The sequence below is a fragment of the Pseudomonas sp. C8002 genome (assembly GCF_013385765.1).
Lineage (GTDB): Bacteria > Pseudomonadota > Gammaproteobacteria > Pseudomonadales > Pseudomonadaceae > Aquipseudomonas.
The window spans coordinates 1-88,839 of record NZ_JACAPJ010000016.1 but is presented as its reverse complement, the minus strand read 5'-3'; the positions used below and the strand labels follow the sequence as shown (position 1 = coordinate 88,839).

80 protein-coding genes, 1 tRNA gene and 3 pseudogenes are annotated in these 88,839 nt (G+C 60.7%); 45 read left to right on the top strand and 39 right to left on the bottom strand.

The window, feature by feature from the left end:
* Positions 1-81 precede the first annotated feature (81 nt).
* Genes HX814_RS22585 through HX814_RS22575 form a run of 3 tightly spaced genes read right to left on the bottom strand, consistent with a single transcriptional unit; the run spans position 82 to position 3,705 of the window.
* On the bottom strand, positions 82-1,179 hold the full coding sequence (locus HX814_RS22585; RefSeq protein WP_087694475.1) for a DUF1513 domain-containing protein: 1,098 nt from the start codon (positions 1,177-1,179) through the stop codon (positions 82-84).
* A 2-nt stretch (positions 1,180-1,181) separates the two neighbouring features.
* A complete protein-coding gene (locus tag HX814_RS22580) occupies positions 1,182-2,246 on the bottom strand; it encodes an imelysin family protein (RefSeq protein WP_008435517.1) in 1,065 nt (354 codons plus the stop codon).
* A 31-nt stretch (positions 2,247-2,277) separates the two neighbouring features.
* Positions 2,278-3,705, bottom strand: a complete 1,428-nt coding sequence (locus HX814_RS22575; protein ID WP_008435515.1) for a di-heme oxidoredictase family protein — start codon at positions 3,703-3,705, stop codon at positions 2,278-2,280.
* Between the two features lie 139 nt (positions 3,706-3,844).
* On the opposite strand from HX814_RS22575, the gene HX814_RS22570 reads away from it, so the two are divergent.
* Positions 3,845-4,408: an NAD(P)H nitroreductase gene (locus HX814_RS22570; protein ID WP_087694472.1), complete on the top strand. Its 564-nt coding sequence runs from the start codon at positions 3,845-3,847 to the stop codon at positions 4,406-4,408.
* 149 nt (positions 4,409-4,557) lie between these two features.
* On the opposite strand, the gene HX814_RS31770 is transcribed toward HX814_RS22570, so the two are convergent.
* The 8 genes and pseudogenes from HX814_RS31770 to gap form a co-directional block, all read right to left on the bottom strand.
* A complete protein-coding gene (locus HX814_RS31770) occupies positions 4,558-5,313 on the bottom strand; it encodes a methyl-accepting chemotaxis protein (protein WP_371103562.1) in 756 nt (251 codons plus the stop codon).
* 102 nt (positions 5,314-5,415) lie between these two features.
* Positions 5,416-6,555: pseudogene (locus tag HX814_RS31765) on the bottom strand (HAMP domain-containing protein); the annotation flags it as partial.
* Positions 6,556-6,819: 264 nt separating this feature from the next.
* Positions 6,820-7,221 carry a YbaN family protein gene (locus tag HX814_RS22560; RefSeq protein WP_008435511.1) on the bottom strand — a complete coding sequence of 134 codons (402 nt, stop codon included), beginning with the start codon at positions 7,219-7,221 and terminating at the stop codon, positions 6,820-6,822.
* A 170-nt stretch (positions 7,222-7,391) separates the two neighbouring features.
* Positions 7,392-8,000 (bottom strand): biliverdin-producing heme oxygenase, encoded by a 609-nt coding sequence (locus HX814_RS22555; protein ID WP_003214109.1) that lies wholly within the window; start codon positions 7,998-8,000, stop codon positions 7,392-7,394.
* Between the two features lie 131 nt (positions 8,001-8,131).
* Positions 8,132-10,711 (bottom strand): TonB-dependent receptor, encoded by a 2,580-nt coding sequence (locus HX814_RS22550; RefSeq protein ID WP_177009670.1) that lies wholly within the window; start codon positions 10,709-10,711, stop codon positions 8,132-8,134.
* Between the two features lie 117 nt (positions 10,712-10,828).
* Positions 10,829-11,797, bottom strand: a complete 969-nt coding sequence (locus tag HX814_RS22545; RefSeq protein ID WP_087694633.1) for a FecR domain-containing protein — start codon at positions 11,795-11,797, stop codon at positions 10,829-10,831.
* 61 nt (positions 11,798-11,858) lie between these two features.
* On the bottom strand, positions 11,859-12,377 hold the full coding sequence (locus HX814_RS22540; RefSeq protein ID WP_003214115.1) for an RNA polymerase sigma factor: 519 nt from the start codon (positions 12,375-12,377) through the stop codon (positions 11,859-11,861).
* A gap of 184 nt (positions 12,378-12,561) precedes the next feature.
* Complete coding sequence (gene gap, locus HX814_RS22535) at positions 12,562-13,563, bottom strand: type I glyceraldehyde-3-phosphate dehydrogenase (protein ID WP_003214117.1); 1,002 nt, start codon at positions 13,561-13,563, stop codon at positions 12,562-12,564.
* Between the two features lie 221 nt (positions 13,564-13,784).
* Here gap and edd point away from each other — a divergent pair, with 221 nt between their 5' ends.
* From edd to HX814_RS31760, 5 genes and pseudogenes are all read left to right on the top strand, one after another.
* Positions 13,785-15,611, top strand: a complete 1,827-nt coding sequence (gene edd, locus HX814_RS22530) for a phosphogluconate dehydratase (protein WP_177015429.1) — start codon at positions 13,785-13,787, stop codon at positions 15,609-15,611.
* Positions 15,608-16,564 (top strand): glucokinase, encoded by a 957-nt coding sequence (locus HX814_RS22525; RefSeq protein WP_003214122.1) that lies wholly within the window; start codon positions 15,608-15,610, stop codon positions 16,562-16,564. Before edd ends, HX814_RS22525 begins: the two co-directional genes overlap by 4 nt.
* Before the next feature lie 154 nt (positions 16,565-16,718).
* On the top strand, positions 16,719-17,450 hold the full coding sequence (locus HX814_RS22520) for a response regulator (RefSeq protein ID WP_003214124.1): 732 nt from the start codon (positions 16,719-16,721) through the stop codon (positions 17,448-17,450).
* Positions 17,440-18,909: an ATP-binding protein gene (locus HX814_RS22515; protein WP_087694634.1), complete on the top strand. Its 1,470-nt coding sequence runs from the start codon at positions 17,440-17,442 to the stop codon at positions 18,907-18,909. Before HX814_RS22520 ends, HX814_RS22515 begins: the two co-directional genes overlap by 11 nt.
* Positions 18,910-18,930: 21 nt before the next feature.
* Positions 18,931-19,032: pseudogene (locus HX814_RS31760) on the top strand (N-acetyltransferase); the annotation flags it as partial.
* 29 nt (positions 19,033-19,061) lie between these two features.
* On the opposite strand, the gene HX814_RS22510 reads toward HX814_RS31760, so the two are convergent.
* Positions 19,062-19,991 carry an AraC family transcriptional regulator gene (locus HX814_RS22510; RefSeq protein WP_177009671.1) on the bottom strand — a complete coding sequence of 310 codons (930 nt, stop codon included), beginning with the start codon at positions 19,989-19,991 and terminating at the stop codon, positions 19,062-19,064.
* A gap of 326 nt (positions 19,992-20,317) precedes the next feature.
* Between HX814_RS22510 and HX814_RS22505 the strand changes: the two genes are divergently transcribed.
* On the top strand, positions 20,318-20,659 hold the full coding sequence (locus HX814_RS22505) for an antibiotic biosynthesis monooxygenase family protein (RefSeq protein ID WP_003214130.1): 342 nt from the start codon (positions 20,318-20,320) through the stop codon (positions 20,657-20,659).
* A 43-nt stretch (positions 20,660-20,702) separates the two neighbouring features.
* On the top strand, positions 20,703-20,951 hold the full coding sequence (locus tag HX814_RS22500) for a hypothetical protein (RefSeq protein WP_003214132.1): 249 nt from the start codon (positions 20,703-20,705) through the stop codon (positions 20,949-20,951).
* A gap of 141 nt (positions 20,952-21,092) precedes the next feature.
* Here HX814_RS22500 and HX814_RS22495 read toward each other — a convergent pair whose 3' ends face one another.
* From HX814_RS22495 to HX814_RS22475, 5 genes are all read right to left on the bottom strand, one after another.
* A complete protein-coding gene (locus tag HX814_RS22495; RefSeq protein WP_177009672.1) occupies positions 21,093-21,725 on the bottom strand; it encodes a flavin reductase family protein in 633 nt (210 codons plus the stop codon).
* A gap of 124 nt (positions 21,726-21,849) precedes the next feature.
* A complete protein-coding gene (locus HX814_RS22490) occupies positions 21,850-23,169 on the bottom strand; it encodes an MFS transporter (protein ID WP_003214136.1) in 1,320 nt (439 codons plus the stop codon).
* A gap of 289 nt (positions 23,170-23,458) precedes the next feature.
* The gene (locus HX814_RS22485) at positions 23,459-24,784 is read right to left on the bottom strand and encodes a sigma-54 dependent transcriptional regulator (protein ID WP_102605689.1); all 1,326 of its coding nucleotides are present in this window, start codon (positions 24,782-24,784) and stop codon (positions 23,459-23,461) included.
* Positions 24,778-26,544, bottom strand: coding sequence for an ATP-binding protein (locus HX814_RS22480; protein ID WP_177009673.1), 1,767 nt, complete (start codon positions 26,542-26,544; stop codon positions 24,778-24,780). The genes HX814_RS22485 and HX814_RS22480 overlap by 7 nt, the downstream gene beginning before the upstream one ends.
* A gap of 217 nt (positions 26,545-26,761) precedes the next feature.
* Positions 26,762-28,285, bottom strand: a complete 1,524-nt coding sequence (locus HX814_RS22475) for a fumarate hydratase (RefSeq protein WP_003214142.1) — start codon at positions 28,283-28,285, stop codon at positions 26,762-26,764.
* Between the two features lie 216 nt (positions 28,286-28,501).
* On the opposite strand from HX814_RS22475, the gene HX814_RS22470 reads away from it, so the two are divergent.
* Together HX814_RS22470 and HX814_RS22465 are read left to right on the top strand one after the other, a co-directional pair.
* A complete protein-coding gene (locus HX814_RS22470; RefSeq protein ID WP_177009674.1) occupies positions 28,502-29,434 on the top strand; it encodes an iron-sulfur-binding ferredoxin reductase in 933 nt (310 codons plus the stop codon).
* A gap of 30 nt (positions 29,435-29,464) precedes the next feature.
* Positions 29,465-30,214, top strand: coding sequence for an enoyl-CoA hydratase-related protein (locus HX814_RS22465; RefSeq protein WP_003214147.1), 750 nt, complete (start codon positions 29,465-29,467; stop codon positions 30,212-30,214).
* Between the two features lie 199 nt (positions 30,215-30,413).
* Here the strand turns inward: HX814_RS22465 and pyk are convergent, their stop codons facing one another.
* Positions 30,414-31,865, bottom strand: a complete 1,452-nt coding sequence (gene pyk, locus HX814_RS22460) for a pyruvate kinase (RefSeq protein ID WP_003214149.1) — start codon at positions 31,863-31,865, stop codon at positions 30,414-30,416.
* A gap of 175 nt (positions 31,866-32,040) precedes the next feature.
* Between pyk and HX814_RS22455 the strand changes: the two genes are divergently transcribed.
* Positions 32,041-32,415 carry a tol-pal system YbgF family protein gene (locus HX814_RS22455; protein WP_003214151.1) on the top strand — a complete coding sequence of 125 codons (375 nt, stop codon included), beginning with the start codon at positions 32,041-32,043 and terminating at the stop codon, positions 32,413-32,415.
* A gap of 226 nt (positions 32,416-32,641) precedes the next feature.
* Positions 32,642-33,001: a PilZ domain-containing protein gene (locus HX814_RS22450; RefSeq protein ID WP_008432342.1), complete on the top strand. Its 360-nt coding sequence runs from the start codon at positions 32,642-32,644 to the stop codon at positions 32,999-33,001.
* Positions 33,002-33,017: 16 nt separating this feature from the next.
* On the opposite strand, the gene HX814_RS22445 is transcribed toward HX814_RS22450, so the two are convergent.
* Genes HX814_RS22445 through HX814_RS22420 form a run of 6 tightly spaced genes read right to left on the bottom strand, consistent with a single transcriptional unit; the run spans position 33,018 to position 39,673 of the window.
* Positions 33,018-34,349, bottom strand: a complete 1,332-nt coding sequence (locus tag HX814_RS22445) for a DUF58 domain-containing protein (protein ID WP_087694638.1) — start codon at positions 34,347-34,349, stop codon at positions 33,018-33,020.
* 7 nt (positions 34,350-34,356) lie between these two features.
* On the bottom strand, positions 34,357-35,337 hold the full coding sequence (locus HX814_RS22440; protein ID WP_008432346.1) for a MoxR family ATPase: 981 nt from the start codon (positions 35,335-35,337) through the stop codon (positions 34,357-34,359).
* Positions 35,334-36,491, bottom strand: coding sequence for a DUF4350 domain-containing protein (locus tag HX814_RS22435; RefSeq protein ID WP_177009695.1), 1,158 nt, complete (start codon positions 36,489-36,491; stop codon positions 35,334-35,336). The genes HX814_RS22440 and HX814_RS22435 overlap by 4 nt, the downstream gene beginning before the upstream one ends.
* Positions 36,488-38,017, bottom strand: coding sequence for a DUF4129 domain-containing protein (locus tag HX814_RS22430; protein WP_177009696.1), 1,530 nt, complete (start codon positions 38,015-38,017; stop codon positions 36,488-36,490). The genes HX814_RS22435 and HX814_RS22430 overlap by 4 nt, the downstream gene beginning before the upstream one ends.
* Positions 38,004-38,984, bottom strand: a complete 981-nt coding sequence (locus HX814_RS22425; RefSeq protein WP_003214164.1) for a stage II sporulation protein M — start codon at positions 38,982-38,984, stop codon at positions 38,004-38,006. Before HX814_RS22425 ends, HX814_RS22430 begins: the two co-directional genes overlap by 14 nt.
* Positions 38,981-39,673 carry an RDD family protein gene (locus HX814_RS22420; RefSeq protein ID WP_003214165.1) on the bottom strand — a complete coding sequence of 231 codons (693 nt, stop codon included), beginning with the start codon at positions 39,671-39,673 and terminating at the stop codon, positions 38,981-38,983. The genes HX814_RS22425 and HX814_RS22420 overlap by 4 nt, the downstream gene beginning before the upstream one ends.
* Before the next feature lie 189 nt (positions 39,674-39,862).
* On the opposite strand from HX814_RS22420, the gene sbcB reads away from it, so the two are divergent.
* Positions 39,863-41,290: an exodeoxyribonuclease I gene (gene sbcB, locus HX814_RS22415; protein WP_177015428.1), complete on the top strand. Its 1,428-nt coding sequence runs from the start codon at positions 39,863-39,865 to the stop codon at positions 41,288-41,290.
* Positions 41,291-41,380: 90 nt separating this feature from the next.
* Here the strand turns inward: sbcB and mvaT are convergent, their stop codons facing one another.
* Positions 41,381-41,755 carry a histone-like nucleoid-structuring protein MvaT gene (gene mvaT / locus HX814_RS22410; protein WP_003209760.1) on the bottom strand — a complete coding sequence of 125 codons (375 nt, stop codon included), beginning with the start codon at positions 41,753-41,755 and terminating at the stop codon, positions 41,381-41,383.
* Between the two features lie 349 nt (positions 41,756-42,104).
* Between mvaT and purU the strand changes: the two genes are divergently transcribed.
* Positions 42,105-42,953, top strand: coding sequence for a formyltetrahydrofolate deformylase (gene purU / locus HX814_RS22405; RefSeq protein WP_177009698.1), 849 nt, complete (start codon positions 42,105-42,107; stop codon positions 42,951-42,953).
* An 84-nt stretch (positions 42,954-43,037) separates the two neighbouring features.
* Entirely contained in the window at positions 43,038-43,238 is a 201-nt protein-coding gene (locus HX814_RS22400) for a hypothetical protein (RefSeq protein WP_177009699.1), read from the top strand.
* Positions 43,239-43,248: 10 nt separating this feature from the next.
* Here HX814_RS22400 and HX814_RS31755 read toward each other — a convergent pair whose 3' ends face one another.
* Together HX814_RS31755 and HX814_RS31750 are read right to left on the bottom strand one after the other, a co-directional pair.
* Positions 43,249-44,013: a methyl-accepting chemotaxis protein gene (locus HX814_RS31755; RefSeq protein ID WP_371132408.1), complete on the bottom strand. Its 765-nt coding sequence runs from the start codon at positions 44,011-44,013 to the stop codon at positions 43,249-43,251.
* A 93-nt stretch (positions 44,014-44,106) separates the two neighbouring features.
* A pseudogene (locus tag HX814_RS31750) lies at positions 44,107-45,138 on the bottom strand (cache domain-containing protein); the annotation flags it as partial.
* A 196-nt stretch (positions 45,139-45,334) separates the two neighbouring features.
* Here HX814_RS31750 and HX814_RS22390 point away from each other — a divergent pair.
* Positions 45,335-46,813 carry a helicase HerA-like domain-containing protein gene (locus tag HX814_RS22390; RefSeq protein WP_177009701.1) on the top strand — a complete coding sequence of 493 codons (1,479 nt, stop codon included), beginning with the start codon at positions 45,335-45,337 and terminating at the stop codon, positions 46,811-46,813.
* Between the two features lie 121 nt (positions 46,814-46,934).
* On the opposite strand, the gene HX814_RS22385 is transcribed toward HX814_RS22390, so the two are convergent.
* The gene (locus tag HX814_RS22385; protein ID WP_008432358.1) at positions 46,935-47,390 is read right to left on the bottom strand and encodes a DUF721 domain-containing protein; all 456 of its coding nucleotides are present in this window, start codon (positions 47,388-47,390) and stop codon (positions 46,935-46,937) included.
* A 305-nt stretch (positions 47,391-47,695) separates the two neighbouring features.
* On the opposite strand from HX814_RS22385, the gene secA reads away from it, so the two are divergent.
* The 3 genes from secA (at position 47,696) to HX814_RS22370 (ending at position 52,757) form a co-directional block, all read left to right on the top strand.
* Positions 47,696-50,431, top strand: coding sequence for a preprotein translocase subunit SecA (gene secA / locus HX814_RS22380; RefSeq protein ID WP_003209775.1), 2,736 nt, complete (start codon positions 47,696-47,698; stop codon positions 50,429-50,431).
* Positions 50,432-50,553: 122 nt separating this feature from the next.
* Positions 50,554-51,771 (top strand): bifunctional glutamate N-acetyltransferase/amino-acid acetyltransferase ArgJ, encoded by a 1,218-nt coding sequence (gene argJ / locus HX814_RS22375; RefSeq protein WP_003209777.1) that lies wholly within the window; start codon positions 50,554-50,556, stop codon positions 51,769-51,771.
* 41 nt (positions 51,772-51,812) lie between these two features.
* Positions 51,813-52,757 carry a Nudix family hydrolase gene (locus HX814_RS22370; RefSeq protein ID WP_102369787.1) on the top strand — a complete coding sequence of 315 codons (945 nt, stop codon included), beginning with the start codon at positions 51,813-51,815 and terminating at the stop codon, positions 52,755-52,757.
* Between the two features lie 84 nt (positions 52,758-52,841).
* On the opposite strand, the gene HX814_RS22365 is transcribed toward HX814_RS22370, so the two are convergent.
* Genes HX814_RS22365 through HX814_RS22355 form a run of 3 tightly spaced genes read right to left on the bottom strand, consistent with a single transcriptional unit; the run spans position 52,842 to position 56,423 of the window.
* Positions 52,842-53,420 carry a cob(I)yrinic acid a,c-diamide adenosyltransferase gene (locus HX814_RS22365; RefSeq protein ID WP_008432363.1) on the bottom strand — a complete coding sequence of 193 codons (579 nt, stop codon included), beginning with the start codon at positions 53,418-53,420 and terminating at the stop codon, positions 52,842-52,844.
* A gap of 2 nt (positions 53,421-53,422) precedes the next feature.
* Positions 53,423-55,459, bottom strand: coding sequence for an ATP-binding protein (locus HX814_RS22360; protein ID WP_003209782.1), 2,037 nt, complete (start codon positions 55,457-55,459; stop codon positions 53,423-53,425).
* 46 nt (positions 55,460-55,505) lie between these two features.
* Entirely contained in the window at positions 55,506-56,423 is a 918-nt protein-coding gene (locus tag HX814_RS22355; protein WP_177009702.1) for a putative 2-dehydropantoate 2-reductase, read from the bottom strand.
* A gap of 126 nt (positions 56,424-56,549) precedes the next feature.
* Between HX814_RS22355 and HX814_RS22350 the strand changes: the two genes are divergently transcribed.
* Both HX814_RS22350 and HX814_RS22345 read left to right on the top strand, forming a co-directional pair.
* On the top strand, positions 56,550-57,035 hold the full coding sequence (locus tag HX814_RS22350) for a YajQ family cyclic di-GMP-binding protein (protein WP_003209785.1): 486 nt from the start codon (positions 56,550-56,552) through the stop codon (positions 57,033-57,035).
* A gap of 135 nt (positions 57,036-57,170) precedes the next feature.
* Complete coding sequence (locus HX814_RS22345; RefSeq protein ID WP_177009703.1) at positions 57,171-58,013, top strand: mechanosensitive ion channel family protein; 843 nt, start codon at positions 57,171-57,173, stop codon at positions 58,011-58,013.
* Positions 58,014-58,204: 191 nt separating this feature from the next.
* Here the strand turns inward: HX814_RS22345 and HX814_RS22340 are convergent, their stop codons facing one another.
* A complete protein-coding gene (locus HX814_RS22340; protein ID WP_003209790.1) occupies positions 58,205-59,476 on the bottom strand; it encodes an OprD family porin in 1,272 nt (423 codons plus the stop codon).
* Positions 59,477-60,359: 883 nt separating this feature from the next.
* On the opposite strand from HX814_RS22340, the gene HX814_RS22335 reads away from it, so the two are divergent.
* Positions 60,360-60,785 (top strand): HIT domain-containing protein, encoded by a 426-nt coding sequence (locus tag HX814_RS22335; protein ID WP_003209794.1) that lies wholly within the window; start codon positions 60,360-60,362, stop codon positions 60,783-60,785.
* A gap of 3 nt (positions 60,786-60,788) precedes the next feature.
* On the top strand, positions 60,789-60,995 hold the full coding sequence (locus HX814_RS22330; RefSeq protein ID WP_003209796.1) for a SlyX family protein: 207 nt from the start codon (positions 60,789-60,791) through the stop codon (positions 60,993-60,995).
* A gap of 84 nt (positions 60,996-61,079) precedes the next feature.
* Here the strand turns inward: HX814_RS22330 and HX814_RS31625 are convergent, their stop codons facing one another.
* Positions 61,080-61,682, bottom strand: a complete 603-nt coding sequence (locus tag HX814_RS31625) for a cold-shock protein (protein ID WP_003209798.1) — start codon at positions 61,680-61,682, stop codon at positions 61,080-61,082.
* Between the two features lie 428 nt (positions 61,683-62,110).
* Here HX814_RS31625 and HX814_RS22320 point away from each other — a divergent pair, with 428 nt between their 5' ends.
* From HX814_RS22320 to HX814_RS22235, 18 genes are all read left to right on the top strand, one after another.
* Positions 62,111-62,584, top strand: a complete 474-nt coding sequence (locus tag HX814_RS22320; protein ID WP_003209800.1) for a Dps family protein — start codon at positions 62,111-62,113, stop codon at positions 62,582-62,584.
* 209 nt (positions 62,585-62,793) lie between these two features.
* Complete coding sequence (locus HX814_RS22315; RefSeq protein ID WP_177009704.1) at positions 62,794-63,147, top strand: ribbon-helix-helix domain-containing protein; 354 nt, start codon at positions 62,794-62,796, stop codon at positions 63,145-63,147.
* Between the two features lie 218 nt (positions 63,148-63,365).
* Complete coding sequence (locus HX814_RS22310) at positions 63,366-63,587, top strand: FmdB family zinc ribbon protein (protein WP_177009705.1); 222 nt, start codon at positions 63,366-63,368, stop codon at positions 63,585-63,587.
* Positions 63,588-63,695: 108 nt separating this feature from the next.
* Positions 63,696-65,471: an aspartate--tRNA ligase gene (aspS, locus tag HX814_RS22305; RefSeq protein WP_003209808.1), complete on the top strand. Its 1,776-nt coding sequence runs from the start codon at positions 63,696-63,698 to the stop codon at positions 65,469-65,471.
* 151 nt (positions 65,472-65,622) lie between these two features.
* Complete coding sequence (locus HX814_RS22300; protein ID WP_003209810.1) at positions 65,623-66,369, top strand: YebC/PmpR family DNA-binding transcriptional regulator; 747 nt, start codon at positions 65,623-65,625, stop codon at positions 66,367-66,369.
* A 155-nt stretch (positions 66,370-66,524) separates the two neighbouring features.
* Positions 66,525-67,049: a crossover junction endodeoxyribonuclease RuvC gene (gene ruvC / locus HX814_RS22295; protein WP_003209812.1), complete on the top strand. Its 525-nt coding sequence runs from the start codon at positions 66,525-66,527 to the stop codon at positions 67,047-67,049.
* A gap of 115 nt (positions 67,050-67,164) precedes the next feature.
* Complete coding sequence (ruvA, locus tag HX814_RS22290) at positions 67,165-67,776, top strand: Holliday junction branch migration protein RuvA (RefSeq protein WP_003209814.1); 612 nt, start codon at positions 67,165-67,167, stop codon at positions 67,774-67,776.
* The gene (ruvB, locus tag HX814_RS22285) at positions 67,777-68,835 is read left to right on the top strand and encodes a Holliday junction branch migration DNA helicase RuvB (protein WP_003209815.1); all 1,059 of its coding nucleotides are present in this window, start codon (positions 67,777-67,779) and stop codon (positions 68,833-68,835) included. It begins immediately after the preceding gene.
* Positions 68,836-68,973: 138 nt separating this feature from the next.
* Positions 68,974-69,429, top strand: a complete 456-nt coding sequence (gene ybgC, locus HX814_RS22280; protein WP_008432379.1) for a tol-pal system-associated acyl-CoA thioesterase — start codon at positions 68,974-68,976, stop codon at positions 69,427-69,429.
* 1 nt (position 69,430) lies between these two features.
* Positions 69,431-70,126: a protein TolQ gene (gene tolQ / locus HX814_RS22275; protein WP_003209819.1), complete on the top strand. Its 696-nt coding sequence runs from the start codon at positions 69,431-69,433 to the stop codon at positions 70,124-70,126.
* 23 nt (positions 70,127-70,149) lie between these two features.
* Positions 70,150-70,602 carry a protein TolR gene (gene tolR, locus HX814_RS22270; RefSeq protein WP_161635741.1) on the top strand — a complete coding sequence of 151 codons (453 nt, stop codon included), beginning with the start codon at positions 70,150-70,152 and terminating at the stop codon, positions 70,600-70,602.
* Positions 70,602-71,675: a cell envelope integrity protein TolA gene (gene tolA, locus HX814_RS22265; RefSeq protein WP_003209823.1), complete on the top strand. Its 1,074-nt coding sequence runs from the start codon at positions 70,602-70,604 to the stop codon at positions 71,673-71,675. The genes tolR and tolA overlap by 1 nt, the downstream gene beginning before the upstream one ends.
* 17 nt (positions 71,676-71,692) lie before the next feature.
* Positions 71,693-72,973: a Tol-Pal system beta propeller repeat protein TolB gene (gene tolB, locus HX814_RS22260; RefSeq protein ID WP_032868196.1), complete on the top strand. Its 1,281-nt coding sequence runs from the start codon at positions 71,693-71,695 to the stop codon at positions 72,971-72,973.
* Positions 72,974-73,028: 55 nt separating this feature from the next.
* Positions 73,029-73,529 (top strand): peptidoglycan-associated lipoprotein Pal, encoded by a 501-nt coding sequence (gene pal, locus HX814_RS22255; RefSeq protein WP_003209827.1) that lies wholly within the window; start codon positions 73,029-73,031, stop codon positions 73,527-73,529.
* A 6-nt stretch (positions 73,530-73,535) separates the two neighbouring features.
* Positions 73,536-74,369 carry a tol-pal system protein YbgF gene (ybgF, locus tag HX814_RS22250; RefSeq protein WP_023659229.1) on the top strand — a complete coding sequence of 278 codons (834 nt, stop codon included), beginning with the start codon at positions 73,536-73,538 and terminating at the stop codon, positions 74,367-74,369.
* Positions 74,370-74,533: 164 nt separating this feature from the next.
* The gene (gene queE / locus HX814_RS22245; protein WP_003209831.1) at positions 74,534-75,181 is read left to right on the top strand and encodes a 7-carboxy-7-deazaguanine synthase QueE; all 648 of its coding nucleotides are present in this window, start codon (positions 74,534-74,536) and stop codon (positions 75,179-75,181) included.
* Between the two features lies 1 nt (position 75,182).
* A complete protein-coding gene (queC, locus tag HX814_RS22240; RefSeq protein ID WP_177009706.1) occupies positions 75,183-75,860 on the top strand; it encodes a 7-cyano-7-deazaguanine synthase QueC in 678 nt (225 codons plus the stop codon).
* Positions 75,861-75,923: 63 nt separating this feature from the next.
* Positions 75,924-75,999: transfer RNA gene (locus HX814_RS22235), tRNA-Lys, on the top strand.
* Between the two features lie 118 nt (positions 76,000-76,117).
* Here the strand turns inward: HX814_RS22235 and pstB are convergent.
* The 5 genes from pstB to lldD all read right to left on the bottom strand — a co-directional run bounded on the left by pstB (position 76,118) and on the right by lldD (position 81,156).
* On the bottom strand, positions 76,118-76,897 hold the full coding sequence (gene pstB / locus HX814_RS22230; RefSeq protein WP_003209835.1) for a phosphate ABC transporter ATP-binding protein PstB: 780 nt from the start codon (positions 76,895-76,897) through the stop codon (positions 76,118-76,120).
* Positions 76,897-77,769: a phosphate ABC transporter permease PstA gene (gene pstA / locus HX814_RS22225; RefSeq protein ID WP_003209837.1), complete on the bottom strand. Its 873-nt coding sequence runs from the start codon at positions 77,767-77,769 to the stop codon at positions 76,897-76,899. Before pstA ends, pstB begins: the two co-directional genes overlap by 1 nt.
* Positions 77,766-78,761, bottom strand: a complete 996-nt coding sequence (gene pstC / locus HX814_RS22220; RefSeq protein WP_003209839.1) for a phosphate ABC transporter permease subunit PstC — start codon at positions 78,759-78,761, stop codon at positions 77,766-77,768. The genes pstA and pstC overlap by 4 nt, the downstream gene beginning before the upstream one ends.
* A 66-nt stretch (positions 78,762-78,827) precedes the next feature.
* Entirely contained in the window at positions 78,828-79,844 is a 1,017-nt protein-coding gene (gene pstS / locus HX814_RS22215) for a phosphate ABC transporter substrate-binding protein PstS (protein WP_003209841.1), read from the bottom strand.
* A gap of 169 nt (positions 79,845-80,013) precedes the next feature.
* A complete protein-coding gene (gene lldD / locus HX814_RS22210; RefSeq protein WP_003209842.1) occupies positions 80,014-81,156 on the bottom strand; it encodes an FMN-dependent L-lactate dehydrogenase LldD in 1,143 nt (380 codons plus the stop codon).
* Positions 81,157-81,263: 107 nt separating this feature from the next.
* On the opposite strand from lldD, the gene HX814_RS22205 reads away from it, so the two are divergent.
* The gene (locus tag HX814_RS22205; protein WP_003209844.1) at positions 81,264-82,169 is read left to right on the top strand and encodes a LysR family transcriptional regulator; all 906 of its coding nucleotides are present in this window, start codon (positions 81,264-81,266) and stop codon (positions 82,167-82,169) included.
* Here HX814_RS22205 and HX814_RS22200 read toward each other — a convergent pair.
* Positions 82,166-84,124 (bottom strand): PAS domain-containing sensor histidine kinase, encoded by a 1,959-nt coding sequence (locus HX814_RS22200; protein ID WP_087692901.1) that lies wholly within the window; start codon positions 84,122-84,124, stop codon positions 82,166-82,168. The two genes, HX814_RS22205 and HX814_RS22200, sit on opposite strands and share 4 nt — an antisense overlap.
* Before the next feature lie 359 nt (positions 84,125-84,483).
* Between HX814_RS22200 and HX814_RS22195 the strand changes: the two genes are divergently transcribed.
* The 3 genes from HX814_RS22195 to nadA all read left to right on the top strand — a co-directional run bounded on the left by HX814_RS22195 (position 84,484) and on the right by nadA (position 88,748).
* Positions 84,484-85,770 (top strand): OmpP1/FadL family transporter, encoded by a 1,287-nt coding sequence (locus HX814_RS22195; RefSeq protein ID WP_003209847.1) that lies wholly within the window; start codon positions 84,484-84,486, stop codon positions 85,768-85,770.
* 128 nt (positions 85,771-85,898) lie between these two features.
* Positions 85,899-87,470 (top strand): lactate dehydrogenase, encoded by a 1,572-nt coding sequence (locus HX814_RS22190; protein ID WP_218175046.1) that lies wholly within the window; start codon positions 85,899-85,901, stop codon positions 87,468-87,470.
* Positions 87,471-87,689: 219 nt separating this feature from the next.
* Positions 87,690-88,748, top strand: a complete 1,059-nt coding sequence (gene nadA / locus HX814_RS22185; RefSeq protein ID WP_003209852.1) for a quinolinate synthase NadA — start codon at positions 87,690-87,692, stop codon at positions 88,746-88,748.
* Positions 88,749-88,839: the final 91 nt, after the last annotated feature.

The following is an 88,839-nucleotide window of genomic DNA, read 5'->3' as shown; positions in this document are numbered from 1 at the left end:
TTCAAAAGTGAGCCGCTGTAAAAGCGGAACCAATAGCGGCCATAACCGCAGCAACGGATATGCCCCCAATCAGCCCCCCAATCAAACCAGATGCAGATGGTTATCCCAAAGCCCCGCCGGCAACTCCAGCGGCTTGCCCACCAACGGCACCTGCCGACAATCATAAAACCGGCAACGCCCCTGCCCGGAAGTCACCACAAACCCGTCAGCCACCGCACCCACCCCGGCACAATCCGGCAACGGCCCGTCCAGCAGCAACTGCGCGCTGTCCATGTTCCAGATAAAGAACCGATTCCCCCGAGGCGCCGTCAGCGCCACCAGCCGCAACTCACTGTGCACCGCAACGCTGGCCGTGTAATGCCCCATGGCCTGCAACTGCTCATCCGCCACCGGAAACGCCACAAACGCCTGCCCCGGCCGCTTGATCGCCAGCAACTCCGACCGCTCATGGGAAGGCCCCATGAATTGCTGCCCCGCGAGGATCGTCCCGTCGCTGGCAATCCCCATATGCCGCACACTGTTCATCTGCTGGCCCAGGGTCTCCTTGCTCAACAGCGTCCCGTCGCGCTTCATCAGGACCAGGCTCGGCTCCATGGCATTCAGGTTCATCTCCACCCGGCTCTCAGCCTCAGTGCGAATCCCGCCGTTAGCCACCACCAGCGTCTCGCCATCAGGCATCCACGACACCTGGTGCGGCCCGATCCCATGGGTGGAAATCTCCCCGGTGTGCACCAGCCGCTCACCCTCGAACCGGTATACACCCAGCAAACCGCGACCCGGGTCAGACGTGTCGTTCTCTGTGGCATACAACCACTCGCCATCCTTGTGCACCACCGCATGCCCGTAAAAGTGGCGATTGGCCTTGGAGGTGATGGTTTGCAGCAGCGCCCCGTCCCGCAAGTCGATCAGGTAACTCTCGGTGCCCGGCCGGCGGGCGACAAACAGCGCAATCGGCAGCGTCGGGTGGTTGATGATGTCGTGGCAGCGCTGGCCGACCTCGGTGGCAAATACCTGCTTGCCGTCCAGGCGAAAGCCGACGGCGTAGTGCCTGCCATCACTGTCATCCCGCGCCGAGAGCAGCAGCGGGCTTTTGCCCTTCTGCTTGAACAGCGTCCAGCCGCCCAAAGTGATCGCACTGAGCAGCACGCTGCCGAGGGCCAAAGCCTGTCGCCTGAGCATCATCAGTCACCGTCGTTGGCGTTAAAGCCCAGTTGGATGCCCAGCGCCTTGGCCAGCTCGCCTTCGTGCAGGCGGTGGACGACGTTGAGGCTGTCGTAGATATCGTTGAGTTGCTGGCGCCCGGCATCGTCGGCCAGCAGTTCATTCAGCGTACGCTGGTTGCTGGCGAAGAGTTTCAGGGAGGCGGCATACGCGGCGTCGATCTTGTCAGCCAATGGCTTTTGATCGGCAGGCAACAGGCCGCGCAGGCCTTTGTTGTCGACGCCGACCCAGACGGTCTGGGCGGCAGCCAGGCTGGCTTCCAGGCTTTGCAGGGACGACTGGCTGCGCCACGCATCGGCCTGGAACGGTTGCGGGATGCCCTTGGTCTGGCGGCCCATCGGGGTGCCGAGTTTTTTCTTCAGGGTGTCCAGCGCAGTCACTTGAACCCGCAGCAGGTCGGCGATGGCTTCGTGGGAATCGGCGTAGCGCTGGTTAGGAAACTTGGTCATCTGCGCCAGCATGCCGTCGGTGCTGTTCCAGCTCGACAGGATCTCTTCGGCCAGCAGTTTCTGGCGCTCGCCGATGGCTACCAGCAACGGGCAGTAGCGGGCTTTTTGCGTCTCGTCCGCCAGATCGGTCTTGGCGTCGTAGAGGATGTATTCGTAGGCCGACAGGCCCTGCACCACGACGCTGGATTTGGCCAGGGCGGCGGCGTCGATCTGTGGTTGGGCGGTCACCAGTTGCTCGACTTGACGACCCACCAGGTTTTTCTTGTCCGGCCAGAACTGCACCTGCCACGAGCGGTTGCCCTCGGCCAGCGGGCCGATCAGCAGCGGTTGCAACTCGGCCCAGGCCTTTTGCGCGTGCAGGAAGTCGGCGCGGGCGGTCTCCAGGCTTTCCTTGCCCTGGCAGTAGGCCAGGGCGCTGACGGCCAGTTGGCGGTCGGCTTCAACCCAGCGGCTGTAGGTCGGCAGGATCACTTGCTTGGCGATGGCCGCCGAGGTCACCGCTTGCGGGTCCTGGGGCGAGCACGCACCGAGGGCGAGGGCGGCCAGGCTGGTGAACAACAACTTGGGACGGAACATGTCGAGCTCCCTTCTGTAATTAGGACAAAGCTTATAAAGAATTCAGGAATGCCAGCAACGCTGCGCGCTGTTCGGCATTAAAAGACAACACATGCTGCTGCGCCGCCTGGGCTTCACCGCCGTGCCACAGCACGGCCTCCATCAGGTTGCGGGCGCGGCCGTCATGCAAGAACTGGGTGTGGCCACTGACGGCTTGCGTCAGGCCAATGCCCCACAACGGCGGCGTACGCCAGTCGCGGCCACTGGCCTTGAATTCGCTGCGGTTGTCGGCGAGGCCGTCGCCCATGTCGTGCAGCAGCAAGTCGCTGTAGGGGCGAATCACCTGGTTAGCCAATTCAGGTTCGGCGGCGGTGGGCGCTGTGGTGAATTGCGGGGTGTGGCAGCCCTGGCAACCGGCCTGGTAGAACAGGTTTTTCCCGGCCAGCACTTGCGGTGCGTTGACGTCGCGGCGGGCGGGGACGGCCAGGTTGCGGGTGTAGAACAGCACCAGGCGCAGGATGTTGTCGCTGACCTCAGGCTCGCCATCCGGGCCATTGCCGTTGGGCGCCTGTTTGCAGGCCACTTGTGCATCGGTGCAGTCATCGAACGGTCTCAGGGAGGTGGTCAGGCCCATATCACCAGAGAACGCGTGAACATTTTGTTGATTGAGGTTCGGTTGCCCGGCTTTCCAGCCAAATCGACCGAGTACGGTCTTGTGTTGCGCGTCGTCCCAGACCCAATTCGCCCGCCCGACAATGGCTTCCTTGTCGGCGGTTTTCGGGTCGGTGTTGCGCAGGATGTCGGCGTCGGGGATCGCTTCGAGCAGCCCCAGGCCGATCATCGGCGGTGCAACCCGCGCGGAGAAGCGCGTGTCGGGGTGCATCGGCCCATAACCGAGCTGGGTGATTTGCAGGGCCGGCTTGCGCAATTCGACCACGGTGCCGTCCTTGAAGCGGACGTTGACCGGTGTGTAGTCGACCCGCACCTTGCCCTCCGGGGCGACGCCGGGCACGGCCATGTCCTGCAATTGCCCACCGTAGACCGGCTCGGGGACTACACCCAGTTGCTCGATGACCTTCGCATAGGGCGGCGCATCGGGAATCGACAGGCGTACCAGCATCGACACCGCGTTGGGCGCATCGGGCAATGGCGGATGCCCACGGCCATCCTTGATATGGCAGTTCTGGCAGGCATTGGTATTGAACAGCGGCCCCAGCCCGTCGCGGGCAGTGGTGGTGGACGGGGCAATCACCCAGGGGCTGCGAAAGAAACTGTTGCCGACGCTGAAGTCCAGGCGCCGGGTGGGCGACAGGTTGGCCGAGGGCAGGGAGAAGGCGTTCTGGTCGGTCTTCCTCACCGTGGTCGCGCCACCGGCACGCGCTTCACCAGGCTCGGCCTTGGTGAATCGCGGGGCGTCATCGCAGGCACTCAGGCTCAAGGCCATCAACAGTGCAGACAGGCGAAGGGGCGAACGGGACATCAGTCTTCCTGAACGTAGGCTGAAAATAAGGCCGCAAAGTCTAACAGGGCAGGGCGGATTGAATAAGAGCAATTATCGTTTGGTGGTATCCGATTCATTCCCGCTAGAATGACCGCACATTTTTCTCTGGAGGTGGCCAATGCAGGCTCTCGACGCTTTGCTCAACCGTGTTTCCGTGCCGCGACTGCTGGACCCGGCACCGACCCAGGAGCAGCGCGACCTGCTGTTCGCCGCTGCCATGCGCGCGCCCGACCACGGCCAACTGCGCCCTTGGCGCTTCCTGACGGTGGAGGGTGCGGCACGTGAGCGCATGGGCACCCTGCTGGCCGAAGCCGCCCGCCTGCAGGACGCCGACGCGCCCCAGGCCGTGATCGACAAGGCGCAGAACGGCCCGCTGCGGGCGCCGTTGGTGGTGGTGGTGATTGCCCGCCTGCAGGAACATTTCAAAGTGCCAAAATCCGAGCAGCTGCTGGCGGCGGCCTGTGCGGCCCACGGGATTCTGCTGGCGGCGTACGCCCAGGGGATCGGCGCGGTGTGGCGCACCGGTGAGTTGTCGTACTCGGCCCATGTCGCCAAAGGCCTCGGGCTGAAGGCGGATGAGGAAGTGATTGGCTTCCTCTACCTGGGCACCCCACAAAACCCGCCGCGTACGGCCCCGAAAGAAGACCTCGCGCCGTTTGTGGCGGCCTGGACGGGTCAATAAGGCACCGCGACTCTAAATGTGGACGGGCTTGTGTGGGAGCGGGCTTGCTCGCGAATGCGGTGTGTCAGTCAATACATGTCCCGACTGATCCACCGTATTCGCGGGCAAGCCCGCTCCCACATTGGGTGCTTACTGGCTTCAAGCCCGGGTCAAACCCGAAACTGATCCATCAGCTTCATCTGCTGGCTGGCCAGGGCATTGAGCTGGCTGCTGATGGCCGCCGATTCGGTGGCCTGGCCGGTCAGGGTTTCGGTCACTGTGCGGATCGCCGAGACGTTGCGGTTGACCTCCTCGGCCACCGCACTTTGCTGCTCGGCGGCGCTGGCGATTTGCAGGTTCATGTCGCTGATCACCGTTACCGCATCGCTGATCTTGCCCAGGGCCTGCACCGCCTGATGAATCTGCCCGGCGTTGTTCTGCGCCTGGGTCTGGCTCGAATGCATGGTCGCCACCACTCCACGGGTGCCAGTCTGGATGCGTTCGATCACCAGGCGAATCTCCTCCACTGAATCCTGGGTGCGCTTGGCCAGGTTGCGCACCTCGTCGGCCACCACCGCAAAACCGCGCCCGCTTTCCCCGGCTCGCGCCGCTTCAATCGCAGCGTTCAGGGCCAGCAGGTTGGTCTGTTCGGCGATGCTGCGGATCACTTCCAGTACCGAACCGATCTGCTCGCTGTTCACCGCCAGGGCTTCGACTTCGGTAACGGCCTTGCTGACTTCTTCGGCCAGGGTGGTGATGTCGCGGGTGCTGCGTTCAATGATCTGCATGCCTTCGCGGGCTGACTGGTCGGCGCCGCGGGCCGCGCTGGCGGCGTTGGAGGCGCTGTTGGCCACGTCGTGGGCGGTGGCGCTCATTTCATTCGAGGCGGTGGCCACCTGGTCGATCTCACGGAACTGCACCTGCATGCCTTCGCTGGTCTGGCGCGCGATTGCCGAGGACTGGTCGGCGGTGCCACGGGCTTCGGTGATGCTTTGCTTGATCTGCGCGATGGTCGGCTGCAGCTTGTCGAGGAAGCGGTTGAACCAGTTCACCAGTTCCCCCAGTTCATCCTTTTTCGTGTAGGCCAGGCGCTGGGTGAGGTCACCGTCGCCGCTGGCGATTTCCTTGAGCATGGCGGCTACGCTGTTGATTGGCCGGGTCACGCCGGTGGCAGCCAGCCAGATCAGCAACAGTCCCAGCAGGCCGGCGGCTGCGCCTACCAGCAACGCCTTGAAAGTGTCGCTGGCCTGGGCCTTGTCGAGCACCGCCTGGAGTTTGAGCGAGTCTGCCAGCAGCACTTGTTTGGGCAGCTTGATTACCACGCCCCAGGATTTGGCGTCGGCAATCGGTTTGACCGGGTACACGGCGCGAATCGTGCCGTCTTCCTCGCGGATCTTGCGGGTATCGCTGGCCAACAGCTGCACGATTTCCTTGCCTTCGGCGCCAAGGGTGTCGATCAGGTTTTTGCCGACTTTGGCGGGTTCACCGCTGTAGCCGGCGATCAGCCCGGTGCTGGAGATGATCTCCAGGTGCCCGGCGCCGTCGAACAGCTCTTTCTGCACCGCGTCGGTCGCGGCTTGCAGGGTGTTGAGGGCGAGGTCGACACCCACCACGCCGATCACTTTGCCGTCGACCAGCAGCGGCAGGGAAATGGTGGTCATCAACACCGGCTTGCCGGCTACGGTGTCTTCATACGGGTCCAGCAGGCAGGTGTTTTTTGTGTCTCGTGGGCAGGTGTACCAGATGTTGTAGGGCGTGCCGCTGAGGTTGAGGGTGGTCTTGGTCAGGTCATCCTCGACCATCACGGTGTTCAGGCCTTCACCGCCGGCGCGGCTCCAGTAGCTGGAAAAGCGGCCTTTTTCGTTGGACACACGGGCGGCATCATTGACGAATTCACTGTCTTTGCCATCGAGAGCGTTGGGCTCGAATGACAGCCAGATGCCGAGCACCTTGGTGTTGCGGTCGAAGGCGGTTTTCAGGCTGTGGTTGAGTTCTTCACGCAAGGCCCCGGCATCCAGCGAGCGCTTGGCGGCCAGAGTGCGCAGGTCCTTGATCTGGTCGGCGAGGGCGGTCACCACCAACAGGCTTTCACCGAAGGTCTTTTGCAGTTGTACTGCTTGTTCGGCGGCCTTGGCCTGCAGCAGGTTCTGCACACTGTCGGTGAGCATTCGCGAGCTTGAATCGCTGATGAGTTCGTCGTTCTGGTTGGTCTGGTACAGGTTCATGCCGACCACTAGGGCGATCACCCCCAGCAGGCACAGACCGGACAACAGCACGATTTTCAAGCGAATGGAGAGGGTGTCGAACATAGAAGTACCCGCGAATGGACTTATTAGTATGCAAGCTCACGCGAGTCCATTCGGCGCTATGCCCGGAACATCGGCTTGGGCCGGCAGTTCATGAGCGGGAGCCGATGAGCGGTAGTCAGGGTGTCAGGTGGGTTGCGGGAGACGTTCCGGTCGCGACCAGATCCACAGGTTGCCCATGCTCATTCCGGCGATGGCCAGGTAAATCGGCCAGCCGTGGTCGAGCATCACCAGCATCAGGCCGGCGCACAGCAGCATGCTCACGGTGGCGCTGACTTTGGCCCGGCGGGCGATGATCTTGCCATTGCGCCAATTGAACAGGATCGGCCCGAACAGCCGGTGGTTTTCCAGCCAGGCACTCAGGCGCGGCGAGCTTTTGGTGGCGGCCCAGGCGGCCAGCAGGATGAACTCGGTGGTGGGCAAGCCCGGTACCACAATCGCAATCAAGCCGATGCCCAGGCTGACGTAGGCCAGCAGGCCGAACAGGACGCGGGCGATTTTGGATGAGGATTGGGTTTTGCCGGTCATGGGTGCGGTTTGCATGGATGGATTTACGAAGGATTCAAAGTGAAACCGGATCAAAATGTGGGAGCGGGCTTGCTCGCGAATGCGGTGGTTCAGTCACCAGATATATTGACTGATCCACCGCATTCGCGAGCAAGCCCGCTCCCACATTTGATTGCATTCCAATCAGGGAATCAGGCCAGCTCAGGGGCGCTAGCGTACGCCTGTTCCAGCAACACGGTGAAGCGCACGAACGCATCAATCGCGCCTTTCTCCACTTCAGCTTCTTCTTCAGCGGTGAATTCCAGTGCGTCGAGGGTGCGGGTGAAGCGCTTCCAGCCTTCAGCGCGACCCCCCGCAGGCTCGCCCAGGTGACGGGCACCGAAGGTTTCGCTCAAACCCAGGCCCACGGCACGCTTGATCAGGAACGCGGCGCCCAGCTTGGAGCCTTCGGACACGAACAGCCAGCCCAAGGCTTCGGCCTTGCTCGGGTTTTTCACGGCGCCGGCGACCGGGGCCGGTACTTCGGTGTCCAGGTCGCCCAGGTCCAGCTTGGCCGCTTCGGCACGGCAGCGTTCAGCGAGGTCAGGGACGATCTTGATCAACTCGGCATCGTTGTACAGCGCCACCAGCTCCGACTGGAACAGGTATTGCGCGACCACGAAGCGGGCGAAGTTGGCCTGGGTTTCAAACGGTGCATGGGCCTTCACCAACGCATCGAGCTTGGTGTGCGGTTCGTTGGTGATCTGGTTCAGGCGCTGGGAGCGCAGGGCTGCACGTTCTGCGGTAGGGGAGGCGGTCATCGGGGAGTCCTTGAGAAGAGAAAGCGTCTGGTTGCCAGGCTGTTATGAACTAGACGAACCAGAAGACGCGTCACAGTAAAAAATCCTCACCCCGGCGCAGATTAAATCGCGCCGGGGTGAGGCTCCATGGATCAGATGTCCCAGATCAGATTGATCGCAAAGTTGCGGCCCGGCTGGGTCAGGCGGTCGAGGTTGGCCGGGCCGGTCACACCGGCTTCGCCGACGCTGTCGTAGCTGCGCACGTCATCCCAGTTCCAGTATTTCTTGTCCGTCAGGTTGTACAGGCCGCCGTTGATGGTCACGTCGTTGGTGACCTTGTAGAAGCCGGTCAGGTCGACGATGCCAAAACCCGGGGTCTTGAACGGGCCGTTGGCGCTGTTGCCGTCAGGGGCGAAGAAGGTGGTGCTGTCGACGCGGTCCTGTTTCTTGACCAGGGTCCAGCTGACCAGGGCACCGTAGTTCTGCTGGTCATAGCCCAGGCCGAACACGCCCTTGAGCGGGTTGACGCTGTTCAACGGTTCGCCGTTGTCGTCATTGCGCCCGTAGGTGTAGGCAATCGAGCCTTGGGTATACAGGCCCTGCGGTGCGCCGAATGCGTCGAGGCTCAAGCGGCCCTTGGCCTCCACGCCCTTGATGGTGGCGTGCTTGATGTTGTTGGCTTCGAACTGCTGGACGGTGCCACCGGCAACCGAGGCATCTTCGTCGATGAAATCACGGTACTTGTTGTAGTACACCGCCACATCAAACGAGCCCGAGTCGAAGTTGCCGCGAATCCCGGTTTCGACGCCCCGGCTGCTTTCCGGCTTGAGGTCCGGGTTGGGTTCGACGGTGTAGCCCTGCTGCAGGTTTTCAAAGCGGCCATACAAGGCCTTGGCCGATGGCGTGCGATAGCCTTCGGCGTATTGGCCGAACCAGGTGTATTGCTCGGTCAGGGCATAAGTGATGCCGAATTTTGGCGTTACACGGTGCCAGTTCTTTTCCGAATCGCTGTGGTCGTAGATGCGTGTCGGGTCAACGGTATTGAGGAATTCCTGGGTCAGCTTGGGTTTGAGCTGGATGTAGTCGTACCGTACGCTGGGCAGGAAGGTCCACTTGTCCCAGGCAATCTGGTCCTGGGCAAACAGCGCGTAGGAGTTGATGGTCGGGTCGGGGAAGTCGCTGGCTTTTTTCACGCTGTCGGCGGCCGACGGGCTTGGTGCACCGATGGCGGTGCAGCCTGCGCCGACCGCCAGGCAGGTCGCGGCGCCTTCACGGGAACCGGTGACTTTCTGCTGTTTGAGGGTGGTGCCGTAGGTCACGACATGGTCGGTTTCGCCGATGCTGAAAGCCTTGTCCAACTGCGCGTCGAATACCCACTGCTTCTCTTCGTACAGGGTCTCGCGGGTGCGCAATACCTTGCGCGATGGCTGGTAGATTTCTGCGGTGGTCTGGTCGGTCTTGGCGATCTGGTAGTTGAGGCTGGTCTTGATGTGATCGGCAATCGGCGAGTCGAGGGCGAACTTGTTTTCGATGCCGAAGCGTTCTCGGGTGATGGTGTCGTTGCCCGTGCGGCCGCGGTAGAAGTTGAAGCCCTGGCCACCGACAAACGGGCCACCCACTGCGTTTTTCAGGTTGGTGTCGCGATCGTCCTTGAACTTCTCGTAGGTCAGGCCCAGGCGGTTCTCTTCGCCGTAGTTCCAGCCCAGTTTGGCCAGCACGTTGGTGGTGCGCGCATCTTCCGGGTTGGCGCCGGTGCGCGCCAGGCCGGTGGCGTTATTGCCGTCGTAGGATTCCATCTCGTGACCGTTGCGCTGGCTCAGGTGCAGCAAGCCGTCGAAGTCCTGCACGCGACCGGCGACGGTGCCGGAGGTCAGCCAGCTCTCGTCGGCGGAGCTGTAGCCGGTCTTCAGGCGCGCGCCGTAGTCCTGGCCGGGCTTGATGATGTCGTTGGGGTCGAGGGTGAAATAGCTCACCGCGCCGCCGATGGCGCTGCTGCCGTACAAGGCCGAGGCCGGGCCGCGCAGGATTTCCACGCGCTTGACGATTTCCGGGTCGACGTAGTTGCGGCGGGTCTTGGCGTAGGGGCCGTTGAAGAAGTTGTCGGGGACTTCGACGCCGTCCACCTGGGTCAGGATGCGGTCGCCGTCGATCCCGCGAATGTTGTAGCCGGCATTGCCGGAGCGGGTGCCGGCACCGCCCACCGAAACACCTGGCTCATAACGCACCAGTTCGCGGATGGTGTTGACGTTCTGGCGGTCCAGTTCTTCGCGGTCGTGCACGGTCACGGTGCTGGGCACGCTGTCCACGGCCTGTTCCTGGCGGGTGGCACTGATGGTCATCTGTTGCAGGGTGATGGCGCCGACGGCGACGCGTTTTTCCAGCACGATGTTGTTGTTGCCCAGTTTGCGATAGCCCAGGTTGGTCCCCACCAACAGCCGGTCCAGGGCTTTATCCGCCGGCAATGAGCCGCGCACGCCAGGGGACGACACACCCTGGCCCAGCTCGGCGGGCAGGCCGACTTGCCAGCCGGTCACCGCGGTGAAGGCGTTCAGCGCCGAGACCAGAGATTGCTGCTCGATGCTGAAGCTGTAGTTGCCCTGGCTGCGGCTGGCAGGCTCGGCGGCGGTGGCGGCCATGACGGGCGCACCGGCCAACAGGATTGCGGCCGTCAGCAGCGACAAGCCCTGGCGGCGAACGGGCGAAGAGGACCGGCGGTTGAAACGAGACGACATCGAGAGCGCTCCGGAAGGTACGAATCTTATAGTTGCGCACTGAATCAAATAGGAATCAGTTGCATTGGCTATAACGAGACGTATCGTCGCTGGCTATCGAGTAAAAATAATTCTCATTTAGTTCAGGATCACCAGCGCCGGGTATTCCGAGAGCTTGGCCGAGGTGATGTGGGCCAGGGAGCGCACCACGTCGAGCGGTTGGTCGAGCCGGTAATTGCCGGTGACGGCCACGCTGGCCAGCCTGTCGTTGTTGTTGACGATCCAGCCGGGGTAGTAGCGACGCAATTCGGCGAGCACTTCGCTCATCGGGCAGTTTTCGAAGATCAGCCGGCCGTCGACCCAGGCCAGGTCCTTGGTGGTGTCGAGTTTGGCCGGTTGGCCGAAGCCCTTGGGCCCGATGCGGATACTTTCACCGGCGCTCAGGCGCACCCGCGCGTCGTCAAACGTGTTGCTCAGGTCGACATCACCGCGCTGTACCTGAACCTGGGCTTCACCGTTCAAGTAGCGCACCGCGAAAGAGGTGTCCCTCACGCTGGCGCGCACCGGGCCGGCGTCGATTTCCAGGGGCAGGCCACGGCTGGGCAGCACTTCGAAAAACGCCTCGCCCTGATACAGGCGGGCGATGCGCTGGTGGTCCTTGATGCTGCTGGAGAAGGCTGAATTGGTGTTGAGCAACACTTTCGAGCCATCGTCCAGCTGCAGGCGCTGGCGCTCGCCCACCACGGTCAGATGGTCGGCCTGCAGGCGCATAGGCAGGTTGCTGAAGCTGAACAGGCCCAGCAGCAACACGGCGGCAGTGGCCAGGGGCTTCCAGTGCGGTTTGATACGGCGCCAGGCGCTGGGTTTGCGTGGCGCATTCAGGGCGACGGCAGCGCTGTGAACCGGCGCGCCGCCCCAGGCGGTCTGGGCCTTGATGAAGGCTTCGGCGTTTAACGGGTCGTTGGCGAGCCAGGCTTCAAATTCCGCTTGCTGCCCAGGTTGCGGGCACTGCAAGGCGATCAGCCAGTCGAGGGCTTGGTCCATGGCCGCGTCTTGCAACACCTCATGAGCCAGCTCATGGGGGTGCCGTTTATTCGGTTCCGTCACGGTGTTCCTCGGGTCTTCGCCACGTTTTAATCAATAGTCCTACAGACTGTGCCGACAAAGCTTAAGGGCGATCCAGTCTTTCGGCCACACCTATGCAGATGGCCATGATCAGTTTCAGTTCCTTCTGCACGGTGCTCAGGGACACGTCGAGCTTGTCGGCGATCTCCTGATAGCTGCAACCGTGCAGGCGGCTGAGGATGAATATCTGCTGCTGGCGGGCGCTCAACTGGCCGAGGCTGACACTCAGGTGCTCGAGCAATTGCTCGGCCTGTGTCGCGTCTTCGGGGGTGCTGACGGGGGAGGCGACGCTTTGCAGGACGTCCAGCGGGACATCTTCCTGCAGGGTGCGGGCCTGAATCCTGCGGGCGCGCAGGTGGTCCAGCGCCAGGTTGCGCGCCGTCTGGTAGACAAAGGGTTCGAGGTGGTCGATCGGCCGTTCGCTCAGGGCCCGGGTAACGCGCAGGTAGGTTTCCTGCAACAGGTCCTCGGCGGTGCTGTGGTTATTCACCATCCGCTGCAAGGTGCGCAGCAAAATCACCCGTTGGGTGAGGAAGACTTGGTTGAAACGAGATTGGCTCACAGTGATACCAGACCGATTTGCAGCGAATGATAATGCTTATCATCAACGCAAATGGCAAGTGGCACTTTGGATTACTGTAGGAGCGAGCTTGCTCGCGAAGGGCGTCAACGATATCGCTGGCATCCTGAATAAACGCGGTGGTTTTGCGTTTTTCGCGAGCAAGCTCGCTCCTACAGGCCGAGCATTACTCGGCGTTGCACAGCGCCAGGCAGTTATCCAGCATGCGGTTCGAGAAGCCCCACTCGTTGTCGTACCAGGCCAGCACTTTCAGCAGTTTGCCGCTGACTTTGGTGTGATTGGCGTCGAAGATCGACGACAGCGGGTTATGGTTGAAGTCACTGGAAACCAGCGGCAGGGTGTTGTAGCCGAGGATTTTCGAGTGCTGGCTGGCTTCTTTCAGCAGCGCGTTGACCTGCTCGGCACTGGCTTCTTTTTTCAGTTGCACGGTGAGGTCCACCAGCGACACGTTGATCACCGGTACACGCACGGCCATGCCGGTCAGCTTGCCTGCCAGTTCCGGCAGCACCAGGCCCACGGCTTCGGCAGCGCCGGTCTTGCTCGGGATCATGTTCTGGGTGGCCGAGCGCGCGCGGTACGGGTCGGTGTGGTAGACGTCGGTCAGGTTCTGGTCGTTGGTGTAGGCGTGGATGGTGGTCATCAGGCCGCTTTCGATGCCCAGCTCGCGGTGCAGCACCTGGGCCACGGGCGCCAGGCAGTTGGTGGTGCAGGAAGCGTTGGAGATGATCTGGTGGGATTGACGCAAAATGTCATGGTTTACCCCGTACACCACGGTGGCATCGGCGCCCTTGGCCGGGGCCGAGATGATTACCTTGCGCGCGCCGGCGGTAATATGGGCGGCGGCCTTGTCACGGTCGGTGAACAGACCGGTGCATTCGAACACCACGTCCACCTTGTGGGCAGCCCACGGCAGGTCGGCCGGGTTGCGAATGGCACTCACGGCAATCCGGTCACCGTTCACGGTCAGGCTTTCCTGATCATGAGCGACCTCTGCGTCGAAAGTACCGTGGACGGTGTCGTATTTAAGCAGGTGGGCATTGATCGAGCTGTCGCCGAGATCGTTGATGGCGACGATCTGCAAATCCTGACGGTAGCCTTGGGTATAAAGTGCGCGCAGGACATTACGGCCAATACGGCCAAAACCATTGATAGCGATACGTAGAGTCATTGGAAGGTGCCTGTCGTCGATTTGTTGTAAGAATTACAAGATTATTCGCATAAAAATAGAAAACAAGCCTTTTTAGTGGCAATATTTTGTTCAATCTACAACGAGTGACCTGAATCAACTGGTCCGATTGGTCAAGCAACACCCTGCCAACCTCTTCGCGGCGGGCTTTTGACCAGCATAGACACTCAGGTCGCCACATCCGTTAGCCTGGAGTTCTATACATGCATCCCCGCGTACTTGAGGTCACCGAACGGCTTATCGCCCGCAGCCGTGCAACCCGTGAGGCATACCTTGCGCTCATTCGCGGCGCTGCCAGCGACGGCCCGATGCGCGGCAAGCTGCAATGCGCCAACTTTGCCCACGGCGTGGCCGGGTGTGGCACCGAAGACAAAAACAGCCTGCGCATGATGAACGCCGCCAACGTGGCAATTGTTTCGTCATATAACGACATGCTGTCGGCCCACCAGCCATACGAACATTTCCCCGAGCAAATCAAAAAGGCCCTGCGTGAAGTCGGCTCCGTGGGCCAGTTCGCCGGCGGTACCCCCGCCATGTGCGACGGCGTGACCCAGGGCGAGCCAGGCATGGAGCTCAGCCTGCTGAGCCGCGAAGTGATTGCCATGTCCACGGCGGTAGCGCTGTCCCATAACATGTTCGACGCCGCGCTGATGCTGGGTATCTGCGACAAGATCGTCCCCGGCCTGATGATGGGCGCCCTGCGCTACGGCCACCTGCCGATGATCTTCGTACCGGGCGGCCCGATGCCGTCGGGGATCTCCAACAAACAGAAAGCCGACGTGCGCCAGCGCTACGCCGAAGGCAAGGCCACCCGCGAAGAGCTGCTGGAATCGGAAATGAAGTCCTACCACAGCCCGGGCACCTGCACCTTCTACGGCACCGCCAACACCAACCAGTTGCTGATGGAAGTCATGGGCCTGCACCTGCCGGGCGCCTCGTTCGTCAACCCGTACACGCCGCTGCGTGACGCCCTGACCCGCGAAGCCGCGCACCAGGTCACGCGCCTGACCAAGGCCAACGGCAGCTTCACGCCGATCGGCGAGATCGTCGACGAGAAATCCATCGTCAACTCCATCATCGCCCTCAACGCCACGGGTGGGTCCACCAACCACACCCTGCACATGCCGGCCATCGCCATGTCGGCGGGCATCATCCTGACTTGGGATGACATGGCCGACCTCTCCGAAGTGGTGCCGACCCTGTCCCACGTGTATCCAAACGGCAAGGCCGACATCAACCACTTCCAGGCGGCGGGAGGCATGTCGTTCCTGATCCGCGAACTGCTGGAAGCCGGCCTGCTGCACAACGACGTCAACACCGTGGCCGGTCATGGCCTGAGCCGCTACACCCAGGAACCGTTCCTGGTGGACGGCGAGCTGGTATGGCGTGAAGGCCCGATCGAAAGCCTCGACGAAACCATCCTGCGTCCCGTGGCCCGTGCGTTTTCTCCGGAAGGCGGCCTGCGGGTGATGGAAGGCAACCTTGGCCGGGGTGTGATGAAGGTCTCCGCCGTGGCCCTCGAACATCAAATCGTCGAAGCCCCGGCCGTGGTGTTCCAGGACCAGCAAGACCTGGCCGACGCGTTCAAGGCCGGTGAGTTGGAAAAAGACTTCGTTGCAGTGATGCGTTTCCAGGGCCCGCGCTCCAACGGCATGCCGGAATTGCACAAGATGACCCCGTTCCTCGGCGTGTTGCAGGATCGTGGCTTCAAAGTGGCGTTGGTAACAGACGGGCGCATGTCCGGCGCGTCGGGTAAGATTCCCGCCGCGATTCACGTCAACCCCGAAGCCCAGAGCGGCGGGCCACTGGCACGTGTGCGCGATGGCGATATCATTCGCGTGGATGGCGTCAAAGGCACCTTGGAGCTTAAGGTGGACGCCGAAGAATTTGCCGCGCGCGCGCCTGCCACGGGCCTTCTGGGCAATAACGTGGGGGGCGGTCGCGAGTTGTTTGCGTTCATGCGTTTGGCTGCAAGCTCCGCAGAGCAGGGCGCCAGCGCCTTTACCTCTGCCTTGGAGACACTTAAGTGAAGCTAGCGCTGGTCGGTGATATCGGTGGTACCAACGCCCGTTTTGCGTTGTGGCGGGATCAGGAGCTGCATTCGATCCGCGTCCATGCGACGGCGGATCATGCCAGCCCGGAAGAGGCGATCCAGGTCTATCTGAAGGAAGAAGGCCTGGCCATCGGCTCGATTGGCGCGGTGTGCCTGTCGGTCGCGGGGCCGGTGAGTGGAGATGAATTTAAATTCACCAACAATCACTGGCGCCTGAGCAAGACTGCGTTCTGCAAGACCTTGCAGGTGGACGAGCTGCTGCTGGTGAATGATTTCTCGGCCATGGCCCTGGGCATGACCCGCCTGAAGCCCGACGAATTCCGCGTGGTGTGCGAAGGCACGCCGGAGCCGTTGCGCCCTGCGGTGGTGATCGGCCCGGGCACCGGCCTGGGCGTGGGCACCTTGCTCGACCTCGGCCATGGCCGTTGGGCGGCATTGCCGGGGGAGGGCGGCCATGTCGACCTGCCCGTGAGCAGCCCGCGTGAAGCCCAGCTGTGGCAGCACATCTACAATGAGATCGGCCATGTCAGCGCTGAAACTGCCTTGAGCGGTGGCGGTTTGCCCAGGTTGTACCGGGCGATCTGCGCGGTGGACGGTCACGAGGCGGTACTGGAAACTCCCGAAGCCATCACTGCCGCTGGCCTGGCGGGTGACCCGATAGCCCTGGAAGTGCTGGACCAGTTCAGTATCTGGCTGGGCCGCGTTGCCGGTAACAACGTGCTGACCACCGGCGGTCGTGGTGGCGTGTACATCGTGGGTGGGGTGATCCCGCGCTTTGCCGATTTCTTTATCAAGAGTGGTTTTGCCAGGAGTTTTGGCGACAAGGGCTGCATGAGCGACTACTTCAAAGGCATTCCGGTGTGGCTGGTGACGGCACCGTACTCAGGGTTGACAGGTGCTGGTGTGGCGCTTGAGCAGGCATTTGCGTAGGCAGTGATGGCCTCTTCGCGAGCAAGCCCGCTCCCACATTCAATCCCATTCCAACTGGATGAATGAGGTGGAATGTGGGAGCGGGCTTGCTCGCGAAGGCGGCCTCAAGGGCAACAAATGACTTAAGCTTGGCCATAACAACAAGGAGGACCCCGTGAGCGTAATCAGTAAATCCATTCTCCTGGTCGACGACGACCAGGAAATCCGCGAGTTGCTGCAAACCTACCTCAGCCGCGCCGGTTTCCAGGTGCGCGGCGTGCCGGATGGCGCGGGGTTCCGCCAGGCGATGAACGAAGCCCCGTGCGACCTGGTGATCCTTGATGTGATGCTGCCGGACGAAGACGGTTTCAGCCTCTGCCGCTGGATCCGCCAGCACCCGCGCCAGGCGCAGGTGCCGATCATCATGCTCACCGCCAGTTCCGACGAAGCCGACCGCGTGATCGGCCTGGAGCTGGGTGCCGACGATTACATCGGCAAACCCTTCAGCCCCCGTGAGTTGCAGGCCCGTATCAAGGCCTTGTTGCGGCGCTGCCAGTTTGGCCAGGAGCGCAGCGGCGGCGAGGTGCTGGTGTTTGGCGAGTGGCGCCTGGACATGGTCAGCCACCGGCTGTTCCACGTCGACGGCGAGGAAGTGATTCTTTCCGGCGCCGATTTTGCCCTGCTCAAACTGTTCCTCGATCACCCCCAGCAAATCCTCGACCGCGACACCATCGGCAACGCCACCCGTGGCCGCGACCTGATGCCCCTGGACCGGATTGTCGACATGGCCGTCAGCCGTCTGCGCCAACGCCTGCGCGACACCGAAAAACCACCCCGGCTGATCCGCACCGTGCGCGGCAGTGGCTATCAATTGGCAGCCAGCGTGGTTGCCGGCAATGCCCACTGAGCGCCTGCGTGAACTGCGCCGGCGCATCCCGGTACCGCGTTCGCTGCTGGGGCGGATGTTACTGCTGACCCTGTTGGCGGTGCTGTTTGCCCAGGCGTTGTCCAGCGTGATCTGGGTCTCGCAATTGCGCGCTACCCAGCTTGAAGGCCTGGTAACCGCCGCCCGCAGCCTGGCGCATTCGATGACCGCCAGCGTCAGTTATTTCCGCTCGTTGCCGGTGGCCTTCCGGCCGTTGGTACTGGACCAGTTGCGCAGCATGGGCGGTACCCGGTTTGTGGTGACGCTCAACGACAAGCCCCTGGACATGGCGGTATTGCCGGAAACCCCGCGCAAGCATGCAGTGCTCGGTGCTGTCGAAGAAGTGTTGCGCCAGACCCTGGGCAGCGACGTGCATGTTTCGGTGGAGTTCGTCAGCGCCGAAGACCTGCGCATCTTCAACGCCGGCTTGAAACTCGATGAATTGCCGCGCTCCTGGGCGCATTACGCGTTGACCCTGGAACCGGTGAATCCGCCGGTGTTGGTCACCCAGATCCAGCTGGCACAGGGCGAATGGCTCTACATTGCCTCCTTACTGCCCGAACCCTATACCAGCCTCGAAGAACAAGGCCTGCCATACCAGCAGGTGTGGTTTATCGTGCTCACCAGCGGCTTCCTGCTGCTGTTTATCGGCCTGCTGGTGCACTGGCAAAGCCGTCCACTCAAGCGCCTGGCGAGGGCGGCGCGGGACATGTCCCTGGGCGCCGACGTGGAGCCGGTGGCTGAAGGCGGCGGCAGCGAAGTGGTGGAAGTAGGCCGCGCGTTCAATGCCATGCGCGAACGCATCAGCCGTTACCTGACCGAACGCAGCCAGCTGTTCAGCGCCATTTCCCACGACCTGCGCACACCCATCACACGCCTGCGGTTGCGGGTGGAGTTGCTGGAAGACGAGAACCTGCAAACCAAGTTCGGCCGCGACCTGGATGAACTTGAGTTGCTGGTCAAAGGCGCGCTGCAGTGTGTGAAAGACACCGACATTCACGAAAACATCGAACCGGTGGACCTCAACCACGTACTCGACTGCCTGGTGGAGCCGTACCTGGCGCCCAACGGCAATGGGCGCGTGACCCAACATGGTCGGGCACTTACGACATACCCGGGCAAGCCGCTGGCGCTCAAGCGCTGCATCGGCAACCTGATCGACAACGCGTTGAAGTACGGACAGAACGCGCATTTGCATATTGAAGACGATGGCGCGGAGTTCATCCTCCACGTCGACGACGAAGGCCCGGGCGTGCCGGAACAGCGCCTGGAGCAGGTCTTCGAACCGCACTTCCGCCTGGCCGGGCAGCAACAGGGTTACGGCCTGGGCCTGGGCATCGCCCGCAACATTGCCCACAGCCATGGCGGTGAAGTGAGTTTGCAGAATCTGCGGGAGGGCGGTTTGCGGGTGACCTTGCAACTGCCTCGTGGCCTGGATTGAACGCCACCAATACCGCAGCTGATTGAGTACTTGTGGCGAGGGAGCTTGCTCCCGTTGGGGCGCGAAGCGGCCCCAAAAGATGGGACTGCTGCGCAGTCCAACGGGAGCAAGCTCCCTCGCCACACTAGTCGTATCCGGCGTTATAACCGTGGTTAGACGCTCTGGCGCAACCTGGCCAGATCCCGCAACGGCGGCGCACCAAACAGCCGGCTGTATTCGCGGCTGAACTGCGATGGGCTCTCATAGCCCACCCGATACCCCGCCGCCGAGGCTTCCAGGCCCTCGGCGATCATCAGCCGCCGAGCCTCCTGCAAACGCAGTTGCTTCTGGTACTGCAACGGGCTCATGGCGGTCATCGCCTTGAAGCGGTGGTGCAAGGTCGAGACGCTGAGGTTCACTTCCTTGGCCAGGTCATCAATGCGCAGGGGCTGTTCGTAGTTGCCGTTCAACCAGGTGATCGCCTGGCTCACCCGATGGCTCTGACTGTTGGCGACGGCAATTTCATACAGCCGATAGCCCTGTGGACCACGCAACAGGCGATAGAGAATTTCCCGATTGATCAGCGGCGCGAGCATTGCGATGTCTTTCGGTGTGTCGAGCAATCGGGTCAGGCGCAGCACGGCGTCCAGTAACTGGTTGTCCAGGCGGTCGACATACATCCCTCGGGAGGTCGGGCGCGGGGGCACGCCCATCGGCCCGGCTTCGGCAATCAGTGCGGTGATCTGTGCCGGGTCGATATTCACCCGAATCGACAGGTTGGGGTCTTCCGGCGTGGCATCAAGGATGCGCCCGGCCACCGGCATCGCTACCGAAAACACCAGGTAATTGAGCGGGTCATAGGCGAAGACTTCATCCGCCAAACGCACTTCCTTGCGACCCTGGGCGAGGATGCACAGTGCGGGTTCCACCAGCACCGGCGTGAATTCACGCGGGGAGTTATGACGGTTGAGATACAGCGACGTGATCGCCGTGCCGTAGGAACCATCCTCCCAGGTATGCCGGCGAACGATGCCGGCGAGTTCTGCGCGCTGCTTTTCCATATCGGCGTCGAGGGGGTTGGAGCGAAGTTCGGGCGACGACATGGGACATCCTCTGGTGCTTTGACGATGGGCACAGCTTAAGGGCGGTTTTGCAAAAAGCGGTATTTCGATTCTGCACAATCCTTGCCTGATCCTGCGAAAAATCGTGAATCAGGCAAGCCGGGGCCTGTCATGCCCCTGAAATACGGCAGTCATGCCGGGAATAAACTTCGCATGCCGATTGCTATACCTACGCATCTCGCAGGATTGTGCAATAAGCCAGCAGGAATTGACTAACCGCATCCACGCCCGCGCCCGTATCTTTGATCCTGTGGCAACACGCCCTCACAGTGCTTGCCGAGCATCACTTCTCAACGGGAGAGTCGAACATGTCCACCCCCATTCCCGCGAGCCATATGGCCTTTATCCGTGCCCGTACCGGGTACAGCACCGAACTGGGTGCACGCTTGAGCAGTTTGATCGAACCGGGCCGCCAGGCTCAGGGTTGCCTGCAATTCTCGTTGCAGCACTCCCTGGCCGACCCGGATGTGTGGTTGGTGTCGGGCTTCTGGAGCAGCGAGCAGGCGATGAGTGCCTACTTCAGCTCGCCGGCGCTGATGGTCTTCACCGAGTTGTTGAATGACATGGTGGTTCGCAGCATGGACTTCCAGACCTTTACCGACGCCTCGGCGGCCAATGCCTATGGCGAGTACCTGCAACTGGCGGGCTAGTGCTTTAGAATGGCCGCCTTTCCCATTGGCCAGGACCTGCAACATGGCACGTAAAGAGTTTGCCCACCACGAAGCCGTTTCCGCCTTGGTGCGTGAAGAAGAGGGTGGCTATAGCGCCGCCATCGCCGTCAAGGCGCTCGATGGCATGGGCGCACCGCGCTTTCACAAGATCCTCGATGGACAGACGTTCAAGACTGCCTCCGACGCCGACGATGCCGCAGCTCTGCAACTGGAGCGCTTGGTCGATGTAGATGAAGACGGTCAGCTCTCTTGGGCAACTTCCGCCAACTGAAAACACCGCTGATCCAAATCTGGGAGCGGGCTTGTGTGGGAGCGGGCTTGCTCGCGAATGCGGTGGATCAGTTGGCATATGCATTGACTGATACGCCCCCTTCGCGAGCAAGCCCGCTCCCACATTTTTATCTCGTTCCAATCAGCGTTGCGCGGCGCCTGGGCGGTACATTTTGAACAGCGCTTCCGGCCCCAACTGAAAATAATCCGCCGGGCCACCTCCACGCAGGATCGGCTGGGCGGCAGCCGTGTCGTACACCCCGTCTTTCAGCAGCCATTTGGCGATATGCACCGCGACCACCTCGCCGAGCACCAACCAGCTTGGCACCAGCTCCTTGTCGGCGCGCTGCAGCTGAATGATCTGCGTCACCTTGCACTCGAACGACACCGGGCTTTCGCCCACGCGAGGCACGGCGATCACCTTTGAAGCCACCGGCGTCAAGCCGGCCAATTCAAACTCGTTGACCTCGGGCGATACCGGCGCGCAGCTCTGGTTCATCTGCTCGGCCAGCGGGCGGGTGGCCAGGTTCCACACGAACTCACCGGTCTGTTCGATGTTGTTCAGGCTGTCTTTGCGCCCGACACTGGAAAACCCAATGATCGGCGGAATGTAGTTAAACGCATTGAAGAAACTGTAGGGCGCCAGGTTCAAGCGGCCCTGGCTGTCGTGTGACGAAATCCAGCCAATCGGGCGCGGGCCGACAATCGCATTGAACGGGTCATGGGGCAGGCCGTGGCCGTTGGCGGGTTCGTAGAAATGAATATCGTCGGACATGGGCCGGGGTTCCTGCTGGTGGTTCGGGGAAGGGCATCATAGTGCACTCAGGTGGCGTGTTCGCCAATGAAAAAGGGGCTGTGTCATACACTGACACAGCCCCTTTTTTATCCTGGCAGAACCCTTAGTCCGTAGTAATCCGCGAATGCTTGCGGGTGTCCTTCATGGTCACATACACCAACAGCGACACCGCAATACACGCGGTGACGTACCAGTAGTAACCGGTTTCCATGCCAATGCTCTTGAACCACAGCGCGATATATTCAGCGGTGCCGCCGAAGATCGACACGGTCAGCGCATAGGGCAAGCCAACACCCAGGGCGCGGATTTCGGTGGGGAACAATTCGGCCTTCACCACGGCGTTGATCGAGGTGTAGCCGCTGACGATGATCAGCGCCGCCATGATCAAGAAGAACGCGCCCCACCAGGTCTGGATGGTGTGCAGGGTGGTGAGGATCGGCACGGTGAACAGGGTGCCGAGGACGCCGAAGGCGATCAGGATCGGCCGGCGGCCAACCTTGTCCGACAGCCCGCCGATGATGGGTTGCAGGCACATGAACAGGAACAGCGTGGCCGCCGAAATGGTGGTGGAGTCGGAGATGCTCATGCCGACGGTGTTCACCAGGTATTTCTGCATGTAGGTGGTGTAGGTGTAGAACGCCAGGGTGCCGCCCATGGTCAGGCCGACTACGGTCATCAGTTCCTTGGGGTGGCGCATCAAGGTGCGCATTGCGCTTTCCTTGGCCTTTTCTTTCTTGGTGAACGACTCGGTTTCTTCCATGCCACGACGCAGGTACAGCGCCACTACCGCGCACAGGGCGCCGATGGCGAACGGGATACGCCAGCCCCAGTCGTACAGCTGTTCGGTGGTCAGCAATTGTTGCAGCACGATCAATACCGCCAGGGCGATGAGCTGGCCGGAGATCAGGGTCACGTACTGGAAGCTGGAGTAGAAGCCCCGACGTTCCTTGGTGGCCATTTCGCTGAGGTAAGTGGCGGAGGTGCCGTATTCACCGCCGACCGACAGCCCCTGCAGCAAACGGGCGAATACCAGCAGGATCGGCGCACCGATACCGATGGCTTCATAGCCCGGGCTCAAGGCAATCAGCAGCGAGCCGAAGCACATCAGGTAGACCGACGCCATCAAGGCCTTTTTACGCCCGACCTTGTCGGCGTACAGGCCCATCAGCCAGCCACCAATCGGGCGCATCAGGAAGCCCACGGCGAAGATCGCGGCGGTGTTCAAGAGCTGGGCGGTGGTGTCGCCTTTCGGGAAAAAGGTCTTGGCGAAATACAGGGAGAAAGCCGCATAGACGTACCAGTCGTACCACTCGACCATGTTGCCGACCGATCCGCTGAAGATCGACCTGATACGGCTGGAGGTGGTGCGTCCTTTTGCCGGCGCAGTCGCCGACCCCAGAGGCAGGGAGTTGGAGTTATCCATTTAAGGATCCTTCATCTAATTGTTTTTGTGGAGCGCGCGGTAGCGCAGCCTGGCTGGGCTATAGCAGGAGCTGTGCCAAGCCGATGAAGGCCCGGTCTAGAAGGGTTTGCGGAAATTTTTGAGCGGAAAATTGCTGATGAATCAAGGGGGATGAGCGGAAATCCGCCGACGAAGATCGCTCCCACGCTCTGCGTGGGAGCGCATCCTGTGACGTTCCGCGTCACGATGTTAAGGGCGGACGCGGAGCGTCCAGAGCTGCATTCCCACGCGGAGCGTGGGAACGATCGGGTTAGAGGAACGTATCCCGCGCCAGGCCATGGCGCTGCATTTTTTCATTGAAGGTGCGCCGTGGCAGTTGCAGCTCGGCCAGCACCGCCTTGATATCGCCTTTGTGCCGGGTCAGCGCGGCTTTCAGGCAATGGGCTTCAAATGCTTCCTGCTGCGCCGCCAACGATTGCCCGGCTTCGATGCCTTCCGGCTCCGGTTCACCCAGCCCCAGCACCTGGCGTTCCGCGGCATTGGCCAGCTCCCGCACATTCCCCGGCCAGTCATGGCTGAGCAGGCGCCCCAGCGCGGGTCCGCTCAGCGGCGCGAAGTTGCGGCCCAGGCGCTCGGCGGCGCTTTGTGCAAAGTGCTCGAATAGCAGGGGAATGTCTTCCCGGCGTTCCCGCAGCGGTGGCAGGCGCAGTTGTGCGACGGTCAGGCGATAGGCCAAGTCCTCGCGAAAACGCCCGGCGCGAGCTTCGTCCAGCAGGTCGGGTTTGGTGGCGGCGATGATCCGCAAGTCCACCTTGATGCTTTGATTGGAACCGAGCCGTTCGAGTTTTTGCTCCTGCAACACCCGCAGCAATTTCACCTGCTGGGCCAGCGGCATGCTTTCGATCTCATCGAGAAACAGCGTGCCGCCATTGGCGTATTCCAGCTTGCCGATGCGCTTGCCCTGGGCGCCGGTGAACGCGCCACTTTCATGGCCGAACAGCTCGGCTTCAAACAGCTGCTCGGGAATCGCCGCGCAGTTCAGCGCCACAAACGGCTTCTTCGCCCGGGGGCCGAAATCATGCAGGCAACGGGCGACCAGTTCCTTGCCGCTGCCGGTTTCGCCGCGAATCAACACATTGACCGGCAAGCCGGCCAGGTCCAGGACTTGCCGGCGCAGGTTCTGCAAACCCCGGGACACCCCCAGCAGGCTCGATTCCAGTTGGGCCCGGTGATCGGCCTGCTGATGCAAGCGGCGGTTTTCCAGCACCAGCCCGCGCTTGTCCAGCGCCCGGCGCAGGCTGCTGAGCAGGGCTTCGGGGCTGAAGGGTTTTTCGAGGAAGTCGTAGGCGCCGTCGCGCATGGCTTCGACGGCCATCGGCACATCGCCGTGGCCGGTGAGCAGAATCACCGGCAGGTCGGCGTCACGCCGCTGCACTTCAGCCAGCAACTCCAGGCCGCTGAGGCCGGGCATGCGCACGTCGCTCAGGATCACCCCGGGAAAGTCCCTGGGCAATTGCGCCAGGCATTCCTCGGCGCGGCTGAACAACTGCACCTCAAAGCCGGACAGGCTCAGCCATTGCTCGACGGCCGTGCGAATGCTGGCTTCGTCGTCGACCACAATCACCGCATTCAACATAGGTCTGGCGTCTCCAGTGCGATGGGCAAGGTCAGGGTAAAGATCGCCCCGTCACCTTGATTGCCGGCGCTCAGGCGCCCGCCAAGTTCGTGGACGATAGCGTACGACACGGCGAGCCCCAAGCCGAGCCCGTCGCCTACCGGCTTGGTGGTGAAGAACGGGTCGAACACGCTGTTGAGGTTTTCCTCGGCGATCCCGCCGCCGCTGTCGCTGACGGTCAGGTGCCATAGCTGCTGATCGGCGTGCAGACGGATCTCCAGGCGCTTGCGTGGCTTGTCGGCCATGGCGTCGAGGGCGTTGCGCAGCAGGTTGATCAGCACCTGTTCGAGGCGGATCGCGTCGCCGCGTACCCAGGCCGGGCGGGTCAGGTCCAGTACGGTGCCGATGGCTTCGTCCCGCAGGCGCGCATCGAGCAAGTGCAGGGACTGGTCCACCACCGTCGCCAGGTCGAGGCGTTCGCGCAGGCCGCTGGGGCTCTTGCGGGCGAAGGTCTTGAGGTGGCCGGTGAGCGCGGCCATGCGTGTGAGCATGTCGTCCAGCGGGGTCAGGGCCTGGTAGGCGTCGTCCACCCGGCCATGGTCCAGCAGCAGCCGCAGAGTCGCCAACTGCATGCGCTGGGCGGTCAAAGGCTGGTTGATTTCGTGAGCGAGGGCGGCAGACATCTGCCCCAGCGCTGCCAGTTTGGCGGATTGCACCAGGCCATCCTGGGCGGTGCGCAGGGCGCGGGTGCGTTCTTCCACCAGTTGTTCAAGTTCTTCGCGGCTGCGCTGGCGCAGGCGGGCGAGGCGCCAGCGCTGGGTCAGGAACAGCACCAGGAACACCAGCGCCAGCCATGAACCGGCGGCGGCGAGGCCGGCGTTGCGTTGGTCTTCAAAGGCCACCTGTGGTTTGCGCAACAGGTGCAAGGTCCAGCCTTCGGCCTTCAGCGGCAGGGACTCCCAAATGTAATTGGCCTTGCCGTCGGGGCCGTCGACGCGCATCAGGTGGCTGTTTTCGTCAAAGCGTTGCAAGGCTTCAGTGTCCAGTGGCAGCAATTGTTTCTTGTCGTATTGGCGGGTGGCCTTGAGTTCGGCGTGGTCGCTGTCCGACAACGGACGCAGCGCGCGGTAGCGCCAGCCCGGCTGATTGGCGATAAACACAATGCCCCGGGCATCGCTGACCAGCAGCAAGTCATTGCCCTGGGCCCACTCGCGCTCCAGTTCCGGGAACTCCAGCTTGACCACCATGGCGCCGAGGAACTGCTCGTTCTCGCCGACCACCGCGCTGGAGAGGAAATACCCCGGAATCCCGGTGGTCACGCCCACTGCATAAAAACGCCCGGTGCCCTGGCTCAAGGTTTGGCTGAAGTAGGGACGAAACGCGTAGTTGTGCCCCACATAACTGCTGGGCAGGTTCCAGTTGCTGGCGGCCACGGCGAGGCCGTTGCGGTCCATCAGTTCCAGGGTCGAGGACTGGGCGGCGCCGTTGATGCGCTCCAGCTTGCGGTTGAGCAAATCCTGGGTGGCGGTGTCCAGCGGGCCCTTCAAGGCGCTGATCATTTCCGAGTCCAGGGCCAGCACGGCGGGCAGGGCGCGGTAGCGTTCGATCAGGGTGTGCAGGGAGTTGCCATAAAGCATGAGCTGCTGATTGGCGCGGGCGGCGTCATCCACCAGGGCCAGGCGTTCGGCGTGGCGGGTAGCCAGGGCGGCAGCCAGTACCGCGCCGGCGATGATCAGCAAGGAGTAGAGGGTCAAACGCAGCGGGCGGGGAATCGCAATCATACGAAGATGAACAGTGCAATTAGGGGCGAGCACCATAGCATGAGGCGCATGGCTGTTGTGGCGAGGGAGCTTGCTCCCGCTGGGGCGCGTAGCGGCCCCAAAAAAATGGGAGCGCTGCGCACTGGAGCGGGAGCAAGCTCCCTCGCCACAGTGAGAGGTGCATGAAACAAAAAAAGGCGACCGTAGTGGTCGCCTTTTATCCTTGCAGGGGAAATGCTTACTGCACTTCAACCGCCAGGCTTTCACTGATCTTTTTCTGCCAGATGGCAGGACCGGTGATGTGTACCGACTCGCCCTTGCTATCAACGGCAACGGTGACCGGCATGTCTTTCACGTCGAACTCGTAGATCGCTTCCATGCCCAGCTCGGCGAACGCCACGACGCGGGATTTCTTGATGGCCTGGGCCACCAGGTAAGCCGCGCCGCCCACTGCCATCAGGTAAACCGCCTTGTGGTCCTTGATCGCTTCGATAGCGGTCGGGCCGCGCTCGGATTTGCCGATCATGCCCAACAGGCCGGTTTGCTCGAGGATCTGGCGGGTGAACTTGTCCATCCGCGTGGCGGTGGTCGGACCGGCAGGCCCCACCACTTCTTCGCGCACCGGATCAACCGGGCCGACGTAGTAGATGAAGCGACCCTTGAGGTCCACCGGCAGGGTTTCGCCCTTGTTCAGCATCTCGACCATGCGCTTGTGCGCGGCGTCGCGACCGGTGAGCATCTTGCCGTTGAGCAACACGGTTTCGCCCGGCTTCCAGCTCTGCACGTCTTCCGGGGTCAGGGTGTCGAGGTTGACGCGACGGGCCGACGGGCCGGCTTCCCAGACGATTTCCGGGTAGGCGTCCAGCGGTGGCGCTTCGAGCGATGCAGGGCCCGAGCCGTCGAGCACGAAGTGCGCGTGACGGGTGGCGGCGCAGTTGGGGATCATGCACACCGGCAGCGAGGCCGCGTGGGTCGGGTAGTCCATGATTTTCACGTCGAGCACGGTGGTCAGGCCACCCAGGCCCTGGGCGCCGATGCCCAGTTGGTTGACCTTCTCGAACAGCTCCAGGCGCATCTCTTCGATACGGTTGGACGGGCCGCGCTTCTTCAGCTCGTGGATGTCGATGGATTCCATCAACACTTCCTTGGCCATTACCGCGGCTTTTTCGGCGGTGCCGCCGATGCCGATGCCAAGCATGCCCGGTGGGCACCAGCCGGCGCCCATGGTCGGAACCGTCTTGAGCACCCAGTCGACGATCGAGTCGGACGGGTTGAGCATGGCCATTTTCGACTTGTTCTCGGAACCACCGCCCTTGGCGGCCACGTCCACTTCCACGGTGTTACCCGGGACGATGGAGTAGTGGATCACGGCAGGGGTGTTGTCCTTGGTGTTTTTCCGCGCACCGGCCGGGTCGGCGAGGATCGAAGCCCGCAGGACGTTTTCCGGCAGGTTGTAGGCCTGGCGCACGCCTTGGTTGATCATGTCGTCCAGGCTCATGGTGGCGCCATCCCAGCGCACGTCCATGCCTACACGTACAAATACGGTGACAATCCCGGTGTCCTGGCAGATCGGGCGGTGGCCGGTGGCACACATGCGCGAGTTGATCAGGATCTGAGCCATGGAGTCACGGGCCGCTGGCGATTCTTCGCGCAGGTAGGCCTCGTGCATCGCCTGGATGAAGTCAACGGGATGGTAGTAGGAAATGAATTGCAGGGCGTCGGCAACGCTCTGAATCAGGTCGTCTTGCTTGATCACGGTCATGAGTCGCGCTCCTCTATAAGGGAACATTCAATAAAGGTGGCGTCAGTGTTGCATCGGTCGGCTGAAGCCACCTTTCCAAGGCACGCCAAAGTGGTGCAGGCGCGACGCTAAAAAGGCGCGGCAGTATAACCCGCCACGGTGGCCGATACACCCGACTATGGTCAAACTCTACCGGGCGTGATTCCCTGTAGACGCCTTTTTGATCCGAGACCCTTGATGCCTGAACTTCACGTCGGTGAACGCCACTGGTCGGTAGCCGCCGGCAGCAACCTGCTGGATGCCCTGAACCAGGCGGGCGTGGCCGTGCCTTATAGTTGCCGCGCCGGCAGCTGCCATGCCTGCCTGGTGCGTTGCCAGGGTGATATCCAGGACAACCAGCCGGATGCCCTGAGCCCGGCGCAGCGCCAGGATGGCTGGCGCCTGGCGTGCCAGTGCCAGGTCGCAGGTGACTTGCAGGTCGAAGGCTTCGACCCGCTGCGTGACGGGTTGCCGGCGACGGTGTTGAGCGTCGATTGGTTGAACCCGAGTGTACTGCGCCTGCGGCTGCAACCCGAACGCGGCTTGCGCTACCGGGCAGGGCAGCATCTGGTGTTGTGGGCCGGCAGCGTTGCGCGGCCTTATTCATTGGCCAGCCTGCCCCAGGAAGATCCGTTTCTCGAATTTCACATCGATTGCCGCCTGCCCGGCGAATTCAGCGACGCCGCCCGCCAATTCAAGGCCGGTGACAGCCTGCGCCTGGGCGAATTGCGGGGCGGCGCCTTGCAGTACGACCCCGACTGGCAATCGCGGCCGCTCTGGCTGCTGGCCTCGGGCACCGGACTCGGCCCGCTATGGGGCGTGTTGCGCGAGGCCTTGCGCCAGGATCACCAGGGCGCCATCCGGGTCATTCACCTGGCCCATGACGCGGGCGGTCATTACCTCGCCGGGCCATTGGCCCAGCTGGCTGGTGCGCATCCGAACGTGACCGTTGAGCTATGGACAGCGGCTGAGGTGACGCAGGCGTTGGCGCAACTGCGGCTTGTTTCCCGGCAAACTCTGGCTTTACTCTGCGGGCACCCGGCCAGTGTCGAGGCCTTTTCCAAGCGCCTGTTCCTGGCCGGACTGCCGCGCAATCAACTGCTGGCCGATGTGTTCCTGCCCCGTGGTTGAGCGCTGAATTTCCCAGCCGCGAGATTTGTCATGACCGATGCCATCCTGCAGCAACGCGAACGCGGGTTGCTGATTTTGCAGCTCAATCGCCCGGACAAGAAAAATGCCCTGACCCGCGCCATGTACAGCCAATTGGCCGAGGCGCTGGAGCAGGCGGATGCCGATACCAGCGTGAATGCCGTGCTGATCCAGGGCAGCAGCGAGTGCTTCACCGCCGGTAACGATATTGGCGACTTCCTCGAACAACCGCCGGCGGATCTCGACAGCCCGGTCTTCAATTTCATGCGCAGCTTGCTCAACTGCCGCAAGCCGGTGATTGCGGCGGTGGCGGGCGTGGCGGTGGGAATTGGCACGACGCTGCTGCTGCATTGTGACCTGGTGTATGTCAGCCGGGATGCACGGTTGCGCATGCCGTTCGTCAACCTGGGGCTGTGTCCGGAGTTTGGGTCCAGCTTGATCCTCCCGCGATTGCTGGGGCATGCCAAGGCGGCGGAGTTGCTGCTGCTGGGTGAAGGGTTCACCGGCGAACAGGCTGCCGCCTGGGGCATTGCCACCGAGGCATTGGGCAGCGGTGAATCGGCCCTGGCCAAGGCACGGGAAATTGCTGGACGGTTTGAGACCCTGGCGCCGGGCGCGGTGCAGGTCAGCAAGCATCTGATGAAAAGCGTTGATCGCGAGCAGTTGCGCAAGGTGATCGAGGAGGAGGGGGCGTTGTTTACCCAGAGGTTGAAGTCGCCGGAGGCGATTGCGGCGTTGTCGGGGTTTATCACTCGGAGATGAATGAGCGTTGACTGGTCGGCCGTCTTCGCGAGCAAGCCCGCTCCCACATTCGACCGTGTTTCTTCAGGATGTACGCGATCAAATGTGGGAGCGGGCTTGCTCGCGAATAGGCCAGTAAAGCCAACACACAAGCCAATTTGCAATGCAAAAAGCCCCGCCATTCACATGGCAGGGCTTTTGTTTTTCAGCGAGCGGTCACTCAGACCATTGGGTCGCCAACGTGCAGGATCTTCATGCCGTTGGTGCCGCCGATGGTGTGGTAGCTGTCGCCCTTGGTCAGGATGACCCAGTCGCCTTTCTCCACGACGCCGCGCTTGAGCAACTCGTCGATCGCGGCCTGGCTGACTTGCTCAGGCGGTAGCGATGCCGGGTCGAACGGTACGGTGTAGACGCCGCGGAACATGGCCGCACGGGCCTGGGTTTCGCGGTGCGGGGAGAACGCGTAGATCGGGATCGAGGAACGGATGCGCGACATGATCAACGGCGTGTAGCCACTTTCGGTCAGGGCGATGATCGCTTTCACACCCGGGAAGTGGTTGGCGGTGTACATGGCCGCCAGGGCGATGCTCTGGTCGCAGCTTTCGAAGACCTTGCCGATACGGTGGCTGGAGGTCTTGCTGGTCGGGTGCTTTTCAGCGCCGACGCAGATGCGTGCCATGGCCTGCACGGCTTCCAGCGGGTACGGGCCAGCCGCACTTTCAGCCGAAAGCATCACGGCGTCGGTGTAGTCGAGCACGGCGTTGGCCACGTCGGACACTTCGGCACGGGTTGGCATCGGGTTCTGGATCATCGACTCCATCATCTGGGTCGCAACGATCACCGCCTTGTTGTGGCGACGTGCGTGCAGGATGATTTTCTTCTGGATACCGATCAGCTCGGCGTCACCGATTTCCACACCCAGGTCGCCACGGGCAACCATCACGGCGTCGGAAGCCTTGATCAGGCCGTCGAGGGTTTCATCGTCGGCTACGGCTTCGGCGCGTTCGATCTTCGCCACCAGCCAGGCAGTGCCGCCGGCTTCGTCGCGCAGTTTACGGGCGTATTCCATGTCGGCGGCGTCGCGAGGGAAGGATACCGCGAGGTAGTCCACTTCCATTTCGGCGGCGAGCTTGATGTCGGCCTTGTCTTTTTCAGTCAGGGCCGGGGCAGTCAGGCCACCGCCGCGACGGTTGATGCCTTTGTGGTCCGACAGCGGGCCGCCGATGATCACGGTGCAATTCAGTTCGGTCGGGGTGGCGGTGTCGACGCGCATTACCACACGGCCGTCGTCCAGCAGCAGTTCGTCGCCCACGCCGCAGTCTTTCACCAGGTCCGGGTAGTCGATACCCACGACTTGCTGGTTGCCTTCGGTCAGGGGATGGCTGGTGGAGAAGGTGAACTGGTCACCGATCTTCAGCTCGATCCGCTTGTTGGCAAATTTGGCGATACGGATTTTCGGGCCTTGCAGGTCACCCAGCAACGCCACGAAGCGGCCATGCTTGGCGGCCAGGTCACGCACCAGCTTGGCGCGAGCCTTGTGCTCGTCCGGGGTGCCGTGGGAGAAGTTCAGACGGGCAACGTCCAGGCCAGCCAGAATCAGCTGTTCGAGGACTTCCGGCGAGTTACTGGCCGGGCCAAGGGTGGCGACGATTTTGGTACGACGGACGGACATGCACGGACTCCTGAGTTCAAGCGCTGGGGAAGGCTACTATGCTCTTTGGTTGTAGTCATTGTTCGTTTGCACTACTTATCGATGATTCGCTTGTTTTCACTCTGCATGAACAGATGAACAACCTTGAAGATTTTCGATGAAGGGTCGATACACTGCACAAGACAGGAGAACCCCCATGCGAATCGTGATCATTGCTGCCCTGGCCGTCAGTGTTGTCGGCTGCACCCGTTGGTCGATGGACCATCATTTGAACAATGCGTACCGCGCCTACGGTGTGGGCGATTGCCAGCGGGTCACCCTTGAGTTGTCCCAGGTCGACCGTGAAAGCCGTTCCCGGCGCTACGTGCAACCGGAAGTCTCTATGTTGCGCGGGCAGTGCCTGGAGCGCGAGAAGCTGTTTGTCGATGCGGCGCAAACCTATCAGTTCATCATCAGCCAGTACCCGGCGAGCGAGTACGCATTCCGTGCCCGTGCCCGTTTGGATACCCTGCAGCAACTGGGGCATTACCCCGGCGCGAGCGTTGCCCAGCCGCGGCCGGCGTCGTTGTGATGATATTTGTCATGCCATAGCTGGCTCGTTGCCAGTCTTGGGCTAATCTTTGAATGTCAGTTTGTATAAGTTTCTATTCAAACGGATGGCGTTCCCGGATTTGGCAGCTGTAAAAGTGGCAACCCGTTTGCGGTTGTCGCACCGATATCCGGGGAGAGCGGGCCTTCAGGCTCGTTTCGAATCACTGGAGCGGCCACATATATGGCCATTGGATGGCGACCTCATCATGTTTACTCACCGACGGATCGAGCGGCATCAGTTACCTTGCTTCCTTCAAGTGTTCAACCGCCTGACGGACAAGCCAATCGGCTATCTGGGCAATGTTTCCGAGCAGGGCCTGATGTTGATCAGCCAGTTACCCATGATGGTCGATGTGGAGTTCGAGCTGCGCTTGAAGATCCCCGGGCCTGAGGGTGAGGTGCAGGCGGTAGACCTCACGGCCACCTGCCTGTGGTGTCATGAGGATATAAACCCCCAGCATTACGATTCCGGGTTCAGCATATCCCAGGCCCCTGCCGAATATGGGGAGGTGATCAGCGCGCTGCTGGATTACTTCAGCTTTGATCCGTTGCAGGCCTCTGCCTAGGTGCTGCATCCGGCGTTCATAGCGCGCCGGCTTTTTTCCAGCCCAGGTAGCGGGTCACCAGGGCGGCACCCAGGTCCGAAGGCAGTGTGTCCAGTACCGACAGCCCGTGGGCGTTCAAGCGGTCGTGGAGTTCGTCCCGGGTATTGAGATAGTTGATCGTGCCGCAGTAGGCCAGGGCTTCGGGCAGGGTTTGCACGGGAGCCTGGCGTAACTGGTCAAGGACCTCCTCCCGCAGGCTTGCGACCATTACCCGGTGCTGGCGGCTGATGCGCTTTACGGCGCTGAGTAACTCTTCATCTTCCTCATCCCGCAAATTGGTCACTACGATCACCAGCGAGCGACGTTTCTGCCGGGCCAGCAGTTGGCTGGCGGCGGCCTGGTAATCGGCCGTACGCCGGGACGTGTCCAGGTCATACACCGCATTCAGCAACAGGTTGAGCTGGCCACTGCCCTTGACCGGCGCCAGGTAGCGCGGCTGGTCGCAGGCAAAGGTGCACAGCCCTACGGCATCGCCCTGGCGCAAGGCTACATAACTGAGCAGCAGGCAGGCGTTGAGCGCGTGGTCGAAGTGCGACAGTTCGGCGTCCTGGCTGCGCATACGGCGGCCACAATCGAGCATGAACATGATCTGCTGGTCGCGCTCGTCCTGGTACTCCCTGGCAATGGGCGTGCGTTGCCGGGCGGTGGCTTTCCAGTCGATCTGGCGCAGGCTGTCACCTTCGCGAAACTCACGCAGCTGGTGAAACTCCAGGCCCAGCCCACGCCGTTGCCGCTGGCGTACGCCCAGCTGGTTGAGCCAGTTGTCCACCGCCAGCAACTGCGCGCCATACAGGCGTGCGAAGTCCGGATAGACCCGGGTGGCGTCGCTGACGTCGATCAGGCGCCGGGCCGACCATAGCCCCAGGGCGCTGGGCAGATGCACTTCACAGCGGGTAAAGCTGAAATGCCCGCGCCTTTGGGGCCTCAGCCGATAACCCAGTTCACTGTGCTCGCCGGGCCGCAGTTCGATGGATTGCGGCAGGTCCTCCACCGCCAGGCCGTCAGGCACATGATCGAATACCTGGGCCACCAACGGCTGGGGATAGTTGTGCTCCAGGGTTACCCGCACTTCCCCCCAGCGCCCCAGTGCCAGGCTGCCGGGCATCTGCCGTCGCACGCGCGGGGACGGTCGGCGGCGCAGGCGGCTGGCATCCAGCAGGGCCAGCAGCAACAGGGCCAGCAGCAGGCCCCACGTCACTGAGTGCAGGGCGTCTGGCACCTTGACCTGTAGCGCCACCAGTGCGCCGAGCAGGATACTCAGGCCCAGCAGTACACCGAGCCAGGTCAACAGCAGGCGGGTTGGTCTCATGGGCGTCTCATTGGCGTGGCGCCGGGACCTGGTCCAGCAATTGCCGGAGCACCTGGTCGACTTCCAACCCGTCGATATCCAGCTCCGGGGCAATACGCACCCGATGGCGCAACACTGCCAGGGCGCAGCCCTTGATGTCGTCCGGGGTCACGAACTCGCCCCCGCGCAGCAAGGCCCGCGCCCGTGCACCGCGAACCAGGGCGATGGAGGCCCGGGGCCCGGCGCCGATGGTCAGGCCCGGCCAACTGCGCGTAGTGCGGGCCAGGCGCACGGCGTAGTCGAGCACCTGCTCATCCAGCGCCAACTCGCTGGCAATCTGTTGCAACAGCAGCACGTCTTCGGCTTGCAGCACCGTGCGCAGCGGCTGTACGTCGAGCATGTCGGCTCGGGACGAGCGGGTGACTTCGCGCACCATGTCCAGTTCCTGCTGTGCCTCGGGATAGTCCATGCGCACCTTGAGCATGAAACGGTCCAGTTCGGCTTCGGGCAACGGGTAAGTACCTTCCTGCTCGATGGGGTTCTGGGTGGCCAGTACCATGAACGGCTGGCCGATGGGCAGCGCCTCGCCTTCAAGGGTTACCTGGCGTTCCTGCATGGCTTCCAGCAACGCTGCCTGGGTTTTCGCCGGGGCACGGTTGATCTCGTCAGCCAACAGCAGGTTGGTGAACAACGGTCCCTTGCGCAGCTTGAACTGTTCGGTATGCAGGTCGTATACGGCATGGCCGGTCACGTCGCTGGGCATCAGGTCCGGGGTGAACTGGATGCGCGCGAACTCGCCTCCAAAACAGCGTGCCAGCGCGCGTACCAGCAAGGTCTTGCCCAGGCCGGGAACCCCTTCAAGCAACACATGGCCGCCCGCGATCAACGCCGTGAGCACGTCATCGATCACCGGGTCCTGACCGATAACCGCCTTGCGCAGTTCGACGCGCAAGGCCTGGGCCAGTTGGCTGGCGCGCTGAATCGGGTCAGTGGCGGGAAATTCGCTCATAGGGCATTCCTGAGGGTTTGCAGGCAGGCCACCTGGCGGCTGAAATCGGCGCTGGAGAGCCGTTTCGTCGCAGGTGGGCCAAGGGCCTGGCTGATAACAAGGGAGGGTTGGCGGGTCAGGCGTTCAAGCACCCGCAATTGTTCGGCTGTATCGAGGTGTTCGAACCCGGGATGACGGCGCCGAGCGGTGCGCTGGATGTCGCGCTGCAAGGCTTGCAGCAAGCTGTCTTGCCCGCTGCGGCGCAACAGGAAGTCGGCACTGGCGTTCAAGTGTTCCTGCAATTGCCGCCGTGCCTTGGGCGTCGGTTGCCGGATCGGACCCTGGCGCAGGCTGGCGTGCCAGAGGCCCAGGGCGATCAGTGCGGCAAGTGCCACCAGTGCCTGGGGGAAGTAGCGCAACAACAGGCTGAACAGGTCCTCGACATCCGTGTTGAACAGCAGTGTGACCTGGGTGCCCTGGCTCAGGTACCAGAGCAGCCACGCGTTATCGTGCAGGCCGATGCCCGGGTTTTTCCACAGGTCGCTGTCGGTGACCACGGTCACACGCCCTTGCCCGAGGTTGACCTGCATCAGGTGCGTCGACCGGGCGCTGTTGGCCGAGAATTGTGCCAGGTGCCTGGGGTCGGTGAGGTTGAAGTCGGTGTCGAAGCTGAAATAGGCCGGCGCTGTTTCGTTGTCCACATAGAGTTTGGTCAGGTCCGGCGTTTTCTTTTTACGCGCGGGTGCCGGAGCGTCGAATTCTTCACTGAAGGATTGGTGTATCTGCACACGATCCAGCAACAGGTCGCCACTTTCACCGGTGTCCTCATCCCACAGCGCTTCGGCTACCAGCAGCAGATGGCCGCCAGCCCGGGTCCACTGCAGCAATTGATCAACCTGGGGCGGGCTCATGTTGCTGCGCTCGCCCAGCAACAGCAGGCTGTTGCCCTTGGGCGAAAGGCTGGCCAGCCGTTCGAGGCTGTTGGCATGTTCCACCACCAGGCCCTGCTGGCGCAGAAAGTGTTCAGCTGCCAGGTAGGGGTTGGCCAGGGCTTCGGGTGAAGGGCCGCGATCGACCACTTCCTGATAAGGAATCGCCGTGTGCCAGGCATAAAAACCGCCTGCTGCCAGCAAGCCCGCGACCAGCAGCCCGACCCACAGCAACGGCCGGTTCATTGCGCCGCTCCCGAGCCGAACAGGGTTCGCCAATCGCTGCATAGCTGTTGTTGCGCCAAGGCAGGCGGCAGGCGATGGCCATAGGCAAGGTTTTGCCAGTAACGGGTCAGCTCACCGCTGAATGCCAGCAGCTGCGGTTGTTGCAGTTGGCGGATACGTTCCAGGACTTCACCTTCCGTGTCGGCACTTTTCAGCGGCAGGTTGAAGTCGTGCAGCAAGCGGCTGAGCAACCCACGGTAGAGCAGGCCGAGGGCTTCCCGGGGCTGTGTTGCCCACAGCTGTTCGGCGGCGCCTGCGATGTCTTCGGGCAAGGTGTCAGCCCCCAGTTCAAGGCCGAACAGCTGCGAAGGCACGGGTTTGGCAGCCTTGGGTTTGCGCGGGCTGCGGCGGCTGACAAAGGCATGCAGCCAGTCGCGGTAGCGCCAGATCACCAGTGCCAGGCCACCTGCCAGCAATCCCCAGAGCAGTACTTCAAGGCCCTTGGCGATGTGCTTGAACGAATCACTGTTGAGGTTTTTCAGCAATGCTTCCAGCCAGGCTGGCAGCTTGGCATCACCTGCCGCTTTGTTTTTGTCGGCTGCTTTATCCTCGCCGAAGCGGTAGCGAGTGAGCGTTTCCGGGTTCTTGAACGGTGGCTGCTCCAACAGCGTCTTGATCGAGTGACTGGCCGATTGTGTAGTCAGCGGCGTTTGGGGAACCGGTTCATCAGCCCATGCCGATGGGATCGGCGGAATCAGCGTCAGCCCGGCCACCAGCAACAGCAGCGACGCCACACCGCTCAGGCGCTGGCGCATTCGGCGGAACACCAGTTCCAGGTCCCAGGCTTCCAGCACCGTGCGGCGGTTCAGGTAAAGGCTGAAGCCACAGGCGACATAGATCGGCTCCCAGAACACCAGGATCAAGGCGTAGAACATGTTGGTCAGGTGCTCCAGCCAACGCCAGTCGTGGCCGGCGGTGAGCGCCAGTTGCTGCCAATCCCAGTCGCGTTCGACCTCTTGCGGCAGGAAGAAATAGAACACGGCCATCAACCCGAACCACAGGGCGATTTCCAGGTGCACCCCGATCAGGGTCAGCCAGCGCGCGGCGCCTGCGTTGCGCTGCTGCAACACCCCGAGACGTTGTTGGCGCGCCTGGCCTTGCAGCCCTTCGAGCTGGACCACCGGCATCTCGAAGCTACGGCTGAGGCTGAAGCGCCGCCAGGTCAGGCTGGCCAGCAGTTGGCCCTTGAGCAGCCGCGGCGATTGGCGCAGCGCTTGTTTCAGGCTGGGTGTTTCGCCGAACAGGGCCTTGGACAGGATATACAGTGGCAGGCGGTCGAATGCCGGTTTCAACCACCAGAACAGCAACAGCGCGGTGGTGGGGTGATTCCACAGGAGCACGCTGAACAGGGCGAAGACCGGCAAGGTCACGATGGCCCAACTGCTCATCAACAGCAGCCGGTGTTCCCGGGCCAGCAGGATGCCGAGGTCCATGGCCTCCCAGGAGGTACGCGGGCGGATCACGACGCTGGCATCACTCAGGCGCATGGCGATTCCGTCCGGCAAACAGCAGGTAGGCCGCCATCAGCAACCACAGGGCGGTGCCGACCAGGTACTTGACCCACGGCGCCACGGCATTGGTGGACGACCAGTACGCCTCGATAAACGCGGCGATCAGCAGGAACACCATCACACCACAAATCATTTGCACACTTTTGCGCGCGGCCAGGCGCAGGGATTCGCCTCTGGTGAGGGGCCCCGGTGCAATCAGCGCCCAGCCCAGTTGCAGGCCAGCCGCGCCAGCCAGGGCAATTGCGCTGAGCTCGAAGGCGCCATGGCCGATGACAAATGACCAGAACGTTTGCCCGTAGCCGATTTGCGTCAGGTGCCCGGCAACGGCGCCAATGATCAGGCCATTGAAGAACAGGAAAAATACGCTGCCCAGGCCGAACAGCAACCCGGCGGCAAAGGTCTGGAAGGCGATACCGATGTTGTGCATCACGTAGTAGCCGAACATCATCCAGTCTTCGCTGGAAGCGCGTTCGGCTGCCCGGCCCAGGCGGCTGGCATCGGGGTTGTACATGGCCTGCATCTCGGCCACCTGCCGAGGGCTGACGATGCTGTAGATCAAGTCCGGAAACAGGTACACCAGCAAGGCAATGCCGAGCAGGCTGCCAAAGAACAGCAGGCCGGCAGCCAGCACAAATGGCCATTGCGCGCGAACCAGCCTGGGGAAATCGGCCAGCAGGAAGCTCAGCACGTTTGCCCCCATCCGGCTGCGATGACGATACAACTGTTGATGGCCGCGCAAGGCAAGCTGCTGCAACGGGTCCACCAGATAGCTGCTGTAGCCGCGCTCCTGGGCCAGGGCCAGGTGCTGGCACAACTGCCGGTATTGATGAGGGAAGTCGACGAAGTCGGCGCCTTTGGCTTTGCCTTTCTCCAACTGCGTCAATTGCTCGGCAAAGGCTTGCCATTGTGGCTGATGGCGGCTTTCGAAAAGACTCTGTTTCATGCTGGCCCCAACAATCCGCGGGCCACACCGTTGAGTTCTGCCACGGCGCGGGCAGGGGAGACCTGCAGGGGCGTGGCCAGGATAGCGGCCAGTTCGTTGACCCGTTCGGCCGACAGTTCGCCCTGGCGTTCGGCGAAGCTGAGAATCGCCCGTTGTTCGTTCAGCTCAAGGGCGAACGGCAGGCGCAGCGCCGGGGCCTGGGGCACTTGCGGGCGGGAAAGCGGTTGTTCGCGGTAGATCACCAGGGTCCCGGCCGCCAGGTCGCCCAGGCGCTTGAAGTTGGGGTGTTGCAGGCAACTGATGGCGCCGAGGAAATAGCCGAAGGGCAGCATGTCGACAAAGCGCAGCAGGTTACGGATCAGCGAGGCGGACCAGCCGATGGGCGTGCCATCGTCCTGTACCACCCGCAGGCCCATGACCTGTTTGCCGGGCGAGCAGCCCTGGTTGAGCACTTCGAAAAGCACCATGTACCACCAACTGACGAGGAACAGCAGCAGCGAACCCAGGCCAATGCCCAGGTTGCCGAGAAAGGCCAATGCGATAAACAGGATGCCGAGAATCAGGCCGCGCAAACCCAGGTCGAAGGCAAAGGCCAGTGAGCGTACCAGCAGGCCGGCCGGGCGCAGTGGCAGGTCGATACCCTCCGGGGTCTCGATCTGGTAGCGGGTATCCAGTGGCGCAGGTGGCATCGCGGTCCTTGGCAGTGCGGCGCTGGCGCCTGGGCGGCAGCGGCGGGGTTGGAAAGACCGATGCTAGCAGTGTCGACGGTGGAAGCAACCACTCAACGATTTACTGAATATTTGTACAGGGAACACAGCGCTGGCCCCCGATGCCTGCAAGCGCCTAGACTTTGCCGGTCTTCAGCACAGGAATAGCCCGTGACCACCATTTTCTGGTACGACTATGAAACCACCGGCATCAATCCGCGTACCGACCGCCCGCTGCAGGTAGCCGGTATTCGCACCGACCTCGAGCTTAACGAGGTCGGGCCGCCGGTCAATCTCTACTGCCACCCCAGCGACGATATCCTGCCGCATCCGGCAGCGTGCGCGATTACTGGCATCACTCCCGGCGTGCTGGCGGAAAAAGGCCTGGCCGAAGCCGACTTCATGACCCGGGTGCACGCCGAGCTGGCCACCCCGGGCACTTGCGGGGCCGGCTACAACACCTTGCGTTTTGACGATGAGATGACGCGCTACAGCTTGTACCGCAATTTCTTCGATCCCTATGCCCGGGAATGGCAAGGCGGCAACAGCCGCTGGGACCTGATCGACGTGGTGCGCACTGCCTACGCCCTGCGCCCTGACGGGATCGTCTGGCCGGAACAGGACGGGCGCGTCACCCTCAAGCTTGAGCGGTTGACGGCCGCCAACGGCATCGACCACGGCCAGGCCCACGATGCCTTGTCCGATGTGCGCGCCTCCATCGCCCTGGCCCGGTTGATCCGCGAGAAGCAACCCAAGCTCTATGACTGGCTGTTTCAACTGCGTAGCAAACAACGGGTCATGGACCAGGTGCGGTTGTTGCAGCCGATGGTGCATATTTCCGGTCGTTTTTCTGCCGAGCGTCATTACCTGGGGGTGGTGCTGCCGCTGGCGTGGCACCCGCGCAATCGCAATGCATTGATCGTCTGCGACCTGGGGCTCGATCCGCAAGGGCTGTTGGACGAGGACGCCGATACCTTGCGCCGGCGCTTATATACTCGCCGCGACGAACTGGCCGAAGGTGAATTGCCGGTACCGCTCAAGTTGCTGCACATCAATCGTTGCCCGGTGGTCGCACCGTTGAGCGTGCTTCGGCCGCAAGACCGCGAGCGTTTGCAGCTGGATATGGATGAGTGTGAGGCGCGGGCCCTGCGGCTAAGCGACGCACAGGAACTATGGCGCGATAAACTGGCGGCGATTTACGCCGAGGAAGATTTTGCGCCAAGCGCCGATCCCGAGCAGCAGCTATACGATGGTTTTATCGGGGATCGTGATCGACGTTTATGTGAGCAAGTGAGAGTCGCCGAGCCGGCGCAACTAGCGCGCCAGCAATGGCCTTTCGATGATGAACGTTTGCCTGAATTATTATTTCGCTATCGTGCACGCAACTTTCCAGACACCTTGAATAGTGAAGAGCAACAACGCTGGAGAGTTTTCTGTCAGCAACGTTTGTCAGACCCTCAATGGGGCGCGCCAAACACCCTTGAGGGTTTTAAGCAGGCGTGTCTTGAGTTGGCTGTTAGTGCCACACCGTTTCAGCGCCAGGTGCTTGATGAATGGCAGGAGTATGTTGATGCCTTAGCGACTCGAATGAGTCTGTAATCAGCTTCCCGGTAAAATACGGACAATAAAAAACGCCAGCAAGCTGGCGTTTTTTATTGCGTTGCGTATCACGCAGCGTCCTGGCGAGGCTTAGCCCAGCAGGGTAGCCCAGCCTTCAACCACGTCGCCGCCCCACTTGGCTTTCCACTCTTTCAGAGTCTTGTGGTTGCCACCTTTGGTTTCAATCACTTCGCCGTTGTGCGGGTTTTTGTATTGTTTAACCTTGCGTGCACGCTTGGTGCCGGTAGCTTTTACGGCGCCACGTGGAGCCTTAACTTTCGAATCCGGATCCAGCAGCGCGATGATGTCACGCAGGGATTTGGAGTATTCGCCCATCAGGGTGCGCAATTTGCCTTCGAATTCCAGCTCGGTTTGCAGTTTGTCGTCTTGGGACAGGTTCTTCAAACGGGCTTGCAGCTCTTTGATAGCTTCTTCGGTGGCGCGATATTCGTTGATCAGGGACATGGGGACTACCTTATGCAGGGCGCTGGGTGAAAGGGGATAGTGGCTCAATAATAGTCAGACAGTTTGCCCAAGTAAACATTTAAGGCCGCATTTATGTAATTTACTTTGGTTGTTTGTGGCAAAAGCGTGGAATTGAGTTAATTAGTAAGGGGGATGGCCTAAAGATACTCTGGTTAAGTCTTGGCTTACTGCCGGAGTCCACGCGTTTGCACACATAGTGGGGAAAAACCTTACGCTATTAAGGGGCAGGGTTGACGCAGCCGATCAGAATAAGCGTTGAGGAATACTGCAGTTTTTCTGCGCAATCGCTAGAATGGCGGCCTTTGCGAAGTTCTGGAGTTTCCCCCTAATGCGCACTTTTCGGCTGGTGATTGCTTGCCCGGACCGGGTTGGCATCGTTGCCAAGGTCAGTAACTTTCTGGCTTCCCACAACGGTTGGATCACCGAAGCGAGCCATCACTCGGACAATCTCAGCGGCTGGTTTTTCATGCGTCACGAAATTCGTGCCGATACGCTGCCCGTTGGTCTAGAGGCATTTCGCGAGGCATTTGCGCCGATCGCTGAAGAGTTCTCGATGACCTGGCGCATCACCGACACGGAACAGAAAAAACGCGTGGTCCTGATGGCCAGTCGTGAGTCCCACTGCCTGGCAGACCTGCTGCACCGCTGGCACAGCGATGAACTGGACTGCGAGATCTCCTGCGTGATCTCCAACCACGACGACCTGCGCAGCATGGTCGAGTGGCATGGCATTCCGTACTACCACGTCCCGGTCAACCCGCAGGACAAGGAGCCGGCCTTTGCCGAGGTCTCGCGCCTGGTCAAGCAGCACGATGCGGACGTCGTGGTACTGGCGCGCTACATGCAGATTCTGCCGCCGGAGCTGTGCAGTGAATACGCTGGCAAGGTGATCAATATTCACCACAGCTTCCTGCCATCGTTTGTGGGTGCCAAGCCGTATCACCAGGCATCCCTGCGTGGCGTGAAGCTGATCGGTGCAACGTGCCACTACGTCACCGAAGAGTTGGACGCCGGTCCCATCATCGAGCAGGACGTGGTGCGTGTCAGCCATAGCGACAGCATCGAAGACATGGTCCGTTTTGGCCGTGACGTCGAGAAGATGGTGCTGGCTCGCGGCCTGCGCTATCACCTGGAAGACCGGGTACTGGTGCACGGCAACAAGACTGTCGTGTTCTGATTGAAGTGTTTTGATTGAAGAATGAAGGGCCTGGGCGTTAAATCGCTACAGGCCCTTTTTTTGAGCGCGGGTGAGGACTGGAGCATGAGCGATCCACTGGACAAGGCGACTTCCAAAGCCCCCGCGACGCTGGGAGAGGGTTGTTTGAGTCGATATGACCCGGATGACCTGAGCAGTGAGGACGGCACCGAGTTTCTAGGCGCCGCCGAGTTGTGGGAACAATTGCAGGACACATCCGAATTGCCTGAAGAAAAGGCGTCAGCGGCTGTGCAAGGCAGCCGCTGACCCGGCGGGATCAAATCCGGAAACTACCCACCAGTTGTTTCAAGCGCGCCGCTTGCTGTTCCAGGTCGGAACAGGCCCGCAAGGTTGATTGCAGGTTTTCCACACCTTCCTGATTGAGGGTGTTGATCTCGGTGATGTCCATGTTGATTGACTCCACCACCGAGGTCTGTTCCTCGGTAGCGGTGGCTACCGACTGGTTCATCCCGTCAATTTCGCCGATGCGCTGGGTCACGCTGTTCAGGCGCTCGCCCGCCAGGTTGGCGATTTCCACACTGTCCTGGCTGTGCCGCTGGCTTTCGCTCATGGTGCTGACCGAATCCCGGGCGCCGACTTGCAGCTCCTCGATCATCTTCTGCACCTGCTGCGCCGACTCCTGGGTGCGGTGCGCCAGGTTGCGCACTTCATCGGCCACCACCGCAAAGCCGCGCCCGGCTTCCCCGGCCCGTGCGGCTTCAATCGCCGCGTTGAGGGCCAGCAGGTTGGTTTGCTGGGAAATGCTGGTGATCACTTCCAGAATCTGCCCGATGTTCACTGTCTTGCTGTTAAGCGCTTCGATATTGGTGCTGGAGGCGCTGATCATCTGCGACAACTGGTTCATCGCCTTGATATTGCGTTCCACCACTTGCTGACCGTCTTCGGCCAAGTGCCGGGCATCGCTGGCCTGGTTGGAGGCCTGTGCGGCGTTGCGGGCGATTTCCTGGGCGGCGGCCCCCAGCTCGTTGATCGCGGCCGCGACGCTGTTGGTCCGGTTGGCCTGCTCGTCGGAATTGACCATCGAGGAATTGGAGGCGCTGACCACCCGCAGGGCCACTTCATTGACCTGCTCGGTGGCCGAGGAAACTTCGCGAATCGAGGTGTGAATCCGCTCCACGAAACGATTGAAAGCGCTGCCAAGCACGCCGAATTCGTCGTGGTTCTGGATGGTCAGGCGGCGGGTCAGGTCGCCTTCACCGTCGGCGATGTCTTCCATGGCGCGGGTCATGACGTGCAGTGGCTGCAGGAGGATGCGAATCAGCATGCCCAGCAGGGCGATGATGATGACCACGGCGATGATCGTGGCGATGATCGCCGAGGTGCGGAATTCGCTGAGCATGGCGAAGGATTTATCTTTATCCACCGACAGGCCGAGGTACCAGTTCACCGAGGGCAGGCCCTTGATCGGGGTAAAGGTGACGATACGTGTCTTGCCGTTTACCTCGACTTCACTGAAGTCGCTGCTGATCCTGGGGGTGTTGTTCGGATAGACGTCGGCCAGGGTTTTCATCACTAGGCCCTTGTCCGGGTGTACCAGCACTTTGCCGTCGGCACTGACCAGGAAGGCATAACCCATGCCGCCGAAGTTCAGGGCACCGATGTTGTCTACCAGGGTTTGCAGGCTCAGGTCGCCGCCCACCACGCCGACACTCTGGCCGGCCTTGCTGCTGGGGGTGGCGATGGAGATGATCAACTGGCCGGTGGCCGCGTCAATGTAGGGTTCGGTCAGGGTTGAGCCGTTGCTGCCCTGCGCGCCCTTGTACCAGGGGCGTACCCGTGGGTCGAAGCCGTCGGGCATCTTGGTATCGGGGCGGATGACGAAGCCGCCCTTGCTGTCGCCAAGGTACGTGGCCATGAACGAGGACGTCAGGGCCTTCTGTTCCAGGAGGCTGGCGACGCTGGTTGAATCCGGGTTGATGGCGATGTTCTGTGCGGCGCTTTCTATCAGCACAATGCGCCCGGTAAGCCAGGTCTGGATGTTGCTGGCAGTGACATCGCCCATTTCATGCAGGTAGTTGTTCAGGTCGTCGCGAATCGCATTACGCTGCAAGTAGTCGTTGTAGAGGGTAAACAACGCAAAGGCGGCAATGACGACAAGAGCGGCGGCAAGCAGGATTTTATGGCTGAAACGCAGATTTTTATTCATGGCTTGTGGGGTCCGCTATGGTCTTAATATCCGATGCACGTCCTTCTGGGGCGCGCGGAATGGCTGCGTCAAAAAAAGTGTGATATTTCCATCTGCTCCTGCAGGAATTATCCGGCCTGTTTTTCCAAGACTTTTTGGGTCTCTCGCTTTATCTGTATCGACCATTCAGCGCCAAAGATTAACCATGGGTGACAAAATGCCTGACTCCTCGCAACTCATTATTGGTGCAGATCATCAGGGCCAGCCGATTGCCCAGTCGATGCGCCTGGCCAACCGCCACGGCCTGATCGCAGGCGCCACCGGCACCGGCAAGACCGTGACCTTGCAGCGCCTGGCGGAAGCCTTCAGCGACGCCGGCGTCGCGGTATTTGCCGCCGATATCAAGGGTGACCTGTGTGGCCTGGGCGCTGCGGCCAACCCTCAGGGCAAGGTCGCCGAGCGCATAGCCGGCATGCCTTTCCTTAATTACACGCCCAAGGCGTATCCGGTGACGTTGTGGGATATCCACGGCCAGTCCGGTCATCCGTTGCGCACCACCATGAGTGAAATGGGCCCGCTGTTGCTCGGCAGCCTGTTGGAGCTCACCGACAGCCAGCAATCGGCCCTCTACGCAGCCTTCAAGGTGGCCGATCGTGAAGGCCTGTTGTTGCTGGACCTCAAGGACCTCAAGGCGCTGCTGAACCATTTGCGCTATCACCCGGAGTTGCTCGGGGAAGACGCGGCCTTGATGACCACCGGTTCCAGCCAGGCGCTGTTGCGGCGCCTGGCGGTGCTGGAGCAGCAGGGTGCCGAAGCGTTGTTCGGCGAGCCGGCGCTGCAACTCGAAGACATCCTGCAACCGGCCAGTGACGGCCGCGGGCGTATTCATCTATTGGACGCCAGCCGGCTGGTGCATGAGGCGCCGAAGGTCTACGCGACCTTCCTGCTTTGGCTGTTGGCCGAACTGTTCGAGCAACTGCCGGAACGTGGCGATGCCGACAAGCCGCTGCTGGCGCTGTTTTTCGATGAGGCGCATCTGTTGTTTGCCGACACCCCCAAGGCCCTGCAGGATCGCCTGGAGCAAGTGGTGCGGCTGATTCGCTCGAAAGGCGTCGGTGTGTATTTCGTCACCCAGTCTCCCGGGGACTTGCCGGACACCGTGCTGGCGCAACTCGGCTTGCGCATCCAGCACGGGCTGCGGGCGTTCACCACCAAGGAGCAGAAGTCCCTGCGGGCGGTGGCCGATGGTTTCCGGCCCAATCCGGCATTTGATGCGCTGGCGGTGCTGACCGAGTTGGGTACAGGTGAGGCATTGGTGGGAACCTTGCAGGAAAAGGGGACGCCTGAAGTAGTCCAACGCGTACTGGTAGCACCGCCGCAATCGCGGATCGGGCCACTGAGCGAAGCTGAGCGGGCAGCACTGATTGCCAGTTCGCCATTGCAGGGGCGTTATGACAAGCCGATTGACCGTGAGTCGGCGTACGAAGTGCTGATGGCGCGCAAGGACTTGGGCCCGCAAGAGGATTCGACGCCCGCCGCTGAAGAGCCAAGCTTTACCGACAAGGCCGGTGCGTTCCTCGGTACTACGGCAGGCAAGGCACTGAAATCGGCGATGCAACAGGCGGCCAATCAGATGGGCCGGCAGTTGGTGCGCGGGTTACTGGGGTCTTTGTTAGGCGGCAGCAAACGTAAATAACGATGGGATCAAATGTGGGAGCGGGCTTGCTCGCGAAAGCGGTGGATCAGTCAATATATCCAGTGACTGACACGCCACCTTCGCGAGCAAGCCCGCTCCCACACTTGGTTCTACGCCGGTCTCAGGTTTTGGGTTTGGCGTGAGCGGCCAGCCGCTCCAGCGCAGCGCGTAAGTTCGGATCGGTAATCCCGTCTGCCGTGGCCTGAATGGTTTCGGCGGCGATTTCCGACAAATCCATCGTATGCCCCACCGCACCTTGCGGCACGGTCGGCGGTTGCACCTTGAACTGGATGCGCGTCAGGCTGGCGAATTCGTCGAAGGCCATCAATTGGCGCTGCAAACGTTTTTGCTGGTAGCGCAGGCGCGTCGCCCAATGGCCGTCGGTGACAATCAGCAGAAGATTGCCCTCGCGCCACGAGGCCACATGGCAGTGTTCGCGAGCGGCGGGCTGCAGTTGGCTTTCTACCAGGCGTTGCAGATGACCAAGGCGTTGCGCATGGCCGAAGATGGCTTTTAAAGGCTTGGCTTCGCGAAGCAACACGGCGGGAGCTCGGGCCGTAAGAGGGCGAAATGCCATGACTAGACACCTTAAGTAACAGAGAGGCCATGGTAGCAGAAAGCGTCTGCGACACCGCCGCCATTGCATTACCGGCAGTTTATCCATTAAATCAACGAGTAACTTATTGCCCGAATGGGTTGAAGTTCAGCAAAAAGCCCTTATTTTAAACAAGCCCTCTGAGAGCGCCGTGCCTGCATCGTGGAATAACGCCACTTTCCTCACCCACGTTTCCGGGTAGAATGCTCGTTCGCATGCGGCCGTGAGGGCTGCTCGGGCGACTCACGGGGCGCCCTCCATCCCTATGTGTGGAAGAACCTGCCGATATGTTTGCGCCTTTGTTAAAGAAACTTTTTGGAAGCAAGAATGAGCGCGAAGTCAAACGCATGCTCAAGACGGTGCAGCTGGTCAATGCCTTCGAAGAGCAGATGGTTGCCCTTTCGGACGAGCAATTGCGCGCCAAGACCGAAGAGTTCAAGGCCCGCATAGCCAAAGGTGAAACCCTCGACAAGCTGCTTCCCGAAGCCTTTGCGGTCGCCCGCGAAGCCGGTAAGCGTGTCATGGGCATGCGCCACTTCGACGTCCAGTTGATCGGCGGCATGACCTTGCATGAAGGCATGATTGCCGAAATGCGTACCGGTGAAGGCAAGACCCTGGTAGCTACCCTGGGCGTTTACCTCAACGCATTGTCCGGCAAGGGCGTGCACGTTGTGACGGTGAACGACTACCTCGCCCGCCGGGATGCCAACTGGATGCGTCCGCTGTACGAATTCCTCGGCCTGACGGTCGGCGTTGTCACGCCGTTCCAGCCGCCGGAAGAGAAGCGCGCCGCCTACGCTGCCGACATCACCTACGGTACCAACAACGAATTCGGTTTCGACTACCTGCGCGACAACATGGCGTTCAGCATGGAAGAAAAATTCCAGCGCGAACTCAATTTTGCCGTGATCGACGAAGTCGACTCCATCCTGATCGACGAAGCCCGTACCCCGCTGATCATCTCCGGTCAGGCCGAGGACAGCTCGCGCCTGTACACCGAGATCAACAAGCTGATCCCGCGCCTTGAGCAACACATCGAGGAAGTGGAAGGCGTGGTGACCAAAGAAGGTCACTTCACCATCGACGAGAAGACCCGCCAGGTCGAACTCAACGAAGCCGGTCACCAGTTCGTCGAAGACATGCTGACCCAGATCGGCCTGCTGGCCGAAGGCGAGAGCCTGTACTCGGCGCACAACCTGGGCCTGTTGACCCACGTGTATGCCGGTCTGCGTGCCCACAAGCTGTTCCATCGCAACGTTGAATACATCGTGCAGGACGGCCAGGTCGTACTGGTCGACGAACACACCGGTCGTACCATGCCGGGTCGCCGTTTGTCGGAAGGCCTGCACCAGGCGATCGAAGCCAAGGAAGCCCTGAACATCCAGGCTGAAAGCCAGACCCTGGCCTCGACCACCTTCCAGAACTACTTCCGTCTGTACAACAAACTGTCCGGCATGACCGGTACAGCCGACACCGAAGCGTTCGAATTCCACCAGATCTACGGTCTGTCGGTGATGGTTATCCCGCCGAACAAGCCGCTGGCGCGTAAAGACTTCAACGACCTGGTGTTCCTGACCGCCGACGAGAAATACGCTGCAATCGTCGCCGACATCAAGGAATGCATGGCCCAGGGCCGTCCAGTGCTGGTGGGTACTGCCACCATCGAAACTTCCGAGCACATGTCCAGCTTGCTGGCCAAGGAAGGCATCGAGCACAAGGTCCTCAACGCCAAGTTCCACGAAAAAGAAGCCGAGATCATTGCCCAGGCCGGTCGCCCGGGCGCACTGACCATCGCCACCAACATGGCCGGTCGTGGTACCGACATCCTGTTGGGCGGTAACTGGGAAGTGGAAGTTGCGTCCCTGGACAACCCGACCCCTGAGCAGATCGCGCAGATCAAGGCCGACTGGCAGAAGCGCCACCAGCAAGTGCTGGAGTCCGGCGGCTTGCAGGTGATCGCGTCCGAGCGTCACGAATCGCGCCGTATCGACAACCAGTTGCGTGGTCGTGCCGGTCGTCAGGGTGACGCCGGTTCCAGCCGTTTCTACCTGTCCCTGGAAGACAGCCTGATGCGCATCTTCGCCTCGGATCGGGTGAAGAACTTCATGAAAGCCCTGGGCATGCAGTCCGGTGAGGCGATTGAACACCGCATGGTGACCAACGCCATCGAGAAGGCCCAGCGCAAGGTAGAAGGCCGTAACTTCGACATTCGTAAGCAACTGCTCGAGTTCGATGACGTCAACAACGAACAGCGTAAAGTGATTTATCACATGCGTAACAGTTTGTTGGCCGCCACCAACATCGGCGAGACCATTGCCGATTTCCGCCAGGACGTGCTCAACGCCACCGTCAGCGCCCATATCCCGCCACAGTCCCTGCCTGAGCAGTGGGATGTTGCCGGCCTGGAAGCTGCGTTGAAGAGCGACTTCGGTGTCGACTTGCCGGTCCAGCAATGGCTCGACGAAGACGACCACCTGTACGAAGAAACCCTGCGCGAGAAGCTCATGACCGAGCTGCTGGCCGCTTACAACGAGAAAGAAGAGCAGGCGAGTGCCGAAGCACTGCGCACCTTCGAGAAGCAAATCGTACTGCGCGTGCTGGACGATCTGTGGAAAGACCACCTGTCGACCATGGACCACCTGCGTCACGGCATCCACTTGCGTGGCTACGCCCAGAAGAACCCGAAGCAGGAGTACAAGCGCGAGTCGTTCACGCTGTTCTCCGAACTGCTGGATTCGATCAAGCGCGATTCGATTCGTGTGCTGTCCCACGTTCAGGTGCGTCGCGAAGACCCGATCGAGGAAGAAGCCCGCCTGCGTCAGGAAGCCGAGGCACTGGCTGCGCGCATGCAGTTCCAGCACGACGAAGCGCCTGGTCTTGAGGCTCCGGAAGTATTGGGCGAAGAGGTCGATGTGGCCCTGGCCCAGGCCCCGGTGCGCAACGAACAGAAGCTGGGCCGCAACGAACTGTGCTGGTGCGGTTCGGGCAAGAAGTTCAAACACTGCCACGGCGAAATCAACTAAGATTTTCGCCTGACGCTGCAACACCCCCGCGCCGCGACCGGCATCAGCCGTCGCGGCGTTTTGCCATTTCGTCACCGTCGATAGCGACGGGGTACACACCCAATATTTTTAGGAGCGCATTCATGGCTGTTGGTCTTGGTCCTTTGCCCACGTTGCACCCGGTTGCCGGTTTTGAACTCGGTATCGCTTCGGCGGGCATCAAGCGCCCGGGGCGCAAGGATGTGGTGGTGATGCGCTGTGCCGAAGGCTCGACCGTCGCGGGTGTGTTCACCCTGAACGCGTTTTGCGCCGCTCCCGTGATTCTGGCCAAACAGCGTGTCGAAGGCCCGGTGCGTTACCTGTTGACCAACACCGGCAATGCCAACGCCGGGACCGGCGAGCCTGGCCTGGCCGCCGCTGCCCGCACCTGCGCCAAGCTGGCGGAGCTGACCGGCGTGGACGCCAGCCAGGTGCTGCCGTACTCCACCGGCGTGATCGGTGAGCCGCTGCCGGTAGAGAAAATCGAAGGCGCGCTGCAAGCAGCGCTGGATGACCTGTCGGTGGATAACTGGGCGGCTGCGGCTACCGGGATCATGACCACCGACACCCTGCCAAAAGGCGCCAGCCGTCAGTTTGTGCACGAAGGCGTGACCGTTACCGTCACGGGCATCAGCAAAGGCGCCGGCATGATTCGCCCGAACATGGCGACCATGCTGGGCTATATCGCCACCGACGCCAAAGTCTCCCGTGACGTGCTGCAAAACCTGATGCTCGACGGCGCCAACAAGTCCTTCAACCGCATCACCATCGACGGCGACACCTCGACCAACGATTGCTGCATGTTGATCGCCACCGGCCAGGCTGACCTGCCGGAAATCACCTCGTCCAACGGCGCGTATTTCGCCGCGTTGAAGCAGGCGGTGTTCGAAGTGTGCATGGACGTGGCCCAGGCCATCGTGCGCGACGGCGAAGGCGCCACCAAGTTTGTGACGGTTGAAGTCAACGGCGGCGGTAACCACCAGGAATGCCTGGATGTCGGTTACACCGTGGCTCACTCGCCGCTGATCAAGACCGCACTGTTTGCCTCCGATCCGAACTGGGGCCGTATCCTGGCCGCTGTGGGCCGTGCCGGCGTGCCGAACCTGGACGTGAGCAAGATCGACGTGTTCCTCGGCGAAGTGTGCATCGCCAGCCGTGGCGCCCGGGCCGAGACGTACACCGAAGCCCAGGGGTCGGCGGTGATGCAGCAGGAAGAAATCACCATCCGTATCGAATTGGGTCGCGGTGAGTGCAGCGAAACCATCTGGACCACCGACCTGTCCCACGAGTACGTGAAGATCAACGCGGAATACCGCACCTGATACCAGGCAGGTCTTCAAACCGATTCAGAGGAAATAGTGCGGTGAAACGAGTTCATGTAGCAGCAGCGGTCATCCGGGGTGTCGACGGCAGGATTCTGCTGGCGCGCCGCGCCGATACCCAGCATCAGGGCGGCCTCTGGGAGTTTCCCGGTGGCAAGGTGGAGGCCGATGAGTCGGTCGCTACCGCGCTGTCCCGTGAATTGCAGGAGGAGCTGGGCATCCAGGTCACGGCGGCTCGCCCGTTGATCAAGGTGCAGCATGATTACCCGGACAAACAGGTGTTGCTGGATGTCTGGGAAGTTTCGGCCTTTACCGGCGAGCCCCACGGTGCCGAAGGCCAACCCCTTGAGTGGGTGGCCCAGCGGGACCTGCCGAACTATGAGTTTCCGGCAGCCAATGCGCCGATCGTTGCGGCGGCGCGTTTACCGGCTGACTACTTGATCACTCCGGGCGAGCTGGAGACACCCGTCCTGCTGCGCGGTATTCAAAAAGCCATCGCTGGTGGCATCAAGCTGGTTCAGCTGCGTGCCCCCAACGGTTACGACCCCAAGTACCGTGACCTGGCGGTGGACGCCGTGGGCCTGTGTGCGGGCAAGGCGCAACTGATGCTCAAGGGGCCGTTTGAATGGCTGGGGGATTTTCCCGCGGCCGGCTGGCATATGACCTCGGCGCAACTGCGCAAGTACGCCAGCAAGGGACGTCCTTTGCCGAAGGATCGCTGGTTGGCGGCGTCTTGCCACAATGCTGAGGAATTAGCCTTGGCGGAGTTGATGGACGTGGATTTCGTCACCTTGTCGCCGGTGCAGCCGACCCAGACTCATCCTGATGCCGAGCCGTTGGGCTGGGAGCAGGCACAGCAGTTGATCAGTGGGTTCAGCAAGCCGGTGTTCTTGCTCGGTGGGGTGGGTCCTGCTGAGCGGGAAAAGGCCTGGGAGGCTGGTGCTCAAGGTGTGGCGGGGATTCGGGCGTTCTGGCCTGAGGTTTAGGCATAACCCTGGCGAGTGGCCAGGGGAGCTGTTGTGGCGAGGGAGCAAGCTCCCTCGCCACAGGTTGCAATCAGTCAGTAAACATCAGTGCGGCTTTGCCGCCGCCTGCCACAAGATCTCTGCAACGCCCTGGCGCTTGGCAATCACCCTGGCTGCCACAAAGAGCAAGTCCGACAGCCGGTTGATGTACGCCAACCCGACGCCTTCCAGCGGTTCCTCTGCATTCAGGTGCTGACACCGGCGCTCCGCACTGCGAGCCAGGCTTCGGCATACATGGGCCTGGGCAATCAACGCCGAACCACCCGGCAGAATGAAGTTCTCCAGCGGCCCGACCTCTTCATTCCAGCGATCGATCGCCGCCTCAAGCCGGTCGACTTCCGCCGCGTTCAGCGCCTTGTACACCGGCATCGCCAATTCGCCGCCCAGGTCAAACAGACGATGCTGGCAAGGTGTCAGCACCTCGATCACATCCTTCAACGCTGGATGCTGCCCGCTTTGTTCCTCCAATCCCGCCAGCAACAAACCCAACTGGCTGTTCAGCGCATCCACCTCGCCAATCGCCTCCACCCGTGGATGGTCCTTGGGCACGCGGCGGCCGTCGCCCAGGCCGGTTTCGCCCTTGTCGCCGGTACGGGTGTAAATTTTCGACAGGCGAAAGCCCATGGTTAGCGCTCCAGTTGAGTGAGTTCGTTGGGTGGCAATTGGCTGCCCGCCAGGGGCAGACGCAAGGTGAAGCAGGTACCCTGGCCAAGGGTCGAATGCACTTCCATCTGCCCCTTGTGATTGTTGGTGATGATGAAATACGAAACCGACAACCCAAGCCCGGTGCCCTGGCCGATTTCCTTGGTGGTGAAGAATGGCTCAAACGTGCGTTTGCGCACGTTCTCGCTCATGCCGATGCCGTTGTCTTCCACCTGGATTTCTGCCCACGGCGGGTTGAGCCGGGTGCGCAGGATGATCCGGCCGGGCTCGCTGCCGTCTTCGCGCTGGTGAATCGCCTGGGCGGCGTTTTTCAGCAGGTTGAGCAGTACTTGCTCCAGTTCGTTGGCGGTGCCGGGGACCGGGCCCAGTTGCGGGTCGAACTGGCGGATGATCGCCTGGCCCTTGAAGTCGAAGCCGACGGTGAGGTCGAAGTCGTTGCCGGCAATTTCCACGGCCTGGTCGATCAAGGCCGGCAAGTCGCACGGCGCCATCTGCCGGTTGCTGCGGCGGCTGAAGCTGAGCATGTGGGTGACGATTTTCGCCGCCCGGGCGCCAGCCTGCTGGATGCCGTCGAGCAACTGCGGCACTTCGCGGCTTTGCAGGTAGCGGTTGACCGAGTCCAGGTCGATGCCCGCCTGTTCGGCGTGCTCGAGGTTTTTCGGCAGTTCGTTGGACAACCGGCGGCGAATGTTCTGCACGTTATGCAGGATCGCTCCCAGCGGGTTGTTGATTTCGTGCGCCATGCCGGCGGCCAGGCCACCGACCGAGAGCATTTTCTCTGACTGCACCATCATTTCTTCCAGAGACAGGCGCTGGGTGATGTCGTCGATCCGGATCACCACGCCGCGCCCGGCACCGCCCATCAACGGGTAGAAGGTCAGGGCGTAGTGCTTGGGTTCGTCATCCTTGACCCAGGTAACGCGCTCGATCCGCTCCACGGTGTGTTGCTCGACCGTGGCCTTGATCTGCGGCAGGAACGGCTTGAGCGGCTGGAAGGCGAGGAAGATCGGCTGGTTCAGTGCCTCGTCCAGGCGGGTCCCGGAAAGTGCGCTGGCTTCCTGGTTCCACTGGGTGACGTAGAGCTGTTCGTCGAGGGCGATCAGTGCCGAGGGCATCGAGTCGATGATGCTGTTGAGGTAGTTCTGGAAGCCGGTGAGCTTTTTCTCGATCTTGCTGCGCACCTGCACTTCCAGTTCCAGCTTGCGGTTGGTGTGGCGGGTTTCTTCCGCCAGGCCCTGGGCTTGATCGTAGGCGGCCTGGGAATCGTCTCGCGCGCGCTTGAGTTGCTGCTCACGGGCTTCAATGCGCGAAAGCATGGTGTTGAAAGCTTCGGCGAGGCTGCCGATTTCATCATGGTTGCCGCGACCGGCGCGCAGGGCGTAGTTCTCTTCCCGGGTGACCTGGCGCGACAATTCTTCCAGTTCGTGGATCGGCCGGGTAATCAGGCGCTTGATCTGCCGGGCGATCACCAGCCACAGCAACACGCTGAAGATCAGGATACCCAGGCTGGCGGTGAAGGTCCCGGTATAGAAAGCCACCGGCAGTTCGCTGCTGGCCACCAGCAGCAAGTGCCCGGACGGTTTGCCGGCACGGGGCAGGGTGATCACCTGGTTGCTGCGAAATTCGGTGGTACGCCAGGTTTCAATGTCCCGGAAATTATCTGGCAGGTGCAGGCGATTGGCATGTTGCAGCTGGGCCAGGCGCGTGCCGTCTCCGTCGTATAAGGCCGCGGCCCGCAATGGCGAGTAGCTGGTCAGTTCATCCAGCAGGGTTTGCGCCTTGAGCGGTGAGTCCAGGGACTCGGCGGCGAGCGAGGGGTTGGACACCAGCCGACCGATGGCCTGCAAGGCCTGGGGCGCCATGCTTTCCTGGGAGATCCAGTAGGCGGCGCTGATAAAGGTCAGGTTGGCCACCAGCAAGACGGTGGTCAACAAAACCAGCAGGGCCGCCAGCAGTTTCTGCCCAACCGGTAGATTTTCGAGACGCTGGCGCAGTGGCATCAAGGTTTTCGCTGCAAAGGAACAAGCAGGCAGGGTAGCGCGTGCTTCAGTCGCTGGGCAATCCGCGTGCAGACAGTTGCCGTACCAGGCGCGCCTGGAGTTGTTGCAGGTGCGGCAAGGTCAGTTGGTGACGTGCGGCCGCCTGGCAGGCATAGCCCAGCAAGTAGCTGATTTCGGTGCGCCGGGCATTGGCCACGTCCTGGTACATCGATGAGTAATTGGCCGCCGTGGCCTGGATCACCCGTTCCACTTCGCTCTGCAAATCCTGCGCGGCGGCGGGTTGGCCGCAGCATTCCAGCAGTTCGGCGAGTTCGGCGCACAGGGTGGCCACTTCGCACTGATGGGCTTGCAGTTCCCCATTGCGGCATTGATACAGCACAGTCAGCGGGTTGATGGCGCAGTTCAGGGCCAGTTTGCGCCACAGGCGGGTGAGGATATCGGTGCTCCACGCATGGGGGATGCCGGCGGCTTGCAGGTCATCCAGCCACAGAGGCGGGGTAGGGTGGCTCGCGTCTCCCAGCCAGGTGTAGCCATGGCCGGCAAACACTACTCGCCAGTCGCTTTCGCGAAACGCGCCTTCGGTGCTGGAGGCGAAGATGCAGCGGGCTTGGGGCAGTTGGGCGGCGACTGCGTCCTGGCTGCCCAGCCCGTTTTGCAACAGGATCAGCTCGGCGTCGGGTGCCAGACGATGTTCAAGCTGTGCGACGGCCTCTTGGGCGTCGTAGGCTTTGCACGCCACCAGCAGGCGATGAATCGGCCCAGGGCTGTCGGATGTTTCGCCGACGACTGTATAGGTGTGAGCCACGCCGTGCTCGACCAGGGTCAGGCCCTTGCCGGTCTGATAGCTCGCCAGCCGCGCGTGGTCCCGCAGGATCAGGCGCACGGGCAGCCCGGCGCGGGCCAGGCGGGCGGCCCACAGTGTTCCGAGGCTGCCGGCGCCGAGGACGTGCCAGGTGGTCGACATCAGTTTTTACTCCGTAAGGCTGCCCGCAGTGAACGAGGCGAAAGAACCGCTATAATGCCCGGGCATTTTAGCCCGGGCGTGCTCCATCTCTACTGAGCCGCGCCCCTTTTTTATTGGAGAAATTACATGCCGTCGTTCGACGTGGTATCCGAACTGGACAAACATGAAGTCACCAACGCCGTCGAGAACGCCGTCAAGGAGCTGGATCGCCGCTATGACTTGAAGGGCAAGGGCAGCTTCGAGTTCAAGGAAAAAGAGCTGACCGTCAACCTGACCGCGGAAGCCGACTTCCAGCTGGAAGCGATGATTGAGATCCTCAAGCTGTCTCTGGTCAAGCGCAAGATCGACGCGCAATGCCTCGAAATCAAGGATGCCTATGCGTCCGGCAAGCTGATGAAGCAGGAAGCCGTGCTCAAGGAAGGCATCGACAAGGAGCTGGCGAAGAAAATCGTCGCTCACGTCAAGGACGCCAAGCTCAAGGTCCAGGCCGCCATCCAGGGCGAGCAGGTACGTATCACCGGTAAGAAGCGTGACGACTTGCAAGAGGCCATTGCTGCCCTGCGCGCCAAGACCTTCGACATGCCGCTGCAGTTCAATAACTTCCGCGACTGATAGCACTTTGGGGAACCTGTGGGCGTTTTTGACGTCCCACGCCCCAGAACCTGCGCCCACCATTGAGCCCTACGGGGCTCAATTGTATTTAGGGCCAACCAATAGGCCGAGCATCCGGTAAACAGGAGAATGTAGATGGACTTGAACGCTGAAGTGGATCACCTGATCAAGAGCTCGGAGTCATGGTTACCGATGATCATGGAATACGGCAGCCGATTTTTGCTGGCGGTGGTCACCCTGGCCATCGGTTGGTGGCTGATCAACGTCTTGACCCACCGAGTGGGGCGTTTGCTGGCACTGCGTAATGCGGACCTGGCGCTGCAACACTTCATTACCAGCCTTGCGAACATTGCGCTCAAGGTCATGCTGGTGGTCAACGTGGCCTCGATGATCGGCGTCGCAACCACCTCGTTCGTTGCCGCGATCGGCGCCGCCACCCTGGCCATCGGCCTGGCATTGCAAGGCAGCCTGGCGAACTTCGCCGGCGGCGTGCTGATTCTGTTGTTCCGTCCGTTCCGCATTGGTGACTGGATCGAAGCCCAGGGCACTTCCGGTACCGTCGACAGCATCCAGATCTTTCACACCGTGTTGCGCACCGGCGACAACAAGACGGTGATCATCCCGAACGGCAGCCTGTCCAACGGCCTCATCACCAACACCAACCGTCAGCCGACCCGTAAAGTGGTATTTGATGTGGGTGTCGACTACGAAGCCGACCTGCAGAAAGCGCGCGAAGTGCTGTTGGAACTGGCCAAGGACCCACGGGTACTGGCTGATCCTGCGCCGGCAGCCGTGGTTTCGACCCTGGGCGACAGTTCAATCACTGTGTCCCTGCGAGTCTGGACCAAGACCTCGGATTATTGGGATGTGATGTTCATGTTCAATGAACTGGCACGTGATCGTTTGAAAGGCGCGGGAATCGATATTCCGTTTCCCCAGCGGGTTATTCGAGTAATGCAGGAAAGCGCTACGAAGTAATGCTATGACTTGCGGATCAAACTTGTCAGATGTGTCAGGTTTGATGTGTAGGATCAAACTAGATAGTTAGCTTGCTAGTTATGTGGTTGTTGAGATCAAGTTGCAATAAAAAAGCCGCTCACTTGCGAACAAGTGAGCGGCTTTTTAGTTAGGGCCGAAACCCTAAGTCATCGTTGTAATCAAACTGCCAATTACAAGATGTTCAGCGGGTATTGCGCGATCAGACGCAGTTCGTCGATGGACGCCGAACCGTAGTACACACCATCGCTGGAGCGATAAGTGGCTTGACGCACGCGCAGGCTCAGGTCTTTTGCCGGGCCGCTCTGGATCACGTACTTGGCTTCGATGTCACGTTCCCACTCTTTGCCGTTCGAGGTGTCGGCGGTGTTGGCGCCGGTACCTTTGACGTAGCGAGTCATGAAGCTCAGGCCTGGTACGCCGAAAGTCGCCATGTTCAGGTCGTAGCGAGCCTGGAACGACTTCTCGTCTTCAGCGTTGAAGTCGGAACGAGCGATGGAGTTGGCAAGGAAGATCGTGCCGCCGCCGTCTACGCCGTAGCCGTAGTCACCGTCACCGCTGACCTTCTGGTAGGCCAGGGTAAAGGTGTGAGCCTGGATGGTGTACGCGCCTTGCAAGCTGTAGGCACGGTTGTCCAGTTTGGTGGTGCCGTCTTTCTCAGCCCGTTGCAGGCCAGCGCCATCACTTTTGGTGCTGTAGATGTTGAAGTCGACCGCCAGGGACTGCTCATTGCTGAGCGCATGGGTCCAGTTCAGGTTGGCGTAGGTTTTTTTCCAGTAGTCTTCGGTCTTCGCGTAGTAGAGGCTGGCGCTGACTTCTGGAGTCAGGGCGTAGACACCACCGATGAAGTCGGTTTTTGTCAGGCCCAGGCTGTCGCGGTAGGTCTGGGCTTGTGCCACGCTCGAAGTGAAGTGACCGCCTTCAAGTTTCAGGCCTTTGATCTCGTTGCTGGTCAGCGAGATACCCTGTGGCAATTCAGGCAGCAGACGGCTGTCATCGGAAGCGAATACAGGCGCGGTGGTGTACTGGTCGCCGATTTTCAGGACCGTATCGGAGATACGGAACTTAACTGCGCCGCCGCCCTTGGAGTAATCATCCTGAGCGCGACCGTCGGAGCCAGTTGGAAACAGGCCAGTGCCGGAACGACCCTTGCCGCTGTCCAGTTTGACGCCCAACAGACCGATGACGTCGACACCCACACCGATGGTGCCTTGGGTGAAGCCCGACTGGTACAGGCCGTTGAAGCCCAGACCGGTTTCGTCGACGCGGCTCTTGCCGGTGTCATTGTTACGGAAGTCGCGGCTAAAGTTCAGGAGGCGAGTGTTGATGCTGAAAGTGCTGTCTTCAACAAAGCCCTTGGAATCGTCCTGGGAGGACGCCATTGCGAACTGCGAGGTGCCTGCTGAAACAGCCAGGGCGATCATGCTCCACTTCATCACGCGCATCGTGATTTGCTCCTTTGGTTTTAGGAAGAGTACTGCCGTCCCACCTATATTTTTGTCTGGGCGGCTCTTTCTTTTTTGTGTCGGCGCAAAGTTATATCACGCAGACATTATTGACGATACTTGCACATCTATCCTTTCAGCTTCTTTACGGGCCTGTCGTAAATTGCTAGCTCCATGTCGCAAATTCACAGTCCACTTGTAACCGGACTGACAACTTCAATGCTGTTTTAAAACCTTGGAAGCGGGGTGGAAAAGTCACCCCTGAAAGTTTCAACTCATCCCTGCCAGGCATTGAACCGCTGTTATTTTCCGTCGCGAAACACCTGCTTCCCGCCGGTGCCGTTGTCGACGATATGGGTGTGAATGCAACAAGCGTGCACAAACCCGTAACCGAATGTGATTTTTTCGTGAAAAGTGTCAACGGCCTGTAAAAACCGCATAAGCACGGGCTTTTTACGCCGTTTGGTTTGGCCTTGACGCGCCTGCCGCACTCCGGTTCGGTGGCGCATAAAACCTGTACCAGAGCAAAACGTTACCGGTTCACCCCGTTCGGTGGGTAGTTGGCGGATCCCTTTGAAGCACAAATGGGTCATTTTGGTGCAGTGCTTCACTGACTGCGTTTCTGCTCCCGTTCTGCCTTCGCCTTTTGAAAGCCGTCTGGCTCAAGGTCTTGAAGCATGTTCCGCGTCCCGACTTTGACCAGAATTGGATACATTGGTCATTTAGCGTAGCTGAAATATTGGCCTGTCTCGAAATGGTGCGCTTTTTTTCGTGGCGTCCTGTTTGGGCGCGTATTCGGCCACGCGCATTCGCCGTGAAGCGACTGGCATTCGCAGGTATGCTGGGCGCCTGAAACCTGACCCGCCGAACGGGAGTGACTGCTGTGTTCGCCTTAGATCCACGTCTTCAACAAGACACCTTGCCTATCGGGGATTTCCCCCTGTGTCGGCTGCTGCTTTCCAATGACTCGAATTACCCCTGGTTCATCCTGGTGCCGCGCATTGACGGTATCAGCGAAGTGTTTCAACTGGATGTCGCCGACCAGCAGCGAGTGTGGCAGGAAAGCACGGCGCTGGCCCAGTGGCTGAACGAAGGGTTCGGCGCCGACAAAATGAATATCGGTGCCTTGGGTAATGTGGTCAGCCAACTGCACGTGCATGTGATCGTACGCAAGCGCGACGACGCGGCCTGGCCTGCGCCGGTCTGGGGCAAGCACCCGGCGAAGCCCTACAGTGACGAGCAAGTGGTGGCAATTCGTGCGCGCCTGCGCGAGATCCTGCCGGCCGACTTCACGTTCCTGGAGGCTTGAGCCATGGATCTTCAAGCCCGCGTGACCGACCTGGAAAGCCGCCTGGCCTTTCAGGACGACACCATCGAGACCCTGAATGACATCCTGGTCACCCAGCAGCGTGCCGTGGAACGCCTGCAGTTGCAGATGACTGCGTTGCTCAAGCGCCAGGAAGAAATGGGCGGCCAGTTCGAGTCGTCCGAGGAAGAGGCGCCGCCCCCTCATTATTAATAAGGCAGGGGTTGAACCCCTGGCATAAAAAAACCGCGATGCAGCCAGGCTGCATCGCGGTTTCTTTTTTTCGGGGTGCTGGAATCAGCGACGCGGCAATGCGGCGATCACATCTTCAGCTTGCAGCCCCTTGTCACGGTTCATGACGGAGAACTCCACGCGCTGGCCTTCCACCAGTACGCGATGGCCTTCGCCGCGAATCGCCCGGAAGTGGACGAAGATATCGTCGCCCGAATCCCGGGAAATAAAGCCGAAGCCCTTGGAGGTGTTGAACCACTTGACGGTCCCGGTATCCCGGTTGGTCATGTCGTAGCTTTGCGACGCAGCGGCCGGGGAGGAGCGGTAAAAACTGATGGCCAGATGAAGAACGATGGCGACCAGTGCGATTGCCAGGCTGAGCAGGACGGCCGGGTGGCCACCCACTTCAGGCATAGGCGCCAGCAGGGTGAGGGTTTGCACGACAACAGCCAGGACCAGCAGGGCGCTGACCAGGTTTTGCAGTTGATGACGCGGGCCTTTGTTCCAGTATGGAATGACTGGAGCCAGTGTCAGGTTAAGAAGACCAAAGAAGGTCAGGTAGAGAGCGTCAGGTTGCTGCAGGTAAGGCAGGGTCTCTGATCGCAGGCTGGGGATAAAGGACAGCAGCAAAGCTGCAGCGCCCGTTAGCAGGTGGACGATTTTCAACATTTTGATTAACTCACGTTAAGACGGATCACAAGGAAGAGCTGACGGGCACGGTTCGCTTCTGAACAATGGGAGGCGTTGGGCACGTGCACGGGTATCAGCCTATGCCGCTTGCCGCGAAAAATATCGGCGGCGACACGCTGCCTATTTAACAGCAAAGCCTGTGCCTACTCAAATCAAGCATTTCAGGCTGTTACAAGGGGCACGGCATTTCTGCGTCAAACACTTGTCCTAGACAGGTGCAGGCTTTTTCGCAGGTGCTGGGTAATTTTTCCGGTAGCTGTTGAAGCCTTGCCTGTCGGGCAAGCCCGCTCTGCAAGGGGCGATTTGCCGCACCTCGAAAGGGTCGGCCAGGCTGCGCACGGCCGGCACTCTTGCTAGAGTGGTCCTGCACCTGATCAATGAATTTTTATCAATTGAAGGGGAAACACATGGCAATCGATATTGGTATCAGTGAAGAAGACCGTAAATCAATCGTTGATGGACTTTCGCGACTGCTTTCCGATACCTATGTACTTTACCTGAAGACCCACAACTTCCATTGGAACGTAACGGGGCCCATGTTTCGTACACTGCACTTGATGTTTGAAGAGCAGTACAACGAACTGGCGCTGGCGGTGGATTCAATCGCAGAGCGTATTCGTGCCCTGGGCTTTCCCGCACCGGGTGCCTACTCGGTGTATGCGCGACTTTCTTCGATCAAGGAAGAAGAGGGTGTGCCGAGCGCTGAAGACATGATCAAGCAACTGGTCGAAGGCCAGGAAGCGGTGACTCGCACAGCCCGGGGGATCTTCCCGTTGTTGGATAAAGTCAGTGATGAACCGACGGCGGACTTGCTGACCCAGCGTATGCAAGTGCATGAAAAGACCGCATGGATGTTGCGTTCCCTGCTCGAAAACAAATAACACCGGTGGCGGGAGGGCGTCGAGCTGACGCCCCTCGCATGCCTGCTTCCCGGCGATTTCCGCGATTCCGCGAGCTTCCTGATACGCGCGTTGGCTTGTCCTACGGTGATCGGCTCCCTGTCTTCTGGCTGCACTTGTCGTCTTGATGTTTTATAGCTCAACGGCCAACGAGAACATGAGTGGCCGTCAGGCAATGGAGTGTCAAGTGTATGTCACGCGGAGCAGGTTATGGAGTTATGGAAACGTGCGGATTGCACAAGATAAAGGTAGATCCCTTTGCCAAGGGGTTCGATATGAACTTGGCCAGGCCATTGTCCCGATCGGTTCGGCTTAATGGTTTTTCGACGTGTTTGCGGCTCGAAGAGGTGTATTGGAATATCCTCGCGGAGATCGCCAGGATCAATACGTGTTCGGTCAGTGCGCTGCTGTCTTACGTGGACCGGGAAGTGCACTTGCGTTATGGCGGTGTAAAGAACTTCAGCGGTCTGGTCAGGGTGGTTTGCGTGGTGCATGTATTGAAAGGGCGGCTTGTCGCGCCCAGTGTCCAGCCGGACCCTGCATGAACCTTGTGCCGGGCGCCCGTCCCGGGATTGCCCCGGGTCGGGCGCCCGGCAGAAGCCTGCTGCAGTCATCTATATAAAGAGCAGCGCGCCGCTACGGCTGCACAGCCTCGATTTACCAGATATAATCCCGGGCTTTGCTGCGCATGCCGGGACTTTCCCACAGGATAGAGCCAGGGCAGGGCGTGGCGCAGTAATGATCTGATCGCCGAGACATCTCCATGCCCATGTACGACTATCTATGTGCTTCCTGTGGTCATCAGTTGGAAGCCATTCAAAAGATCAGCGCAGCGCCGCTGGTCGATTGCCCTGCCTGTCAGGCACCGGAGCTCAAGAAGATGTTGTCCATGCCGGGCTTTCGCCTGAGTGGCAACGGTTGGTACGAGACCGACTTCAAGACCGGTTCGAAGAAGAATCTGGCCGGCGGCGACAAAGCAGACTGAGTTGAACTCTACGCGCAGGCTCCTGCATTATCCGTCACCTGACTTAGCTGTACGGTGATGAGGCGGGCCTCCACCGAATTTCGAATTACGAGAAGCGAAACCACTATCATGATGCGCAGCCACTATTGCGGCCAACTGAACGAGACCCTGGAAGGTCAGGAAATCACCCTTTGCGGATGGGTTCACCGTCGCCGCGACCACGGCGGGGTGATCTTCCTCGATATTCGTGATCGTGATGGTCTGGCCCAGGTGGTGTTCGATCCGGACCGCGCCGAGAGCTTCGCCGCCGCCGATCGCGTGCGCAGCGAGTACGTCGTGAAGATCACCGGCAAGGTTCGCCTGCGTCCGGCCGGTGCCACCAACGCCAACATGGCGTCGGGCATGATCGAAGTGCTGGGTTACGAACTGGAAGTGCTGAACGAGTCGGAAACCCCGCCGTTCCCGCTGAACGAGTTCTCTGACGTTGGCGAAGAAACCCGCCTGCGTTATCGCTTCCTGGACCTGCGTCGCCCGGAAATGGCCGAGAAGCTGCGCCTGCGTTCGCGCATGACCACCAGCATCCGTCGCTTCCTCGACGAGAACGGCTTCCTCGACGTCGAGACGCCGATCCTGACCCGTGCTACCCCGGAAGGCGCCCGCGACTACCTGGTGCCGAGCCGTACCCACGCCGGTTCCTTCTTCGCCTTGCCGCAATCGCCACAGCTGTTCAAGCAACTGCTGATGGTCGCCGGCTTCGACCGTTACTACCAGATCGCCAAGTGCTTCCGTGACGAAGACCTGCGGGCCGACCGCCAGCCTGAATTCACCCAGATCGACATCGAAACCAGTTTCCTCGATGAAAAAGAGATCATGGGCATCACCGAGCAGATGATCCGCAACCTGTTCAAGGAAGTGCTGAACCTGGAGTTCGGCGAATTCCCGCACATGACCTTCGAAGAAGCCATGCGCCGTTACGGTTCCGACAAGCCAGACCTGCGTAACCCGCTGGAACTGGTTGACGTTGAAGACCAACTGAAAGATGTCGACTTCAAGGTGTTCAGCGGCCCGGCCAACGACCCGAAATGCCGTATCGCCGCACTGCGCGTGCCTGGCGCTGCGAGCATGCCGCGCAAGCAGATCGACGACTACACCAAGTTCGTCGGCATCTACGGTGCCAAGGGCCTGGCGTACATCAAGGTCAACGAGCGCGCCAAGGGCGTCGAAGGCCTGCAGTCGCCAATCGTCAAGAACATCCCTGAAGCCAACCTCAATGTGATCCTGGATCGTGTTGGTGCGGTTGACGGCGACATCGTGTTCTTCGGTGCCGACAAGTCGAAGATCGTCAGCGAAGCGCTGGGTGCACTGCGGATCAAGGTCGGCAACGACCTGAACCTGCTGACCTGCCAGTGGGCGCCGATGTGGGTTGTCGACTTCCCGATGTTCGAAGAAAACGACGACGGCAGCTTCAGCGCACTGCACCACCCGTTCACCGCGCCGAAGTGCACGCCGCAAGAGCTGGAAGCCAACCCGGCTGGCGCTCTGTCCCGTGCCTACGACATGGTGCTCAACGGCACCGAGCTGGGTGGCGGTTCGATCCGTATCCACCGCAAGGAAATGCAGCAATCGGTCTTCCGCCTGCTGGGCATCAACGAAGATGAGCAGCAAGAGAAGTTCGGCTTCCTGCTCGACGCCCTGAAATACGGCGCGCCACCCCATGGCGGCCTGGCCTTTGGCCTGGACCGTCTGGTGATGCTGATGACCGGTGCCCAGTCGATCCGTGAAGTGATTGCCTTCCCGAAAACCCAAAGTGCTGCCGACGTCATGACGCAAGCGCCGGGTGTGGTGGATGCCAAGGCACTGCGCGAGCTGCATATCCGTCTGCGCGAGACACCAAAGGCTGAGTAAGGCCGCAGCGTGAAAGCGCGATAGGGTTTTACATTGTCAGCTAAGGGCGCATCTTCGGATGCGCCTTTGCGTTACAAGGGCTGCACGTTAAAGAGGGAAGTCCCGCCTGGGGCGGGATCGACAGGTTTCTACAGAATTTCGGAGTTGTGTTATGGCTGGCCATTCCAAGTGGGCGAACATCAAGCACCGCAAAGAGCGTCAGGATGCCAAGAAAGGCAAGATCTTCACCAAGTGGATTCGCGAGCTGACCGTTGCCGCGCGCCAGGGTGGCGGTGACCCGGGTTCCAACCCGCGCCTGCGCCTGGCCCTGGACAAGGCCCTCGGCGCCAACATGAGCCGCGACATCATCGACCGCGCCGTGGCCCGTGGTGCCGGTGCGGCCGATACAGACGACATGGTCGAGTTGAGCTACGAAGGCTACGGCCCGGGTGGCGTGGCGGTGATGGTCGAGTGCATGACCGACAACCGCAACCGTACCGCGGCTGCCGTGCGCCATGCGTTCAGCAAATGTGGCGGCAACCTCGGCACTGACGGTTCGGTGGCCTACCTGTTTGAGCGCAAGGGGCAGATTTCCTTCGCGCCTGGCGTGGATGAAGATGCGCTGATTGAGGCGGCAATGGAGGCCGATGCCGACGACGTGGTGACCAACGAAGACGGTTCCATCGACGTGTTCACCTCGTTCGCGGGCTTCTATTCGGTGCGTAACGCCCTGGAAGCGGCTGGTTTCAAAGGCACCGACGCGGAAATCGTGATGCTGCCGACCACCAGCGCCGAGCTGGACCTGGACGGGGCGCAGAAGGTACTCAAGATGCTCGACATGCTTGAAGACCTGGATGACGTGCAGAACGTCTATTCCAATGCCGATATTCCGGAATCGGTGGCTGAACAGCTAGGCTGAAGGATGATGCAGATCTAATGTGGGAGCGGGCTTGCTCGCGAAGGCGGCGTGTCAGTCAGTCAATACGGTGACTGATACACCGCCTTCGCGAGCAAGCCCGCTCCCACATTTTGATCTTGGCTATATCAAGAATTTTTTATCCAACTGCAGGCGTTATGACTCTAATCCTAGGTATCGACCCCGGTTCGCGAATCACCGGCTTTGGCGTGGTCCAACAGACCCCGCGAGGCTGCGTGTACGTGGCGTCGGGCTGTATCCGTACCGGCGCCGGCGAGTTGGCCGAGCGCTTGCAGATCGTGTATCGCGGCGTGCGTGAAGTGATCCAGACCTATGGGCCAGTGACCATGGGCATCGAAAAAGTGTTCATGGCGAAAAACGCCGACTCCGCCCTGAAGCTCGGCCAGGCCCGCGGTGCGGCCATCGTGGCCGGAGCCGAGGAGGGCATGGAGATCGCTGAATACACCGCGACCCAGGTCAAGCAAGCCGTGGTCGGTACCGGTGCTGCCAATAAAGAGCAGGTGATGATGATGGTCATGCACATGCTCAAACTCACCGCCAAACCGCAAATCGATGCCTCCGACGCCCTGGCCATTGCCATTTGCCATGCCCATACCCGTTCCAGCCTGATGCCCCATGGCTTGGGGACCGCACGCAGTCGTGGCGGCCGGCTGCGTCTCTGATAGCATCAGCGCATTCATTCTGCGTGGGGTGCATGAACGGCCTGTGCTGTCGGCCGGCATGCCCGCGTTATTACCGGCCAGGCCTTGATTTGAGCCGATTCTTAAGGATTCGAACGTGATTGGACGCTTGCGCGGCACCCTGGCTGAGAAACAGCCACCGCACCTGATTCTGGATGTAAACGGGCTGGGTTATGAGCTTGAAGTGCCCATGACCACCCTCTACCGCCTACCGTCGGTCGGTGAACCGCTGACCCTGCACACTCACCTGGTGGTGCGCGAAGACGCGCAATTGCTCTATGGGTTCGTTGGCAAGCGTGACCGGGATTTTTTCCGTGAGCTGATCCGCCTCAACGGCGTGGGGCCGAAGCTGGCGCTGGCGCTGATGTCGAGCCTGGAAGTGGATGAATTGGTGCGCTGTGTGTCGGCCCAGGACACGTCCGCGCTGACCAAGGTACCGGGCGTTGGCAAGAAAACCGCCGAGCGCCTGCTGGTGGAGCTCAAAGACCGCTTCAAGGCCTGGGAGGTTGTGCCGAGCATGTTTGCCCTGGTGCCCAACCAGCCTGATGCGCCGGGTGTGCCGGTGGCCAGCGCTGAAAGCGATGCGGTCAGCGCGCTGATCTCCCTGGGCTACAAGCCGCAAGAGGCGAGCAAGGCCGTGTCAGCCATCAAGGACAAGAACCTGAGCAGCGAAGACATGATCCGCCGCGCCCTGAAGGGAATGATTTAAGTGATTGAAGCTGATCGTCTGATCGCGGCCACCGGGCCTCGTGATCGTGAAGAAATCCAGGACCGGGCGATTCGCCCCCTGAGCCTTGCCGAATACATCGGCCAGCCCACCGTGCGCGAGCAGATGGAGCTGTTCATCCAGGCCGCGCGCGGGCGCAGCGAGTCCCTGGACCACACGTTGATCTTCGGCCCGCCCGGGCTCGGCAAGACCACCCTGGCCAACATCATCGCCCAGGAAATGGGCGTGTCGATCAAGTCCACCTCCGGCCCCGTGCTGGAGCGCCCGGGCGACCTGGCGGCGCTGCTGACCAACCTGGAGCCCCACGACGTACTGTTTATCGACGAGATCCACCGGCTTTCGCCCATCGTCGAGGAAGTACTGTACCCGGCCATGGAAGACTTCCAACTGGACATCATGATCGGTGAAGGCCCGGCGGCGCGCTCGATCAAGCTCGACCTGCCACCGTTCACGCTGGTGGGTGCGACCACCCGTGCGGGCATGCTGACCAACCCGCTGCGAGACCGTTTCGGGATTGTTCAACGTCTAGAGTTCTATAGCACGGCGGATCTGGCCACCATCGTCAGCCGTTCGGCGAGCATCCTTGGCTTGCCCCTGGACCCGGAAGGCGCCTTTGAAATCGCCCGCCGCGCCCGTGGTACCCCGCGGATTGCCAACCGTCTGCTGCGCCGGGTGCGCGACTTTGCCGAAGTGCGGGCCAAGGGGCATATCACCAAGCCCGTGGCAGACCTGGCGCTGAACCTGCTGGATGTGGATGAGCATGGCTTTGATCACCAGGACCGGCGCCTGCTGTTGACCATGATCGAGAAGTTCGACGGCGGCCCGGTGGGCGTGGACAGCCTCGCCGCCGCCATCAGCGAAGAGCGGCATACGATTGAGGATGTACTGGAGCCGTATCTGATTCAGCAGGGCTACATCATGCGCACGCCAAGGGGGCGTGTGGTCACCCGGCATGCGTATCTGCACTTTGGGTTAAACATTCCGTCACGATTGGGCGAGATGCCCGTAGTAGACGAATTCCTCGATGCAGTAGACGATTAAAAACGCTTGGCGATTCGATTTATTCGGAGTTTGTGCTGTCCTAGTGGCTGGCGTCGTCATTCTTTCGTTAGAAATGTGCCACAGAATGAAAAACAGTTGCCTGGCCGGATTGGCAACCTGAGGAGTAAGCACTAGAGTATGCGCGCGCAAAACGGGGATCAGTCGTTCGCACATCGCTGTCGCGTTTATTACGAGGACACCGATGCTGGCGGCATCGTTTATTACGTCAATTACCTAAAGTTCATGGAGCGGGCTCGAACCGAGCGGCTACGGGAGCTGGGCTTTGCCCAATCCCAGCTGGCAGGGGAGGACCTGTTGTTTGTCGTGCATTCCAGCGAGGCGCGTTACCACGCGCCGGCGCGACTGGACGACGAGCTGCTGGTCAGCGCAGAAATAACCGAATTGAACCGTGCCAGCCTGCGCTTTAAACAGCAGGTCAGGCGGGCTACGGATGCAACGCTGCTCTGTGAGGGGCAGTTCCTGGTGGCCTGTGTTCGCACCAATAGTTTGAAACCCCGGGCCATTCCCGAAACTCTACGCGCGGCCTTTGCCGGCGTGAGCGGCGCGGGTAAACATTCAGAGCAGGAGATTTAGCGTGGAACCTACCGTCGTCGACCATTCCTCCATGTGGAGCCTGGTCAGCAATGCCAGTGTCGTGGTTCAACTGGTGATGCTGGTCCTGGTAGCCGCATCGGTTACCTCTTGGGTCATGATTTTTCAGCGCAGCAACCTGCTGCGTGCTGGTCGACGTGCCCTGGAGAGCTTCGAAGAGCGCTTCTGGTCGGGTATCGACCTGTCCAAGCTGTACCGCCAGGCGGGCAGCAACCCGGACCCGGATTCGGGCGTCGAGCAGATCTTCCGCGCCGGCTTCAAGGAATTCTCCCGTCTGCGCCAGCAGCCAGGCGTTGACCCGGAAGCGGTCATGGAAGGTGTGGCCCGTGCCATGCGCGTCGCCATCTCCCGCGAAGAAGAAAAGCTTGAGCAAAGCCTGCCGTTCCTCGCCACCGTAGGTTCCGTCAGCCCGTATATCGGCCTGTTCGGTACCGTATGGGGGATCATGAACTCCTTCCGCGGCCTGGCCCAGGCCCAGCAAGCGACCCTGGCCACCGTGGCCCCGGGTATCGCCGAAGCGCTGATCGCCACCGCCATCGGCCTGTTCGCAGCTATTCCCGCAGTAATCGCCTACAACCGTTTTGCCGCTCGTGGCGAAACGTTGATCAGCCGTTACTACACCTTCGCCGATGAATTCCAGGCGATCCTGCACCGTAAAGTGCACACCAGCGAAGAATAAGCAGGTAATTCCCAATGGCTTTAATCGCTCGAGCTCGCAAAAAGCGCAAGCCGGTCGCCGAGATGAACGTGGTGCCTTACATCGACGTGATGCTGGTGCTGCTGGTTATCTTCATGGTGACCGCGCCGATGCTCAATCAGGGCGTGAAGGTTGATCTGCCCAAGGTTTCCAGCGAAGCCTTGCCGCAGGACAACAACACCCAGGTCCTGACCATTTCGATCAAGGCTGACAAGACCTATTACTGGAACCTTGGCAGCGAAGTCGACACTCAGAAACAGCAGGACAAGGCCATGACCTTGCCGCAGATGACTGATGCCGTGACCAAGATCATTCGCGCCGGCAACGAAGGTGGCAAGCACACCCAGGTGTTCATTCGCGGCGACAAGGTCGTCGACTACGGCTCCGTCATGGGCGCCATGGGCGGGCTGCAGAAGGCCGGGGTCGGTAATGTTGGCTTGATTACCGAGGCGCCCTGATGCACCAACAGCGAGAGCCGTCCGCCTCGGAAAGCTACTTCTGGCCTAGCGTCTGGGCAATTGCCCTGCACGTCCTGGTGTTTGGCATGCTGTTCGTCAGCTTTGCCATGACCCCGGACCTGCCGCCAGCCAAGCCGATCGTGCAGGCGACCCTGTATCAGCTGAAATCGAAAAGCCAGGCCACCACCCAGACCAATCAGAAGATTGCGGGTGAGGCCCAGAAGTCGGCTGCGCGCCAGACTGAAGTCGAGCAGATGGAACAGAAGAAGGTCGAGCAGGAAGCGGTGAAGGCTGCTGCGGAACAAAAGAAAGAAGAGGCGGCTCAAAAGGCCGAGGAATCGAAAAAGGCTGACGAGGCGAAGAAAGCTGCAGAGGCGCAAAAGGCTGATGAAGCCAAGAAAGCCGATAAAGCTGCCGAAGCCAAGAAAGCTGAAGAGAAACAATTGGCTGATATAGCCAAGAAGAAATCTGAAGAAGAAGCCAAGAAGGCTGCCGAAGAAGAGGCCAAGAAAAAGGCCGCTGAAGACGCGAAGAAAAAGATAGTCGAAGACGCGAAGAAGAAAGCCGCGGACGACGCCAAGAAGAAAGCTGAAGCTGACGAGGCGAAGAAGAAGATCGCCGACGATGCGAAGAAGAAAGCTGCCGCCGATGCCTCCAAGAAAAAGGCCCAGGAAGCAGCGCGTAAATCGACCGAAGACAAAAAGGCCCAGGCCTTGGCCGATTTGCTTTCCGACACGCCGCAGCGCCAGCAAGCCTTGGCCGATGAACGTGGTGATGAAGTCGCGGGCAGTTTCGACGACCTGATTCGTTCACGGGCAGCGGAAGGGTGGACCCGTCCTCCTTCGGCACGTAAAGGCATGACAGTAGTGCTGCAGATCGGCATGTTGCCGGACGGTACGGTGACTTCGGTCAGCGTGGCCAAGTCCAGTGGCGACGGTTCGTTCGACAGTTCGGCGGTAGCAGCGGTCAAGAACATTGGCCGGTTGACCGAGATGCAGGGAATGAAACCAAGCGACTTCGCTCCCTACCGTTCATTCAAGATGACATTCACACCTGAGGATCTAGCCTTGTGAGAAACCTTCTTCGAGGAATGCTTGTCGTTATTTGCTGCATGGCAGGGATAGCGGCGGCGGATGAAAAGAACATCCTGGTCACCAGCGGTAGCGATCGGGCCACCCCGATCGCCGTTGTGCCGTTTGGCTGGCAGGGCGGCAGCGTGCTGCCGGACGACATGTCGCAGATCATCAGCGATGACCTGCGCAACTCCGGCTACTACGCACCGATCGACAAAGGCAACATGATCAGCCAGCCGACCCAGGCCAGCGAAGTCATCTTCCGTGACTGGAAAGCGCTGAACGCCCAGTACCTGATGGTGGGCAGCATCACGCCCGCAGGCGGTCGCCTGCAGATCCAGTACACCCTGTTCAACGTCGCGACCGAGCAGCAAGTGCTGACCGGCAGCGTGTCGGGCACCACGGATCAGCTGCGGGACATGGCGCACTACATCTCCGACCAGTCGTTTGAAAAACTGACCGGGATCAAGGGTGCCTTCTCCACGCGCTTGCTCTATGTAACGGCCGAGCGTTTTTCGGTAGACAACACTCGTTACACTTTGCAGCGTTCCGACTATGACGGCGCGCGTGCAGTGACGTTGCTGCAATCCCGTGAGCCGATCCTGTCGCCGCGTTTCGCGCCAGATGGCAAGCGTATCGCCTACGTGTCCTTTGAACAGAAGCGTCCACGGATCTTCGTCCAGCACATCGATACCGGTCGCCGTGAGCAGATCACCAACTTCGAAGGCCTGAATGGCGCGCCAGCCTGGTCGCCGGATGGTTCACGCCTGGCATTCGTATTGTCCAAGGATGGCAACCCGGACATCTACGTGATGAACATGGCTTCGCGCCAACTGAGCCGTGTTACCAGCGGCCCGGGCATCAACACCGAACCGTTCTGGGGCAAGGATGGCTCGACCATCTACTTCACCTCCGACCGTGGCGGCAAGCCGCAAGTCTACAAAACCAGCGTCAACGGCGGCGGCGCCGAACGAGTGACCTTTATTGGTAACTACAACGCTGCACCTAAGCTTTCGGCTGATGAAAAGACGTTGGTGATGATTCACCGTCAGGATGGTTTCACTAATTTCCGGGTTGCGGCCCAGGATTTGCAGCGTGGAACCGTAAAAATCCTTACAGATACCAACCTTGATGAGTCAGCTACTGTTGCGCCCAACGGCACCATGGTAATCTACGCCACCCGCCAGCAGGGCCGGGGAGTCTTGATGCTCGTGTCCATTAATGGACGCGTAAGGCTCCCGCTTCCTACCGCTCAAGGCGAAGTCAGAGAACCGTCCTGGTCCCCTTACCTGAACTGACGCGGCGCTACAAAAAGAAGTACTTAACACACTGGGGTTCATTAGGAGTTTCACGATGGAAATGCTGAAGTTTGGTAAGTTTGCTGCTCTGGCTCTGGCTCTGTCCGTAGCCGTTGGTTGCTCGTCTAAAGGCGGCGACAATGCCGGTGAAGGCGCAGCTGTTGATCCAAACGCTGGTTACGGCGCTAACACTGGTGCAGTTGACGGCTCCCTGAGCGAAGAAGCTGCTCTGCGCGCTATCACCACTTTCTACTTCGAATACGACAGTTCGGACCTGAAACCAGAAGCCATGCGCGCTCTGGACGTTCACGCGAAGGACCTGAAAGCTAACGGCGCTCGCGTTGTTCTGGAAGGTAACACCGACGAACGTGGTACTCGTGAGTACAACATGGCACTGGGCGAGCGTCGTGCGAAAGCCGTTCAGCGCTACCTGGTTCTGCAAGGTGTTGCTCCAGGCCAACTGGAACTGGTTTCCTACGGTAAAGAGCGTCCAGTTGCTACTGGCCACGACGAGCAGTCCTGGGCTCAAAACCGTCGCGTCGAACTGCGTAAGTAATTCGTCATGCGAACGTGCCGTCGTGCTCTAACTGTATTGGCTCTCAGCCTGGCACCGCTTGCGGTGTGGGCTGCGGTTCCTGTGGAAGATAGCAACTCTGGCTATAACAATAGCGGGAGCAGTTATCCGCCAGCGGGTTATGGCACGAACGGCGCCTATGCCGGGGGCGCGGCAACTGCCGCGCCTTCGGCACAGGGCGAACTGTTCAACCAGCTGCAACGCATGCAGGATCAATTGTCGCAGCAACAAGGCACGATTGAGGTTCTGCAGAATCAAGTGAACCAGCTGAAGCAAGAAGGCCTGGAGCGTTACCAGGATCTTGATCGACGCATTGGAGCCGGCGTTACACCAGCCGCCACTCCTGATAATTCTTCTGCCGGTGGCGCCGCAAGCGCCGCCGGTGGTGCAGCGGCAGGGGCCGCGGCTGCGAGCCAAGCCCCTGCCGCCAGCAGCGAACCGGGTGATCCGGCGAAGGAAAAGCTGTATTACGATGCAGCCTTCGACCTGATCAAAGCCAAGGATTTCGATAAGGCCAGCCAGGCTTTTACCGCATTCCTGCGCAAATACCCGAACAGCCAGTACGCGGGCAACGCCCAGTACTGGTTGGGTGAGGTGAACCTGGCCAAGGGTGATCTGCAGGGCGCAGGCCAGGCATTTGCCAAGGTCAGCCAGCTGTACCCCAAGCACGCCAAGGTGCCGGATTCGCTGTACAAACTGGCTGACGTAGAACGCCGCCTGGGTCATACCGACAAGGTCAAAGGCATTCTGCAGCAGGTGGTGGCCCAGTATCCGGGTACCTCTGCGGCCCAGTTGGCTCAGCGGGATCTGCAACGCATGTAAGCGTCGCAACCCGTTCAGAAGAAACCCGCGCCCTGCGCGGGTTTTTTCGTTAGAATCCACGCCCTTTTATGAAACACGCTTCCTGGGGTTTACGCGTTGGCGGAATTCCTCGAAGTGCCTGACGGAGGCGGACAGCCTGTTTAGCTGTTACGCCCGTGGCGACTATGCAAGACACATTACGTATCACCGAAGTTTTTTACTCGTTGCAGGGTGAAACGCGCACTGCCGGGCTGCCCACTGTATTTGTGCGCCTCACCGGTTGCCCGCTGCGTTGCCAGTACTGCGACAGCGCCTACGCCTTCAGCGGCGGCACCGTGCGCACCCTTGAAGACATCCTTGAGCAGGTGGCCGGTTACCGGCCGCGTTATGTCTGCGTCACGGGTGGCGAGCCCTTGGCACAGCCCAATGCCATTCCCTTGCTCAAGCAGTTGTGCGATGCCGGTTACGAGGTGTCCCTGGAAACCAGCGGCGCCCTCGATATCTCTGCAGTCGACCCTCGGGTCAGCCGAGTCGTCGACCTCAAGACCCCAGGCTCCAAGGAAGTGCACCGCAACCGCTACGAGAACATTGAGCTGCTGACGGCCAACGACCAGGTCAAGTTCGTCATCTGTTCCCGTGAAGACTACGACTGGGCGACCTCCAAGCTGATCCAGTATGGCCTGGACCGCCGGGCCGGCGAAGTGCTGTTTTCCCCCAGCCATCATGACCTGAATGCTCGCGACCTGGCCGACTGGGTCGTTGCAGACAACCTTCCGGTGCGTCTGCAACTGCAGCTGCACAAGTACCTGTGGAACGATGAGCCGGGGCGCTGAGATGACTGATCAAAAACGTGCGGTGATCCTGCTGTCCGGCGGCCTCGACTCCGCGACCGTGGTCGCCATGGCCCGTGCAGAAGGCTACAGCTGCTACACCATGAGCTTCGACTACGGCCAGCGTCACCGTGCCGAACTGAACGCTGCCGCCCGTGTCGCCCGAGACCTGGGCGCGGTTGAGCACAAGGTGATCGGCCTGAATCTCGACGGCATGGGTGGCTCGGCGCTGACCGACAGCTCCATAGACGTGCCGCAAGGCCCCAGCGAAGGCATTCCGGTGACCTACGTGCCGGCACGCAACACGGTCTTCCTGTCCCTGGCCCTCGGCTGGGCCGAGGTGCTCAATGCCCGCGACATCTTCATCGGCGTCAACGCCCTGGACTACGCCGGATACCCGGACTGCCGCCCCGAGTACATCGAGTCGTTCGAGCGCATGGCCAATCTGGCGACCAAGGCCGGTGTAGAAGGGCAGGGCTTTCGCATCCTGGCGCCGCTGCAGAACCGCAGCAAGGCCGATATCGTGATGGCTGGCGTAGGGCTTGGCGTCGATTACTCGCTGACTGTTTCCTGCTATCAGGCAGACACTGATGGTCGCGCTTGTGGGAAATGCGACAGCTGCAGACTGCGTGCAGAGGGCTTCCAAGCGGCCGGAATTACTGACCCAACGCGTTATTTCTGATTTATTTTAAATAAGGTGTTGAATAATCCTTAGAAATCAGTATTATACGCGCCACCACACAGCGGGTCGTTAGCTCAGTTGGTAGAGCAGTTGGCTTTTAACCAATTGGTCGTAGGTTCGAATCCCACACGACCCACCATTTTTGGCGGTTTAGAAAATCCGGAAGGCCCACGCAAGTGAGGATTTCCGGGTTTTTTTTTGCCCAGTAAAAAGCCGATCACTCTCGCGACAGAGAGTGATCGGCTTTTTTGTTAAAGCTAGCCAAACCGCCCGGTGATGTAGTCCTCGGTCTGTTTCATCTTCGGCTTGGTGAAGATCTCATCCGTATTGCCATGCTCAATCAGTTCGCCCATGAACATGAACGCCGTGCTGTCCGACACCCGGGCGGCCTGCTGCATGTTGTGGGTCACGATGATCACTGTGTATTGCTCTTTCAGCTCGGTGATCAACTGCTCGATGCGCCCGGTGGAAATCGGGTCGAGCGCCGAGGTCGGTTCATCCAGCAGCAATACCTGTGGGCGAAGCGCAATGGTGCGGGCGATGCACAGGCGTTGCTGTTGTCCGCCGGAAAGACTCTGGGCGCTTTGTTTGAGTTTGTCCTTCACCTCATCCCACAGCGCGCCGCCGCGCAAGGCTTGCTCGACTCGATCATCCATTTCCCGGCGTGACAGCTTTTCATGGTGGCGCACGGCATAGGCGATGTTGTCGTAGATCGACATCGGGAACGGCACCGGCTTCTGGAAGACCATCCCGACGTGGCTGCGCAGGCGGTTCATCGAGTAGCCGGGGGCGAGGATGTTTTCGCCATTGAGCAGCACTTCACCGCGGGCTTCCTGCTTCGGGTACATCGAGTAGATACGGTTGAATACCCGCAGCAAGGTCGACTTGCCGCAGCCCGATGGGCCGATGATCGCGGTGATGCGTTTTTCCGGAATGTCGATGTCGATGGATTTCAGCGAACGCTGGTTGTTGTAGAAAAACTCCAACCCACGGACACGGATTTTGGTTTTTTCAGGATCAAGGCGGGTCGATTGCATCAGTGGGACCTATTGCGCAAAAGAATCAGGCGAGACAGCAAGCTCAGCACCAGCACGAACATCGTCAGTACCAAGGCGCCTGCCCATGCGAGGGAGTGCCAGTCATCGAAGGGGCTCATGGCGTACTGGAAAATAACCACCGGCACGCTGGCAATCGGCTTGAGCAGGTTGCTGCTCCAGAACTGGTTGCCGAAGGCGGTGAACAGCAGCGGCGCGGTTTCCCCGGTAATCCGCGCCAGCGCCAGCAGGATGCCGGTCACCACGCCGGCCTTGGCCGCTCTCAACACGATCTGCAACGTCAGTTTCCACTGGGGTACGCCCAGGGCCAGGGCCGCCTCGCGCATGGTGGAAGGTTGCAGTTGGAGCATCTCGTCGGTCGTGCGCACCACCACCGGAATCACCAGCAAGGCCAGCGCCAGGGCACCGGCAATGGCGGAGAAACCTACCTGGTGATTGGTCAGCAGGTTCAGCGGCAGGATCACCCCGGTGTAGATGAACAGGCCCAGCACGATCGACGGCGCGGACAGCAGGATGTCGTTGATGAAACGCACCGTGGTACCCAGGCGCGAGTGCCGTGCGAATTCCGCCAGCCAGATACCGGCCATCAGCCCGATGGGCGTGCCAATCAGCAGCGCAATCCCGGACATCAGGGCGCTGCCATAAAACGCGTTGGCCAGGCCGCCGTCTGTTCCGGGTGGCGGCGTCATCTCGGTAAACAGGCGCAGGTTGAGCGCCTGAAAGCCGTTGATGATGGTGGTCAGCAGAATCCACGCCAGCCACAGCAGGCCAAAGACTGTCGCGCCACAACTGAGCAGCATGGCCACCCGGTTCTTCAAGGCGCGCTTGCGGTACAGGCGTTCGTTGCTGCTCATAGGCCCTCCTTGCGGGACAGGCGCATGAGCATCAGCCGCGCCAGTGCCAGCACCACGAATGTCACGATAAACAGCAGGAAGCCCAGGGCGATCAGCGCCGAACGATGCAGGTCGGTGTACGCCTCGCTGAACTCGTTGGCGATGACGGACGCGATGGAGCTGCTGGGCATCAGCAACGAGGCGGAGAACTGTTGCGCGTTGCCCAGCACGAAGGTCACGGCCATGGTTTCACCCAGGGCGCGGCCGAGGCCGAGAAAGATCCCGCCGACCACGGCCGAACGGGTGTAGGGCAGGACGATGTCCCACACCACTTCCCAGGTAGTACTGCCCAGTGCGTAGGCCGACTCCTTCAATTGAGTCGGCACACTGCGGAAAACCTCATGCATCACCGACGTGATGAACGGCGTGATCATGATCGCCAGCACGATGCCGGCGGTCAGCATCCCGATGCCCAGCGGTGGCCCCTGGAACAGCGATCCAATAAACGGAAGCGCACCCAGGTAGTCATTGATCCAGGGTGACAAGTGTTCAGCCATAAAGGGCCCGAAAACAAACAGGCCCCACATGCCATAGATAATCGAGGGAATGCCCGCGAGCAATTCAACGGCGGAGGCGACCGGCATTCTGAGCCAGGGCGGCGCCACTTCGGTGAGGAAAATCGCGATGCCGAAACTCACCGGCACCGCAATCAGCAACGCCAGCAACGAGGTGACCAAGGTGCCGTAGATCGGTACCAGGGCGCCGAAGTGGTTGTTGACCGCATCCCACTCGGTGCTGGTGATGAAACCGAAACCGAAGGTCTTGAAGGCCAGGCCACCGCCCCACAGGGTGGAGGCGGCGATGCTTGCCAAGAGCAGCAGCACCAGCATCGCGGCCCCGAACATCGAGCGTTTGAACCACAGATCGTGGCGCTGATCGCGAGCGGCGCGGCTATCACCCGACACGTCGCTTGCGTGAGTAGTCATAACCAGGGGTTGCACGGTGTCGTTCATATCAGAAGTGCTCACCCGCCTCCATCAAGCATGCACATGCTTGAGGAAGGGGGCTATAGAGGCGGATCAGTGGGCGAAGTCAGACTTCCAGTAACCTTCGATCCGGGTCACGAGGGAATCGGGCAACGCTACGTAGTCCAATGCCGCAGCCTGCTGCTGACCTTTCTCCAACGACCATTTGAAGAAGTTGAAAGCGGCCTGGCTTTGCTCGGCGTTTTTTGCCTGCTTGTACATGATGATCCAGGTGGTCGCCGTGATCGGCCACGCGTTCTCGCCCGGTGCGTTGGTCATGATCAGGTTGAAGTCATGGGCGTTGGCCCAATCGGCAGTATCAGCCGCTGCCTGGAAGGCCTTGGCGTTGGGCTCGACGAATTTGCCGGACGCGTTCTTCAGTGAGGCGTAGGTCATCTTGTTTTGCAGGGCGTAGGCGTATTCAACAAAGCCGATGGAGTTCTTGATCTGCTTCACGTAGGCCGAAACACCTTCGTTACCCTTGCCGCCCACACCGACCGGCCACGGCACGGTGGTGCCGAAACCGATTTTGGTTTTCCAGCCATCACTGACTTTGGAGAGGTAGTTGGTGAAGTTGTACGAGGTGCCCGAGCCGTCCGAGCGGTGGACCACGGTGATATTCGCGCCCGGCAGTTTCAAGCCGGGGTTGAGGGCGGCAATCGCCGGGTCGTTCCAGGCCTTGATGTCACCGAGGAAGATCTTCGCCAGCACATCACCATCGAGTTTCAGCTGGCCAGCTGCAACGCCCTCGACGTTCATCACCGGCACGATGCCGCCAATCACGCTTGGGAATTGGCCGAGGCCGCCGGCCTTCAGTTCATCCGCCGACAGCGGCGCGTCGGACGCACCGAAGTCCACGGTAGCCGCCTTGATCTGGGCGATACCACCACCGGAGCCGATGGACTGGTAGTTGATCCGGTCACTGGAGCTTTTGCTGTATTCCTGGGACCACTTGGACAGCACCGGGTAGACGAAACTGGAGCCTGCGCCCGTGACGTCAGTGGCGTGAGCGACACCACTCAGGCACAGGGCAGTGAACAACACTGACAGACTCTTTTTGGTCAGCAACATCACGACGACACCTCAAAGGAAGGGGGCAGGTGGAGGGCTCCACCGGCCTGGGACGTGACGATTTAATTCCTGAAATGTGTCTGTTTAATGACGGTTTGGCTTTATGAAGAAACATTTAGAAATATCTGTGGGCGACCCCGGAAGGGATGCTCCGAGGTCGCTGCACTGATCAACCCTGGCTGCGCACCAGGATCGACTCATCGATCTGGGCGATCGACGTGACTCCGGTCAACGTCATGGCCACGCGCATTTCCTTGGCGAAGATATCCAGCAGGTTCTCCACGCCACGCTGCCCGTCGGCGGCCAGTGCGTAAGCCTGTGCACGGCCCAGCAGAACGCCCTTGGCGCCCAGCGCGAGCATGCGCACCACGTCCAGCCCCGAGCGTACGCCGGAGTCCACCAGCACCGTCAGATCGCTGCCCACGGCTTGTACGATAGGCGCCAGTGCCTTGGCTGTGGACAGCACGCCATCCAACTGGCGCCCGCCGTGGTTGGATACGACGATGCCGTCGGCACCAAAGCTCACCGCGTCCTTGGCATCTTGTGGGTCGAGGATGCCTTTGATGATCATCGGGCCTTTCCAGAATTCGCGGATCCACTCCAGGTCTTTCCAACTGATGGAAGGGTCGAAGTTGTTGGCCAGCCAGCCGATGTAGTCCTTCAGTTGGGTGGGCTTGCCCAGGTACTTGGAGATGTTGCCCAGGTCGTGGGGGCGACCCAGCAGGCCCACATCGAAGGCCCAGGCCGGTTTGGTCATGGCCTGCAGGATTTGGCGTTGCGGCCCGTAGGCACCGGACATACCCGAATGGGCGTCGCGATAACGCGCGCCGGGGGTGGGCATGTCGACCGTGAACACGAGGTTTTTCACCCCGGCGGCCTGGGCTCGCTCCAGGGCGTTTTTCATGAAGCCGCGGTCTTTCAGCACATACAGCTGAAACCAGATCGATTGCGGGCTCTGGGACGCCACTTCCTCGATCGGGCACACGGAAACGGTCGACAGGCAAAACGGAATGCCCTTGTTCGCTGCCGCCTTCGCCGCCTGGACTTCACCACGCCGGGCAAACATGCCGGTCAGGCCCACTGGGCTGAGGACCACCGGCATCGCCAATGGCTGGTCGAACAACGTGGTTTCAAGGCTCAGGCTTTCGACGTTGCGCAGGATGCGCTGGCGCAGGCTGATATCCGACAGGTCCGAGCTGTTGGCCCTGAGGGTGTGTTCGGCGTAGGCGCCGCCGTCGATGTAGTCGAACAGGAAACGCGGCAGTTTGCGGCGGGCGGCTTCGCGGTAATCCGATGCAGACGAAATGATCATGAACAGTGATGCCCCGAGTAAAGAAAACGGTGGGGTGAGGATAGACAAAGGCCTTTCATGGTAAAAACAACTTTTCCAACTTGAATCAAGTCGCAAACGGAATACTCATGAACCTTCGTACGTTGCTGGCCTTTGTCGAAGTAGTTCGCCAGGGCAGCTTCTCACAAGCAGCCGAGGTGGTTTCGCTCACCCAGTCTACCGTCAGCAAGGCGGTCAAGACTCTGGAAGATGAATTGGGCACGCCGCTGTTCAATCGCATCGGCCACAAGAGCGAGCTCACGGCCGCCGGCGAAATTGCCTACCGCCGAGCGCTGGTGTTGCTGGCGGAGCGCAGTGACCTGGTGGCCGAGATCAACGACTTGCTGGGGCTCAAGCGCGGTGTATTGCGCATCGGCTTGCCGCCGGTGGGCAGTGGGGTGCTGTTTGCGGCGATGTTTGCCTTGTATCGACAGCGTTATCCGGAAATCGAGATCGAGCTGATCGAGCATGGCAGCAAGAAGTTGGGCGAATGCCTGGAGGCCGGGGAGGTGGACCTGGCCGCGTTGCTGGTACCGGTGGCGGGAGAATTTGAATATCAGGATGTGCGCGTCGAGCCACTGATGGTGGTGATGCCGATCGACCATCCTTTGGCCGGGCGTAAAAGCGTCGATTTTTCCGACCTGGCTGACTCGCCCTTTATTCTGTTCGAGGCCGGGTTTGCGCTTAACCGGATCATTCTCACAGCCTGCGAGCGCAGAGGCGTAGTCCCGCGTATCACCGCCCGCAGTGCCCAGATCGACTTTATCGTCGACCTGGTTGCCGCAGGCCTGGGTGTCGCGTTTCTACCGAGCATGCTGGCTTACAAACACCTGCACGCCGGCATCGCCCTGATCCAGCTGGACGAGCCCCAGACTGATTGGCACATCGCCCTGGCTTGGCGGCGACAGGCGCACTTGCCACCGGCGGCGCGGGCCTGGCTGGATCTGGCCCTGGAGATGGGGAATGTTCCGGACACGACCCGGCCTGCGGTCTAGCCTTGTGCGACCAGGGGCAGGCGGCTCTTGACGACTTTTTGCAGCAGCAGGGCCAGCACCTCGGTGGAATACGGCTTTTGCAGCAAGACAAAACGGCTGGCTTCTTCCTGGGCGATACGCGCGTATTCGTCGTTGTAGCCGGTGGTGAGCACCACCGGCAGCCATGGGTACAAGGCTTCGATTGCGTCCAGCAACTCCAGGCCACTCATGCCGGGCATGGAGATATCGGAGAACACCACCTGGAAGCTTTCTGGGTTGGGGGCCAGGGCTTCCAGCGCGCTGTTCGCATCCGGCACCCACAGCACGTGAAAGCCCATCTGTTCCAGGGTTTGCGAGGTGTACAGGCCCACATCGGCGTTGTCCTCGACCATCAGCACGCACAAGCCTGAGATGATGGGCGAAGCGCTGGTGTCTTGAGGTACCGGCATGGCACTTGGCTCGACCTTGGGCAGGTACAGCGTAAATTGGCTACCCCTGCCGCACTCGCTCTGTACCAGGATTTCCCCGCCTGATTGCTTGGCGAAGCCGTACACCTGGGACAAGCCCAGGCCGGTGCCCTGGCCGATACCCTTGGTGGTGTAGAAGGGCTCAAAGATCGCGTCGAGTTTTTCCGGCGGGATACCCGAGCCGGTGTCCGCCAGTTCGATGGTCACGTAATCGGCGACACGTACCGGGTGAGCGCGAACCGAGGGTAGCCAGCTTGCCGTCGAAACGGTGATGGTCAAATGCCCGTTGCCGGCCATGGCATCCCTGGCGTTCACCACCATGTTGACCAGCGCGGTATCGAACTGGCTTTCGTCGGCGTTGATAAAGCAGGCGTCGTCAGGCACCTGGATGCTTACCTTGACCCGTGAACCGGTCAGGCTGTCCATCATCTCGCCCACCCGCTTTACACTTTCGCCGACGTTGAACACCTCGGGTCGCAAAGCCTGGCGGCGGGCGAATGTGAGCAACTGGGCCGTCAGGCGGGCCGCGCGATCGACCGTGCTGGCGATGGCTTCCACGTATTTCACGCGGCGTGCTTCGCTCAGGGCAGGTGGCTTGAGCAAGTCGGCACAGGACTTGATCACCGTCAGCAGGTTATTGAAATCATGTGCGACACCGCCAGTGAGTTGGCCGATGGCTTCCAGTTTCTGTGACTGACGCAGGGCGTCTTCCGACAGTCGCAGGGCTTCCTTGGCTTCTTCCTCAGCCTGGATATCACGGCCCACGGCGTGGATGTAGTCGCTGTCGGGCACGGCCGTCCAGGCGATCATGCGGTAGCTGCCGTCCTGGTGGCGGTAACGGTTCTTGAAATTGGGGAAGTTCTTGCCATCGCCCAAACGGCTGACCGCCGAGGATGAGACGGCCAGGTCGTCGGGGTGAACCAGGGCCAGCAACTGGCTGCCCACCAGGTCGTTTTCGGCGTGGCCGAGCATGCGTGTCCAGGCCGGGTTCACGGCGGAGATCACACCGTCGAGTTGTGCCACCAGCATCAGGTCCGGCGACAGGCGCCAGATACGGTCGCGATCGCGAGTGCGTTCGACCACCCGCTGTTCCAGGGACTCGTTGAGTTTGCGCAGGGACTCTTCGGCTTCGCGCAGGGGCGTGATGTCCCGGGACACGCAGAGGATTTTCTCCGGCAGGCCGTCACTGCCCATGATCGGGCTGACGTTCACGTGCCACCATTTAAGGTTGCCGGCCAGGGTGTGGGCAGCGCCGACAAAGCTGGCATTGCGACCGGCCTTGGCGGCCTCAACGGCAGCCTTGGCATCGAGATTGCCCTGGTCGTGCCAGAAGTCGGGCCAGGGGCAGCCGCGGATCGCATTGAAGTCGCTGACTTCCATGATCTGCTTGCCGCCTTCGCTCATGAAGGTCAGGCGGGCGTCGAGGTCCAGCACCTTGATGCAATCGTTGATGCTGGCAAGCACGCGTTCGGTGAAGGCTTCGCTGTGGTTGAGGCCCGCGGCGGACAAATCACTCTCGCCAGATTCAGGTGGGCTGTTTGTCTCAGGACCCGTCCCGATAGTGCTATTCATTTGAGTGCTGCCACGCGTGTTAAATGGCCGTCATCATGTCATTGCGACACTTATATCACCAGCGCCTTCACGCTTATTCGATGGCAGGCAATCCGGCATGCTCCAAGCGTGACGGCGAGATTAAAACCCGTCAGTCATATTCAGGTTCCGGGGTCTGAATAAGTGCTGGAAAAACCGTCGAAGTCTTTGAAAGAAATAGGATTGTCGGACAATTTTGCGCATGAAAAACTCTTCATAATTTGCCCGCTCGAAGATTGGTAGCTTCCCCTCGCTGCCCAATAATTCGAGTTCTAATAATGAATAAAAAACTCTTCAAGAGCGCTTTGGCGCTGTCGATTTCCCTTGCCTCCACTTCCTTGTTTGCCGGTGGTTTCGCCCTCAACGAACAAAGCATCAGTTCAATGGGGACCGGTTACGCCGGGCGTTCCTCCTCCGCGGATGACGCCAGCACGGTGTTTGGCAACCCGGCGGGCATGTCTCGCCTCAAGCAGAATGAAGTGAGCATCGGGGCGACCTACCTGGATGCCAAGTCGAACATCAAGGACGCCAGTTCCAGCCAAGGTGGCGTGGACAACCCCGGCACCAACAAAGGCGATATGGTCCCCGGCATCGCCGTACCGATGGGCTACCTGGTGACGCCGATTGATGAACACTGGGCGTTTGGCCTGGGAATCTACGCGCCGTTCGGCCTCGTGACCGACTATGAACACAGCTTCCAGGGCAATGGCTTTGGCAACAAAAGCAAGGTTCAAGTCATCACCGTGCAGCCAACCGTCAGCTATGCCTTCAACGACAAGGTTTCGGTGGGCTTCGGTCCGACCTTCAACCGTATCAGTGGCGAACTGGACTCCAAGGTCCCGGCATTTGGCCTCGGCACGGAAAACGTGAAGGTCAAGGGCGACGACACCGCCACCGGTTTCAACGCCGGTATCCTGGTGCAGCCGATTGAAAGCACGCGCATTGGTGTGACCTACCACTCGCAGGTTGTGTATCACCTGTCGGGCAAAACCAACGCCTCGGGGGTGCTCACCGACCTGGTGGATGGCGGCCCGCAGCGGTATGACGCCAAGCTGGATGTCACCACGCCGTCGTCCGTGGACTTCTCGGTCACCCATAAACTCAACGATGACTGGACCCTGTACGTCGGCAGCACCTACACCCGCTGGAGCCAGTTGAAGAAGATTACGATCAACAACAGTGGCGTCTCTGACCTCGCCACCGAACTGGCCGGCCTGAACTCCATCACCGAAGAACAGCACTGGCATGACACCTGGTCTCACGCCATCGGCCTGTCGTACCAGTTGAACAAGCAACTGGTGCTGCGTACCGGCTTTTCGGTGGACCAGACGCCCACCAACAACACCGACCGGTCCGTACGTATTCCTACGGGCGATCGCACGGTGTTCAGCCTGGGCGCCGGCTGGACGCCAGTGGATAACCTGACCTTCGACGTCGCTTATTCCTACCTGAAAGAAGAGCCGATCAAGGTCCGCGACAATAATCCGCAACTGGCGCTGACCTACGACGCCAAGTATGAAAACAGCGCCAACGGTTTCGGCGGTTCGGTGACTTACCGCTTCTGATGCACCGGAAGAGGGCAAAGAGTCAGTTTTCTGACATGGCTCTTTGCTAGCAATTGTATCAATCGTGCTACCAAACCTTCCCTGTCTTGGTTAAATTGGCTGCAATCCAGTTCAAGACAGGGATCGTCATGACTACGCTTTCGCCGATCAGCTCCGCCATCGCCCTTACCAATCGACCCGCCGTTAACCCGCCAGCTACGCAGGCGCCAGAAACGGACGCCGCTGCCGTGCGACCTTCCTCGGTGGTCAGCCTTGGCAATGTCACGGTAGACGTTCAAGCCGAGACGTATTCCCGCAACGGCCAATTGCCCGGCCATGGGCCGATCAATGCCTGGGAAAGTGACAGCGACGATGCGGTCACCAAAGCGATCAGCACGAATTTCCCTGCACTGCCCAGAGGCACAGGCTTCAGCGGCCTGGGCGCTACCCTGATCGAGCAATTTGCGAAGAGCGGTACCGACATTTCCCAGTCGGCGCTGAGCACCAGCTCTTCCAGGACCCAAAGCCCCGCCGAACTCAAGGTTCAACAGGCGCTGCTGCACAGCAAGGCCGACAACCTGGTCAGCCTGACCGTCAAGACGGCCAGCGGCAAGACCGTCACCTTCAGCCTGGCCAGCCAGTCCGCAGGCCTGGCCGCGCAGGCGAAGGTGGACGGTGGCGCCCTCAGCGCCGCCGAACTCAAGGAAGTCGCCAAGTTGGGCGAAGCTTTCCAGGACGCGATCGACGGCCTGGCCGCCCAGCCGCCGAAGCTCGAGCTGAGCAAGCTGACGCAGTTTGATTCCAGCGTATTGGCTTCGGTGGACCTCAGCGGCAAATTGAAAGTGAGCAATACTGACGACCTCACGCTTGCATTCCATGCGGACAGCCAGGGCCGCACCACGCGCATGAGTAGCCCGGCGGGGGAAGTGAATCTCTCGGTCGACCTGAAGAACGCCGGCATCCTCGGCAACGCCAAGCAACAGGCAATCGCGCTGAAAAGCTACCTGGCCCAGTTCGACAAGGCCCAGGCGCGGGGCAAGGCAGATGCTGACCTGATGGCGATGTTCAAGGATGCGTTTACCGCCATGAACAGCAACTACCCGCAGGGCGCCAAAGCGCCTGCGCCGCTGACCCGCAGCGCGGCAGATCAAGGCCTGCTGACGGGCCTGGCGGATTTCAAGGCCTCCATCAGCCAGGCGGCCAGCTCCCCCAACCCGGCGCGCCCAGGGGAAACCGATACGTTTGCCTATGGGATTTCCCAGAAAACGCGCATCGGCGGCAATGACCTCTCCAATCGCACGATCGATCAGGTCCAGCGATCAAGCCTCGAGGCCAGTTTCCATCAGGGCCTGGATGGCGGGAAGCCGCCGGCTTTCGATACCAGGCGCGAGTCGCAGAACTACCTCTATGTGCAGGTCGACGACAAGGCCAGCAGTGCGGCGAACATCACCTACAAGGATGGCTTCCTGACCAACGCCTCCGTGGACCAAAGCGCCAGCCAGAACACCCGCACCCAGCGATACGAGATGGCTCGACTGGTTAACGACAGCGTGGTACCGAACGAGGCCACCAGCCATCGCGACTACCTGGTACTGCTGGAATATGCGGCGCGGGAAGGCAAGAGTGCCAAGGGCGCCGATGAAACCATCCTGAAGGATGCCCTGGCGAACATGCATCAGTGGGCGTTGCTGCAAGACGATCCGTCCGCTTTGCCCGGTTAAACCGGTCGTTGTAAAAAAGGGAAACCCCTGGCCGGGTTTCCCTTTTTCATGCCTGGCCGAATCCCAGATTAGGCTTTTGAAACCATTCGATATTCTGTAGCCTTGCGCAGCTTCACCGTGCTTGATGAACACAATCACTTCGTCCGGCGGCGCCCGAAAGGCTCCAGAGCCGGTGGTACACTCGACTTTCGCGCAACTGCGCCTGCAGGTCTTGCGAACATGACGCAAATTTCCGAACGCCTTCTGGTCCAAGCCCACCTCGACGCCAAGCAGCCCAAAGTGCTGAGCGCCGAAGAAGAGGCGGGCTACCGCGCCGCCATCGCCGCCGAGCTCAAGGCTCAGGACGCGGTGCTGGTGGCACACTTCTACTGCGACCCGGTGATTCAGGCCCTGGCCGAAGAAACCGGTGGTTGTGTGTCCGACTCCCTGGAAATGGCCCGCTTCGGCGCGGCGCACCCGGCCAAGACCGTATTGGTGGCGGGCGTGCGATTCATGGGGGAGACGGCCAAGATCCTCACGCCTGAAAAACGCATCCTGATGCCGACACTGGAAGCCACGTGCTCTCTGGACCTTGGCTGCCCGGTGGATGAGTTCTCGGCATTCTGTGATCAGCACCCTGAGCGCACGGTGGTGGTATATGCCAACACGTCGGCGGCGGTGAAAGCCCGTGCTGATTGGGTGGTGACTTCCAGTTGTGCGCTGGAGATTGTCGAAAGCCTGATGGATAACGGCGAGACGATTATCTGGGGGCCGGACAAGCACTTGGGCACCTATATCCAGCGTCAGACGGGTGCAGACATGTTGCTGTGGGATGGTGCGTGCATCGTGCACGAGGAGTTCAAGTCCAAGCAGTTGGAGGACATGAAGGCGTTGTACCCGGATGCAGCGATTCTGGTGCATCCGGAGTCGCCCACTTCGGTGATTGAGTTGGCGGATGCGGTGGGGTCTACCAGCCAGTTGATTGCGGCGGCGCAGCGGTTGCCGAACAAGACGTTTATCGTGGCCACCGACCGCGGCATCTTCTACAAGATGCAGCAGTTGTGCCCGGACAAGGTGTTTGTCGAGGCGCCGACGGCGGGGAATGGGGCGGCGTGTCGCAGTTGTGCGCATTGCCCGTGGATGGCGATGAATACCCTGGAGCGCACGCTGCAGTGCTTGCGTGAGGGGAGTAATGAGATTTTTGTTGAGCCTTCGGTGATTCCGCAGGCGGTTAGGCCGCTGAAGCGGATGTTGGATTTTACTCAGGCGGCTCGGTTGAGGTTGGCGGGGAATGCTTGATCTTGTTTGAGTACATATCCGTTATTTAGGTAACGGCCGCTTATGGTTCCGCTCTTACAGCGGGTCACTTTTGGCAAACGCCCCAAAAGTA

Excerpts from the sequence above, each read along its gene's own strand:
- HX814_RS22585 (WP_087694475.1), bottom strand. The coding sequence starts at position 1,179 with ATGCTCAGGCGACAGGCTTTGGCCCTCGGCAGCGTGCTGCTCAGTGCG.
- HX814_RS22580 (WP_008435517.1), bottom strand. The coding sequence starts at position 2,246 with ATGTTCCGTCCCAAGTTGTTGTTCACCAGCCTGGCCGCCCTCGCCCTC.
- HX814_RS22575 (WP_008435515.1), bottom strand. The coding sequence starts at position 3,705 with ATGTCCCGTTCGCCCCTTCGCCTGTCTGCACTGTTGATGGCCTTGAGC.
- HX814_RS22570 (WP_087694472.1), top strand. The coding sequence starts at position 3,845 with ATGCAGGCTCTCGACGCTTTGCTCAACCGTGTTTCCGTGCCGCGACTG.
- HX814_RS31770 (WP_371103562.1), bottom strand. The coding sequence starts at position 5,313 with ATGCAGGTGCAGTTCCGTGAGATCGACCAGGTGGCCACCGCCTCGAAT.
- HX814_RS22560 (WP_008435511.1), bottom strand. The coding sequence starts at position 7,221 with ATGACCGGCAAAACCCAATCCTCATCCAAAATCGCCCGCGTCCTGTTC.
- HX814_RS22555 (WP_003214109.1), bottom strand. The coding sequence starts at position 8,000 with ATGACCGCCTCCCCTACCGCAGAACGTGCAGCCCTGCGCTCCCAGCGC.
- HX814_RS22550 (WP_177009670.1), bottom strand. The coding sequence starts at position 10,711 with ATGTCGTCTCGTTTCAACCGCCGGTCCTCTTCGCCCGTTCGCCGCCAG.
- gap (WP_003214117.1), bottom strand. The coding sequence starts at position 13,563 with ATGACTCTACGTATCGCTATCAATGGTTTTGGCCGTATTGGCCGTAAT.
- edd (WP_177015429.1), top strand. The coding sequence starts at position 13,785 with ATGCATCCCCGCGTACTTGAGGTCACCGAACGGCTTATCGCCCGCAGC.
- HX814_RS22515 (WP_087694634.1), top strand. The coding sequence starts at position 17,440 with ATGCCCACTGAGCGCCTGCGTGAACTGCGCCGGCGCATCCCGGTACCG.
- HX814_RS22510 (WP_177009671.1), bottom strand. The coding sequence starts at position 19,991 with ATGTCGTCGCCCGAACTTCGCTCCAACCCCCTCGACGCCGATATGGAA.
- HX814_RS22505 (WP_003214130.1), top strand. The coding sequence starts at position 20,318 with ATGTCCACCCCCATTCCCGCGAGCCATATGGCCTTTATCCGTGCCCGT.
- HX814_RS22500 (WP_003214132.1), top strand. The coding sequence starts at position 20,703 with ATGGCACGTAAAGAGTTTGCCCACCACGAAGCCGTTTCCGCCTTGGTG.
- HX814_RS22495 (WP_177009672.1), bottom strand. The coding sequence starts at position 21,725 with ATGTCCGACGATATTCATTTCTACGAACCCGCCAACGGCCACGGCCTG.
- HX814_RS22490 (WP_003214136.1), bottom strand. The coding sequence starts at position 23,169 with ATGGATAACTCCAACTCCCTGCCTCTGGGGTCGGCGACTGCGCCGGCA.
- HX814_RS22485 (WP_102605689.1), bottom strand. The coding sequence starts at position 24,784 with ATGTTGAATGCGGTGATTGTGGTCGACGACGAAGCCAGCATTCGCACG.
- HX814_RS22480 (WP_177009673.1), bottom strand. The coding sequence starts at position 26,544 with ATGATTGCGATTCCCCGCCCGCTGCGTTTGACCCTCTACTCCTTGCTG.
- HX814_RS22475 (WP_003214142.1), bottom strand. The coding sequence starts at position 28,285 with ATGACCGTGATCAAGCAAGACGACCTGATTCAGAGCGTTGCCGACGCC.
- HX814_RS22470 (WP_177009674.1), top strand. The coding sequence starts at position 28,502 with ATGCCTGAACTTCACGTCGGTGAACGCCACTGGTCGGTAGCCGCCGGC.
- HX814_RS22465 (WP_003214147.1), top strand. The coding sequence starts at position 29,465 with ATGACCGATGCCATCCTGCAGCAACGCGAACGCGGGTTGCTGATTTTG.
- pyk (WP_003214149.1), bottom strand. The coding sequence starts at position 31,865 with ATGTCCGTCCGTCGTACCAAAATCGTCGCCACCCTTGGCCCGGCCAGT.
- HX814_RS22455 (WP_003214151.1), top strand. The coding sequence starts at position 32,041 with ATGCGAATCGTGATCATTGCTGCCCTGGCCGTCAGTGTTGTCGGCTGC.
- HX814_RS22450 (WP_008432342.1), top strand. The coding sequence starts at position 32,642 with ATGTTTACTCACCGACGGATCGAGCGGCATCAGTTACCTTGCTTCCTT.
- HX814_RS22445 (WP_087694638.1), bottom strand. The coding sequence starts at position 34,349 with ATGAGACCAACCCGCCTGCTGTTGACCTGGCTCGGTGTACTGCTGGGC.
- HX814_RS22440 (WP_008432346.1), bottom strand. The coding sequence starts at position 35,337 with ATGAGCGAATTTCCCGCCACTGACCCGATTCAGCGCGCCAGCCAACTG.
- HX814_RS22435 (WP_177009695.1), bottom strand. The coding sequence starts at position 36,491 with ATGAACCGGCCGTTGCTGTGGGTCGGGCTGCTGGTCGCGGGCTTGCTG.
- HX814_RS22430 (WP_177009696.1), bottom strand. The coding sequence starts at position 38,017 with ATGCGCCTGAGTGATGCCAGCGTCGTGATCCGCCCGCGTACCTCCTGG.
- HX814_RS22425 (WP_003214164.1), bottom strand. The coding sequence starts at position 38,984 with ATGAAACAGAGTCTTTTCGAAAGCCGCCATCAGCCACAATGGCAAGCC.
- HX814_RS22420 (WP_003214165.1), bottom strand. The coding sequence starts at position 39,673 with ATGCCACCTGCGCCACTGGATACCCGCTACCAGATCGAGACCCCGGAG.
- mvaT (WP_003209760.1), bottom strand. The coding sequence starts at position 41,755 with ATGTCCCTGATCAACGAATATCGCGCCACCGAAGAAGCTATCAAAGAG.
- purU (WP_177009698.1), top strand. The coding sequence starts at position 42,105 with ATGCGCACTTTTCGGCTGGTGATTGCTTGCCCGGACCGGGTTGGCATC.
- HX814_RS22400 (WP_177009699.1), top strand. The coding sequence starts at position 43,038 with ATGAGCGATCCACTGGACAAGGCGACTTCCAAAGCCCCCGCGACGCTG.
- HX814_RS31755 (WP_371132408.1), bottom strand. The coding sequence starts at position 44,013 with ATGGTCAATTCCGACGAGCAGGCCAACCGGACCAACAGCGTCGCGGCC.
- HX814_RS22390 (WP_177009701.1), top strand. The coding sequence starts at position 45,335 with ATGCCTGACTCCTCGCAACTCATTATTGGTGCAGATCATCAGGGCCAG.
- HX814_RS22385 (WP_008432358.1), bottom strand. The coding sequence starts at position 47,390 with ATGGCATTTCGCCCTCTTACGGCCCGAGCTCCCGCCGTGTTGCTTCGC.
- secA (WP_003209775.1), top strand. The coding sequence starts at position 47,696 with ATGTTTGCGCCTTTGTTAAAGAAACTTTTTGGAAGCAAGAATGAGCGC.
- argJ (WP_003209777.1), top strand. The coding sequence starts at position 50,554 with ATGGCTGTTGGTCTTGGTCCTTTGCCCACGTTGCACCCGGTTGCCGGT.
- HX814_RS22365 (WP_008432363.1), bottom strand. The coding sequence starts at position 53,420 with ATGGGCTTTCGCCTGTCGAAAATTTACACCCGTACCGGCGACAAGGGC.
- HX814_RS22360 (WP_003209782.1), bottom strand. The coding sequence starts at position 55,459 with ATGCCACTGCGCCAGCGTCTCGAAAATCTACCGGTTGGGCAGAAACTG.
- HX814_RS22355 (WP_177009702.1), bottom strand. The coding sequence starts at position 56,423 with ATGTCGACCACCTGGCACGTCCTCGGCGCCGGCAGCCTCGGAACACTG.
- HX814_RS22350 (WP_003209785.1), top strand. The coding sequence starts at position 56,550 with ATGCCGTCGTTCGACGTGGTATCCGAACTGGACAAACATGAAGTCACC.
- HX814_RS22345 (WP_177009703.1), top strand. The coding sequence starts at position 57,171 with ATGGACTTGAACGCTGAAGTGGATCACCTGATCAAGAGCTCGGAGTCA.
- HX814_RS22340 (WP_003209790.1), bottom strand. The coding sequence starts at position 59,476 with ATGCGCGTGATGAAGTGGAGCATGATCGCCCTGGCTGTTTCAGCAGGC.
- HX814_RS22330 (WP_003209796.1), top strand. The coding sequence starts at position 60,789 with ATGGATCTTCAAGCCCGCGTGACCGACCTGGAAAGCCGCCTGGCCTTT.
- HX814_RS31625 (WP_003209798.1), bottom strand. The coding sequence starts at position 61,682 with ATGTTGAAAATCGTCCACCTGCTAACGGGCGCTGCAGCTTTGCTGCTG.
- HX814_RS22320 (WP_003209800.1), top strand. The coding sequence starts at position 62,111 with ATGGCAATCGATATTGGTATCAGTGAAGAAGACCGTAAATCAATCGTT.
- HX814_RS22315 (WP_177009704.1), top strand. The coding sequence starts at position 62,794 with ATGTCACGCGGAGCAGGTTATGGAGTTATGGAAACGTGCGGATTGCAC.
- HX814_RS22310 (WP_177009705.1), top strand. The coding sequence starts at position 63,366 with ATGCCCATGTACGACTATCTATGTGCTTCCTGTGGTCATCAGTTGGAA.
- aspS (WP_003209808.1), top strand. The coding sequence starts at position 63,696 with ATGATGCGCAGCCACTATTGCGGCCAACTGAACGAGACCCTGGAAGGT.
- HX814_RS22300 (WP_003209810.1), top strand. The coding sequence starts at position 65,623 with ATGGCTGGCCATTCCAAGTGGGCGAACATCAAGCACCGCAAAGAGCGT.
- ruvC (WP_003209812.1), top strand. The coding sequence starts at position 66,525 with ATGACTCTAATCCTAGGTATCGACCCCGGTTCGCGAATCACCGGCTTT.
- ybgC (WP_008432379.1), top strand. The coding sequence starts at position 68,974 with ATGCGCGCGCAAAACGGGGATCAGTCGTTCGCACATCGCTGTCGCGTT.
- tolA (WP_003209823.1), top strand. The coding sequence starts at position 70,602 with ATGCACCAACAGCGAGAGCCGTCCGCCTCGGAAAGCTACTTCTGGCCT.
- tolB (WP_032868196.1), top strand. The coding sequence starts at position 71,693 with ATGCTTGTCGTTATTTGCTGCATGGCAGGGATAGCGGCGGCGGATGAA.
- pal (WP_003209827.1), top strand. The coding sequence starts at position 73,029 with ATGGAAATGCTGAAGTTTGGTAAGTTTGCTGCTCTGGCTCTGGCTCTG.
- ybgF (WP_023659229.1), top strand. The coding sequence starts at position 73,536 with ATGCGAACGTGCCGTCGTGCTCTAACTGTATTGGCTCTCAGCCTGGCA.
- queE (WP_003209831.1), top strand. The coding sequence starts at position 74,534 with ATGCAAGACACATTACGTATCACCGAAGTTTTTTACTCGTTGCAGGGT.
- queC (WP_177009706.1), top strand. The coding sequence starts at position 75,183 with ATGACTGATCAAAAACGTGCGGTGATCCTGCTGTCCGGCGGCCTCGAC.
- pstB (WP_003209835.1), bottom strand. The coding sequence starts at position 76,897 with ATGCAATCGACCCGCCTTGATCCTGAAAAAACCAAAATCCGTGTCCGT.
- pstA (WP_003209837.1), bottom strand. The coding sequence starts at position 77,769 with ATGAGCAGCAACGAACGCCTGTACCGCAAGCGCGCCTTGAAGAACCGG.
- pstC (WP_003209839.1), bottom strand. The coding sequence starts at position 78,761 with ATGAACGACACCGTGCAACCCCTGGTTATGACTACTCACGCAAGCGAC.
- pstS (WP_003209841.1), bottom strand. The coding sequence starts at position 79,844 with ATGTTGCTGACCAAAAAGAGTCTGTCAGTGTTGTTCACTGCCCTGTGC.
- lldD (WP_003209842.1), bottom strand. The coding sequence starts at position 81,156 with ATGATCATTTCGTCTGCATCGGATTACCGCGAAGCCGCCCGCCGCAAA.
- HX814_RS22205 (WP_003209844.1), top strand. The coding sequence starts at position 81,264 with ATGAACCTTCGTACGTTGCTGGCCTTTGTCGAAGTAGTTCGCCAGGGC.
- HX814_RS22195 (WP_003209847.1), top strand. The coding sequence starts at position 84,484 with ATGAATAAAAAACTCTTCAAGAGCGCTTTGGCGCTGTCGATTTCCCTT.
- HX814_RS22190 (WP_218175046.1), top strand. The coding sequence starts at position 85,899 with ATGACTACGCTTTCGCCGATCAGCTCCGCCATCGCCCTTACCAATCGA.
- nadA (WP_003209852.1), top strand. The coding sequence starts at position 87,690 with ATGACGCAAATTTCCGAACGCCTTCTGGTCCAAGCCCACCTCGACGCC.